Origin of the sequence: Polynucleobacter necessarius (assembly GCF_900096755.1) — a bacterium.
Classification (GTDB): domain Bacteria; phylum Pseudomonadota; class Gammaproteobacteria; order Burkholderiales; family Burkholderiaceae; genus Polynucleobacter; species Polynucleobacter necessarius_K.
In genome coordinates this window covers 736332-851000 of sequence record NZ_LT615227.1, presented here as the reverse complement: position 1 = coordinate 851000, position 114669 = coordinate 736332, and the positions used below count along the sequence as shown (strand labels likewise).

118 protein-coding genes, 1 tRNA gene and 8 pseudogenes (2 of these 127 running past the window's edge) are annotated in these 114669 nt (G+C 46.3%); 49 read left to right on the top strand and 78 right to left on the bottom strand.

What is annotated here, in order from left to right:
• A protein-coding gene (gene mpl / locus DXE27_RS04465) for a UDP-N-acetylmuramate:L-alanyl-gamma-D-glutamyl-meso-diaminopimelate ligase (RefSeq protein ID WP_128113064.1) crosses the window boundary here: on the bottom strand, positions 1 to 197 show its beginning. Its footprint begins 1201 nt before the window's first position; only the first 197 of its 1398 coding nucleotides appear in the window; its start codon is at positions 195 to 197; its stop codon lies beyond the left edge, outside the window.
• Positions 198 to 223: 26 nt separating this feature from the next.
• Between mpl and DXE27_RS04460 the strand changes: the two genes are divergently transcribed.
• From DXE27_RS04460 to DXE27_RS04435, 7 genes and pseudogenes are all read left to right on the top strand, one after another.
• Positions 224 to 751, top strand: a complete 528-nt coding sequence (locus tag DXE27_RS04460; RefSeq protein ID WP_128113063.1) for a TlpA family protein disulfide reductase — start codon at positions 224 to 226, stop codon at positions 749 to 751.
• A 274-nt stretch (positions 752 to 1025) separates the two neighbouring features.
• A complete protein-coding gene (gene aroQ / locus DXE27_RS04455) occupies positions 1026 to 1475 on the top strand; it encodes a type II 3-dehydroquinate dehydratase (protein WP_128113062.1) in 450 nt (149 codons plus the stop codon).
• A 36-nt stretch (positions 1476 to 1511) separates the two neighbouring features.
• Positions 1512 to 1952 (top strand): acetyl-CoA carboxylase biotin carboxyl carrier protein, encoded by a 441-nt coding sequence (gene accB / locus DXE27_RS04450; protein ID WP_128113061.1) that lies wholly within the window; start codon positions 1512 to 1514, stop codon positions 1950 to 1952.
• 47 nt (positions 1953 to 1999) lie between these two features.
• Positions 2000 to 3364, top strand: coding sequence for an acetyl-CoA carboxylase biotin carboxylase subunit (gene accC / locus DXE27_RS04445; RefSeq protein WP_128113060.1), 1365 nt, complete (start codon positions 2000 to 2002; stop codon positions 3362 to 3364).
• A 16-nt stretch (positions 3365 to 3380) separates the two neighbouring features.
• Positions 3381 to 4313, top strand: a pseudogene (gene prmA / locus DXE27_RS09625) (50S ribosomal protein L11 methyltransferase); the annotation flags it as partial.
• 69 nt (positions 4314 to 4382) lie between these two features.
• On the top strand, positions 4383 to 4901 hold the full coding sequence (locus DXE27_RS09620) for a DUF3426 domain-containing protein (RefSeq protein WP_231969790.1): 519 nt from the start codon (positions 4383 to 4385) through the stop codon (positions 4899 to 4901).
• A gap of 63 nt (positions 4902 to 4964) precedes the next feature.
• Positions 4965 to 5924, top strand: a complete 960-nt coding sequence (locus DXE27_RS04435) for a carbohydrate kinase family protein (protein WP_128113058.1) — start codon at positions 4965 to 4967, stop codon at positions 5922 to 5924.
• A 220-nt stretch (positions 5925 to 6144) separates the two neighbouring features.
• Here DXE27_RS04435 and DXE27_RS10415 read toward each other — a convergent pair whose 3' ends face one another.
• From DXE27_RS10415 to DXE27_RS04410, 5 genes are all read right to left on the bottom strand, one after another.
• Positions 6145 to 6351 carry a hypothetical protein gene (locus DXE27_RS10415; protein WP_415064442.1) on the bottom strand — a complete coding sequence of 69 codons (207 nt, stop codon included), beginning with the start codon at positions 6349 to 6351 and terminating at the stop codon, positions 6145 to 6147.
• Between the two features lie 332 nt (positions 6352 to 6683).
• Positions 6684 to 7868, bottom strand: coding sequence for a ribonucleotide-diphosphate reductase subunit beta (locus DXE27_RS04425; RefSeq protein ID WP_128113057.1), 1185 nt, complete (start codon positions 7866 to 7868; stop codon positions 6684 to 6686).
• 44 nt (positions 7869 to 7912) lie between these two features.
• Positions 7913 to 10897, bottom strand: a complete 2985-nt coding sequence (locus tag DXE27_RS04420) for a ribonucleoside-diphosphate reductase subunit alpha (protein ID WP_128113056.1) — start codon at positions 10895 to 10897, stop codon at positions 7913 to 7915.
• A gap of 274 nt (positions 10898 to 11171) precedes the next feature.
• Positions 11172 to 11990, bottom strand: a complete 819-nt coding sequence (gene ampD / locus DXE27_RS04415; RefSeq protein ID WP_269459800.1) for a 1,6-anhydro-N-acetylmuramyl-L-alanine amidase AmpD — start codon at positions 11988 to 11990, stop codon at positions 11172 to 11174.
• A 3-nt stretch (positions 11991 to 11993) separates the two neighbouring features.
• Complete coding sequence (locus tag DXE27_RS04410) at positions 11994 to 12842, bottom strand: cytochrome C assembly family protein (RefSeq protein ID WP_128113055.1); 849 nt, start codon at positions 12840 to 12842, stop codon at positions 11994 to 11996.
• A 20-nt stretch (positions 12843 to 12862) separates the two neighbouring features.
• Here DXE27_RS04410 and ffh point away from each other — a divergent pair, with 20 nt between their 5' ends.
• Positions 12863 to 14245, top strand: a complete 1383-nt coding sequence (gene ffh, locus DXE27_RS04405) for a signal recognition particle protein (RefSeq protein WP_128113054.1) — start codon at positions 12863 to 12865, stop codon at positions 14243 to 14245.
• Here the strand turns inward: ffh and DXE27_RS04400 are convergent, their stop codons facing one another.
• Complete coding sequence (locus DXE27_RS04400) at positions 14246 to 15988, bottom strand: proline--tRNA ligase (protein WP_128113053.1); 1743 nt, start codon at positions 15986 to 15988, stop codon at positions 14246 to 14248.
• Between the two features lie 48 nt (positions 15989 to 16036).
• On the opposite strand from DXE27_RS04400, the gene DXE27_RS04395 reads away from it, so the two are divergent.
• Positions 16037 to 16639 (top strand): RNA pyrophosphohydrolase, encoded by a 603-nt coding sequence (locus tag DXE27_RS04395; RefSeq protein WP_128113052.1) that lies wholly within the window; start codon positions 16037 to 16039, stop codon positions 16637 to 16639.
• Positions 16640 to 16782: 143 nt separating this feature from the next.
• Positions 16783 to 17196: a CNP1-like family protein gene (locus DXE27_RS04390; protein ID WP_197712398.1), complete on the top strand. Its 414-nt coding sequence runs from the start codon at positions 16783 to 16785 to the stop codon at positions 17194 to 17196.
• A 21-nt stretch (positions 17197 to 17217) separates the two neighbouring features.
• Here DXE27_RS04390 and proB read toward each other — a convergent pair.
• The 4 genes and pseudogenes from proB to rplU all read right to left on the bottom strand — a co-directional run.
• Positions 17218 to 17988 (bottom strand): annotated as a pseudogene (gene proB / locus DXE27_RS04385) (glutamate 5-kinase); the annotation flags it as partial.
• Between the two features lie 27 nt (positions 17989 to 18015).
• Positions 18016 to 19104: a GTPase ObgE gene (gene obgE, locus DXE27_RS04380; RefSeq protein ID WP_128113050.1), complete on the bottom strand. Its 1089-nt coding sequence runs from the start codon at positions 19102 to 19104 to the stop codon at positions 18016 to 18018.
• A gap of 87 nt (positions 19105 to 19191) precedes the next feature.
• Positions 19192 to 19452 carry a 50S ribosomal protein L27 gene (gene rpmA, locus DXE27_RS04375; RefSeq protein ID WP_128113049.1) on the bottom strand — a complete coding sequence of 87 codons (261 nt, stop codon included), beginning with the start codon at positions 19450 to 19452 and terminating at the stop codon, positions 19192 to 19194.
• A 20-nt stretch (positions 19453 to 19472) separates the two neighbouring features.
• Positions 19473 to 19784, bottom strand: coding sequence for a 50S ribosomal protein L21 (gene rplU / locus DXE27_RS04370; RefSeq protein ID WP_128113048.1), 312 nt, complete (start codon positions 19782 to 19784; stop codon positions 19473 to 19475).
• 76 nt (positions 19785 to 19860) lie between these two features.
• On the opposite strand from rplU, the gene DXE27_RS04365 reads away from it, so the two are divergent.
• Entirely contained in the window at positions 19861 to 20865 is a 1005-nt protein-coding gene (locus tag DXE27_RS04365; RefSeq protein ID WP_128113047.1) for a polyprenyl synthetase family protein, read from the top strand.
• Here the strand turns inward: DXE27_RS04365 and DXE27_RS09080 are convergent.
• Both DXE27_RS09080 and DXE27_RS04360 read right to left on the bottom strand, forming a co-directional pair.
• On the bottom strand, positions 20862 to 21188 hold the full coding sequence (locus DXE27_RS09080) for a hypothetical protein (RefSeq protein WP_197712299.1): 327 nt from the start codon (positions 21186 to 21188) through the stop codon (positions 20862 to 20864). The genes DXE27_RS04365 and DXE27_RS09080 overlap by 4 nt on opposite strands.
• Positions 21175 to 21798 carry a hypothetical protein gene (locus DXE27_RS04360; RefSeq protein WP_197712298.1) on the bottom strand — a complete coding sequence of 208 codons (624 nt, stop codon included), beginning with the start codon at positions 21796 to 21798 and terminating at the stop codon, positions 21175 to 21177. The genes DXE27_RS09080 and DXE27_RS04360 overlap by 14 nt, the downstream gene beginning before the upstream one ends.
• 56 nt (positions 21799 to 21854) lie before the next feature.
• Here DXE27_RS04360 and DXE27_RS04355 point away from each other — a divergent pair, with 56 nt between their 5' ends.
• Positions 21855 to 22622, top strand: a complete 768-nt coding sequence (locus tag DXE27_RS04355) for a fumarylacetoacetate hydrolase family protein (RefSeq protein WP_128113046.1) — start codon at positions 21855 to 21857, stop codon at positions 22620 to 22622.
• A 91-nt stretch (positions 22623 to 22713) separates the two neighbouring features.
• Here the strand turns inward: DXE27_RS04355 and DXE27_RS04350 are convergent, their stop codons facing one another.
• On the bottom strand, positions 22714 to 23733 hold the full coding sequence (locus DXE27_RS04350) for a 2-dehydropantoate 2-reductase (protein ID WP_128113045.1): 1020 nt from the start codon (positions 23731 to 23733) through the stop codon (positions 22714 to 22716).
• A 100-nt stretch (positions 23734 to 23833) separates the two neighbouring features.
• Positions 23834 to 25252, bottom strand: a pseudogene (locus tag DXE27_RS04345) (high affinity choline transporter 1).
• 118 nt (positions 25253 to 25370) lie between these two features.
• Between DXE27_RS04345 and DXE27_RS04340 the strand changes: the two are divergent.
• A complete protein-coding gene (locus tag DXE27_RS04340; protein WP_128113044.1) occupies positions 25371 to 26333 on the top strand; it encodes a squalene/phytoene synthase family protein in 963 nt (320 codons plus the stop codon).
• Between the two features lie 9 nt (positions 26334 to 26342).
• On the opposite strand, the gene DXE27_RS04335 is transcribed toward DXE27_RS04340, so the two are convergent.
• Positions 26343 to 26855: a methylated-DNA--[protein]-cysteine S-methyltransferase gene (locus tag DXE27_RS04335; RefSeq protein ID WP_128113043.1), complete on the bottom strand. Its 513-nt coding sequence runs from the start codon at positions 26853 to 26855 to the stop codon at positions 26343 to 26345.
• A 119-nt stretch (positions 26856 to 26974) separates the two neighbouring features.
• On the opposite strand from DXE27_RS04335, the gene DXE27_RS04330 reads away from it, so the two are divergent.
• The 7 genes from DXE27_RS04330 to zapD are packed head-to-tail and all read left to right on the top strand — an operon-like array spanning position 26975 to position 32280.
• Positions 26975 to 28261, top strand: coding sequence for an HlyC/CorC family transporter (locus DXE27_RS04330; RefSeq protein ID WP_128113042.1), 1287 nt, complete (start codon positions 26975 to 26977; stop codon positions 28259 to 28261).
• The gene (locus DXE27_RS10410) at positions 28258 to 28812 is read left to right on the top strand and encodes an ATPase, T2SS/T4P/T4SS family (RefSeq protein WP_197712297.1); all 555 of its coding nucleotides are present in this window, start codon (positions 28258 to 28260) and stop codon (positions 28810 to 28812) included. The genes DXE27_RS04330 and DXE27_RS10410 overlap by 4 nt, the downstream gene beginning before the upstream one ends.
• A complete protein-coding gene (locus DXE27_RS09070; RefSeq protein ID WP_415064460.1) occupies positions 28703 to 29338 on the top strand; it encodes a GspE/PulE family protein in 636 nt (211 codons plus the stop codon). Before DXE27_RS10410 ends, DXE27_RS09070 begins: the two co-directional genes overlap by 110 nt.
• On the top strand, positions 29335 to 30375 hold the full coding sequence (locus DXE27_RS04320; RefSeq protein WP_128113041.1) for a type II secretion system F family protein: 1041 nt from the start codon (positions 29335 to 29337) through the stop codon (positions 30373 to 30375). The genes DXE27_RS09070 and DXE27_RS04320 overlap by 4 nt, the downstream gene beginning before the upstream one ends.
• Positions 30375 to 30875: a prepilin peptidase gene (locus DXE27_RS04315; RefSeq protein ID WP_128113040.1), complete on the top strand. Its 501-nt coding sequence runs from the start codon at positions 30375 to 30377 to the stop codon at positions 30873 to 30875. Before DXE27_RS04320 ends, DXE27_RS04315 begins: the two co-directional genes overlap by 1 nt.
• Positions 30876 to 30892: 17 nt before the next feature.
• Complete coding sequence (coaE, locus tag DXE27_RS04310) at positions 30893 to 31510, top strand: dephospho-CoA kinase (RefSeq protein ID WP_128113705.1); 618 nt, start codon at positions 30893 to 30895, stop codon at positions 31508 to 31510.
• A 17-nt stretch (positions 31511 to 31527) separates the two neighbouring features.
• Positions 31528 to 32280, top strand: a complete 753-nt coding sequence (gene zapD, locus DXE27_RS04305; RefSeq protein WP_128113039.1) for a cell division protein ZapD — start codon at positions 31528 to 31530, stop codon at positions 32278 to 32280.
• Here zapD and DXE27_RS04300 read toward each other — a convergent pair.
• From DXE27_RS04300 to secA, 8 genes are all read right to left on the bottom strand, one after another.
• The gene (locus DXE27_RS04300) at positions 32277 to 32693 is read right to left on the bottom strand and encodes an NUDIX domain-containing protein (protein WP_128113038.1); all 417 of its coding nucleotides are present in this window, start codon (positions 32691 to 32693) and stop codon (positions 32277 to 32279) included. The genes zapD and DXE27_RS04300 overlap by 4 nt on opposite strands.
• A 48-nt stretch (positions 32694 to 32741) precedes the next feature.
• Complete coding sequence (locus DXE27_RS04295) at positions 32742 to 33551, bottom strand: ATP-binding protein (RefSeq protein ID WP_128113037.1); 810 nt, start codon at positions 33549 to 33551, stop codon at positions 32742 to 32744.
• A 14-nt stretch (positions 33552 to 33565) separates the two neighbouring features.
• The gene (argJ, locus tag DXE27_RS04290; RefSeq protein ID WP_128113036.1) at positions 33566 to 34801 is read right to left on the bottom strand and encodes a bifunctional glutamate N-acetyltransferase/amino-acid acetyltransferase ArgJ; all 1236 of its coding nucleotides are present in this window, start codon (positions 34799 to 34801) and stop codon (positions 33566 to 33568) included.
• 81 nt (positions 34802 to 34882) lie between these two features.
• The gene (locus DXE27_RS09610) at positions 34883 to 35470 is read right to left on the bottom strand and encodes a molybdopterin cofactor-binding domain-containing protein (RefSeq protein WP_231969651.1); all 588 of its coding nucleotides are present in this window, start codon (positions 35468 to 35470) and stop codon (positions 34883 to 34885) included.
• Entirely contained in the window at positions 35467 to 35649 is a 183-nt protein-coding gene (locus tag DXE27_RS09605) for a hypothetical protein (RefSeq protein WP_231969650.1), read from the bottom strand. Before DXE27_RS09605 ends, DXE27_RS09610 begins: the two co-directional genes overlap by 4 nt.
• A complete protein-coding gene (locus DXE27_RS09600) occupies positions 35646 to 37010 on the bottom strand; it encodes a molybdopterin cofactor-binding domain-containing protein (RefSeq protein ID WP_231969649.1) in 1365 nt (454 codons plus the stop codon). The genes DXE27_RS09605 and DXE27_RS09600 overlap by 4 nt, the downstream gene beginning before the upstream one ends.
• 14 nt (positions 37011 to 37024) lie before the next feature.
• Positions 37025 to 37483, bottom strand: a complete 459-nt coding sequence (locus tag DXE27_RS04280) for a (2Fe-2S)-binding protein (RefSeq protein ID WP_128113035.1) — start codon at positions 37481 to 37483, stop codon at positions 37025 to 37027.
• Positions 37484 to 37656: 173 nt separating this feature from the next.
• A complete protein-coding gene (secA, locus tag DXE27_RS04275) occupies positions 37657 to 40422 on the bottom strand; it encodes a preprotein translocase subunit SecA (protein ID WP_128113034.1) in 2766 nt (921 codons plus the stop codon).
• Positions 40423 to 40446: 24 nt separating this feature from the next.
• Here secA and DXE27_RS04270 point away from each other — a divergent pair, with 24 nt between their 5' ends.
• Positions 40447 to 40980 (top strand): hypothetical protein, encoded by a 534-nt coding sequence (locus DXE27_RS04270; protein WP_231969648.1) that lies wholly within the window; start codon positions 40447 to 40449, stop codon positions 40978 to 40980.
• A gap of 16 nt (positions 40981 to 40996) precedes the next feature.
• Here the strand turns inward: DXE27_RS04270 and lpxC are convergent, their stop codons facing one another.
• The 19 genes and pseudogenes from lpxC to bioB form a co-directional block, all read right to left on the bottom strand.
• Positions 40997 to 41911, bottom strand: a complete 915-nt coding sequence (gene lpxC, locus DXE27_RS04265; RefSeq protein WP_128113033.1) for a UDP-3-O-acyl-N-acetylglucosamine deacetylase — start codon at positions 41909 to 41911, stop codon at positions 40997 to 40999.
• 44 nt (positions 41912 to 41955) lie between these two features.
• Positions 41956 to 42456: a peroxiredoxin gene (locus DXE27_RS04260; RefSeq protein ID WP_128113032.1), complete on the bottom strand. Its 501-nt coding sequence runs from the start codon at positions 42454 to 42456 to the stop codon at positions 41956 to 41958.
• Positions 42457 to 42573: 117 nt separating this feature from the next.
• Positions 42574 to 43914 (bottom strand): cell division protein FtsZ, encoded by a 1341-nt coding sequence (ftsZ, locus tag DXE27_RS04255; protein WP_128113031.1) that lies wholly within the window; start codon positions 43912 to 43914, stop codon positions 42574 to 42576.
• A 50-nt stretch (positions 43915 to 43964) separates the two neighbouring features.
• Positions 43965 to 45194 (bottom strand): cell division protein FtsA, encoded by a 1230-nt coding sequence (gene ftsA / locus DXE27_RS04250; RefSeq protein WP_128113030.1) that lies wholly within the window; start codon positions 45192 to 45194, stop codon positions 43965 to 43967.
• A gap of 9 nt (positions 45195 to 45203) precedes the next feature.
• Positions 45204 to 46061 (bottom strand): cell division protein FtsQ/DivIB, encoded by an 858-nt coding sequence (locus DXE27_RS04245; protein ID WP_128113029.1) that lies wholly within the window; start codon positions 46059 to 46061, stop codon positions 45204 to 45206.
• 11 nt (positions 46062 to 46072) lie between these two features.
• The gene (locus DXE27_RS04240; protein ID WP_231969647.1) at positions 46073 to 47071 is read right to left on the bottom strand and encodes a D-alanine--D-alanine ligase; all 999 of its coding nucleotides are present in this window, start codon (positions 47069 to 47071) and stop codon (positions 46073 to 46075) included.
• Positions 47064 to 48500, bottom strand: coding sequence for a UDP-N-acetylmuramate--L-alanine ligase (gene murC / locus DXE27_RS04235; RefSeq protein WP_128113028.1), 1437 nt, complete (start codon positions 48498 to 48500; stop codon positions 47064 to 47066). The genes DXE27_RS04240 and murC overlap by 8 nt, the downstream gene beginning before the upstream one ends.
• Entirely contained in the window at positions 48497 to 49570 is a 1074-nt protein-coding gene (gene murG, locus DXE27_RS04230) for an undecaprenyldiphospho-muramoylpentapeptide beta-N-acetylglucosaminyltransferase (RefSeq protein WP_128113027.1), read from the bottom strand. The genes murC and murG overlap by 4 nt, the downstream gene beginning before the upstream one ends.
• Positions 49567 to 50838, bottom strand: coding sequence for a putative lipid II flippase FtsW (gene ftsW, locus DXE27_RS04225; protein WP_128113026.1), 1272 nt, complete (start codon positions 50836 to 50838; stop codon positions 49567 to 49569). Before ftsW ends, murG begins: the two co-directional genes overlap by 4 nt.
• On the bottom strand, positions 50835 to 52418 hold the full coding sequence (murD, locus tag DXE27_RS04220) for a UDP-N-acetylmuramoyl-L-alanine--D-glutamate ligase (RefSeq protein WP_231969788.1): 1584 nt from the start codon (positions 52416 to 52418) through the stop codon (positions 50835 to 50837). Before murD ends, ftsW begins: the two co-directional genes overlap by 4 nt.
• Before the next feature lie 52 nt (positions 52419 to 52470).
• Complete coding sequence (gene mraY / locus DXE27_RS04215) at positions 52471 to 53640, bottom strand: phospho-N-acetylmuramoyl-pentapeptide-transferase (RefSeq protein WP_128113024.1); 1170 nt, start codon at positions 53638 to 53640, stop codon at positions 52471 to 52473.
• Complete coding sequence (locus tag DXE27_RS04210) at positions 53631 to 55076, bottom strand: UDP-N-acetylmuramoyl-tripeptide--D-alanyl-D-alanine ligase (protein ID WP_128113023.1); 1446 nt, start codon at positions 55074 to 55076, stop codon at positions 53631 to 53633. The genes mraY and DXE27_RS04210 overlap by 10 nt, the downstream gene beginning before the upstream one ends.
• Positions 55076 to 56620, bottom strand: coding sequence for a UDP-N-acetylmuramoyl-L-alanyl-D-glutamate--2,6-diaminopimelate ligase (locus DXE27_RS04205; protein WP_415064441.1), 1545 nt, complete (start codon positions 56618 to 56620; stop codon positions 55076 to 55078). The genes DXE27_RS04210 and DXE27_RS04205 overlap by 1 nt, the downstream gene beginning before the upstream one ends.
• Positions 56621 to 56622: 2 nt before the next feature.
• Positions 56623 to 58401, bottom strand: a complete 1779-nt coding sequence (locus tag DXE27_RS04200) for a peptidoglycan D,D-transpeptidase FtsI family protein (RefSeq protein ID WP_128113021.1) — start codon at positions 58399 to 58401, stop codon at positions 56623 to 56625.
• Complete coding sequence (gene ftsL / locus DXE27_RS04195; protein ID WP_128113020.1) at positions 58398 to 58664, bottom strand: cell division protein FtsL; 267 nt, start codon at positions 58662 to 58664, stop codon at positions 58398 to 58400. Before ftsL ends, DXE27_RS04200 begins: the two co-directional genes overlap by 4 nt.
• Positions 58661 to 59611, bottom strand: a complete 951-nt coding sequence (rsmH, locus tag DXE27_RS04190) for a 16S rRNA (cytosine(1402)-N(4))-methyltransferase RsmH (protein ID WP_128113019.1) — start codon at positions 59609 to 59611, stop codon at positions 58661 to 58663. The genes ftsL and rsmH overlap by 4 nt, the downstream gene beginning before the upstream one ends.
• Positions 59612 to 59623: 12 nt before the next feature.
• A pseudogene (mraZ, locus tag DXE27_RS04185) lies at positions 59624 to 60052 on the bottom strand (division/cell wall cluster transcriptional repressor MraZ).
• Positions 60053 to 60323: 271 nt separating this feature from the next.
• The gene (gene coq7, locus DXE27_RS04180; RefSeq protein WP_128113018.1) at positions 60324 to 60953 is read right to left on the bottom strand and encodes a 2-polyprenyl-3-methyl-6-methoxy-1,4-benzoquinone monooxygenase; all 630 of its coding nucleotides are present in this window, start codon (positions 60951 to 60953) and stop codon (positions 60324 to 60326) included.
• 11 nt (positions 60954 to 60964) lie between these two features.
• Positions 60965 to 61862, bottom strand: a pseudogene (bioB, locus tag DXE27_RS04175) (biotin synthase BioB); the annotation flags it as partial.
• A gap of 184 nt (positions 61863 to 62046) precedes the next feature.
• On the opposite strand from bioB, the pseudogene bioA reads away from it, so the two are divergent.
• The 5 genes and pseudogenes from bioA (at position 62047) to DXE27_RS04150 (ending at position 66681) form a co-directional block, all read left to right on the top strand.
• Positions 62047 to 63393 (top strand): annotated as a pseudogene (bioA, locus tag DXE27_RS04170) (adenosylmethionine--8-amino-7-oxononanoate transaminase).
• A 23-nt stretch (positions 63394 to 63416) separates the two neighbouring features.
• Positions 63417 to 64526: an 8-amino-7-oxononanoate synthase gene (locus DXE27_RS04165; RefSeq protein WP_231969646.1), complete on the top strand. Its 1110-nt coding sequence runs from the start codon at positions 63417 to 63419 to the stop codon at positions 64524 to 64526.
• 92 nt (positions 64527 to 64618) lie between these two features.
• Positions 64619 to 65086, top strand: a complete 468-nt coding sequence (gene bioD / locus DXE27_RS10020) for an ATP-dependent dethiobiotin synthetase BioD (protein WP_128113017.1) — start codon at positions 64619 to 64621, stop codon at positions 65084 to 65086.
• A complete protein-coding gene (bioD, locus tag DXE27_RS10015) occupies positions 65028 to 65402 on the top strand; it encodes an ATP-dependent dethiobiotin synthetase BioD (protein WP_197712296.1) in 375 nt (124 codons plus the stop codon). The genes bioD (DXE27_RS10020) and bioD (DXE27_RS10015) overlap by 59 nt, the downstream gene beginning before the upstream one ends.
• Before the next feature lie 79 nt (positions 65403 to 65481).
• Positions 65482 to 66681 (top strand): M20 aminoacylase family protein, encoded by a 1200-nt coding sequence (locus DXE27_RS04150; RefSeq protein ID WP_128113015.1) that lies wholly within the window; start codon positions 65482 to 65484, stop codon positions 66679 to 66681.
• Positions 66682 to 66709: 28 nt separating this feature from the next.
• Here DXE27_RS04150 and DXE27_RS04145 read toward each other — a convergent pair whose 3' ends face one another.
• From DXE27_RS04145 to apaG, 3 genes are all read right to left on the bottom strand, one after another.
• The gene (locus DXE27_RS04145; RefSeq protein ID WP_128113014.1) at positions 66710 to 67486 is read right to left on the bottom strand and encodes an enoyl-CoA hydratase; all 777 of its coding nucleotides are present in this window, start codon (positions 67484 to 67486) and stop codon (positions 66710 to 66712) included.
• 32 nt (positions 67487 to 67518) lie between these two features.
• Positions 67519 to 68670: a murein transglycosylase A gene (mltA, locus tag DXE27_RS04140; protein WP_128113013.1), complete on the bottom strand. Its 1152-nt coding sequence runs from the start codon at positions 68668 to 68670 to the stop codon at positions 67519 to 67521.
• Between the two features lie 128 nt (positions 68671 to 68798).
• Positions 68799 to 69176: a Co2+/Mg2+ efflux protein ApaG gene (gene apaG, locus DXE27_RS04135; RefSeq protein ID WP_231969645.1), complete on the bottom strand. Its 378-nt coding sequence runs from the start codon at positions 69174 to 69176 to the stop codon at positions 68799 to 68801.
• Positions 69177 to 69225: 49 nt separating this feature from the next.
• Between apaG and rpe the strand changes: the two genes are divergently transcribed.
• From rpe to trpC, 5 genes are read left to right on the top strand one after another with little or no spacing between them, the layout of a single operon-like run.
• Positions 69226 to 69951, top strand: a complete 726-nt coding sequence (gene rpe, locus DXE27_RS04130; RefSeq protein WP_128113012.1) for a ribulose-phosphate 3-epimerase — start codon at positions 69226 to 69228, stop codon at positions 69949 to 69951.
• On the top strand, positions 69951 to 71456 hold the full coding sequence (gene trpE / locus DXE27_RS04125; RefSeq protein ID WP_128113011.1) for an anthranilate synthase component I: 1506 nt from the start codon (positions 69951 to 69953) through the stop codon (positions 71454 to 71456). The genes rpe and trpE overlap by 1 nt, the downstream gene beginning before the upstream one ends.
• On the top strand, positions 71440 to 72012 hold the full coding sequence (locus tag DXE27_RS04120) for an anthranilate synthase component II (protein ID WP_128113010.1): 573 nt from the start codon (positions 71440 to 71442) through the stop codon (positions 72010 to 72012). The genes trpE and DXE27_RS04120 overlap by 17 nt, the downstream gene beginning before the upstream one ends.
• 8 nt (positions 72013 to 72020) lie before the next feature.
• Positions 72021 to 73046, top strand: coding sequence for an anthranilate phosphoribosyltransferase (gene trpD / locus DXE27_RS04115; RefSeq protein ID WP_128113009.1), 1026 nt, complete (start codon positions 72021 to 72023; stop codon positions 73044 to 73046).
• A gap of 10 nt (positions 73047 to 73056) precedes the next feature.
• Positions 73057 to 73860 carry an indole-3-glycerol phosphate synthase TrpC gene (trpC, locus tag DXE27_RS04110; protein ID WP_128113702.1) on the top strand — a complete coding sequence of 268 codons (804 nt, stop codon included), beginning with the start codon at positions 73057 to 73059 and terminating at the stop codon, positions 73858 to 73860.
• Here the strand turns inward: trpC and DXE27_RS04105 are convergent.
• Complete coding sequence (locus tag DXE27_RS04105; protein WP_128113008.1) at positions 73841 to 74389, bottom strand: hypothetical protein; 549 nt, start codon at positions 74387 to 74389, stop codon at positions 73841 to 73843. The two genes, trpC and DXE27_RS04105, sit on opposite strands and share 20 nt — an antisense overlap.
• Before the next feature lie 137 nt (positions 74390 to 74526).
• Here DXE27_RS04105 and DXE27_RS04100 point away from each other — a divergent pair, with 137 nt between their 5' ends.
• Positions 74527 to 74934 (top strand): hypothetical protein, encoded by a 408-nt coding sequence (locus DXE27_RS04100; protein WP_231969644.1) that lies wholly within the window; start codon positions 74527 to 74529, stop codon positions 74932 to 74934.
• Here DXE27_RS04100 and ychF read toward each other — a convergent pair whose 3' ends face one another.
• Positions 74935 to 76026, bottom strand: a complete 1092-nt coding sequence (gene ychF / locus DXE27_RS04095; RefSeq protein WP_128113007.1) for a redox-regulated ATPase YchF — start codon at positions 76024 to 76026, stop codon at positions 74935 to 74937.
• Positions 76027 to 76066: 40 nt separating this feature from the next.
• Between ychF and DXE27_RS04090 the strand changes: the two genes are divergently transcribed.
• From DXE27_RS04090 to DXE27_RS04075, 4 genes are read left to right on the top strand one after another with little or no spacing between them, the layout of a single operon-like run.
• On the top strand, positions 76067 to 77341 hold the full coding sequence (locus DXE27_RS04090; protein ID WP_128113006.1) for an FAD-dependent monooxygenase: 1275 nt from the start codon (positions 76067 to 76069) through the stop codon (positions 77339 to 77341).
• Positions 77334 to 78050, top strand: coding sequence for a DsbC family protein (locus DXE27_RS04085; RefSeq protein WP_172457108.1), 717 nt, complete (start codon positions 77334 to 77336; stop codon positions 78048 to 78050). Before DXE27_RS04090 ends, DXE27_RS04085 begins: the two co-directional genes overlap by 8 nt.
• A 5-nt stretch (positions 78051 to 78055) precedes the next feature.
• A complete protein-coding gene (locus DXE27_RS04080; protein WP_128113005.1) occupies positions 78056 to 79831 on the top strand; it encodes a M61 family metallopeptidase in 1776 nt (591 codons plus the stop codon).
• A 10-nt stretch (positions 79832 to 79841) separates the two neighbouring features.
• On the top strand, positions 79842 to 80591 hold the full coding sequence (locus DXE27_RS04075; protein WP_128113004.1) for a uracil-DNA glycosylase: 750 nt from the start codon (positions 79842 to 79844) through the stop codon (positions 80589 to 80591).
• Here the strand turns inward: DXE27_RS04075 and DXE27_RS04070 are convergent.
• Positions 80580 to 80834 (bottom strand): hypothetical protein, encoded by a 255-nt coding sequence (locus DXE27_RS04070; RefSeq protein WP_128113003.1) that lies wholly within the window; start codon positions 80832 to 80834, stop codon positions 80580 to 80582. The genes DXE27_RS04075 and DXE27_RS04070 overlap by 12 nt on opposite strands.
• A gap of 47 nt (positions 80835 to 80881) precedes the next feature.
• Here DXE27_RS04070 and hemA point away from each other — a divergent pair, with 47 nt between their 5' ends.
• The 5 genes and pseudogenes from hemA to DXE27_RS04045 all read left to right on the top strand — a co-directional run bounded on the left by hemA (position 80882) and on the right by DXE27_RS04045 (position 85827).
• Positions 80882 to 82198 carry a glutamyl-tRNA reductase gene (gene hemA / locus DXE27_RS04065; RefSeq protein WP_128113002.1) on the top strand — a complete coding sequence of 439 codons (1317 nt, stop codon included), beginning with the start codon at positions 80882 to 80884 and terminating at the stop codon, positions 82196 to 82198.
• Positions 82199 to 83278 (top strand): peptide chain release factor 1, encoded by a 1080-nt coding sequence (gene prfA, locus DXE27_RS04060; RefSeq protein WP_128113001.1) that lies wholly within the window; start codon positions 82199 to 82201, stop codon positions 83276 to 83278.
• Between the two features lie 8 nt (positions 83279 to 83286).
• Positions 83287 to 84138 (top strand): peptide chain release factor N(5)-glutamine methyltransferase, encoded by an 852-nt coding sequence (prmC, locus tag DXE27_RS04055; protein WP_128113000.1) that lies wholly within the window; start codon positions 83287 to 83289, stop codon positions 84136 to 84138.
• Positions 84139 to 84227: 89 nt separating this feature from the next.
• Positions 84228 to 84541, top strand: a pseudogene (gene grxD, locus DXE27_RS04050) (Grx4 family monothiol glutaredoxin).
• An 11-nt stretch (positions 84542 to 84552) separates the two neighbouring features.
• Entirely contained in the window at positions 84553 to 85827 is a 1275-nt protein-coding gene (locus tag DXE27_RS04045; protein WP_128112999.1) for a DNA recombination protein RmuC, read from the top strand.
• 103 nt (positions 85828 to 85930) lie between these two features.
• Here the strand turns inward: DXE27_RS04045 and DXE27_RS04040 are convergent, their stop codons facing one another.
• Positions 85931 to 86515 (bottom strand): phasin family protein, encoded by a 585-nt coding sequence (locus tag DXE27_RS04040; protein ID WP_128112998.1) that lies wholly within the window; start codon positions 86513 to 86515, stop codon positions 85931 to 85933.
• Between the two features lie 449 nt (positions 86516 to 86964).
• Here DXE27_RS04040 and DXE27_RS04035 point away from each other — a divergent pair, with 449 nt between their 5' ends.
• Positions 86965 to 87990 (top strand): MFS transporter, encoded by a 1026-nt coding sequence (locus DXE27_RS04035; RefSeq protein WP_231969643.1) that lies wholly within the window; start codon positions 86965 to 86967, stop codon positions 87988 to 87990.
• Positions 87991 to 88054: 64 nt separating this feature from the next.
• On the opposite strand, the gene DXE27_RS04030 is transcribed toward DXE27_RS04035, so the two are convergent.
• From DXE27_RS04030 to petA, 8 genes are all read right to left on the bottom strand, one after another.
• Positions 88055 to 88954, bottom strand: a complete 900-nt coding sequence (locus DXE27_RS04030; protein WP_128112997.1) for a glycosyltransferase family 47 protein — start codon at positions 88952 to 88954, stop codon at positions 88055 to 88057.
• Between the two features lie 10 nt (positions 88955 to 88964).
• Positions 88965 to 89642, bottom strand: a complete 678-nt coding sequence (locus DXE27_RS04025; protein WP_128112996.1) for a glycosyltransferase family protein — start codon at positions 89640 to 89642, stop codon at positions 88965 to 88967.
• A 98-nt stretch (positions 89643 to 89740) separates the two neighbouring features.
• Positions 89741 to 89816 (bottom strand) — tRNA-Thr (locus DXE27_RS04020).
• 17 nt (positions 89817 to 89833) lie between these two features.
• Complete coding sequence (locus tag DXE27_RS04015) at positions 89834 to 90241, bottom strand: ClpXP protease specificity-enhancing factor (RefSeq protein ID WP_128112995.1); 408 nt, start codon at positions 90239 to 90241, stop codon at positions 89834 to 89836.
• Between the two features lie 30 nt (positions 90242 to 90271).
• On the bottom strand, positions 90272 to 90883 hold the full coding sequence (locus tag DXE27_RS04010) for a glutathione S-transferase N-terminal domain-containing protein (RefSeq protein ID WP_128112994.1): 612 nt from the start codon (positions 90881 to 90883) through the stop codon (positions 90272 to 90274).
• A gap of 99 nt (positions 90884 to 90982) precedes the next feature.
• A complete protein-coding gene (locus tag DXE27_RS04005; RefSeq protein WP_128112993.1) occupies positions 90983 to 91759 on the bottom strand; it encodes a cytochrome c1 in 777 nt (258 codons plus the stop codon).
• A 31-nt stretch (positions 91760 to 91790) separates the two neighbouring features.
• The gene (locus DXE27_RS04000) at positions 91791 to 93191 is read right to left on the bottom strand and encodes a cytochrome b (protein WP_128112992.1); all 1401 of its coding nucleotides are present in this window, start codon (positions 93189 to 93191) and stop codon (positions 91791 to 91793) included.
• 11 nt (positions 93192 to 93202) lie between these two features.
• Positions 93203 to 93805 (bottom strand): ubiquinol-cytochrome c reductase iron-sulfur subunit, encoded by a 603-nt coding sequence (gene petA, locus DXE27_RS03995; RefSeq protein ID WP_128112991.1) that lies wholly within the window; start codon positions 93803 to 93805, stop codon positions 93203 to 93205.
• 126 nt (positions 93806 to 93931) lie between these two features.
• On the opposite strand from petA, the gene mscL reads away from it, so the two are divergent.
• From mscL to DXE27_RS03970, 5 genes are all read left to right on the top strand, one after another.
• Positions 93932 to 94354 (top strand): large conductance mechanosensitive channel protein MscL, encoded by a 423-nt coding sequence (gene mscL, locus DXE27_RS03990; RefSeq protein WP_128112990.1) that lies wholly within the window; start codon positions 93932 to 93934, stop codon positions 94352 to 94354.
• A gap of 23 nt (positions 94355 to 94377) precedes the next feature.
• Positions 94378 to 95556: a Do family serine endopeptidase gene (locus tag DXE27_RS03985; RefSeq protein ID WP_128112989.1), complete on the top strand. Its 1179-nt coding sequence runs from the start codon at positions 94378 to 94380 to the stop codon at positions 95554 to 95556.
• 199 nt (positions 95557 to 95755) lie between these two features.
• Complete coding sequence (locus DXE27_RS03980) at positions 95756 to 96781, top strand: tetratricopeptide repeat protein (RefSeq protein ID WP_269459828.1); 1026 nt, start codon at positions 95756 to 95758, stop codon at positions 96779 to 96781.
• A complete protein-coding gene (locus DXE27_RS03975; RefSeq protein ID WP_128112987.1) occupies positions 96735 to 97412 on the top strand; it encodes a tetratricopeptide repeat protein in 678 nt (225 codons plus the stop codon). The genes DXE27_RS03980 and DXE27_RS03975 overlap by 47 nt, the downstream gene beginning before the upstream one ends.
• Before the next feature lie 215 nt (positions 97413 to 97627).
• Positions 97628 to 97858: a hypothetical protein gene (locus DXE27_RS03970; RefSeq protein ID WP_172457107.1), complete on the top strand. Its 231-nt coding sequence runs from the start codon at positions 97628 to 97630 to the stop codon at positions 97856 to 97858.
• Positions 97859 to 97902: 44 nt separating this feature from the next.
• On the opposite strand, the gene DXE27_RS03965 is transcribed toward DXE27_RS03970, so the two are convergent.
• Positions 97903 to 99129, bottom strand: coding sequence for a porin (locus DXE27_RS03965; protein ID WP_128112985.1), 1227 nt, complete (start codon positions 99127 to 99129; stop codon positions 97903 to 97905).
• A gap of 211 nt (positions 99130 to 99340) precedes the next feature.
• On the opposite strand from DXE27_RS03965, the gene DXE27_RS03960 reads away from it, so the two are divergent.
• Positions 99341 to 100804: a tetratricopeptide repeat protein gene (locus tag DXE27_RS03960; RefSeq protein WP_128112984.1), complete on the top strand. Its 1464-nt coding sequence runs from the start codon at positions 99341 to 99343 to the stop codon at positions 100802 to 100804.
• Here DXE27_RS03960 and tatC read toward each other — a convergent pair whose 3' ends face one another.
• The 10 genes from tatC to hisB are packed head-to-tail and all read right to left on the bottom strand — an operon-like array spanning position 100805 to position 106487.
• Complete coding sequence (tatC, locus tag DXE27_RS03955; RefSeq protein ID WP_128112983.1) at positions 100805 to 101584, bottom strand: twin-arginine translocase subunit TatC; 780 nt, start codon at positions 101582 to 101584, stop codon at positions 100805 to 100807.
• 14 nt (positions 101585 to 101598) lie between these two features.
• A complete protein-coding gene (gene tatB / locus DXE27_RS03950) occupies positions 101599 to 102075 on the bottom strand; it encodes a Sec-independent protein translocase protein TatB (RefSeq protein WP_128112982.1) in 477 nt (158 codons plus the stop codon).
• A gap of 51 nt (positions 102076 to 102126) precedes the next feature.
• A complete protein-coding gene (gene tatA, locus DXE27_RS03945) occupies positions 102127 to 102354 on the bottom strand; it encodes a Sec-independent protein translocase subunit TatA (protein ID WP_128112981.1) in 228 nt (75 codons plus the stop codon).
• A 16-nt stretch (positions 102355 to 102370) separates the two neighbouring features.
• Positions 102371 to 102727: a histidine triad nucleotide-binding protein gene (locus DXE27_RS03940; RefSeq protein WP_128113700.1), complete on the bottom strand. Its 357-nt coding sequence runs from the start codon at positions 102725 to 102727 to the stop codon at positions 102371 to 102373.
• 2 nt (positions 102728 to 102729) lie between these two features.
• Positions 102730 to 103131: a phosphoribosyl-ATP diphosphatase gene (locus tag DXE27_RS03935; RefSeq protein ID WP_128112980.1), complete on the bottom strand. Its 402-nt coding sequence runs from the start codon at positions 103129 to 103131 to the stop codon at positions 102730 to 102732.
• A gap of 31 nt (positions 103132 to 103162) precedes the next feature.
• Complete coding sequence (hisI, locus tag DXE27_RS03930; protein ID WP_128112979.1) at positions 103163 to 103570, bottom strand: phosphoribosyl-AMP cyclohydrolase; 408 nt, start codon at positions 103568 to 103570, stop codon at positions 103163 to 103165.
• A 59-nt stretch (positions 103571 to 103629) separates the two neighbouring features.
• Positions 103630 to 104388: an imidazole glycerol phosphate synthase subunit HisF gene (hisF, locus tag DXE27_RS03925; protein WP_128112978.1), complete on the bottom strand. Its 759-nt coding sequence runs from the start codon at positions 104386 to 104388 to the stop codon at positions 103630 to 103632.
• Positions 104388 to 105167, bottom strand: coding sequence for a 1-(5-phosphoribosyl)-5-[(5-phosphoribosylamino)methylideneamino]imidazole-4-carboxamide isomerase (gene hisA / locus DXE27_RS03920; protein ID WP_128112977.1), 780 nt, complete (start codon positions 105165 to 105167; stop codon positions 104388 to 104390). The genes hisF and hisA overlap by 1 nt, the downstream gene beginning before the upstream one ends.
• An 18-nt stretch (positions 105168 to 105185) precedes the next feature.
• Positions 105186 to 105848 carry an imidazole glycerol phosphate synthase subunit HisH gene (gene hisH / locus DXE27_RS03915; RefSeq protein WP_128112976.1) on the bottom strand — a complete coding sequence of 221 codons (663 nt, stop codon included), beginning with the start codon at positions 105846 to 105848 and terminating at the stop codon, positions 105186 to 105188.
• Between the two features lie 51 nt (positions 105849 to 105899).
• The gene (gene hisB / locus DXE27_RS03910; RefSeq protein WP_128112975.1) at positions 105900 to 106487 is read right to left on the bottom strand and encodes an imidazoleglycerol-phosphate dehydratase HisB; all 588 of its coding nucleotides are present in this window, start codon (positions 106485 to 106487) and stop codon (positions 105900 to 105902) included.
• Between the two features lie 121 nt (positions 106488 to 106608).
• On the opposite strand from hisB, the gene hisC reads away from it, so the two are divergent.
• A complete protein-coding gene (gene hisC, locus DXE27_RS03905) occupies positions 106609 to 107676 on the top strand; it encodes a histidinol-phosphate transaminase (RefSeq protein WP_128112974.1) in 1068 nt (355 codons plus the stop codon).
• A gap of 23 nt (positions 107677 to 107699) precedes the next feature.
• Here the strand turns inward: hisC and hisD are convergent, their stop codons facing one another.
• The 9 genes and pseudogenes from hisD to mlaE all read right to left on the bottom strand — a co-directional run.
• On the bottom strand, positions 107700 to 109022 hold the full coding sequence (hisD, locus tag DXE27_RS03900) for a histidinol dehydrogenase (RefSeq protein ID WP_128112973.1): 1323 nt from the start codon (positions 109020 to 109022) through the stop codon (positions 107700 to 107702).
• A gap of 28 nt (positions 109023 to 109050) precedes the next feature.
• Entirely contained in the window at positions 109051 to 109677 is a 627-nt protein-coding gene (gene hisG / locus DXE27_RS03895) for an ATP phosphoribosyltransferase (RefSeq protein WP_128112972.1), read from the bottom strand.
• Between the two features lie 20 nt (positions 109678 to 109697).
• Positions 109698 to 110972, bottom strand: a complete 1275-nt coding sequence (gene murA, locus DXE27_RS03890) for a UDP-N-acetylglucosamine 1-carboxyvinyltransferase (protein ID WP_128112971.1) — start codon at positions 110970 to 110972, stop codon at positions 109698 to 109700.
• Positions 110973 to 111014: 42 nt separating this feature from the next.
• Complete coding sequence (locus tag DXE27_RS03885) at positions 111015 to 111263, bottom strand: BolA family protein (protein WP_128112970.1); 249 nt, start codon at positions 111261 to 111263, stop codon at positions 111015 to 111017.
• A gap of 18 nt (positions 111264 to 111281) precedes the next feature.
• Positions 111282 to 112083: pseudogene (locus DXE27_RS03880) on the bottom strand (ABC transporter permease).
• Positions 112084 to 112101: 18 nt separating this feature from the next.
• Positions 112102 to 112743 carry an MlaC/ttg2D family ABC transporter substrate-binding protein gene (locus DXE27_RS03875; protein ID WP_128112969.1) on the bottom strand — a complete coding sequence of 214 codons (642 nt, stop codon included), beginning with the start codon at positions 112741 to 112743 and terminating at the stop codon, positions 112102 to 112104.
• A gap of 81 nt (positions 112744 to 112824) precedes the next feature.
• Positions 112825 to 113574 carry an MlaA family lipoprotein gene (locus tag DXE27_RS03870; RefSeq protein ID WP_128113699.1) on the bottom strand — a complete coding sequence of 250 codons (750 nt, stop codon included), beginning with the start codon at positions 113572 to 113574 and terminating at the stop codon, positions 112825 to 112827.
• Positions 113574 to 114056 (bottom strand): outer membrane lipid asymmetry maintenance protein MlaD, encoded by a 483-nt coding sequence (gene mlaD, locus DXE27_RS03865; RefSeq protein WP_128112968.1) that lies wholly within the window; start codon positions 114054 to 114056, stop codon positions 113574 to 113576. Before mlaD ends, DXE27_RS03870 begins: the two co-directional genes overlap by 1 nt.
• Before the next feature lie 21 nt (positions 114057 to 114077).
• Positions 114078 to 114669: the 3' portion of a lipid asymmetry maintenance ABC transporter permease subunit MlaE gene (mlaE, locus tag DXE27_RS03860; RefSeq protein WP_172457106.1), read on the bottom strand. The gene runs 206 nt beyond the window's last position; the window shows 592 of its 798 coding nt (coding positions 207-798); its start codon lies off the right edge, out of view; the stop codon is at positions 114078 to 114080.

Here is a 114669-nt window from a genome sequence, read left to right as displayed (position 1 = left end):
TCCGGCATTGAGGCAAACTGCAATAATTGATCCGGCGAAAATCCTTCAATCAACTCGATACCTTGAGCTTCAAGTTGCGTGCTCATTGGCGGATAGACGTTAGCATCACAACCAGTTACCCGATGTCCGGCTTGCCGAGCGATTGCGGCAATGCCGCCCATGAAAGTACCGCAAATGCCCAAGATATGTATATGCATTAGCGAATTTTAGCGAAGGAGTGGGAATGAACCGAAGACAATGGATCATCATCTGTGGAGTAGGCCTCTTGGCGCTCCTTGGTGGCGCCCTCACATCTCAATGGATTTCCAAAGCAGGTCTAGCTAGCGACTCCTCTGTAAAAGCTTTTTTTGCCAACCCATGGCAATCACCTGACGGAAAACCAGTTAATACCAGTGAATGGCAGGGAAAAGTGTTGGTGGTGAACTTTTGGGCCTCTTGGTGCCCTCCCTGCGTAGAGGAAATGCCTGCATTAGACCTACTTGCGCAAGAGAATTTGCAGCAAAATGTCTTATTTGTAGGCATCGGTATTGATTCACCCTCTAATATTCGTGAATTCCTGAAAAGCACCCCCGTCTCCTATCCCATTGTTATTGGCGGACTAGGGGGCAGCAATTTATCCAAGCAGATGGGCAATTCCCAAGGGGCGCTTCCTTATACCGTCATCATTAACCCTAAAGGCAAGGCCATTTATACGAAGTTAGGGAAGATAGACGAAGATGAGCTCAGAAAGGCCATAAAATCTGCTTTATAAGAATATTTAAAGAGTTTTACAAACCAACATTCTCTTAAATGCTGCCTAATAATTCAGCAGTAAATTGAATAATTTTCATTATTTGCCTTTAAAAGCTGCAAATTTTCGAGTTTTTGGGCAAAAATTTCATCGCGTATCCTCTTCATAAAGGTATACTTCTTGCATCGAAAGCAAAGAAAGCGCTTCGGAAGCACCAAAGATGCACTAAGCCGTACCGGTGGCTAAAAGCCTAATTAAGCAATTAACACCTAACTGCCTCTAAAAATATGGATCTATGTCGAAAAAAGCTTCAATTCTCGTAATTCAGGGTCCAAACCTTAATCTACTGGGGACTCGTGAACCCGAGGTCTACGGAAAAACCACTCTCGAAGATATCCATAGAAAGCTTGCAGACCTAGCAAAAGCCCAATCTGTAGATTTGAACACCTATCAAAGTAATCATGAAGGCGAGTTAATTGACCGCATTCAAAAGGCCAAACAGGATGGCGTGGATTTCATCATCATTAATCCTGGAGCATTCACCCACACCAGCGTTGCCTTGCGTGACGTTTTGGCCGGGGTTGCTATCCCTTTTACTGAAGTGCATCTATCCAATATTCATCAACGCGAAGAGTTCCGTAAACACTCTTATTTATCAGATATCGCCACTGGCGTGATTTGCGGCTTAGGCGCGATTGGCTATGAGTTAGCACTTCAAGCAGCGATTACTCGTTTACAAAAATAAAATTACTTAAAGAATCACAAGAGAGGAAGCACTCACATGGATCTGAGAAAACTTAAAACCTTGATCGACCTAGTTTCTGAATCAGGCATCTCTGAATTAGAGGTTAATGAAGGTGAAGACCGCGTACGCATTGTTAACGCAGGATCTTCAGCACCAATCGGCCAAGTGGTTTACGCCAACCCAGCGCCTAGTCAAACAATGCAAGCCGCTCCTGTAGCGGCAGCAGCGCCTGCTGCAGAAAGTGGTTTTGTTGCACGCTCCCCAATGGTGGGCACTTTCTACCGCGCACCAAATCCAGAGTCTCCTAATTTCGTAAACATTGGCGACACTGTAAAAGTAGGCCAAACACTTTGCATCATTGAGGCAATGAAATTGCTCAACGAGATTGAATCTGAGCACGCTGGCGTAGTTAAAGAAATTCTCTGTGAAAACGGTCAGGGCGTTGAATTTGACCAACCACTTTTCATCATTGCTTAATTCTTTAAAGCTTCCTAATAATCCTTTTTACCTAACTCAGAGCCGACATGTTCGATAAGATTCTGATTGCCAATCGGGGAGAAATTGCTCTCCGCATCCAACGCGCATGCCGCGAGTTGGGAATTAAAACTGTGGTGGTCTATTCCACCGCAGACAAAGAAGCTAAGTACGTGAAGCTTGCTGATGAGGCCGTTTGTATCGGCCCAGCACCTTCTCTGCTGAGCTATCTCAATATGCCCGCCATTATTTCCGCAGCCGAAGTAACGGATGCGGAAGCGATTCACCCTGGTTATGGCTTTCTCTCAGAGAATGCTGACTTTGCTGAACGCGTTGAGAAATCTGGCTTTGCGTTTATTGGCCCTACAGCGGCTTCTATCCGTTTAATGGGCGACAAAGTTTCTGCAAAACGCGCCATGATTAAAGCAGGCGTACCTTGCGTACCTGGATCTGAAGGCGCTTTGCCAGACAACCCAAAAGAAATTATTGCAACCGCTAAAAAAGTGGGCTACCCAGTCATTATTAAAGCTGCTGCTGGTGGTGGTGGTCGCGGTATGCGTGTTGTTCATGCCGAAGCGCACCTCATCAATGCGGTCAACATGACTCGCGAAGAAGCAGGACGCGCTTTTGGCAATCCAGAAGTCTATATGGAGAAGTTTCTAGAGAAACCTCGTCACGTAGAGATTCAAATTTTGGCTGACGCTCATGGCAATGCCATTTGGCTGGGTGAGCGCGATTGCTCAATGCAACGTCGCCACCAAAAAGTGATTGAAGAAGCTCCGGCTCCAGGCATTGATCGTCGCTTGATCGCCAAAATTGGCGAGCGTTGTGCTGAAGCCTGTCGCAAGATTGGTTATCGCGGTGCAGGAACCTTTGAATTTCTCTATGCAAATGGTGAATTCTTCTTTATTGAGATGAATACCCGCGTTCAGGTTGAGCACCCAGTAACTGAAATGATCACTGGCGTTGATATTGTTCAAGAACAGATTCGCATTGCCGCTGGCCTAAAGCTCGGCTATCGCCAAAAAGATATTGTTTTCCGCGGCCACGCCATTGAATGCCGTCTCAATGCTGAAGATCCTTTCAAGTTCACTCCTAGTCCTGGCCGCATTGGTTCATTCCATATGCCAGGCGGCCCTGGAATTCGTGTTGATTCGCACGCTTACAGTGGCTACATGGTTCCATCGAACTATGATTCCATGATTGGCAAACTGATTTCCTACGGAAATACTCGCGAACAAGCGATTCGTCGTATGCAGATCGCCCTCTCTGAAATGGTGATTGATGGCATCACAACAAACGTACCATTGCATCGCGAATTAATGCTCGATCCGAACTTCATGGAAGGCGGCACTAGCATTCACTACTTGGAGCATCGCTTAGAAGAGCAAGCTGCAAGTCGCGGAAAGTCTTAATTCATGTGTGTAATCCATGTCCTACCGTGAACTCGTTTTCACGGTAGCTGCCGAAATTGCAGAGCCCCTGGGTGATGCACTTTTGGAGCTGGGCGCCCTCTCAGTCACTGTAGAGGATGATGCGGCCGGCGGATACGATGAGAATCCGCTGTATGGAGAGCCAGGCCTATCGCCAAAAGTTCAAGCATGGGACAGATCTGCAGTTACGGCACTTTTTAATCCCGATATCGATGCCTCTGGCAGCGCAGACTTTATTCCTGAGCTACTTTCTGCACTTAAAGATGCGGGCTTTAATTTAAGCACCCCACAAGAAAAAACTGTTGAAGAGCAAGATTGGGTGCGACTAACGCAAAGTCAATTTGCGCCAATTCAAATCGGTAAACGCATTTGGGTGGTGCCTTCTTGGCATGATGCCCCCACAGACCCGAATGCCATTTGTTTAGCTGTTGATCCAGGACTTGCATTTGGTACGGGAAGTCACCCTACCACGCACTTGTGCCTCCTATGGCTAGAAGAGCATGCCAACTTAAAAAATCAGAGCCTTTTAGATTACGGCTGCGGCTCAGGCATCTTAGCTATTGCTGCCGCTAAATTGGGCTGCAATTCGGTTGTTGGTACAGATATCGACCCACAAGCGATGGTTGTCGCCCGCAGTAATGCAGAAATCAACAACACCACAATTACATTCGTATTGCCAAACGAAGGCGCGCCCGAACTCGCTGCAGAAACCAAATACGACATCGTGATGGCTAATATTTTGGCCAATCCACTACAGGTTTTAGCTCCAGCATTGGTAAATAAGATGCGTCTAGGTGGTCAAATTGTTTTATCTGGCGTCCTTGCTCGTCAAGCAGAAGAGGTGATTGCTACCTACAGTCAATGGCTCAAGCTATCCGTCTGGAAGGAAAGTGAAGGCTGGGTTTGTCTGCACGGCACCTCAGATTCGAGCAAAAAAACCACCTCTGCTGCACCTGCTCAAAAAAAAAGTCTTAAGTTAGCCCTTCTTACTGGACTATTTTTGCTCTTACTAGTTTTTGGAGAGCATCTATCCAGAAATTCTTTGCTTCCAACTTTAGCTCCACGCATTGATGGCAGTTCAAATTCTATTTCTGTCGATGCATTTTCTCTTTTACAGCGCGTTGACGAAAAACTTTGTCGCGCACTAGGATGTCTAAATCGCCCTGTAAGCGATTTTGCTGCTTGGAAAATAGCTTCCGTCACACTATCGCCTGAAAACGCGCGAGAGGGCCTTAAAAACCTCGCAAATCAATCTATCTTGCAAGTTGAAATACAAAATCGTCTTGCAATTGCAGTTTTATTGCCAAATTTAGAAGTTTCTTTAACGGATGCAGAAGAATCTGAAATCAAAACCGTGCAATTTCCCCCAAAAGAATGGTTGCCGACTGCTTGGCAAGAGGCACATCCGGATTATTCGCGAATAGGCGCCCCATCTGGCGATCTTATTCAAACCGATTTACTGATTTCTTTGCCGCAAAATGCTGCAGGCTATCGAGTGCGCGCGTTTTACCCTCAATAACCTCATCCAATTTATCGTTTTAATCCATTAATGATTCAATTTTTACCTTACAGAAAGTAATTTATGGCCAGCTTGATCTGCGGCTCTATCGCCTACGACACCATCATGAACTTTGAAGGCAAATTTGCCGATCAAATCCTGCCAGAGCAGATTCACATCCTGAATGTGGCCTTTTTGGTACCCACCATGCGCCGTGAATTTGGTGGTTGTGCGGGCAATATTGCCTACAACCTCAAACTTTTGGGAGGCGACCCCATCATCATGGCTACCGTTGGCGGTGATGCAGCCCCATATATGGATCGTCTAAAGCAACTTCAAATCGATGCGAGTCATATTCGCCAAATCGATAAAGCATTTACAGCTCAAGCCATGATCACCACGGATCAAGCGAATAATCAAATTACCGCCTTTCATCCTGGGGCAATGGGTGAATCCCACCTGAACCAGGTTTCGGCAGTAGTGGCTGAGCGCAGCAAAAACTCCAAGGGAACCGCTAAATTTGGCATTGTTGCCCCCGATGGTCGCCAAGGGATGTGGGAGCACTGCCATCAATTGGCAGATGCCAATATTCCATTTATCTTCGACCCAGGCCAAGGCTTGCCAATGTTTAATGGCCCAGAACTTTTAGAGTTGATTGATATCGCAAGCTACTTGGCAGTAAATGACTATGAAGGCGAGATGCTTTCACAGCGAACTGGCTTAAGCCTTGCAAAAGTGGCTGAGCGAGTAAAGGCGCTGATTGTTACCAAGGGCGCCGAAGGCGCAGACATCTACGTAGACGGCAAATGCATAGCAATCCCACCGGTCCCAGCTGCAAAAGTAGTAGATCCAACCGGTTGTGGCGATGCATTCCGCGGTGGATTGCTGTTTGGGCTTGAAAATGGCATGGACTGGGAGGCTACCGGTCGTCTCGCCAGCCTTATGGGATCTATCAAGATTACCCATCAAGGACCACAAAATCACCAATTAAGCAAAGATCAGATCGCCAAGCAATTCAAAGACGCATTTGGCTTTAGCTTCTAGTTCGCACCCGGGCTAGCTTGCGCCAGGCCTAAATTCAATTCAGAAATAAAAAAAAGGGGTCTCGTGAGAGACCCCTTCTAGTAACATCCGTCTGATTAAGGACGTGTGCCAGTTGGGAAGGGCCAAGCAGCGGCAGGATTCAACGCACTAGTCGCTGGTGCAGCTTTCTTAGCCGCGGGCTTTTTTACAGCAGAGCCCGCTTTCTTCGCAGCAGGCTTACTTACTTTTTTTTTGCTACGCGTTTTTTAGCAGCAGGCTTCTTAGCAGCTACTTTTTTAGCAGCAGGCTTCTTAGCAGCTACTTTTTTAGCAGCAGGCTTCTTAGCAGCTACTTTTTTAGCAGCAGGCTTCTTAGCAGCTACTTTTTTAGCAGCAGGCTTCTTAGCAGCTACTTTTTTAGCAGCAGGTTTTTTCTTGGCAGTTGCCATAGTAATGCTCCTTCACGTGAGGATTAGTACAAACTACATTAAGAAGACCCGACCACTCATTTCCGCCTGGTTTTGCAACCAATTGGATCTGACGAGCGAGCCATTCATCGGCGCGCGGCTTGATACTAAGTGCTGCACGCTAATGAATCTTGGAAAAAAAGTCGTGGCCCCGAAGGACAACGACTTCTTAAATGTGCTGGAAAAAATAGAGGGAATAGCCCAGGCACCCTTGAGCAAGGGTTTTCGGATTTGAGTCTTGTTTTGCTGACTTCTTAAACTATCCAACCGTCTAATCTCCTATTTAGCCAGTTGCACGCTGTATTACTGCTTTACTACTCCCAACTCAGCGCACCACCGGTTTGATACTCAATAACGCGTGTCTCAAAAAAGTTTCGTTCTTTTTTCAGATCAATCATTTCTGACATCCATGGAAATGGATTCTCTTCATTTGGGAACATCGCGTCAAGTCCTATTTGCAAACATCTACGATTACAGATGTATCTTAGGTACCCTTTGAACATCGGAGCGTTCAATCCGAGCACTCCACGAGGCATCGTATCTTCGGCATAACGGTACTCTAATTCGACCGCTTTTTCGAAGATGGATTTGATCTCGTCTTTGAACGCGGAAGTCCATAACTGCGGGTTCTCCAGCTTGATTTGGTTAATTAAATCGATGCCGAAATTGCAGTGCATAGACTCGTCGCGAAGGATGTATTGATACTGCTCGGCAGCACCCGTCATTTTGTTTTGACGACCCATTGCAAGTATTTGCGTAAAACCAACATAAAAGAACAAACCTTCCATTACGCAAGCAAAAACAATCAGCGAACGGAGCAATGTTTGGTCAGCTTCTAAGGTGCCAGTCTTGAAATTTGGGTTGGTTAGTACATCAATGTATGGAATCAAGAACTCATCTTTAGCGCGAATTGACTCAATCTCGTTGTACGCATTGAAGATTTCGGACTGATCTAAGCCCAAAGATTCCACAATATATTGGTACGCGTGAGTATGAATAGCCTCCTCAAAAGCCTGACGTAATAGGTATTGGCGGCATTCTGGAGCGGTAATGTGGCGATAAGTACCCAAAACAATGTTGTTTGCAGCCAAAGAATCGGCTGTTGTGAAGAAACCGAGATTGCGCTTAATAATGCGACGCTCGTCTTCTGTTAGGCCATTTGGATCTTTCCAAAGCGCGATATCGCGGTTCATATTGATCTCTTGTGGCATCCAGTGATTTGCACAACCAGCCAAATACTTCTCCCAAGCCCACTTGTATTTGAATGGCACTAGCTGATTTACGTCAGTCTTGGCATTAATCACGCGCTTATCAGCAGCATTTACACGCAAAGATGCGCCGCCGGATAAATTGGCAGCCGCTACTGGTGTAGGTGCTGCGGTTTGTGGCGCGATTGCCACTTGATCTGGCTGTGGACGTTGTGGCTCCACTGCAACCGGCTGCGGTGCAAGACCAGCTTTCGCTAGTGCTGGAGCAACTTCCTCTTCCCAATTCAACATAACTCTCTCCTAATTATTCTATTTATGGCCAATAAGCGAATGGCTTATTGGCATGCTTCACATTCTTCGAAACCAGCGTCGCCTGGACGCATTGTGCAAACTGGACCATCGGCTTCAACTCCACCGGCTGCACCTGCAGCAGCTGCGTCGGTACCATTAACGCCACCACCACTAGACACTGAGTTCAACTGACCGCTAGCAACAGTTGATTTCTCAACGTGGGTTGCAGCCATTGTGCGGAGGTAATACGTTGTCTTCAGACCACGCAACCAAGCCAACTTGTAGGTGTCGTCCAATTTCTTGCCGGAAGCGCCACCCATATAGATGTTCAATGACTGAGCTTGGTCAATCCACTTCTGACGACGGGAAGCAGCCTCAACCAACCAGCTTGGCTCCACTTCAAACGCAGTCGCGTACAAATCACGCAAGTCTTGAGGAATGCGATCAATCTTGGACAACGTGCCGTCAAAGTATTTCAAATCGGCAATCATTACTTCATCCCAAAGGCCACGATCTTTCAAATCACGCACCAAGTACTCGTTTACCACCGTGAATTCGCCAGAAAGGTTAGATTTCACGAACAAGTTCTGGAATGTTGGCTCGATACAAGCAGATACGCCAATAATGTTAGAAATCGTTGCTGTTGGCGCAATAGCCACGCAATTGGAGTTACGCATGCCGTGTTGCTTAATGCGAGCACGCAATCCAGTCCAATCCATTGTGTATGAGCCGTCTACTTCCAAATAGCCGCCACGCTCAGCCGCTAAGAGAGCCACCACTGAATCCTGTGGGAGGATGCCGCGATCCCATAAAGAACCCTTATAGGTGCTGTAAACGCCACGCTCTTCAGCCAATTCGTTCGACGCTTGATATGCGTAGTAGCAAACTGCTTCCATTGAGGAGTCAGCAAACTTCACAGCCTCATCACTCGCGTAAGGAATACGCTGCATATGCAAGCAATCCTGGAAGCCCATGATGCCCATACCGACTGGGCGGTGCTTCAAGTTTGAATTACGCGCTTTAGCAACAGCGTAGTAGTTGATGTCGATAACGTTATCCAACATGCGCATTGCTGTACGAACAGTTCTTTGGAGCTTCTCGTGATCCAAAATCATCTTGCCATTGGCATCTGTAGTCATGTGAGCCGTTAAGTTCACGGAACCCAAGTTACAAACCGCAATTTCGTCCTCATTGGTGTTGAGGGTGATCTCAGTACATAAGTTAGACGAGTGAACTACGCCAATATGCTGCTGTGGGCTACGAATATTGCAAGGATCTTTGAAAGTAATCCATGGGTGACCAGTCTCAAACAACATGTCGAGCATCTTGCGCCACAACTGCTGCGCTGGAATTCTGCGGAATGGCTTCAATTCACCACGATCAGCCTTTTGTTCATAAGCAACATATGCCTCTTCAAAAGCTTTGCCAAACTTGTCATGCAAATCAGGGGTATTGGATGGTGAGAACAATGTCCATTCACCGTTTTCCATTACGCGCTTCATGAACAAGTCAGGAATCCAGTTGGAAGTGTTCATGTCATGAGTACGGCGACGATCATCGCCAGTGTTCTTACGCAATTCCAAGAACTCCTCAATATCTAAGTGCCATGTTTCCAAGTAGGCACAAACCGCACCCTTACGCTTACCGCCTTGGTTAACAGCAACTGCTGTGTCGTTCACTACTTTCAAGAAAGGAACAACACCTTGAGATTTACCGTTAGTGCCTTTGATATGACTTCCCAAAGCGCGAACGTTAGTCCAGTCGTTACCCAAGCCACCTGCAAACTTAGATAACAAAGCGTTTTCTTTCAATGCCTCATAGATGCCATCAAGGTCATCTTCAACTGTCGTCAAGTAGCAGCTTGAGAGCTGTGGACGTGTAGTTGCAGAGTTAAACAATGTTGGGGTGCTGGACATGAAATCAAATGTAGAGAGGATTTCATAGAACTCGATTGCGCGACGCTCACGATCCAACTCATTCAAAGACAAGCCCATAGCTACACGCATGAAGAAAGCCTGTGGCATTTCAATGCGACGGTCTTCAATGTGCAAGAAATAGCGGTCATACAAAGTTTGCAAGCCCAGGTAATTGAACTGCAGGTCACGGCTAGCGTTCAAAGCAGCGGCCAAGCGTGGCAAGTCGAATTCACGCATACGTGGATCCAATAACTCTGCAGAAATACCTTCATTGATGTACTTCGCAAAGTAAGTGCTGTACTCAGATTGCATGTCGCCTTGCAATACTTCTTTACCCAAGATTTCTTTACGAATCACGTGCATCAAGATACGCGCTGTCACCTGACTATAAGCAGGATCTTTTTCAATCAAAGTGCGGGAAGCCAAAATAGCAGAGTCATACACCTGCGCCATTGGCACGCCATCATACAAATTCTTGATGGTCTCTGTGATGATCGGAGTTGCATCAATGTGAGTACCCAAACCTTCGCATGCCGCTTCAATCACAGTGCGCAAAGCGGCCGTATCAAGCCACTTCTCAACACCGTTATCCGTTACCTTAATGCCGGACTCACCAGCCTGGCTTGCAGCTTGAGCATCTTGAGAAACTTCTTGCTGTGCTGCACGCTCTTGGTTGCGCTTTTCACGATAAAGAACATAAGCACGAGCAACGTTGTGCTCACCACTACGCATCAAGGCCAACTCAACCTGGTCTTGAATATCTTCAATATGGAAAGTTCCGCCATTTGGACGGCTGCGCAATAAAGCGTGCACAACAGAATGAGTCAATTGCTCAACTTGCTCACGAACGCGAGCAGAAGCGGCACCTTGACCACCATTAACAGCTAAAAATGCTTTTGTTACAGCAATCGCAATTTTAGATGGCTCAAAAGCCACAACGGAACCATTGCGGCGAATAATTTTGTAGTCAGACAATTGGGTTGCCTGGGTGCCACCAACACCACCAGCTACAAAGCCGGCGGAAGGGGCTTGATTTATTGCCCCCGTAGGACTCACTCCTGGGTTAATCGCACCAGAAGGTTGGCCTGCTGTCTGTGGGTTTGCGTATGTCATGTTGCTCCTGCGTCTATATATAGTTATTTGGACAAAATATCGTTAAAAAACAATGGGATATTGCGGAAATCAAACACTACATCTAGTGTTCTGAAGCGCGTTAAGCACTAAGTATAGGGAAATATTGCTTATTTGGTAAGGTGTTTCTGACAAATATTTATAAGTATTTTTACTAAGTTTTCCACCAATTTAGGGGTTATTTTGGTGCGGAATTTTTAGCCCTTTTTAGGCAAAGGCTGTAAAAGTAAGCGTACGATCACAGACAAAAAATAGATTATCTAGAAATGAGTCCGAAGGGTAATTTTTCAGGAGCGACTGCTGTCTCTTTTTGGAACTTTTTCCAGTCAAAATAAATTCCAGGATCCGTTTTCCGACCGGGGGCAATATCACTATGTCCAGAAAACTGCACATTTGGATAGGCCTCGACCAATTTTTCAACCAACTTGGTAAGAGTTTGATACTGAGCTTCCTCAAATGGAGTATCGCCATCACCCTCTAACTCAACACCAATTGAGAAGTCATTGCACTTCTCTCTCCCCAAAAATGAAGAAATGCCAGCATGCCAAGCCTTATTTTGAGTGGCTACAAATTGCACCAACTCGCCCGAGCGTGTAATTAAAAAATGACTTGATACTTTTTGATCGGCAATTTCTGCAAAATAAGGATGCCCATTGGGGTCGAGCTTATTTTGGAAAAAATCAACGATATATTGACTGGAACTTTGATTTCTAAATTCGCTAGGCGGAAGACTAATGTGATGAATCACCACTAAGTCTGGCTGAAGATTTTCTGGTCTGACATCTTGATTCGGTGAAACTCGCCATTTGGCAAATCCAATCCAACCTTCCCCATCTAACGCATTGATATGTTCTCGAGAACAATAAAACCGATCGTCATGAGTAATGGCATCGGTTTTAGGCAAATGCACTTTGCAGCATTGGCATTGGACCATCACCTCAGGTTCAATGGCCTTACGAGTCTTATCGGAATTCGCTTTAGAGGTATTTTGCTGATCGAAGTTTGCCTGTTTTTTTCCTTTAATCCAAAGGTAAAAAAGGCCTGCGCCTGCAATTAAAAGAAGCCACTTAATCAAGAATTATGTCCGCTGAAGAATTACTTCCACCACAAAGCGGCTACCAACATACGCTAGCAAAAGCGCTGTGTATGCGCTTAATACCCAACGTATTGCCGTTCTGCCACGCAGACCAACTCTCCAGCGCGCTATCAGTAGGCCGACGAATAAAAACCAAGAGACCAAAGCAAAAATAGTCTTGTGGTCAAACACTAGCGGTTTACCAAAGAGCGTTTGCGAAAACAACAGGCCAGAAAAAACTGTCAGGCTGAGCAGCGCAAATCCAACGTACAGCAAGTTAAATAACAAGCTTTCCATTGTCATTAGTGGAGGCAAATCCTCCAACCAATGTGTGGCTCGACTATTGGGCACGATGGCCAAGCGACGATGCAGGGCTCGATCTTGAATACTCATCAACATGGCGTGCATTGCCGCCAAACTGAGTAGCCCCACTGAAACTGTTGCAACAACAAAGTGCCCCTTAAACCAGGGATCCGAAACTGCCTTAGGTGAAAGCAATGTTCCAGGGAAAAGACATGGCAATAAGGAGCAGATTAAAGCGAATACCAAGGCCATCCAGCGCAGGCTTGAGATGGGTAAAAACCACGACTGAAACCAATAAAAAGCTAAACCAACCCAAGCAATCAAGGACAAATCCTGAGCAAAGCCAAAAACAAAGCCCTCAGGCGTAAAAACAGAGTCATGCAATTGAATTCCGTGGACGACCAAAATCCCAAAAATAGCCCCTTGAATCAAGGTAGTAGAGAGCGAAGACTCCAAGCCCTCTTTGGGTCTCAGGCTCAAAATGAGCAAAAGAGCTAAATAAAGTGCCGATGGAAGCCATCCATAACTTGAGTAACCTAAAATATCCATCTGGAAAGTCTAATCGATAAATGCTAGAAAACCTCACCGACCGTCTATCTCGCGTTGTTAAAACAATGCGGGGCCAAGCCCGCCTCACTGAAGCCAATACCGCAGAAATGTTGCGGGAGATCCGTTTGGCCCTACTAGAAGCTGACGTAGCGCTTCCGGTTGTGAAGTCTTTACTCGAACAAATTAAATTTAAGGCACTTGGAGAAGAGGTTGTTGGCAGCCTCAGCCCTGGTCAGGCACTAGTTGGCGTGGTGCAACGAGAACTTGCCCAAGTAATGACGGGCGATACCAATCAAAGCGGCGAGCTCAATTTAGCCACCCAACCACCTGCGGTTATCTTGATGGCTGGCTTGCAAGGCGCCGGTAAAACTACCTCTGTAGGCAAGCTTGCCAAGTGGCTGCAAGAAAAAAAGAAAAAGAAAGTACTGACTGTTTCTTGTGACGTATATCGTCCTGCCGCTATCGAGCAATTAGAAACCGTCACGAAACAAGTTGGCGCTGAATTTTTCCCAAGCAACATTAATCAAAAGCCGAATGACATTGCGCCTGCGGCACTCGACTGGGCGCGTCGCCACTACTTTGATGTTGTTCTAGTCGATACGGCAGGTCGTTTAGGCATTGATGAAGCGCTCATGCAAGAAATTAAAACTTTGCATGCAAGCCTAAACCCAATTGAAACCTTATTCGTGGTCGACGCCATGCTTGGCCAAGATGCAGTTAATACCGCTAAGGCCTTCCACGAAGCGCTGCCATTAACCGGCGTGATTCTCACCAAGTTAGATGGCGACTCGCGTGGTGGCGCTGCATTATCAGTTCGCCAAGTTACCGGTGTACCACTCAAATTTATCGGCGTGGCCGAAAAGATGGATGGCCTGGAAGCATTTGATGCTGAGCGTATGGCCAATCGCATCCTGGGTATGGGCGATATTCTTGCTCTGGTTGAACAAGCCCAGCAACATGTGGATGTTGCCAAAGCAGAAAAATTAGCTAACAAGATTTCTAAAGGTGGATTTGATCTTGAAGATTTTCGCGATCAACTTATGCAGATGCAGAAGATGGGTGGAATGGCCAGCTTGATGGATAAGCTGCCAAGTCAAGTAGCTCAAGCAGCATCGAAAACCAATCTCAGCAATGCAGATAAGCAAACGACACGTATGCGCGGAATTATTGACAGCATGACGCCTCGCGAGCGCACCAAACCTGAATTGCTGAAGGCTAGTCGCAAACGTCGAATTGCTGCTGGCGCTGGCGTGGAAGTACAGGAAGTCAATCACCTACTTGCTCAATTTGAGCAAATGCAAACCATGATGAAGCAATTCAAGGGTGGGAAAATGGCGCGCACGATGGCCACCATGGCTGCCAAAGGAGCCGCCAAGGGTATTGGCGGACTCTTTAAAAAATAATTAACCGCCTAATTGCTTGGCTGCTTGAACTGCGGCAATCACTTTTGCTTTGATATCACTAAGCAGAATGTTCTGAGACTCGGCATCAGTGCGGCCCTTAAACTCCACCTGCGAATCTGCTAACCCGCGATCACCAATCACTACGCGGAATGGCGCACCAATGAGTTCCCAGTCAGCAAACATAGCTCCCGGACGCTCATTGCGATCATCCAAAATCACATCGATGCCAGCAGCTTTGAGCTCGTCATGCAACTGATCGCATGCAGCCTTAACTGCTTCTGACTTTTCATACCCCATAGGACAAATCACCACCTCAAACGGCGCCATGGAGATAGGCCAAATAATGCCTTTCTCATCATGGCCCTGCTCGATTGCAGCGCCCAGCAAACGCGTAACACCGATACCGTAGCAACCCATCACCATCGGTTGTGCTTTGCCTTGCTGATCCAGATAAGTACAGCCCATCGCCTCTGAATAGCGTGTGCCCAATTGAAATACGTGACCAACTTCAATACCGCGGCAAATATCAACCACCCCTTTACCATCCGGTGAAGGGTCGCCAATTACCGCATTGCGAATATCCAAAACCAATGGCTCAGGTAAATCACGGCCCCAGTTCACACCAGTTAAGTGATGACCAGCATCGTTTGCACCACAAACAAGATCTGCCATATTGGCAACAGTACGATCAGCAACCACAGTTACATCGGCGCCAATACCAACAGGACCTAGGTAACCCGCAGGTGCATTACAGGCTTGCTTGATTTCTGTTTCAGTAGCAAAACGAGATTCGGCCATGCCCGGGATTTTGCTAGCCTTAACTTCGTTCAATTCGTGATCGCCACGTACCAACAACATAAAAAGTTTGGCTGGTCCATCTTCTTGATCAGCCGCAAACAATAAAGACTTAACAGTGGATTCAAGCGGGATATTTAAAAACTTAGCAACATCCGCGCAGTTGGTTTTTTCTGGGGTTGGCACCTTGGTCATTGCAGCGGATGCTGCAGCACGAGTATCGATCAAGGCCAATGATTCTGCGGCTTCTAGGTTAGCCGCGTAATCTGAGCTTGGGCAATACACAATGGCATCTTCGCCGGTATCCGCAATTACATGAAACTCCTGACTACCGGAACCGCCAATAGCGCCGTTGTCCGCAGTCACAGCGCGGAACTGAAGTCCCATACGCTTAAAGATGCGTGTGTAAGCGTCAAACATAATTTGATAGGACTTCTTCAGACCCTCAGCATCACGATCAAATGAATAAGCATCTTTCATGCTGAACTCACGACCACGCATGATGCCAAAACGAGGACGACGCTCATCACGGAACTTCGTTTGAATTTGATAAAAGTTGACTGGCAACTGTTTGTAACTCTTAATCTCATTGCGAGCTAAATCTGTTACGACTTCTTCAGAAGTAGGCTGAATCAAAAAATCGCGATCATGGCGATCTTTGATACGCAGCAGCTCAGGACCCATCTTTTCCCAACGGCCAGTTTCTTGCCACAATTCAGCAGGCTGAATCATCGGCATTAGCAATTCAATAGCACCAGCACAATTCATTTCTTCGCGGATGATGTTTTCCACCTTGCGAATGACTTTCAAACCCAGGGGCAAATAGTTATAAACGCCAGCGCTGAGCTTGCGAATTAAACCAGCGCGCACCATGAGTTTGTGCGAAACCACCTCAGCGTCGGAGGGGGCTTCTTTTAGCGTGGCGAGAAATGATTGTGATGCTTTCATGTATGGATATAATCAAATCATTGATTTTAAAGGATTTGAGGCACGATCATGCTTGACCGTGAAGGGTATCGCCCCAATGTCGGCATTGTCCTCCTCAACAGCCGTAACGAGGTTTTCTGGGGAAAACGCGTCGGGCAGCATTCGTGGCAGTTCCCACAGGGTGGGATTCAGCATGGTGAAAGCCCTGAACAGGCTATGTACCGCGAATTGCAAGAGGAGGTTGGCTTACTGCCGGAGCATGTCCAGATTATTGGACGCACCAGGGATTGGCTTCGCTACGACGTCCCTGAGGAATACCTGCGCCGTCAAAACTCCACCCGCGTCCATCGTGCAGCTTATCGAGGACAAAAACAAATTTGGTTTTTATTACGCCTAGTGGGTCTGGATAGTGATATTCAACTGCGCGCCTCTGAGCACCCTGAGTTTGATGCTTGGCGCTGGGTTCCATTCTGGATTCAGTTGGATGCCGTAATCGGATTTAAACGTGAGGTCTATCAATTGGCTCTATCTGAGCTAGCACGCTACCTCACTCGCGGCATACGCATGCAACAACTGGCATGGGGCTCGCCACTTGATCTATTCCAGTCTTTTTATGCTGGCAATGAAGATACCCATAAATCTTCTGAAAAATCGGATAAAGAAAATGAATAATGCTTTGCGAAAAGTTAGCCTCTATGCAAGCTGCCTCAGTCTTATTGGCGCCCTGTATGGCTGTGCCGGAGACCCATTACAAAGTGGCCTTGACCCATTCGCACCCATGGTGTTTAAAGAGGGTGTAACCACAATGCCCTTAAATCCACCCACAGGCATCGCTTGTTCCCTTCTATGTTTCTCAGCGCACTATTTTTAAGTTTGCCGTAGATACGAATTCAATTCAGATTGGAGCAGATAGTGTTACACGCTATATCGTGGTCATTACCAACCCCAGCGGAGGCCAACAAACTCAATACGAAGGTATTTGTTGTGACTCTTTCCAATGGCGCCTTTATGGAACCCTTGAAAATAATTCCTGGAAAGAAAACCCACTATCTAGCTGGCGAGCAATCCAAAGCGATATAGCGAATCGCTATCAAGCAGCTTTAGCGCAAGGGGCTTTTTGTAACTTCAACAACCAAGAAAAGAGCATCAGAGCGATACTCCAGTCACTCAATCCAAAAGAGTTTAATGGCGGCACAAAACCAACCAACTCTTTTGGTGAAATGAATTAAGAATTAATTTTGAGCTGGCGCCAAATAGGTGCCAAGTTTCTCGCCAGCCATCAGGCGAGTCAGAACATTGGGTTCGCGCCCTGAAGCAATTACTGTCGCTGTACCTGTTTTCACTGCAACCTTAGCAGCCAAGACTTTAGTCAGCATTCCGCCCTTACTCATTTCGCTAGCAGCTCCGCCAGCCATTTTTTCTAAAGCAGGGTCACCTGCAATTGCTTCAGTTAAGAGTGTTGCATCAGGATTTTGACGTGGGTCAGCCGTAAACAAACCGCCCTGATCGGTCAGAATAATTAACAAGTCCGCCTGAATTAAATTACTCACTAGAGCTGCGAGACTATCGTTATCACCAAATTTGATTTCGTCGGTAACAACCGTATCGTTCTCATTAATAATTGGGACAACGCCCAGCTTTAATAAGGTATCCAGAGTAGCCTTCGCATTGGCATTACGCTCAGCGTTTGCCAAGTCAGCATTGGTCAATAAGATCTGTGCGCTACGCAAATTAAAGCGCGCAAAACAGCTTTCATAAACCTGCACTAAACCCATTTGCCCTACTGCAGCTGCAGCCTGTAGCTGATGGATCTCTTGTGGACGCTTAGCCCAACCTAAACGTTGCATGCCTTCAGCAATCGCTCCAGAACTTACCATCAAAACTTCATGGCCAGCTTTTAATAACTCTGCCATTTGCGCTGCCCACATTGCAATCGCAGCATGATCCAAGCCTTCACCATTATTGGTTACAAGGCTAGAGCCCACTTTGACAACAATCCGTTTAGTTTTTTTGGCGTTCATAACAGCAGAAAATATTAAACAAGTAATTTAATCGGGAGTTTTATCTTGAGCCTGGTCTTGATAGCGCGGATCCTGAGCGCGTTCCTCAGCATCATCGCGATCACGACGCACAGAATCCAAATAATCCTGCAATGAATAACAAAGCTTGTCGCAACCCAGGCCCGTCAAAGCGGAGATCTCAAAAACTGGACCCTTCCACTTAAATTTTTTCACAAAGTCAGCAACAGCTTTTTGACGATCCTCTTCAGGAATCATATCGACCTTGTTCAAAACTAACCACCGTGGTTTTTCTACTAAAGCTTCATCGTATTTACGCAGCTCATTCACAATCGCATTAGCATCAGCCACTGGGTCCACATTCTCATCAAATGGTGCAATATCTACCAGATGCAAAAGCACGCCAGTGCGCTGTAAATGGCGCAAGAAGCGATGGCCTAAGCCAGCACCTTCCGCAGCACCTTCAATCAAGCCAGGGATATCGGCAATTACAAAGCTGCGCTCATTGCCTACGCGCACCACACCCAAATTAGGATGAAGCGTTGTAAATGGATAGTCAGCAATCTTTGGACGAGCATTTGAAACCGCAGTGATCAAAGTGGACTTGCCAGCATTAGGCATGCCCAACAAGCCAACATCAGCCAACACTTTTAATTCCAGCTTTAGTTTGCGACGCTCACCAGGTTTGCCGTTTGTCTTTTGACGTGGCGCTCTATTGGTGCTGCTCTTAAAGTGAATATTTCCCCAGCCACCAACACCGCCCTGCGCCAAACAAAGACGCTCGCCATGCGTCGTTAAGTCAGCAATTGGCTCACCAGTTTCGTAATCAGAAATAATGGTGCCCACTGGCATGCGCAATTCAATATCATCACCAGCGCGACCATAGCAGTCAGCACCACGCCCTGGCTCACCATTTTTAGCGGTGTGTGTTTTGGCGTAGCGATAGTCGATCAAGGTATTGATGTTGCGATCAGCTGTCGCCCATACGCTTCCGCCCTTGCCGCCATCGCCGCCATCAGGGCCGCCAAATTCAATAAACTTTTCGCGGCGCATAGAGGCGCTTCCGGCGCCACCTTGGCCGGCAATCACTTCAATACGTGCTTCGTCTATAAATTTCATAAATAAAAAAGGCCTCGCTTAGCGAGGCCTGTTCCTAAGAGTTAAATTCGGAATTAATCTGAATCAAACGTGTCTCAGTCAGGCGCCTTATGAACGAGGCAAGATTGAAACTTGGGCCTTCTTCAAAGCACCCTTAACGCCGAATTCCACTTGTCCGTCAATTAAGGCAAACAAAGTGTGATCTTTACCAATACCAACGTTAGCACCTGGATGAACACGTGTGCCACGTTGACGAATGATGATGCTGCCAGCATTAATGCGCTCGCCGCCAAATACCTTAACGCCTAAGCGTTTCGATTCTGAGTCGCGGCCATTTCGTGTTGAGCCGCCGCCTTTTTTCTGTGCCATATCTTTCTCCTACTCTGGAATTAGGCTTTAATCGTATTGATCAAAATTTCAGTGAAATTTTGACGATGGCCTTGTTGCTTTTGATAATGCTTGCGACGGCGCATCTTAAAGATTGTCACTTTATCGTGACGTCCTTGGGAGACGACAGTGGCCATCACGGCTGCACCATTAACCAATGGATCACCTAACTTCAGTGATGCGCCTTCGCCAACGGCGAGGACCTGGTCAAGAGTGATTTCGCTGCCGATTTCCGCTGGTATCTGTTCTATTTTCAATTTTTCGCCTGCAGCAACTTTATACTGTTTGCCACCGGTTTTTATGACCGCGTACATGGTTTGAAACCTCAAATTAATATCTACATTTAAGCTAATTCACCCTGGACCAGCTAAGCCCACTATTATATCTTGCATGACGAGCACTGTCAAAACCAATGACTTAAGCCAGATCCTGACCCCAATTGCCTTAGATTTCAAGGCCTTAGATGAGGTTATTCGCCAGCGTTTAGCCTCAAAAGTCGCCTTAATTGACCAAATTTCCACATATATCATCCAGGCGGGTGGGAAACGGGTTAGACCAGCCCTACTCATGCTGGTAGCCAAGGCCCTAGCCAATGGTAAAGACACCCCTCATACCCTGGAAATGGCTGCGGTTGTCGAATTTATCCATACCGCCACCCTGCTTCACGACGATGTTGTGGATGAATCCACCCTCAGAAGGGGTCGAGAAACAGCCAATGCAGCTTTTGGCAATGCGGCCAGCGTCCTGGTTGGAGACTTCCTGTACTCCAGGGCGTTTCAGATGATGGTGGGTCCTGATGACCTTCGCGTCATGCAAATTCTGTCGGATGCCACCAACACCATCGCCGAAGGTGAAGTTTTGCAGCTTCTCAATATGAATGACCCAGAAGTAGATGAAGCAAGTTACCTCCAAGTCATTCGCTACAAAACCGCCAAATTATTCGAAGCTTCAACGGAGCTTGGCGCAATCTTGGCCAACGCCTCAGATACTCAGCGCGAACAAGCTGCAGCATTCGGCCGTCATATTGGCACTGCATTTCAGCTCATGGACGACCTCTTGGACTACACAGCCAATGCCGCCCAGATAGGAAAAAATGCTGGGGATGATTTGCGCGAAGGCAAGCCTACGCTACCGCTAATTTACTTATTAGAAATTGGCAGTAACGAAGAGCGATTATTAGTTCGTGCCGCCATCGAACAAAATCAAGATCTACCCGATGATGTGTTTGCACAAATTCTGAGTGCCGTACAAAGTTCAGGCGCACTCGATTACACGCAAGCAGCAGCCAAACGCGAAGCGGATCTCGCGCTGGAATGCCTGACAAGCTTCCCCGCCAACGAGGCTAGCGCTGCACTACATGCTCTTTGCGAATATTCACTCGCAAGACAAACTTAACCCCCTACGCTTTTTAGCCTAAGCTCGCGCGCAGTAATCCTGGCATTCTCGGCCTCTTCTCGCAAGTGAGCAATCTCTTGCGAAGACAATCTTTCCAAATTGGAATAATCTAATTTCCACGCTGGATCAGCGGACCACACCATGGGCGACTGAACTGTTGTGCGTGCTGCAGGAGCAGATTCCATCAGGCTAAGAGCTAAGTCCATAGTCACATCCTGGGACCTCGCATCATAGGGTTTTGCAGCGGCATTTCCCAAGGGAAAATCGCTAAACAAAAATCTTGGGACACCGCAATACTCCACAATATCTTTAGCAGCACCCATGACTACTGTGGGTATACCTGCTGCCTCTAGGTAACGCGCTAATAAGCTCTGGCTTTTGATGACAAATTGGGCAATTGGGAATCAACACAGCAACATCCACTTTGTCCACTTTCAGCATTTCCAAAATAATTGGCGCATCTATTTCTAGAGTGTGTCGCTGACTGCGATTGGTGGGCAGACCGTAAAAATGTGGGGATAGCGCCTGGATTCTTCCTGAACTGAGCGCTCGTTTTGCTGCCGCTAACGGAAACCAGCAGTTGCTGTCTTCCATGTTGGCATTTTTTCGATCAACGCCCACATGGGCAATGCGCAGATCGACCTCATCAATCACGCGCTTCAGATACGGCTGATAAAACTTCGCTGCTGCGTTGTAAGGCGCGCCAGGGCCTTGGGGACCCTTATCGGCATCATAGGGAACTGCGGTAGTAATAAGTGCCAGGACAGATTGATTTAAAGGTTTTGCAAGCGGAGTAAACGGTACATCAATGAAGTGTGCCCAGACATATGGATTGTCGTACCCCAAGCCTAGGTAGTAATTGCGCGTGCGCTCAATGTAGCGAATTGGCTGGTCCAATTCTGGTGCAAAGATAAGTTCAGAAGTCTGAGACATCAACACATCCCTGTAAGATATTGCATATCAAATATTAAACTTCACAGGAGCTCATTATGGCTCAATGGCTTAGATTTCAACACCAAGGAAAAAGTGGTTTAGGACAAGTACAAGGTGACCAAATCGCAGTGTATGAAGGTGATTTATTCAATGGACCTAAAACAACTGGTCAAACCCTGAATTTGGCAGACGTCGTCATTGATATTCCCTGTACACCATCCAAAATGGTTGCTATGGTGGATAACTTCCATGCGCTGGTTACCAAGCTTGAGCATGCGGTACCTGCAGAGCCTTTGTACTTTCTCAAAGGCAACAACTCTTTTCTTGCGGCCAATCAAGTCATTCGTACGCCAAAGTCTTATTCAGGCAAAGTGGTTTATGAAGGCGAATTGGGAATTGTGATCGGTAAACGCTGTCATGAAGTGGATGAAGCGGAAGCTGCTAAAGCCATTTTTGGCTACACCTGCATTAACGACGTCACTGCGATCGAGATTCTCAATCGTGACCCTGGTTATGCGCAGTGGACCCGCTCCAAGAGCTTTAATACCTTTGGTGTATTTGGTCCGTACATCACCACTGATGTTGATCCGAGTAAGCTCACCATCAAAACCATCCTCAATGATCAAGAGCGTCAAAACTATCCTGTTGCCGATATGATCTTTTCGCCGGCCAAACTAGTGAGTATGATTTCTCAAGACGTGCCTTTAGAGGCTGGTGACATTATCGCCTGCGGCACTTCAGTGGGCGTTGGCTCAATGAAGCCTAGCAGCAATGTGAGCATCATCATTGATGGGGTTGGTCGCTTAGATAATCGCTTCGAATAAGTCGCCCCCCATTAAAGCAAAAACCCTTGCTATGTTGAGTAGCAAGGGTTTTTTATTGCGCGTAAATCTGTAAAGCTAAATACCGTATTACTTAGTAGCCACTGACTGATGGCAATGCTAAGCTACCTTTAGAGGCCTGAACGTTTTCATCCAGGTATTTTGTCAAAGCAAATACAGTGTTTAAGCAAGGTGTTGGAGTTTGAGTGATTTTGCCAAGCTCAATAACCGAACCCAACAATGCATCGATCTCTAAGCTACGGCCAGCTTCCAAGTCTTGCAACATCGATGTTTTATGCTTGCCCACTTTTTCAGCGCCAGCGATACGACGCTCAATATCCACGCGGAAAGTAACACCCAACTTCTCGGCAATCGTCTGAGCTTCAGCCATCATGTTGCGCGCTAATTCTTTCGTCAATGGATATTGGCAAATACCTTCTAAGGTGCCATGCGTCAATGAGCTGATTGGGTTGAAAGTCATATTGCCCCAAAGCTTGAGCCAGATTTCTGAGCGGATGTCATCCAGAATTGGTGACTTAAATCCAGCCGCACCCATCATTTCAGACATCTTCTGAATGCGCTCAGTTGTCTTGCCATCGAGCTCGCCCAACGGGAAGCGATTGCCCTCAACGTGACGAATCACGCCAGGTGCTTGGGTAAAGGTTGCTGGATACACCACGCAACCAATAATGTTGTTTGGGTTGATTGTATTCTTAGCAACGCCACCCGCATCTACTGTTTCCACGGAGTGATCTTGGTACTCGCCGCCCAGCTTTTGGAAATACCACCAAGGAATACCGTTTTGCATTGGGATCAAAATCGTTTCTGGGCCCATGATCGCAGCCAGGTCCTCAATGATCGACTCAACTTGATGCGCCTTTACCGCCAGAATCACTACATCCGGAGTTTCAGCATCACGAATTTTTTCTACTGCTTTTACTTGCGCCACCAATGGCTCAGGTTGATCGTCCATGATCAACGCCAAGCCACGCTCTTTGATCGCCGCCAAAGTAGCGCCACGCGCTACAACAGTGACATCATTGCCTGCCCTTGCCAACATAACAGCCAGATAGCCGCCAATTGCACCACCTCCGCCAATGACACAGATTTTCATAGGAGCTCCATAAGAACTAAAAATTTTGAATTACTTGTATTTTAATTGGATTTTTGCGCTGCAGCAATTATGGTTGCTTAAATTTTAAGCAGCTTTTTCTTTAAACAGCTTTCAAAGCATCCTTAGGTACTAGGCTGCCCAAAATCATCCCTGCAATGCAGGCAAATAAGCCTGCTAGCTGGGGCGGCAATATGGCGTTAGGGGCAAGGATCTCGCAACTAATCCAGATGGTCAGACCCCCACTACCGCAAGGAGGCCGCCCAATGAATTTGCTTTAGACCAATACACCCCAAAAGCCAGGGGAACGAAAGCGGCAACCAAAGTTACCTTGTATGCGCTCTCAACCATTTTAAAAATTGAGAGCTCAGAATTCACTGCAAAAAATGTCGTTACAACCGCAAAACACAAAACAGTAATGCGCATAATTTTCAGCAGATCGTGATCTGAAAGATGTTTAAAAAAACCTCTCACAATGTTTTCTGCGAACGTGACCGATGGGGCTAGCAAAGTTGCGCTCGCACAACTCTTAATTGCTGACAGCAAGGCGCCAAAAAACATCACTTGAGCAATGATGGGAGCGTGGTTGAGAACCAACTTTGGCAAAATCATTTGCGGATCTGCATCAAGATATTGCTTTGCTAAATCAGGGCTAATCAAAGTGGCGGAGTAAGCTAAATACATCGGCACAAAAGCAAAAATGAAATACAACACACCGCCCAAAATGGCAGCTTGAACCGCAATGTTCACGTTCTTGGATGAAGTGATCCGCCGGAATACATCTTGCTGGGGTATGGACCCCAACATCATGGTGCAAAGCGCAGCGACAAATCCCAAGATGGAGGCAAGATTCATATCCGGCCAGAAGTTACTGAACTGGCCGGCTGCAGCCGCATGCTCAAGCACCACACCGATGCCACCAGTCTGCACAGTCATCTCACCACCGATCGATATACAACATACCGATCACAATAATGATCATCTGAATAAAGTCGGTAATCGCAACTGACCACATGCCGCCAAACAGGGTGTAGATCAATACGCTACCAGCGCCAATCAACATGCCACCAGTCTGAGAAATGCTACCTTCTGAAACTACGTTAAACACCAACCCTAAAGCCTTAATTTGCGCAGCAACCCAACCAAGATAAGAAACCACAATACAAAGAGTCACTAAAACCTCAACAGTGCGGCCATATTTTTCTCGGAAAAAGTCACCGATTGTGAGCATGCGGCGGTTATATAAATGACGCGCAAAAAATAAGCCCACCAATATTAGACACATCGAAGATCCAAATGGGTCTGACACAACACCCCCTAAACCCTCTTTCAGAAAAGTTGCCGGAATACCCAAAACAGTTTCTGAGCCAAACCAGGTGGCAAATACAGCTGCGGTAACGATCGGCAACGGCAGGCTATGTCCAGCGGCAGCAAAGTCAGCGGTATTTTTTACGCGCAGGGCAGCCCACAGGCCAATGCCTACAGATATAACCCAGTAAATAATGACGCTCCAAATGAGCACGCCTGATTTCTCCCAAAGTTCTCCCAAAGGAATTTGGTGAAATTATATGACCTTGGCACTTTTCTCAGTATGGTTAAAAGTGCCAATTTGGAGCGTCATGGTCTGACATAATCCAAGGGTGGAATCCTCATCAAATAACCCAAGCACTGATCTGGCCTATCAAAAGGCTATTTTGGGTTCGGTATCGCGCACCTTTGCATTGACCATTCCACTTTTACCGCCAGCTATTGAGAAAGTAGTAGGCAACGCTTACTTGCTTTGTCGAATTGTCGACACGATTGAAGACGCTGCAGACCTCAGCCCGCAAGTCAAACAAAACCTCTCAGCTTTGTTTTTACAAGCGGTACTTGAAAAAGCCCCGGTCAGCTCTTTTGTGGGGCCTTGCCTTGATGCCCTTAAAAATTATGGCAATCAAGATGAGTTGGACCTGATTGCCCACACCCCTACTGTATTGCGCATCCTGCATACGTGCAGCAGCGCTGATCAACAAGCAGTCAGTCGCTGTGTATCCATCATGTCTGAAGGTATGTCTCACTTTCATGGCAAACAAACCAAAGAGGGCCTTAAAGATCTTCCCGAATTTGAAGAGTATTGCTATGTGGTTGCGGGTGTTGTCGGGGAATTATTAACTACCATCTTTAGCAATCACTCGGCAGCCTTTGCCAAGCAAGTCCAAAATCGAGAAGCTCTAGCCATCGCCTTTGGTCAAGCGCTACAGATGACTAATATTCTGAAAGACTCACCGGAAGATAGGGCGCGCGGCGTCTCTTGGAAGCCGGCCCATATTAACCAAACACAACTACTCAATATTGCCTATCAAAAACTTCAAGATTCTCTTGAGTACATCCTATTAATTCCTAAAACAGAGTTAGGCATGAGGCGCTCTTGCTTCTTGGCATTTGGCTTAGCAGTGATGACGCTTTCAAAGATTGCTGAGCGAACCCAATTTAGCCATAAAGACGAGGTGAAACTTTCTCGCAGCACAGTCATGGTTTTTTATAGCTTCACCAAAGTCGCAGTAATGAGTGATGCGTTGATGAAAGGATTCTTTTACGTATTTTCGGGCGCCCTCAAAAAATAACTTGGGCCTCTAAATTGCGCCTTCATGCTTCAAGAGCCAAATCTTAATTTGACGATGCAACCCTGGTGAGTTTTGTTTCATAAAACCACCAATGCCTTGTGCAGCAACAACACGATGACAAGGCGCGATAAGTGGATAAGGGTTGGCGCCGCATGCCGTCCCCACCGCGCGCGGCCCGCTTTTAATCTTCTTAGCAAGCTCTCCATAGGTTGAAGTACTCCCAACTGGAATTTTCTGAATTTGACTCCAAACCTTTTGCTGATGAGTCGTGCCCGCTGGCTTTAGCGGCAAATCAAATTGATACTTGGGGTTCTTAAAATAGGCCTGACATTGTTTTGCCACATCCTTAGCTAATTGGTTTTGAGGGGCAATTAATGGGGTTGAGGTCGGCAAGTAATCAATTTTAGATAGCATCAAACTAGCATCCACCATCTCAGTCAATATTCCTAAGCGCCCAAATGGAGCCTCAATCACACAGTGCTGAGCGCCATCAACGGAAGAGGATTTTTGAGAAGCTGCCATAGATGGGTAATTCTCACACAAATAAACAACTGTGATGACGCCTATTTCTATCCCAGCTATAGCTACTGAAATGGCACTTTGCTATATTGACTCATCCTTACTTTTTGCAGGCAGCCTCCATGGACACCTTTTTTGATGATTGGCCCTTTATTGCACAGGTTGCCCTAGTCATCTTTTTGCTCGCACTTTCTGGCTTTTTTTCCATGGCCGAAACGAGCATGCTCTCTTCTAATCGCCATCGCCTACGTGCAATGGCCAAGGGCGGCAATTCAGGCGCAGCATTGGCTGAAAGATTATTAAAACGAATTGACTCGCTTTTGTCAGTTCTGCTGATATCAAATAACCTGATTAATGCCGTATTGCCCATTTTGGTAACAGGTATTGCACTACATATCTTTGGCGATAGCGGCCTAGTGCTGTCAATTGCTACATTGGTTGTAGCGCTTCTCATCATCTTTAGCGAAATCACACCGAAAGTCATTGGTGCAGCCTTCCCTGAAAAGATTGCCGCTCGAGTTGGCTGGCTGATTTTGCCTTTGACGTTTTTACTAAAGCCTTTGTTGTGGTTTATTAATAGCTTTGTTTCTGGCCTCATGAAAGTATCCGGACTACAGTCTTCAGCGGATAGCAGAGCAATGAGCAAAGAAGAATTACGCAGCCTTGTGCTTGAATCCAATCGCTTCGTCTCCAATCATCAGCGCAATATTTTGCTTAATCTATTTAACCTGGAAAACATTACCGTTGATGATGTGATGACTCCAAGATCAAAGATTGAAGTCCTGGATCTCTCCAGACCTATTGATGAAGTTGTCCAGCAACTAGAAACCTGTTATCACAATAAGCTACCTGTACGCGATGGAGATTCGGAGCGTATTGTGGGCATTTTGTCGGTTAAAAAGGCATTATCTCTGCTTGGTGATACCGACTTAAAACACGAAGACTTTAGGTCGTTAGTGAATGAACCGTACTTCATCCCTAGCGGCACGCCCGTTCTACAGCAGATGCAATTCTTTCAAGATAACCAGCAGCGCTTAAGTCTGGTTGTAAATGAGTATGGCGAAGTTCTTGGGCTGGTGACTTTTGAAGATATTATGGAAGAGCTGATTGGCGAGTTCACCACATCCTTCTCTAATCTTTCTACTGACCCACACTGGCTGACAGATGGGACTTATCTTGCGAGCGGTGGTGCATCTTTGCGAGATCTCAACCGCTTACTCAATCTGAACTTACCTCTAGATGGACCTCGCACTCTGAATGGCCTCATTCTCGAAAAGCTAGAGGCCATTCCGGATCATGATGTGAGCATTCGAATTGCTGGCATCGTCATGGAAATTGTGCAGTTTGACGAACAAGGGGTGAAGACCATCAAACTCTATCGACCCAAGCTCACCGCAGAGCAAGATTGAGTCAAACTCAAGATGACTCACTTATCGTTCGCACCTGGTTTGAAATCGCAGTTAATGCACTTAACTCTGGAGCGAGTGATATACATATTGAGGCAAGAACTCAAGAAACATTAGTCCGCATCCGAGTGGATGGCGAGCTTCAAATCCAAACGCATTACCCCATAGACCTACATGAGCGATTAATCACACGCATCAAAATTCTAGCGCGCCTAGATATTGCAGAGAAACGCCTTCCACAGGATGGCCGCCTTTATATTGGCCGCGAATTCACTAGACCGAATATCGACTGCAGGGTCTCGATTCTTCCAACTCTTCATGGCGAGAAAGCGGTTGTTCGAATCCTGCCAAGCCAAGCCGAAGATTTGGCACTCGATCAAATTGGGCTGCTGCCAGAACCAACTACAAATCTTCCAAGGCGCACTACAACAGACCAATGGCCTTATTCTGGTTACGGGCCCAACAGGAAGCGGAAAAACCCGTACCCTGTATTGCTGTTTAAGAGCGTTAAATCAAAACCATCGCAATCTTTGCTCCATAGAAGATCCCATTGAAATACGCTTACCTGGAGTCAATCAGGTGGCTTACCGCCCTCGAGCGGGATTGGACTTCCCAGTAATCATTCGCACCCTCTTAAGGCAAGATCCTGATGTCATCATGATTGGAGAAATTCGCGATGCCGCAACTGCACAGCTTGCCACCCAAGCAGCACAAACAGGACACCTTGTTTTAAGCACCCTGCATACACGCAATGCGCATGGCATTCTTGGTCGCCTTAAAAACTTGAGGGTTGATTACGAGACGATTGAATCGTGCCTGCTTTGCGCAAGCTCTCAGCGATTGGTTCGCAGAACATGCACAGGATGTCATGGCATGCCCGTCCCAGAAAATGCAGCCTGCATCATCTGCAAGGGGAGCGGAAAGGCCGGCCGGATTGGAGTGCATGAAGTATTTAGTAAGTCAGAAATACTGAACCCTGACTTCGCATATCTATTTATGCGCAATGCAGGCATGGAATATGTTAGCCAAGGTCTTATTATCCAAGAGAGTCTTGATGCTGAGATTGGCACGTGGCAATGAATAAGCAAGATCAACTGCATTTTGCTCAGCAACTCTTATCCATTTTATCGGCAGGAATGGCCCTCCTAAATGCCATTGAACTCATGCATTCTTGCGCTCCAAAACATTGGCGTCCCTGCCTCATAGATTTGCACTCACAACTTAAGAAAGGTAATAGCTTTTCACAAAGCCTGCAACTACGACGGGAACAGTTCTCAGCAGAATTTATTAACCTCATTCGCGTAAGTGAGCGCACAGGCGACATTCCTTTGGCCCTAACGACTATTTGTCAACAGCTCGAAGCGCAAATTGAATTACGCCGAAAGTTACAGCAGGCATTGAGCTACCCCATCATTACTCTAGCAAGCTCTTTCCTCCTCATTGTTGTCATGATGGTCTGGGTAGTCCCCGTGTTTAAAGAGGTCTTTGCGCACTTTCATGCAGAACTACCAGCACCAACAAAAACATTGATTCAGACTTCCTCGTGGATTGAAAACTTCTTTATAGAAATTGGAGTGCTCTTTGTTGGACTTGCCACGATATTTAGCATGGCATGGTTGAAAAGTCCTCACTTACAAAAGAGGTGTGATCAATTGAGTTTTTGCGTGCCGATAGTGGGGCAGCTATTACGGCTAGCCACATTGGCCTACTGGTGCCGCACACTCGGACACTTGCTTCGCTCAGGACTGCCTCTGCCCGATGCATTGCGTGTGACCGCCCAATCATCCAACCACTGGCTTAGTCATGATTTGAGTGCTGAAGTCTTTAAACACCTCACTCAGGGCTGGCCATTGGGCGACGCCTTAAAGCGGGCTGACCCCAAGCACTTATTATTTGATATTGAAACTCTGCAGCTTCTGCACATTGCCTCAGAAAGCGGATCACTTTCTCAAATGCTAGGCCAGCGTGCTCAAACCCTGGGCTCACAACTAAGTAATCGCTTAAATACACTAAGCCAAAGCCTGGAGCCGTTCTTAATTATCTTTGTGGGAATTATTATTGGTAGTCTGGTAATCATCCTGTACCTTCCCATTTTTAATTTAGGCCAGATTGTCTAATGAGTGACTTAGCAATATCCGATCTGATTCGCGCTTTAGTCATCGCAGTCTTGATGTATCTAGCCTATGTTGATCTACGGTCTTTTAGATTGCCAGACGCTATTACTATCCCTTTGGCAATTTGCGGACTCTGCTTTAATGCGCTTGCTCGCCATCCATTTACAGACTTACAAAATGCGGTCCTTGGCGCCATACTTGGCTATACCTTTCTCTGGCTTATTAATTACCTATATCGGCTCGCCCAAAATAAAGACGGCATTGGAATGGGGGACGCCAAACTATTGTGCGCGCTGGGTGCCTGGCTTGGATGGATGGCGCTACCAGGTGTTTTATTTATGGCATCAATCGCTGGCTTGGTGGGTGGCTTTATTTGGCTTTATTGGAATAAAAAAGGCTATCAAAGGGCATTCCCTTTTGGACCATTCCTCGCATTTGCTGGCATCATGGAGTTGTTATGGCCACAGCCTCTCCAAAACCTATTGCTGAGCAATCCGATTTAAGCGCCCTGAAGGGGCGGATTCTCCTCGTTGGTTTGACGGGTGGAATTGGCTCCGGAAAAACTGCTGTTAGCGATCGACTGGGCAAATTCGGTGCAGGCATTATCGACACCGACTTAATAGCCCACCAAGTTACGGCTCCGGGCGGTGCTGCAATACCCGCAATTTTGGAGAAATTTGGCCCTGAATTCATTGACTCCTCTGGGGCTTTAAATAGAAGCAAAATGCGAACCCTGGTTTTTGCAAATCCCGAGTCCCGCCAAGCCCTTGAGCATATAACCCACCCTTTAATTCGGCTAGAAACGATTAGGCAAGCCAATAACCTAGCTCAAGCTGGTGCACCCTACTTGGTTTTTGTGGCGCCACTCTTAATTGAGTCCAACAGCTGGAAGGGAATCGTTGACTACCTAGTGGTAGTCGATTGCCCCGAAGAAACCCAAATTGAACGTGTAATGCGCCGCAGCAATTTACCCAGGGAAGAGGTGAAAAAGATCCTCCAGGCCCAAGCCAGCCGGGAAGAACGCCTTTCTCAAGCTGATGTTGTCATTGAAAATCAGGGTAGTCTTGCGACCCTAGAGGTCGAAGTCGAAGAACTGCACCAAAAAATCTTACAGATTCAGAAAAACAAACTCAGTTAGCCATAGAATATGGGCTTGTGATTGTTTACGAATACCCCTTCAACGAATTAGTTCGAAGCATGCTTCGACTGGAGTATTTGTTCGCCCGTTTCAACCACTTCACACGCTCGGATGATCCAGAACTTCATCACAATGCAATTGCCATTTTGTTTGATCTTGGTGACATTGGTGCACGCGGCGATATTAAATCCTTACTGCTTAAAGAATTTAAACGTCAGAAGTACGCTTTGAATGGTCTTAAGTCATCACAAAAAGTAGACCAAGAAGCGCTGTCCCAGATTCTTGCTGAAATTGATAGTGTTGCAAGTAGTATTAATCAATCCGCAGGAAGACCAAATTCTGCCATCACTGAAAGTGAATGGCTCAACGGAATTCGCACACGATTGAATATTCCTGGTGGCACAAGCCCAACTGATCTTCCAAGTTATCACGCATGGAAAAATAGTCCATCAAGTGAACGTCGCGATCTTTTAGAAAATTACATTAAGCCGATTTTGCCATGGCACGAAGCTTGTCAATTATTTTTAAGGCTCTTACGTCAATCCGGTGAGGCTAAAGATGTTGTGGCTCACAATGGATCTTTTCAGCAAGCGCCATCGGGCAAGGTGTATCAACTGATGCGTATTGCTGTTGAAGACAACACTTTTTTTTCCGAGATTAGCGCCAATAAATATCTACTCTCAGTACGCTTCTTAAAGTCCGATCGCGAAAAAAATGCGCAGCTTGTGAATGCCAATGTGCCTTTCAAGCTAGCGCTTTGCCAGCTTTAAGCTAAAGACCTTCTAAGGCACTCTAGCATTGGCCAGGCGGCCGGTAGCAAAGGCTCTACGCTAGGCGGATCTGATGCAATTAACTCCCAAGAAAGTGCCTGACCCTCACAACCCCTCGGGGTACCAGTCCACTCCCTGATAATGCTGACATAAAGACGCACATACGCATGTGGATAGTCATGCTCAAGAACAGTTAATTCTTCACTAGAGCGAATATCAATTCCAAGTTCTTCTTGAAGTTCTCGTTGGAGCGCTTGAAAAACGGTTTCTCCTTTTTCCACTTTGCCACCAGGAACCTCCCAATAGCCGGCGTATGGTTTACCTTCAGGCCTTTGACCCAAAAGATAGCGCCCTTCAGAATCAATCAATATTCCTGCGGCAACAACAGTAATGGGTCGATTGATTTCACCCATAAAGAAACATCATCAAGCTTGTGAGCCAGCCCAGTGTTTTGCAAATTGTCAAGCAACGCGACCTGAACGTGAGCCACGCTCTAATGCCCAAACCAAAGCTTCTGAACGAGCAGCTTCGATTTGCGCCGCAGTCAAACCAAAATGCGCAACGATGGCAAGATATTCATCTTGTTTGGGTGGATAAAAAGATAGCCACAATCCAAAACGCTCAGATAAAGAAATTTTTTCCTCAACCACTTCACCAGGATGAATTTCCCCATCATCACTATGAACGTAGCCCTCGTTGTCCCTCATGTATTCAGGCAATAAATGGCGCCTGTTGGAAGTGGCATAAATCAAAATATTGTCCACCTGAGCTGAAACAGATCCGTCCAAGGCGGATTTCATAGATTTATAGCCAGACCCCCCATCTTCAAAGGAGAGGTCATCACAAAATATGATGAAGCGCTCTGGCCGTTCGGCCAAAAGATCGGTGATACCGGCCAAATCGGCCAAATGTTCTTTTTCAACCTCGACTAAGCGCAATCCCTGGCTGGCGAACTCATGCAAACTTGCCTTAATTAAAGAGGATTTTCCGGTACCCCTGGCACCAGTCAACAAAATATTATTGGCGGGCTTCTTTTGAATAAAGTTTTTTGTGTTGTCGCGAATCGCATCTCGCTGACGGTCAATATTTTGCAAATCATCAAAGGTAATGTCAGATACATGCTTGACTGGCTGCAAGAATCCAATGCTGCCAAAAATACTATCGCGACGACGCCATCTAAATGCAGTAGAAGATTTCCACTGCTCATCGGTTAATGGCTTAGGTAAAAATGTCTCAAGGTGACTTAAAAGCTGCTCTAGTTTTTCATTCATGATCTGCGGGCCTTTTAAGAGCGGTAGTCAGCATTAATAGAAACGTAATCATGAGAAAGATCACAAGTCCACATTGTCTGACTTGCACTGCCACGACCTAAATCAATCTTGACAGTAATTTCTGGGGCCTGCATTACTCTCTGGCCGTCCGCTTCTTGATAGCTCGGGTTACGCCCACCATCCTTAGCAACCCAGACATCTCCGAGCCACATCTGAACACGATTGACATCTAGGTCTGTAATGCCTGCGTAACCAATAGCAGCAAGGATTCGACCTAGATTGGGGTCGCTTGCAAAGAAGGCTGTTTTGACTAATGGAGAGTGCGCAACCGCCTTGGCAACTAAACGACACTCATCAGAAGTCTTCCCACCCACCACTTCAATCGTCATGAACTTAGTTGCACCTTCACCATCACGCACAATCATTTGCGCGAGTTTTCTGGCCAAAGAAACTAAAGCATCGCGGACAATTTTGTAGCTTGCATCATCGGCAGATTTGATTTGTACAGCCGACTGGCCTGTAGCCATGATGATGAACGAATCGTTCGTTGATGTATCACCATCAATTGTGATGGCATTAAAAGAAAGGCCTGCAATCTCGCGTGTAAGTTCACCCAATAGCCCTGGTGCAAATCCTGCATCAGTGGCAATAAAGCCCAGCATAGTTGCCATATTAGGATGAATCATTCCAGCGCCTTTGCAAATACCAGTAATGGTCACCAAACCCTCTGGTGTTTGCGCGGTGGTTGAAGTGGCCTTAGGTTGCGTGTCGGTGGTCATGATGGCTTCTGCAGCATCAAACCAGTTGTCTTCACCCAGATTGCTTACAGCTTGTGGCAGCGCACTAATAATCTTTTCAATCGGCAAGGGCTCCAGAATGACGCCTGTAGAAAATGGCAAGATTTGCTCTGGATTAATCTTGAGGTCCTTTGCTAGCGCAGCACAGGTTTCCAAGGCATGTTTCATCCCCTGCTCGCCAGTTCCTGCATTGGCATTGCCGGTATTGACCACCAACGCCCGAATCTCGCCCTTACGACCCTCTTGCGCCAAATGCTCACGACAGACTTGCACCGGGGCAGCACAAAAACGATTCAAAGTAAAAACGCCGGCTACCTGTGAACCAGGGGCCAATGTCATTACCAATAGATCCTTGCGATTGACCTTCTTAATTCCGGCTTCGGCGATACCCATCTCGAAACCTTTAACTGGTTTGAGATCGGCTTTTAAGGGGAGGGGTAGGTTAACTGTCATAGTGTGACAATTGTAGATGAGACCCAAAAACAAAGCGCGCCAGAATCTGGCGCGCTTTGTTTGATTCTCAGAATGCTACATTCAGGCTTTTACGGGCAATTCCCTAATACGCTTACCCGTAGCAGCAGAAATTGCATTAACCAAAGCTGGTGCCACCAATGGCACACCAACCTCACCCAAACCTCCGGGCTTTTCTTGGCTTGGGATCAAATGCGCCTCAATCACCGGAACCTGGTTTTGACACAAACTTGGATAATTATTAAAGTTATTTTGTTGTACACGGCCATTTTCGATCGTAATAGCATTATTCATGGCGGCACTTAAACCATAAACAACTCCGCCCATCAGCTGAGCGCGCGCCTGATCTGGGTGTACTGCGATTCCGCAATCTGATACAAAAGTAATTTTTTTCACCTTAGTTTCTGATGCGGCGTTATCTAACTCCAAAATACATGCTGAGTAAGTGTCATAACACTCCATCTGAGCCACACCAAAGCGCTTGCTGCCAGCGGTATAACCAGACTTCTTCACGGCAGCCTCAAGCACTGCCTTTGCTCTAGGATGTCTAGCCAACGCTGCCATACGATAGGCAACCGGATCTTTGCCTGCGGCTTTTGCAGCTTCATCTATAAAACTCTCGACTGCAAAGGCATTTAACGCATTACTCACCGAACGCCAATATCCAACCCGAATACCTGCACCCTCAATGACACGTTTGTCATTTCCAAGTTGGGAATATCGTAAGTTAAGTTACCAGAGCTCTCCACCATGAAAGGATCAAAACCATCCTTCACAAAACCTGGAAAAGCGCGTGCCGTAACTGATTGCGAAACCATCTTCGCCTTCATTGCGGCAAGCTCTGGCCATTCGAACCAATCACACCCTCCATTCGATGAATACTCATTGGACGATAGAAATCATGTGTGATGTCATCCTCTTTAGTCCAAAGCATCTTCACCGGCATGCCAGCTGCCTTAGAAATTTCTGCGGCTTGACGAATAAAGTCGAGCTCAAGCTTGCGACCAAACCCGCCGCCCAAGAAAGCGGTCTCAATGGTGACGTCTTCAGGCTTCACGCCTGCGGCTGCGGCTGCCACAGCTTGACCGCCCTGCTGAAACTGAATGGGTCCAATAATTCTGCATTTACCATTTGAGGCATCGGCAGAACAATTGACCGGCTCCATAGTGGAGTGCGCTAAATATGGCAAGAAATAATCTGCGCTAATAGATTTACCGCCAGCAACGACTGCATTTACATCCCCAGTCGTTTTAACAATAACACCCTTTTTAGACAAGCCTGCCTCAAGCGCTTTACGAACTACTGCGTTATTTAAGCCAGCATTAGGGCCTTCATTCCAAGTAATTTTTAGAGCATCCCTACCCTTGCGTGCGGCATAAAAGTCTTTTGCTAACACCGCAATACCATCAGAAATCTGAACGACTTTGATGACGCCCGAAACCTTCATGGTTGCCGAAGCATCATAAGAGGTTGGGGTGCCACCAATTACAGGACACTGAGCCAAAGATGCAATCGCCATGCCCGGGATCTTTACATCAATCCCATAGACTGCCTTACCGGCAACTTTTACCGGGGTGTCCAGACGTCGCATTGTCTCCTTGCCAATCACCATAAAGTTGGCTGGAGATTTCAAGATTGGTTTTTCTGGCAATGGCAACTTAGACGCATCAGAAGCCAACTCACCATACGTTGCCGACTTGCCACTCGAGTGGATTACTTTGCCATTCATCGCCTTGCAGTCAGCAACTGCCACATTCCAACGTTGAGCAGCAGCCTGAACTAGCACTGCACGTGTTGCAGCGCCAGCCGTTCTTAATTTATCAAATGCTTCGCGTACCGATGTTGATCCACCGGTAATTTGTCCGCCCAACATAGCGTTGATATATACCGGTGCCACTCCCGCAATCTCTACCTGAATCATAGATAAGGGTAAATTTAATTCCTCGGCAAGTAACGCTGGCAAAGAGGTGTAAACGTCCTGCCCCATCTCTGAGCGAGCACATATCAAGGTAATTTTATTGTTCGGTGCAATTTGGATCCAAGCGTTAGCTAAAGCAGGTTTATTAGCGTCACCAACAGCTGCCTCACTAGTTAAAGGGAGATGCATGCCAATAACCAAGGCACCGGTTAAAGCAGTCCCCTGCTGAATAAATTGACGACGGCCTAAATTTTTTACAGAATGATTTTTCATATGCAACCTCTCTCTTAAGCCAATTTATCAGCAGCGCGTTTTACTGCTTTCTTTATGCGGGAATAAGTGCCGCAGCGACAAATATTGCCGCTCATAGCATTTTTAATATCATCGCTACTTGGCTGTTTTTTCTTTGCCAGCAAATCTGCTGCAGACATCATCTGCCCAGTCTGACAGTAACCACATTGAGGAACATCAAATTCAATCCAAGCATCTTGCAGGGCTTTGCCAACCTTGGCCGATAAACCTTCTAGACTAGTCACTTTCTTGCCAGCAGCAGCTGATACTGGGGTTGAGCATGAACGAATCGCAGCACCATCGAGATGTACGGTGCAGGCGCCACATAAACCAGCACCACAGCCATACTTTGGACTCGTAACATCCAGATGATCTCGCAATACCCAAAGAATTGGGGTTTCTGGATCCCCATCAAAATTCACTACTTTGCCATTGAGAGTAAAAGATACGGCCATGACGCCCCCTTAGTAAATTTAATAAAGAAAAGAAGTGCTGCTTACTAGTTCATTCACAAATAATGACAGATAAGGCAAATGCTCGCCGAAGTGAAAGGTTAGGGATTTCACCAAGAAAAATGGCTCGGATAGATCCGAGCCACTAAAAAGCAATTTGGTAAATTATTAGACCTTTAGGCCAATGTGCCGCAGCAGTTCTTGTACTTCTTACCGCTTCCACAAGTGCATGGATCGTTACGCCCAATCTTAGGACCGGTACGAGCTGGCGCTGGTTGAATATCAATTGCAGCACCGCGATCACCCGTTGAACCAGCAACCTCTTTATCAGGGTCAGCGTGTTGATACTGAACATCAGAAAGATTTGCTAGATCATCATTCATTGATTCAGATGCTTGATCTAATTCGCTAGCACTTCTAATTTGCACGGTCATGATGTCTTTCACAACATCGTTTTTAATAATGCCAAGCAATTCACCATAGAGCTCGAAAGCCTCACGACGATATTCTTGCTTAGGATCCTTCTGCGCATAACCACGCAAATGAATGCCCTGACGTAAATGATCCAATGCCGCCAAATGTTCGCGCCAATGACTGTCTAAGCTGTAGAGCAAAACAGAACGCTCAAAGCCTGCAAATGACTCACGACCACATAATTGCACCTTAGCGTCATAAGCATCTTTTGCTGCTTGCAGAACTCGATCCACAATCTCAGTGTCTTCAACAGTATCTGCCGCTTTAACCCAATTCTTCAGATCTACAGTAAGACCCCATTCGCTCGCCAACACATTTTCAAGGCCAGCCAAGTCCCACTGCTCTTCCATGGATTCAGTGGGCACATAAAAATCACAGACGGAACGCAAAACATCTTCTCGTAAATTTGCGATGAGATCGCCAATATCTTGGCTCTCAAGAACTTCATTTCTTAAACGATAAGTTTCTTTACGTTGATCATTTGCAACGTCGTCATATTCCAGCAATTGCTTGCGAATATCAAAATTGCGACCTTCAACCTTACGCTGAGCAGATTCAATAGAGCGCGTGACCATACCAGCCTCAATTGGCTCGCCATCCGGCATCTTTAGACGCTCCATTACAGCGCGCAAACGATCGCCCGCAAAAATGCGTAAAAGTGCATCGTCTAAAGAGAGATAAAAGCGGGAAGATCCTGGATCACCCTGACGGCCAGATCGACCTCTTAACTGATTGTCAATACGACGGCTCTCATGACGCTCAGTACCGATGATGTGCAAACCACCCGCAGCTAAAACTTCATCATGAATGCTCTGCCACTCGTCTTGGAGCTTCTTAATCTTGCTTGCTTTATCTGCATCAGAAAGAGAATCATCCACCTCAATCAATGAGGACTGCTTTCCAACGTTACCGCCGAGCACAATATCAGTTCCACGACCAGCCATGTTTGTGGCGATCGTTATCATTTTTGGGCGACCAGCTTGCGCAATGATCTCAGCTTCACGGGCATGCTGCTTTGCATTTAAAACCTGATGAGGCAATTTACGCTTGTCTAGCAAGCCCGCAATTAATTCTGAGTTTTCAATCGACGTTGTACCAACCAATACTGGCTGACCACGCTGATAACAATCTTCAATATCTTTAATAACTGCATCGTAACGCTCGGGGGAAGATTTAAAAATCTGATCCTGACGATCTTTACGCTGACTAATTCTGTTTGGAGGAATCACCACCGTTTCAAGGTTATAAATTTCCTTGAATTCATAAGCCTCGGTATCCGCAGTACCTGTCATGCCTGACAACTTTCCGTACATACGGAAGTAGTTTTGGAAAGTGATGGTGGCTAAGGTTTGATTCTCATTCTGAATCGGAACGCCTTCTTTAGCCTCTACCGCTTGGTGCAAACCGTCAGACCAACGACGACCTTGCATTAAGCGACCTGTGAACTCATCAACAATAATCACTTCATTATTTTGAACAACGTAATGCTGATCACGGTCATATAAAGTATGTGCGCGCAATGCTGCGTACACGTGATGCATCAGGGTAATATTTTGTGGTGCATACAAAGAAGCGCCGTCATTTAAAGCACCCAGCTGAACCAAAATAGCTTCAGCCTTGTCATGTCCTTGCTCAGTCAAATAGACTTGTTGCGACTTCTCATCAACCCAGTAATCGCCAGCTTTCTCAACGCCAGTGCCATCGGCTTTTTCTTCACCAATTTGACGCTCTAAATGCGCAGGCAATGCATTAATCTTGATATAAAGATCAGTATGATCTTCGGCCTGACCAGAAATGATCAAAGGCGTACGTGCCTCATCAATCAGAATAGAGTCAACTTCGTCTACGATTGCATAAGCCAATCCGCGTTGAACACGTTGGCCCAAATCTTGAACCATGTTGTCGCGCAAATAATCAAATCCAAATTCGTTATTTGTACCGTAAGTAATATCAGCGGCATAAGCTTCTTGCTTGGTTGTGTGATCCACCTGAGATAGATTGATACCAACTTTCATACCCAAGAAGTTATATAACTTAGACATCCACTCAGCATCTCGCTGCGCCAAGTAATCATTCACCGTTACAACATGCACACCTTTTCCGGTTAATGCATTGAGATAGACAGGAAGAGTAGCAGTTAAGGTTTTACCTTCTCCAGTACCCATTTCGGCAATCTTGCCTTGATGTAAAGCTAAGCCCCCCATTATCTGAGCATCAAAGTGACGCATTTTCATAACGCGAGTGCTGGCCTCACGAACTACTGCAAACGCTTCTGCAGTGATATCGTCCAGAGACTCTCCAGCAGCCAAGCGGGACTTAAATTCAGCCGTTTTGGCTGCGAGCGCAGCGTCATCCAAAGATTGCAGGCTAGCTTCAAAAGCGCCAACCTTGGCAACGACTTTGCGATACTGTTTTAAGAGGCGGTCGTTACGACTGCCGACCAGGGTTTTAAGAAGACCGATTACCATGGGATATTGAAGAAAATTAAGTCCTTGAGTTTATCACCCGCAACCCCATTTTTTATGAACTTTAGCCCTAAACCATCCCGCAAGCATGCAGCCCATGAATGGCTAGATTACCTACGGGAATCCGAGGGTCTGGGAGGTATTTTGGCCAAGACTGAAGATTTGGCCAAACTCAAGCCCATCCTTGGCTTAGCCCTAGGAAAGCTGGGCTTAGAACACCTGAACTCCAAAATTGAGGCCGGATGGCGCTCAGGAGCCCAAAATGAGCTGTGTTTACTAGTAGGTAGCGCTAGTATTGCCAGCCGACTCCAACAGATTTTACCCAGTCTAATCAATGAGTTATCAAAATTTGGCCTGGTTTGCAGTGCCATTAAAGTGCGCGTAAAGCCTGCCGCCCCAGCATGGGAAGCAAAGCCGCACCCCGACGCTCAAAAACGCGAAAAACCTAAAGGCCTCAATGAGGTAGCCAAGAAATCCTGGGAAGATTTGTTAAATAAATTGGCGCCAGATTCAAACCTACGCAAGGCAGTTGAACGACTTTTGCAGAACAAGCCTAAGTAGCTAAAAACTTAGTACTTTAAAAAAAGAGTGGTTGGCTCTCTTGAGAGTAGGCCGCAGGCGCCTTATTTTGCGCAAATGGGCTAATTTCGTAAGCGCTTGGATCTTCCAAAAGCTTACGTAACAGTGCGTTATTGAGGGCATGGCCTGATTTTTCAGCGACATAAGCCCCAACAATTGGGTGACCAATCAGGTACAAATCTCCAATAGCATCCAAGATTTTGTGGCGGACAAACTCATCTTCATAACGAAGTTCTTCGTTATTCAAAATTCGGTGCTCATCTAAAACAATTGCGTTATCTAAACTTCCGCCGCGTGCCAAACCCATCTCACGCAATGCTTCAACTTCATGTGCAAATCCAAAAGTTCGCGCACGGCCAATTTCACTGCGGTAAGCATGTTCTGCAAAATCGACAATAAATCGTTGACCTGTTTTATCAACGGCCGGATGTTTAAAGTCAATCGTAAAATCTAACTTAAATCCGAAGAAAGGTTCTAAGCGTGCTCGCTTATCGCCCTCACGTACCTCTATCGGCTTTTTGATCACTAAAAATTGGCGCGGGGCGTCTTGCTCGGTAATGCCAGCAGACTCAATCAAGAATAAGAATGATGCAGCACTCCCATCCATGATGGGCACTTCTTCACCATCCAGCTCAATCAATAAATTTTCAAGACCCAATCCAGCGCAAGCTGATAACAGATGCTCAACCGTGGAGACGCGCACTCCATCCTTTTGAATGACGGAGGCAAGTCTGGTGTCGCATACCGCCAAAGCAGTTGCAGGAACAACGGACTGCTCAGGTGTATCTACTCTAACAAATTGCACCCCTGAATTTATTGGCGCAGGCTTAATGGATATCGTAACCTTGCGGCCAGAGTGCAAACCAATTCCCACGGTTTTCACCGGAGCGGCAATGGTTCTTTGCTTCATCATCTTGATATCTCTAAATTCAGGGGGTATCTGTTAATAAATTTGAGTTACAGCTTCTTCAAAATAGAAGCTGCGTCACTCACTTCAAACTTTCCAGGGGCTTCGCGATCCAAAGACTTCACTACACCATCTTCAACAATCATGGCGTAACGATCTGAACGCACACCCAAGCCGCGAGCAGTGAGATCCAACTCCAAACCAAGCTTCTTGGTGAACTCAGCACTACCGTCACCCAACATACGGATCTTTTTGCCAATCTTTTGATCGCGTCCCCATGCGCCCATCACAAATGGGTCGTTCACGGAAATACACCAGATTTCATCAACGCCTTTTGCTTTGATCGCATCGGCGTGCTCTACATATCCAGGAACATGCTTTGCAGAACAAGTTGGCGTAAAGGCGCCCGGTAAAGCAAAAATCACAATCTTTTTTCCTGCTGCCAATTTCTCAACTTCAAATGCATTTGGCCCTAAAGAACAGCCTTCGCTCTCTTCGTCAAAAAACTCATAAAGCGTAGCGTTTGGTAATTTTTGTCCAACAGCAATCATGACATCTCCAATAAATAATTGTTAGTAAGCATGCCAACGCAAGCGCGGGATTCGTCGTCCGGAGGGGCGCCGCGCTGGCATTTCGCAATTACCTATTCTATTGTATTAAGCAGTCAATTAATCTGCTTGCTTACGTAAAAAGGCTGGGATTTCATAGTAATCAGCCCCTTTGTCCAACATGGATTTAGCCTGCGGGGAGCTATCTGCACCTAATGTAGGCGCAGGAGTCGCTTCACGAGAGCTACGAAAAACACGTGGCAAATCATATTGGCTGTAGTCAACGCCAGCACTAGCAGGTTGAGCTGCCATTGCAGGAGCACTACCAGTTCCCGTCATCGCCAATCCAGCACTAGTGGACAAAGCTGAATCTAAACTTACCTTGCTCATTGCTGCAGATGCGCTTGCAGGCGCAAAGCTATTTAGATCAGCCATGGTTGGCATTGCATCATGTGTACCAGTAGCCTGTCTCCACACTACTTCTGGTTGATGATTTTGGCGAGCTTGTGGATTGTTTAAACCAGTGGCAACAACAGTCACACGCAATGCATCACCTAAGCTCTCGTCGTACACAGTACCAAAGATCACAGTAGCGTCATCAGCAGCATAACCACGAATCGCAGCCATCACTTCGCGAGTTTCAGACAATTTCAATGAACGACTTGCAGTAATGTTTACCAATACGCCACGTGCACCTGACAAATCAACACCCTCGAGCAATGGAGAAGCAACAGCAGCTTCGGCAGCCAAGCGCGCACGATTCATACCAGAAACAGTTGCAGTACCCATCATGGCTTTGCCTTGCTCACCCATCACAGTTTTTACGTCTTCAAAGTCAACGTTAATCAAACCTTGAACATTGATAATTTCTGCAATACCAGAAACTGCGTTATGCAATATGTCATCCGCACATGCAAATGCCTTATCGAACTCAGCATCTTCACCCATTACTTCAAAGAGTTTTTCGTTGAGCACAACAATTAGTGAATCCACATATGACTCGAGTTCAGCGGCGCCATTTTCAGCAACCTTCAAACGCTTAACACCCTCGAAATCAAATGGCTTACTAATCACACCAACGGTCAAGATGCCCATTTCTTTAGCCACTTGAGCAACGATTGGAGCGGCACCAGTGCCAGTACCACCGCCCATACCGGCAGTGATGAACACCATATGCGCGCCTTGCAAAGTATCTGCAATACGAGCACGAGCCTCTTCAGCTGAAGCTGCACCAATTTCTGGTTTAGCGCCAGCACCTAATCCGCTAGAGCCCAGTTGCAAATTCACAGATGCCTCAGAACGCTGTAAAGCGCCAGCATCGGTGTTCATGCAAATGAACTCTACGCCGTTAACACCACGACGGATCATGTTCTGAACAGCATTACCACCAGCACCACCGACTCCAACCACTTTAATAATGGTCTTGCCAGCTACTTCTTGATCTAACATTTCAAATTCCATATACCCTCCTAGGTAATAAACGTACTACATTGACGACGACGAAAAAAAACTTAAAAATTTCCTGCAAACCATTCTTTCATGCGCGAAATCACTCCTTGCAACGCGCCTGATTGAGAAACACGACGGCCACGCAATAACTGCGCTTGACCCTCCATCAGCAAACCAATGCTGGTGGCATATCTAGGACTACGTAACACTTCATGCAAATGACCGCGATATTCCGGAGTGCCAATTCGAGCAGGCCTCAAGAACACCTGTTCAGCCAATTCGACCATTCCGAGCATCAATGAAGTGCCGCCAGTTAAAACAATTCCTGAAGAAACCATGTCTTCATAGCCAGAGTCACGAACTACACCTCTAACTAGCGTGAATAGCTCTTCAACGCGAGGCTCAATCACAGCAGAAAGTGCTTGCTTAGACATTGGGCGAGACTCGCGATCACCAACACCAGGCACGTCGATCTTTGCGGTTGGATCGGCCATATCTTGACGAGCAATGCCATGCGCAATCTTTAAATCTTCAGCATCAATAGTCGGCGTGCGCAATGCCATAGCAATGTCAGTGGTAATTTGATCGCCTGCGATTGGAATTACCGCGGTATGACGAATGGATCCTTGGCAATAAATAGCAATGTCAGTGGTACCACCACCAATATCAACCAAAACAACGCCCAGCTCCTTTTCATCTTCAGTAAGTACCGCCAAGCTTGAAGCCAGAGGTTGCAAAATTAAGTCATTAACTTCTAAGCCACAACGGCGAACACACTTCACAATATTTTGCGCAGCGCTGACAGCGCCGGTAACAATATGCACCTTCACCTCTAGGCGTAAACCACTCATGCCGATTGGCTCGCGCACATCTTCCTGCCCATCAATAATGAATTCTTGAACTAGGATGTGCAAAATTTGCTGGTCAGTCGGAATATTGATTGCCTTTGCAGTCTCAAGTACGCGCTCTACATCGCCCGATCCAACTTCTTTATCGCGAATTGCAACCATGCCGCTGGAGTTAAAACTCACAATGTGGTTACCAGCAATGCCGGTAAAAACTTGCACGATCTGACGATCGGCCATCGCCTCAGCCTCTTCGAGAGCCTTCTGAATAGACTGAACAGTTGCCTCAATATTGACAACTACACCCTTCTTTAAGCCTTTTGATGCTGTTTGACCAACGCCAACCACATTGAATTGACCATCTGGCGCCAATTCAGCGACCAAGGCAACAACTTTCGAGGTGCCAATATCTAAGCCAACTAATAGGTCACGATTATCTTTACTCATTACCATTCTTCATTGCTTCTGCTCACTTTTTTTGGCATCCACTTCATTCTTTTTCAAACTTGCGGACGCAAGATGAACTGCAAAACCATTTGCGTAACGTAAATCCACTGCATCAATTCGATTTGCCCACTTTTCTTGAACTTGTGGCCAATATTTAAATAAGCGCGCTACACGCTCCTCCGTCAAATTTTTATCCGAACTCTCTTCATCACGCCCAAACTCCACTTTCATTCCATTCGAAAGTTTGACGTGCCAGGCATAGCGTTCTGTAAGAGCAAGGCTGGTTACCTCAGCACCCCACGGCTTAAACCAGTTATTTGCTTTTTCATACAAACTCATTACTTCCTTGCCTGAATCTTCGGGACCATAAAAGTCCACCAAGCGCGTGTCATCGCCTACCTCTGAAACTCGACCAGTAAAGACTTCGCCGTGCGAGTTAATTAGGGTATGGCTATCAGCTCCACCCCACGTACCAAATGGCTTCTGCTCTTCAATACTGACAACCAAACCATTAGGCCAAACACGGCGGACATTGGCATGTCGCACCCACGGCATACTCTCAAATCCACGCTTCACATCTTCCAAGCGAACGCTAAAGAAGTTACCGTGGACTGTTTCCAGTACCTGCTGTTTCACAATCGGTCTATTAATGTGCTTCAGTGTTTGTCCTGCAACTGGCTCAATCTGAATTTGCTTCAATGCAAAGACAGGGCGTTGACTCAGCCAAACTAGCACACCAACTACTAGCATGACAGTAAAGCAGCGCATCAAGAAACGGCTAAGCTTTTGCATACGCTCTGGATAATTCCAGAGCTGCGACATCAGCATGGAGAATATTTCTCCGAACCGGTCCATGAAATTATTCATGCGCTAGCGCCCTATTTTTGTTGCAAGGTCTGACTCAAGAGCCACAAGACCAGATCTGCATACTCAATACCGGCAGCCTTCGCAGCCACTGGCACCAAAGAATGGGATGTCATGCCGGGTGAGGTATTCATTTCTAATAAATAAGGCTTGCCAGTTTTTTGATCCAACATGACATCAGCACGACCCCAAGTACGGCAACCCAAGGCTTTATATGCTGCTAGCGCCAAATCCTGGACGGCAGCGTTCACTTCGGGCGCCAGACCTGTCGGACAGAGATACTGAGTTTCATCAGAGAAATACTTGTTATGAAAATCGTAATTTGCTTGCGGTGGAATAATTTTGATCACAGGCAACGCTTCAGCTGCATCACCTTGACCAACTAATGGACAAGTCAACTCATCACCAATAATGCATGTCTCTGCAATGACTTTTTTATCTAGACCCGCAGCCAGTTTGTACGCTGCCGGGAGCTCCTCAACGGATTTCACTTTTGTTAAGCCTAGAGATGATCCCTCGTTTGCAGGCTTGACAATCAATGGCAAGCCGAGATTTTTTGCAACAGCATTCCAATCACTAGTGGCAGTGAGCTCTTCAAACTTCGGCGTTGATAAGCCATTACTAATCCAGACTTGCTTTGTAACGATCTTATCAATCGCCAAAGCAGAAGCCAATACACCGCTACCTGTATACGGTAGACCTAAAAGCTCCAACAAACCTTGAATCGTGCCATCCTCACCATAGCGCCCGTGAAGGGATATAAAAATACGATCAAATTTTTCTTTAGCTAATTCAGTAGGGCAACGCAAACCCGGATCAAATCCATGGGCATCAACGCCCTTTGAAATCAAGGCTTCTAACACTCCATTACCTGACATTAAAGAGATCTCTCTCTCGCCAGATTTTCCACCCAACAAAACACCTACGCGCCCAAAGGATTTCACATCCAAGCCAGATAGCTGACTCTTTACACGCTCACCCCAAGAGGTCAATTGGATACCAGTCTTAGACATTCTTAGTCTCCGACAGGGTATGTGGCAAAGTAGAAATTGAACCTGCACCCATCGTAATCAACACATCTCCATCTTTTAAAACTTGAGTTAATTTTTCTGGCATCTCAGCAACATTCACCGCATAGGCAACTGCATCCGAGTCCAACAGTGCCTTCGTATTTTTATCTTCCGCAAGCGCAGCTTTCATCAAGCTTTTTGCATCTGCACCTGGAATTTTTGCTTCGCCGGCTGGATACACCTCAGTTAAAACTAAGGCATCAAAATTTTTAATCGCCTGAACGAACTCACCAAAACAATCGCGTGTTCTTGTAAAGCGATGTGGCTGGAATGCCAGCACCAATCGACGATCCGGATAAGCCCCTCGTGCTGCTGCTAAGGTAGCGGCCATCTCAACAGGGTGGTGGCCATAATCATCAATGAGAGTAAAGCTGCCGCCAGAGGCCAAAGGAATATCACCGTAACGCTGGAAGCGGCGACCAACGCCATCAAACTCGGCAAGCGCCTTTGTAATTGCTTCATCACCAACACCCAGCTCTGTTGCGATTCCAATTGCAGCAAGGGCATTTCGAACATTGTGTAGGCCAGGTAAATTCAGGGTGATATTTAATGGGCCTGGCTTGTTACCGTGTCTACGTACCGTGCGACGATCAACCGTAAAGTGCATACATGTGCCATCAGCCCTGACATTGCTCGCGCGAATATCAGCGTCCTCAGATAAGCCATAACGCAGCACCGGCTGAGAAACAAATGGCATGATGTCGCGCACATTGGTGTCATCAATACAAAGCACTGCAACGCCATAAAACGGCATGCGTTGAATGAACTGCACAAATGCCTGTTTTAAGCAGGCCATATCGTGCTGATAAGTATCCATGTGATCAGCATCAATATTGGTTACCACCTCCATTGCTGGAAACAACTGCAAGAATGATGCATCTGACTCATCTGCCTCCACGACAATGAAGTCTCCGCGCCCTAAGCGTGCATTGGCGCCAGCTGAATTGAGCTTTCCACCAATAACAAAGGTAGGGTCTAAACCGCCCTCAGCCAATACCGATGCAACCAGACTTGTTGTGGTGGTCTTGCCGTGAGTGCCTGCAATGGCAATACCCTGCTTCAAGCGCATTAGCTCACCCAACATCACTGCACGCTGAATGACTGGAATTTTTGCCGCACGCGCAGCCAATACCTCTGGATTATTTCCAGCAACTGCTGTAGAAATCACTACCGCTTCAGCAGTACCAATATTTTTAGGGTCATGGCCAATATGAATAACAGCGCCTAATTCTTTCAGCCGCTTAGTAACCCCATCTTCAGCCAAATCAGACCCAGAAACCTGATACCCCAAGTTCAAGAGCACTTCTGCGATGCCGCTCATGCCTGCACCACCAATGCCGACGAAGTGAATTTGCTGAACGATATGTTTCATATACCCACTCCTGCACAATCAGCACACACTTCAGCGACACGCTGAGTTGCATGCGGCTTAGCCAAACCATGTGCTCGCAATGCCATCTCTTTTAAGTCTGCTCGATTGAGGTTTTGAATCATTTGCGCCAAGTCTTGAGGATTCAGAAAATCTTGTGGCAAGAGAACCGCTGCATCCGCATCAGATAAAAACCAAGCATTAGCAGTTTGATGGTCATCAATTGCATACGGGAAAGGAATTAAGCATGACGCCACCCCACAAGCCGCCAATTCAGAAACTGTCATTGCGCCAGAGCGGCAAATAACCAGATCTGTTTGCGCATAGGCCGTTGGCATATCGTCGATAAATGGACGGACATCTGCAAGCACGCCCAACTCTGCATAGCGCTTTTCCAGCTCCGCTATATGTCTATCTCCTGCCTGATGAATCACTTGCGGACGAGACTCTTGGGGAATCAAAGCTAGTGCCGCAGGAACATTTTCATTCAGCGCTGCCGCACCCAAGCTGCCACCAACAACCAAAATAGATAAAGGTCCTTGGCGTTGCTCATACCTTAAGGCAGGAGGCGCAATACGATCGAACTCCTCGCGTATAGGATTACCCACCCACTCCGCATCCTCCATCGTATTGGGAAAGCCAGTCAAAACCCGCATCGCAATTTTTGCGAGGGCTCGATTTGCGCTACCCGCCACTGAATTTGCTTCATGCAATACCAACGGACGCTTTAATAACTTCGTGACCAAACCGCCAGGGAAGGTAATGTAGCCGCCCATTCCCAAAACAACGCTAGGCTTTAAGCGGCGCATGATTTTCCAACTCTGGAAACTTGCGCGCATTAAACTCACTGGCAACATGATCTTTGCCTTTAAGCCTTTTCCACGGAGGCCACCGAAATCAACCGCCTCAAATGGGAAATCACATGATTTAACAAGGCGATACTCCATTCCAGATTGATTGCCCAGCCAAGAAACATTCCAGCCACAGATCCGCAAATATTCAGCGACAGCAAGCCCTGGGAAGATATGCCCACCAGTACCTCCAGCCATCACCAAAATCGAGGGTTTTGTCACAACTGCCCTCCGCGCATGAGAATGCGATTTTCAAAATCGATTCGCAACAACATTGCAACTGCAACAGCATTCATCAAAATTCCAGAGCCACCGTAACTAACCAGTGGCAAGGTCAACCCTTTAGTAGGCAAGAGACCTAGGTTCACGCCCATGTTGATAAATGCCTGCCATCCAATCCAAATAGCCACACCTTTAGCAGCAAGGCCTGCAAAACTTCGATCCAACTGCAAGGCGGTGCGTCCAATCAGGAATGCGCGTCGCACGATCCAGTAGAACAAGAAAATCATCACCACCACACCCACAAAACCCAACTCTTCACCAATCACGGCCATGATGAAGTCTGTATGAGCTTCTGGTAGGTAATGTAATTTTTCTACACTTCCACCCAGACCAGTACCAAACCACTCGCCACGTCCAAATGCCATCAGCGAATGTGTTAACTGATAGCCTTTATTCGCAGCGTTATCAACTTGCCATGGGTCCATAAAAGCCAGCATGCGCCCACGACGGAAAGGAGAGAGCGCAATCATCGTTGCACCGCTCATCAAGCCGACAAGAATCAAGCCACCAAATAATTTTGCATTGATTCCGCCCAAAAAGAGAATGCCAAAGGCAATTAAGGCAACCACTACAAATGCACCCATATCAGGCTCAGCCATCAGGAGACCACCAACTAGAGCAACTGCAATTCCCATTGGAAGCATGCCCTTAACAAAGGAGTGCAAATATTCTTGGCGCTGCACGGTATAACTTGCTGCAAAAATGACTGCCGCAAATTTCATCAATTCAGAAGGCTGAAAGTTCATTAAACCCAAAGGTATCCAACGCTTAGCGCCATTCACGCCTTTGCCAACCCCAGGAATTAGCACCGCAATTAATAAAAGAACAGTAAACCCGAAAATCACTGGAGAATAACGATCCCATACTTTCGTAGGAATCTTAAAAGCCCATATTCCTACGCTGATTGCAATCGCCGATGAAATCATGTGGCGAATCAAGAAGAAGTTGCTGCTGTAATTAGCGTATTTAGGGCCATCAGCCAAAGTAATAGAGGCTGAATACACCATCACCAGACCAATGAGCATCAAAGATAAAACTGCCCATACAAGCAATTGGTCGTACTCCATCATGCGAGAGCGTGTTTGCTCCACACCAGAAACCGCATCCCTTAAGCCGGTTCGGAAGTTATCAATACCGCCCCTGGAGAAATCCCAGAAACGATTTAGGCCTAAACGATTTTCAGGGAACAATTTATCTTTTAAGTTCATGCCTGCACTCCTTCAAAACGCATCCCTAATTCTTCAACTTCTGCAGCAAATACCCGTGCACGCTCTACGTAATCTTTAAATTGATCGAGACTTGCACAAGCCGGAGATAACAGCACCAAGTCGCCTGATGCTGCCTGTGCAGCAGCAGCCTGGACGGCCGCAACCAAATCACCACTAACCGTGCAAGGGATGCCATCTCCAAGAGCTTGGCCAATAGCCTCGCCATCTTTACCAATCAAGAAAGCGCCTTTAACAAAACGCAGTGATGGTTCGCGCAAAGGACTGAAATCCTGACCCTTACCATCACCGCCAGCAATCAACCAAATTCTCTTGCCGGATTCATTGCTGCCCAGACCATTTAAGGCGACGACAGTAGCGCCCACATTAGTGCCCTTACTGTCATCAACATACTCAACATCTTTTACGATCGCTATGCTTTGAACGCGATGTGGCTCTCCGTGATAGTCACGTAAGCCATGTAACAAAACATTCATTGGTAACTTAGCTGCACGCGCTAGTGCAAGCGCAGCCAATGCATTTAATGCATTATGGCGACCACGAATGCGCAAGGCATCCGCAGGAATCAAGCGCTTCAGACGCAATGGTTCGTCCTCTTCAATTGCAGCAGCTTTACGACGACGTTTCGGTTGGGGCTCAATATCCTCATCCACCTCAGCCCATACCAGCCAATCAATGCCGCCCGCTCGCAAATCATGCTCAATACCAAAAGCACCTTGTTCATCCGGACGATTTGAACCAAAGGTAACAATCGATCTTTCCGCCTTTTGTGCCTCAGAAATTAAATTCATCACCAATGCATCATCTCTATTTAAGATGCATACAGTGTCATCACCAAATATCTTAGCCTTAGCCTCTGCATAAGCTTGCATGTCACCATGCCAATCTAGATGATCTTGGGTAAGATTTAAAACCGTCGCAGCTGTAGCATTAAGAGTATGCGTATAAACCAACTGAAAACTCGACAGCTCTAATACCCAAACATCAGGCATATCCTCAATCTGATCAGCCCCATCTAAACAGCTCATCATTTTGTCTAGGGCAGCCGGGCTAATATTTCCAGCAACGGCGACCTTCTTGCCAGCGCGCTCGCACAACTGTCCAGTAAGCGCTGTAGTAGTAGTTTTTCCGTTGGTGCCAGTAACTGCCAACACCGCAGTCTCGTAGCTAGATTCTTGAGCTTGAGCCATCCGACTCAAGGCGGCGATTGCACGAGCAAAAAATTCAATTTCACTCCAAACATTGATCCTAGCTTTACGAGCCGCCACTAAAAATGATGCTGTTGGCTCCTGCAGTGGAGATAAGCCTGGGCTGATACCAATAACATCAATGCCACTAAGCAATTCTTCAGACAAAGGACCGAACTGAATATCTTTTAATCCAGCAAACTTTAATTCTTCTAACCAAGCATTCTGGCGATCAGAAAATTTAGCTTGATCTCGAGTATCCGCAAAACGAACGCTTGCGCCGTTGCGTAAGCACCACTTCGCCATAGCCACACCTGATTCACCCAATCCTAAAATAAGGAAGCGTGCAGGAGCCTGATAGCCTGCATCAGCCATGAGGCTTGCGTTAGCGAAAGTATTTTCTAAGATCAGCATATTTACTTTTGGCTCACCGTAATTTCAGACTAGATAAACCAATTAATACCAACAAAATAGTGATGATCCAGAAACGGACAACCACCTGAGTCTCTTTCCAGCCACCCAATTCAAAGTGATGGTGCAGCGGCGCCATACGGAAAATACGGCGGCCTTCACCAAAATGCTTTTTAGTTACCTTGAACCAAAAAACTTGCAACATCACTGAAACTATTTCGGCAACGAAAATTCCACCCATAACAAAGAGCACTATTTCTTGGCGAACAATAACGGCAATGGTTCCGAGTGCGCCGCCTAATGCAAGCGCACCGACATCACCCATAAATACTTGTGCTGGGTGAGTGTTGTACCAAAGGAATGCCAGGCCCGCACCACCCATCGCGCCGCAGAAGATCATCAATTCACCGGCGCCAGGAATATACGGGAACAAAAGATACTTTGCGTAAATAGCATTACCCATGACATAAGCAAATGCACCCAATGCAGCGCCCACCAAAATCACCGGCATGATGACCAAGCCATCTAGACCATCAGTCAAATTAACCGCATTACTGCTGCCAACAATCACCAGGTAACTCAAAATAATGAAGCCCATCACACCCAATGGGTAGCTAACCTCTTTCATAAAGGGAAAAAGTAGATTTGTTTTTGCCGGAAGATCCAATGCAAAACCACTCTTCAACCATTCATAGAAAAGTTGCAATACCTTGAGGTTATTCACCTCGGAGACAGAGAAGGCTAGATAAATTGCAGCAAACAGACCAATCAAGGTTTGCCAAAAGAATTTTTCTCTTGATGCCATGCCTTTAGGATCTTTGTAAACAACTTTACGGTAGTCATCTACCCAGCCCACCAAGCCAAATCCAAATGTGACAATCATCACAATCCAAATGAATCTATTACTGAGGTCGGCCCACAACATGCATGAAATGAAGATGCCGATCAAAATCAATACGCCACCCATAGTTGGGGTGCCAGATTTCACTAAGTGAGTTTGTGGTCCATCAGTACGCACTGCTTGACCCATCTTTAATGCAGCCAATTTGCGAATAACCCAAGGACCGGCAGCCAAACCAATTAATAGCGCAGTCACTGTTGCCATCACCGCTCTAAAAGTGATGTAGTTAAATACCCGGAAAAATCCGAAATCATCTTGCAACCATTGCGCCAACATCAAGAGCATGTTTTAGCCTCCTCTAATAAGGCCTGTACTACACGCTCCATGCGCATAAATCGTGAACCTTTAACCAAAATATTCAAATGCTGACTGCTGCCACTAGACTGCGAATGAAACGCATCTCTTACTTGCACGATCAGACTATCCATATCAGAGAAATGCTTTGCGCTTGAAGATGCAGAAGACTTCTTAGCCTCATCAAATCCACGAATCGCAAATTGGCATTGCTCACCAAGTGCAAATAATTTAGAGATGCCTTGCTCCGCAGCGTAAGCGCCCACTTCGCGATGAAACTCTGGGCCCTGATTACCAACTTCGCCCATATCCCCCAACACCAACCAGGATGGATTGCCAGACTGTTTTAGCGCATCAATTGTAGCCCTTACTGAGTCTGGATTAGCGTTGTAACTATCATCAATTAAGGTGTGGTTAGGATCAATCTTCTTAGCTTGCATACGGCCATTGACTGGAGAGAATGATTCAAGACCTTGCTTAATTTTCTCAAGACTGACACCTGCGGCTAATGCCACTGCACTCGCGGCTAATGCATTACGCACGTTATGGCTGCCTAATGTATTTAACTGAATCTCAACTGTCCCCTGCTCTGCTTGAACTTGCACATGACCATTGCTTAAAAGTTGTCCAGTAACAGCTGCCTTTGTATTGACTTGGCTAGATAACAAAATAAAGTCGAGAACCTTGCGACCAGCAGCAGCTGTACGCCATACATTTGCAAACTCTGACTCAGCCGGGAATACAGCAACACCATCTTTTGGTAAGGCGCGTATTGCATCGGAATGCTCTTCTGCAACAGCGGCTACTGTTGCCATAAACTCCTGGTGCTCTCTCTGGGCATTATTAATCAAGGCAATATTGGCTTGTGCGATTCTAGCTAACTGAGCTGTCTCGCCAGGATGGTTCATTCCTAACTCCACCACAGCAAGACGATCACCGGCGCTTAACTTTAGTATCGTGAGAGGCAGCCCTATATCGTTATTCAAATTGCCTTTAGTAACTAATGTCTTATCTTCACCAACGGCTGCTTTAAAAATAGAGGCAATCATTTCTTTAACGGTAGTTTTACCGTTACTGCCAGTCACTAGCGCTAAAGGAATAGGATGCTTCAAACGCCATGCTTTAGCTAGCTCACCCAATGCTATGCGTGTATTAGGAACGCTTACCCCCGGCAAACTACTTGGGCACTTTTCTACATTGCTAATGAGTGCCGCAGCCGCTCCTGCTTGAGCTACGTCCGATAAAAAATCGTGCGCATCAAAGCGATCGCCCGTTAATGCAATAAATAATTCACCGGAGTCAATTTGACGGCTATCCGTACCCACTCTACTGAGGACCAACTCTTTTGCGTCATCAGCGGAAATATTCACCAGACTGCTGCCAGGCAACATAGCATGCACTTGAGCGAGCGCGGTCATTACAGACATCAGACTCCTCCTCCTGCAGCCAAGCGAATGTGCTCTTGGTCAGAGAAATCAAATTTCTTACGGCTAATTTCTTGTGTTGTTTCGTGGCCCTTGCCCGCAACCAAAACAATATCGCAAGGATCAGCATTTCGGATTGCGGCCATAATTGCGGCGGCTCGATCGGCAATCATCTGCACATTCTGTGCATTTTTATCAATGCCATCACGAATCATTTGCATGATTGCTTGTGGATCTTCAGAGCGCGGATTGTCACTAGTAATTAATACATGGTCGGCATAACGGGCTGCTACACCACCCATTTGAGGGCGTTTTCCCGCATCACGATCACCACCACATCCAAATACACACCAAATTCTTCCATTACGTTGCTGTGCAATTGGACGCAATGCTTGCAATGTTTTCTCAAGGGCATCTGGCGTATGCGCATAGTCAACAATTGCCAATACACCCTCGGTCTTTTGATTTTTGCCGAGATGAATTAACTCCATGCGACCCAAAACCGGAGTAAGTTGACTTACTTTTTTGCTTGCCTCGTCGCACGTATAGCCTTGACTCAGCAATACGGCCCATACAGCAAGCGCATTACTTAAATTAAATTCGCCTACCAAAGGAATATGCAAAGAATTGGCAGCAACGCCTTCATGAGTGAAGACTGAATCGTAACCAGCGCCATGAATGACGCTATCTTTTGCATAAATACGCTGCAAACGATTACCAAACTTTTCAAAACCATTAAAAGCTTGTTGATTTAATGCATAAGCCCAAACCTTGGCCTCGCCCTTCGCCAAAAGGTTCATTGCTAATTCGCGGCCAAATGCATCATCCAAATTAATGACAGCATGTTGAAGTTCGGCCCAATGAAATAATTTAGCCTTTGCTTCCGCATAGTCAGCCATATTGCCGTGGTAATCCAAATGATCTTGTGTCAAATTGGTGAAAACGGCGCAATTAAATTCTGTTCCCGCAATACGGTCTTGATGCAAGGCATGAGATGAAACTTCCATCGCCACTTGCGCAGCACCTGCATCTAATAATTCCTTCAGCTGCGTTTGCAACTTTGGAGCATCAGGCGTGGTGTAGCCAGTCTGAATCAAAGATCCAGGAATCCCTGTTCCCAAAGTTCCCAACACTGCAGTGCGATGTAAAGTTGTATTGAGCGATTGGGCGAGCCACTGAGTAATACTAGTCTTGCCATTAGTACCCGTAACACCAATAACATTCAAGTGCTTGCTAGGGTAGTCATACCATTGAGCGCAAAGACTGCCCACCTTTTCCGCTAATCCTTCCACAGCAAAGCACAAAGGATGATTTACGAATTCGCCATCCAAACCTAATGGATCAAACACAACTGCAGCTGCACCCTGCTCTAAGGCTGCATTAATAAATTGACGGCTATCACACAACGCTCTTCCATGACCTACTGAATAGGCAAAAAAGATATCGCCAGATTCAATCTGGCGACTGTCCGCACTTAACTTGGCAGAGGAGTTTGCCATGCTTCGTAAGTGCTCAATCAGGTGATTGGTATCTATTTTCAATGCCATCCTCATCTCTTTAAGACCGCTTGCTGAGGCTGTACATTTGCCGTACGAATTTCTTCAGGGCTCTTATCCTGGAGCACCATTTGCTTTGCTTTGCTGTCGGGCAAAACATTTAATGTATTTAGAGTTTCACTCACAATGGTTGAGAACACCGGCGCAGCCACATCACCACCGTAGTGACTTCCACCAGTTGGCTCATCGATCATTACCGCAACCACAATACGAGGCGCACTAATTGGCGCTAAACCAGCAAAGTAAGCGCGGTACTTATTGCCATAACCCTTGCCAACTAATTTATGCGCAGTTCCTGTCTTACCACCTACGCGGAAGCCTTCTGCTTGCGCCTTGATTGCAGTTCCTCCGGGCTCAGTAACCGTCTCCAGCATCGCACGCATCTCAATAGCGGTTTTCGGTGATAGCACCTTAGTTCCCGGCTTGAAGTCAGGGCTGCGCTCAATCGTTAGCGGTACCAACTCGCCATCACGTGCAAACACTGTGTAAGCGCGTGCCACCTGGAACAAAGATGCGGAAATTCCATAACCAAAGGCAATACGTGCCTGGTCAGTAGGCATCCACTTCTTAAATGGATGAACGGTTCCAGCAACTGCGCCAGGGAAGCCAATTTTTGGCGCCTGACCTAAACCCACTGCAGTATAAAAATCCCACATCTCTTCTGCAGAGAGGCTATTCATTGCGATCTTTGCGGTACCGATATTGCTAGATTTTTGAATAACCTGAGCAACAGTCAGATTTCCATAAGGATGTGTATCGGTGATCGGCTTAGGTCCCACCAAATACTTTGCGCCAATCACCATATTGGTATCAGGCTTAACTGCGCCTTTTTCTAATGCGATTGCAATAGTCAGAGGCTTCATGGTTGAGCCAGGCTCAAAGGTATCTGTCAGCACACGATTGCGAAGCTGCTCACCCGTCAAAAATTTACGGTTATTTGGGTTGTAGCTTGGATAATTTGCAAGCGCCAAAATCTCACCGGTTTGCGTGTCTAAAACAACCGCACCTCCAGCTTTAGCTTTAGCATGATGCTTTTCTACTGCATCCTTCACGGCGTTGTAGGCCAAGAACTGAATTTTGCTGTCGATCGAAAGATTTAAATCCTTGCCATTCTGCGGCAACTGCAAAATCGCCATCTCTTCCACAACTCTGCCAAGACGATCCACTACAACGCGTCTTTGCCCTGGGCGACCAGCCAACTCTTTTTCTCTAGAGAGCTCCATACCCTCTTGCCCACGGTCTTCCACGTTGGTAAAGCCCACCACGTGAGCCATTGCCTCGCCCTCAGGATAAAAGCGGCGGTATTCATTATTCAAACCAATACCAGGAATTTCTAATTGCTTAATTTGTTGAGCCACTTCCGGCTCAACCTGACGCTTCAAGAAAATTTGCTTACGCTCTTCTCGTAATTTTTTGCGTAGCTCTGACTCGCTAATCTGCAACAAACTAGCAAGCTTCTGCACTTTGTCAGCAGCCAAATCATCCGGCACTGTGTCGTTATACGCAATAACAGATTTTGCTTCCAAGCTCGTAGCAATTACTTGGCCATTACGGTCCAAAATTTTTCCACGACTTGCAGGCAGCTCTAACTCACGCTGTGTACCGCGGATACCCTTAGCCGCATAAAATGCATTTCCTGGACCTTGAATCCAAAAGGCACGCAGTAGCAGCATCATGAATACAAAGAATAAAAGGAACAGCATTAAGCGTGACCGCCACATTGGCAGACGCAACACTAAGTTCGGCGTTGTAGAAAATCTCACCGTCCTCATTTAGCCTCCCTCAAATACAAAGTACGTTCGGGAGAAATCGGGGACATACGTAGTTGATTGCGTGCCACATCACGAATACGGGCAGATTTAGATAGGTTGCGCTGCTCATACTCAAGACGCAACCACTCTTGATTTAATCTACGCTCTTCAATTTGCGCGCGCTCTTGGAGAATGAATAATTTACGGGCACGTTGCTGTGCAGCTACCAGTGAAAGTGCGCAAATTAGCAAGAGAGCAAGCAAAGTTAAGGTTGCGCGATTCATGCTGGCACCTCAATACGCTTTTCAGCAACACGCATAATCGCTGAACGAGCACGGGGATTCTCAAGAATTTCGGCTCCGCTTGGTTTTATACGTGAAATGATTTCTAAAGCGCTTTTAGGCAAATCTTTTTCGCGCACAGGCAAGCCACGTGGCACTTCTACTTTTGCATGTGCCTGTAAGAACTGCTTAACGATACGATCCTCGAGAGAGTGAAAGCTAATGACTGCAAGTCTTGCGCCAGGCTTCAATAAATTCAATGCAGCTTTCAAACCCAACTCTAAATCTTCCAACTCGCGATTGATAAAGATGCGTAACGCTTGAAACGTTCTTGTGGCAGGATCTTGGCCAGCTTCGCGAGTGCGCACAACACTAGCCACCAGGCTCGCCAATTCAGATGTAGTTTTTGGCGACAAGCCCTCTTCTCGCTTTGCCACAATGGCTTTAGCGATTTGAAATGCAAAGTGTTCTTCTCCGTAAGTCTTAATCACGTGCGTGATTTCCTCCTGCGGTGCCTGCTCTAACCACTGTGCCGCTGTTAAACCTTGGTCGGTATTCATTCGCATATCGAGCGGACCGTCGCGTCGAAATGAAAGCCCGCGATGCGCCTCGTCGACCTGTGGAGAGCTGATCCCCAAGTCCAACAAAATTCCATAGACTGATTGCGCTTGTGCGTACTGATCCATATGCGCAAAACTGTCGTGCACTATCGTTAAACGTGGGTCGTTGATTTGCTTTGCTACCGCAATTGCATCCAAATCTTTGTCGAATGAAATCATGCGCGCATTGCTGTTCAACTCTTTGAGTAAGGCTTGGGTATGACCACCGCGCCCAAAAGTTCCATCGACTACTAAAACGTTGTTTGTTGTGTTTTGATTTTGAATGAGCGGGCTGCTGACTAGCGCCGTCACCGCCTCGGCCAGTAACACTGGGTGATGAGTTATGTTCATGGCACCCTGTCATCAAAAATTAAATTGCTTGAGTGCTTCAGGCATGCCTTGCGCAATCGCAGCCTGTTCTTTTGCAGCGTATGTTGCTGCATCCCACAACTCCAAGTGACTTCCCATGCCAAGCAGAATCACTTCTTTTTCAATGCCTGCGGCTGCACACAATTCTGGGCTCACCAAAACACGACCCGCGCTATCTAAATCTATTTCGGCTGCATTACCAAGAAAAATTCTGCGCCACTAGTGTGCATCCATTGGGAGCTGAGCAACTCTTGCCCTGAAGGTTTCCCACTCTGGGCGTGGAAAGAGAAGTAGGCAGCCATCCGGGTGTTTGGTAAGCGTGATTCGGCCCTCGCCCTGTACCAACAAGGCGTCACGATGCTTTGCCGGCATAGACATGCGGCCTTTTGCATCCAAATTGAGAGCTGACGCACCTTGAAACACTATTTACCCCACTTTTTCACACCTCCTCCCACTTTAGAGGATCGCACTAAGAGGGTCAAGTGTTTTTGGGAGTTTTTTTAGGAATTTCTCTAATGTTTACAAACACTTAGCGTCGTCTGTTCACAAAATGGTGGGAATAAAATAGCTACTTAAAACAATGGCTTGGAAAATACACTTAAGAATAGGTCTTAGCTATTAGGCCCATTAATACCTAAATATACTGTATTTAAAAACAGTAGTTAAATAAAAATATATTTAAATTAATCGACTTTTAAATTTTGTAAGCCGTCGTAGTCATTACCTTTGACATCGCCTGCATTATTTTCTGAATTGGCTCGGGTAAAACTACTCCGCCAGCATCTTTTGCTGCTTGTCCATGTTCAATTTCATCGATGCGCATTTGATCAACTATTGCACGAGAACGTTGATCTTCTTTTGGTAATTTTTCGAGATGACTTTCTAAGTGATTCTCAACTTGCTTTTCTGTTTCAACAACAAATCCTAAGCTCCACTTATCACCCGCTAAACCAGCTGCCAAGCCGATCGCAAGGGATCCGGCATACCAAAGTGGATTGAGATAACTTGTATGCGAACCCAATTCTTGAAGACGAGTTTCACACCAGGCTAAGTGATCCATTTCTTCTTGAGCGGAGTGATCGAGCATCTCCTGAATTTGTGAATTTCGTGCTACCAATTTCTGTGATTGATAAAGCGCCTGGGCGCAAACCTCACCCACATGATTGACGCGCATTAATCCGGCAGCATGCTGTCGCTGCGCAGCATCAAGATCATTATTTTCCCCAACCTCAGACCCGGGGGTTGGGCGACCTGCATTTGCCCCTCCAACAATCGAGCGCAAGGCCGTATCAAACTCAATAATGGCGCGGTCGATCGGACTCATAAAGGCAGAAATTAGACTAAAACTTCAGCCTTGCAGCTCTGTTTTGTCTTTAAACCAAGCTCTGCAAGGGGTTCACGGTCTTGTTCTGCCTCAGGATTACCGGTAGTGAGCAGTTGCTCACCATAGAAAATTGAATTGGCGCCAGCCAAAAAGCACATGGCTTGAACAGCCCTTCCAAGCTCTTGGCGACCTGCAGATAAGCGCACTCGTGCCTTAGGCATCATAATGCGAGCTACGGCGATGGTTCTGACGAATTCCAAGGGATCTAATGGCTTTTGCTCAGCCAACGGCGTGCCTGCAACTGGCACCAAATGATTGATAGGTACTGACTCAGGGTAAGGGCTCAAGTTGGCTAGACGCGCCAAGAATGCCGCACGTTGCTCGCGAGACTCACCCATGCCAACGATGCCGCCACAACATACAGACATTCCAGCTGCGCGCACATTTGAAATGGTATCGAGTCGATCCTGATAGCCATGGGTGGAGATCACTGAGCGATAAAAATCTTCACTGGTATCTAGGTTGTGGTTGTAGAAATCGAGCCCCGCCTCTTGTAAAGCCTGGGCCTGATCGGCCTCTAGCATCCCCAGGGTTGCGCATGTTTCAAGGCCTAAAGCTTTTACGCCCTTAATCATGGCGGTCACTTTTTCGATATCGCGGTCCTTGGGCTCGCGCCACGCGGCGCCCATGCAGCAATGGTTTGAGTCAGCCGCTTTAGCGGCTTTGGCTGCCTCTAGCACTTCCTCTAAGCCCATCAACTTCTCAGCCTTAACATCAGTGTCGTAGCGGGCTGCTTGAGGGCAATAACCACAATCTTCTGGGCACCCCCACCAGTCTTGATGGATTGGATAAATGCGTAGCTAATTCCACATCACCCTCAGGAAAATAAGCCTTATGGGTTTCTTGGGCTACTGACCACTCTGCAGATGCGTTCGCGCCCTGATGCAAATCAGCCTTAGTTTTAAATTGGGTAAGGGTTTTTCAGCGCTTTGGGTGTCCAGCATGGGTAAATTCCAGAAAATAGGTCAATTCAAGCCATAAACATAACAGATACAAGCCTAAGTTTGGAAAAACTAGTGGTCAAATATCAAACATGAAGGTTATTTCCGATCCAAATCCAGTTTCGTTAGTAGATCGCAGCCTGGCAGCCGTTTGGCACCCCTGCACGCAAATGAAGCAGCACGAGTCTTTTCCTTTGATTGCCATCGCCAAAGGAAAGGGGGCATGGCTTTATGACGAACAGGGAAATGCATTGCTAGATTGCATTAGCTCCTGGTAGACAAATCTATTTGGGCACTCAAATCCGCGCATCAATAAAGCGATCACAGAGCAGCTAGAAAAAATTGAGCATGTGATGCTTGCAGGATTTACTCACGCTCCTGTTGTTGAACTTTCAGAAAAACTCACCTTACTCACTAATGGTAATTTAGGCCATGTCTTCTATGCATCTGATGGCGCATCTGCAGTTGAAATCGCACTGAAGATGAGTCACCACTTTTGGCAACTCAATGGTAAAGCGCAAAAGAAAAAATTTGTTTGCTTAGAAAATGGCTGCCACGGGGAAACGCTTGGCGCATTAGTGGTAACTGATGCTGCCATTTTTAGAGAGGCCTATGGCTCTCTTTTGCAAGACGTATATACGATCGACTCTCCAGATGCGCGTAAAGCAAGACCTGGAGAAAGCGCCAAAGACGTTGCACAGCAGGCAGCAGAAAAATTGCAGCAGCTACTTGAAAAAGAACACCAGCACATTGCCGCCATCATCGTTGAGCCACTAGTTCAATGTGCTGGACAAATGGCAATGTATTCACCAGAATATTTACGCCAAGTTCGCACGCTGTGCGACCGTTACGAAGTTCATCTCATTGCTGATGAAATCGCGGTAGGGTGTGGGCGTAGCGGTAAATTCTTTGCTTGTGAGCACGCTGGAATTTGGCCTGATTTCCTCACCCTATCCAAAGGCATCAGCGGCGGCTATCTCCCGCTCTCCCTTTGCATGACGACAGAAAAAATTTATCGCGCTTTTTATAGCGATCAAACTCGTCATGGGTTTTTACATTCACATTCTTACACCGGCAATCCGCTGGCTTGCGCAGCTGCCTTAGCCTGTCTTGAAATTTTTGAATCCGAGAACGTCTTAGAGAAAAATAAGATGCTCTCCCAGGATTTGGCCAATGCTTTCTCATGGGCAAAATCAGATTCTCGCATTGCTCATTGGCGACAACAGGGAATGATTTTGGCGTTTGATGTTAAGAATGAGTGCATCAAGAATCCAGGCATCTTCGCACGAGAAATGTTTTCAAACGGACTTGAAAATGGCGTACTAATTAGACCAATAGGTAATACTGTTTATGTAATGCCGCCGTATATTTTGACCACCGAAGAAGCAATGCAAATGGGTAGCTCCATCAAGAACGCACTCGATAAGACCTTGATATGACGACTCGATTTAATGCCCTCGCCATGGCGCAAGAACAAATTGCAGATCTAGATCTGCAACTCCTGAAGCGCACATTACGCGTTACAGAGACGCCTTGCGATACCCAGGCTCAGGTTGCGGGAAGAAAGCTCAAGGCATTTTGTAGCAATGACTATCTCGGACTCGCTAATCATCCAGACTTAGCTAGCGCATTAGCCGAAGGGGCAAAGCTGTATGGTGTTGGCAGCGGAGCCTCTCATTTGATTAGCAGACATAGCATTGCTCATGAATTGCTAGAAAAGCGACTGGCTTCATTTCAAGCAACATACATCCCGCAAGCTCGCGCGCTATTTTTTAGCACTGGCTATATGGCAAACCTGGCCGCAATTACTGGCTTAGCAAAACTGGCAGGTCGGGGCGAGGTTAGTCTCTATTCAGCCAAACTCAATCACGCTTCACTCATTGATGGCGTACGCTTAGCTAGCGCCCAAACAAATACTGCAGTCACGCTTTTTGATCACGCATGCCCCAGTGAATTAGTTGAGCTACTGAAAGCTGATAAAAAACCACTCAAAATTATTGTCACTGATGGCGTCTTTAGTACGGATGGCGATTTAGCTCCAGTGAAAGAGTTGTTGAAAATTGCAGAGCAACACGATGCACTGCTATTGATTGATGATGCTCATGGATTTGGCGTGCTTGGTGAAAATGGTCATGGAATTTTGGAGCAAGAAATGCTCTTCTCTGATCGCATCATTTATATTGGCACCCTAGGCAAGGCTGCGGGCGTGAGTGGCGCCTTTATTTGCGCACAAGACTCTTTCATTGAATGGCTTGTTCAAAAGGGGCGGCCATACATTTACAGCACCGCAACTCCACCTTCTATAGCCCACACACTACTCAAAAGCCTAGATCTTATTGAGGGTGAAGCAGGCTCAAAACGTCGCAAGCACTTAAATCAACTCATCAGCATTTGGCAGGAAGAAATGCAGTTTGTAAGCCGGGTTAAAGTTTCTTCCTGCACACCTATTCAACCAGTCATCCTGGGGAGTAATGCCAGCGCACTGATGGCAGCAAAGCTTTTGGATGAGGCGGGTTATTGGATCCCGGCGATTCGACCTCCTACCGTACCTCTTGGTAGCTCGCGCTTATGAATTACTTTCTCAGCAAACCATAGCGCTGAAGACTTACGCGAATTGATAAGTACCCTCAAGGCAATCGAGCAGAAAGTGATTAGCAAATCATCATGAGTTTTCCCGCGGGATTTTTTATTACTGGAACTGATACCGAAGTTGGAAAAACCTTGGTGAGTGGCGCCTTTATTTTAAAAATACGTGCACAAGGTGGAAAAGCTGTCGGTTTCAAACCAGTAGTTGCCGGCACCTATAAAGATGCCAAGGGCGTAGTTGTAAACGAAGATCTAGAAACCTTACGAATTGCCTCCCATCTCAATCCAGGCCAAATGGAGTTATGTCCTTACGTTCTAAATATGCCTGCTGCACCCCATTTGGTAGCCGCAGCTATAGGCCAGGAAATGGAAATGGAAATGGAAATGGAAATGGAAATGGAAATGGAAATGGAAATGGAAATGGAAATGGAAATGGATCGCATTATGCAATGCACTAGCCAAAATACAGACTCAAAGCGATGTTGTAGTGGCAGAAGGGGCCCGGGGGTTTTTAATTCCGCTAAACAAGACTCAGGACTTGGCTGATGTTGCAAAAGAGATGAACTTTCCGATCATCTTAGTAGTAGTGGGAATGAAGTTGGGCTGCCTAAACCATGCCTTACTCACATACGAAGCAATGATCGCCAGAAAGCTCAATATTGCTGGTTGGGTTGCCAATACTCTTGCAAGTGAAATGCCGCTACTTCAAGAAAATATTGAGACTTTAAAAACAAGAATCAAAGCGCCTTTTCTAGGCTTAATTCCTGTGCTACCAAAACAACTTCAAAAATCTGTAGATAACCCCTACTCGATTGAAGCTCTTGAATTTGCTGCACAGCACATACAACTACCAAAAAATTAAATTGCCTTATTAATTGGATTGGTTTGCGCTAATTAACCCCAAAGGTGCACATCAAAAGACTTTCGGATAAGATGAAGGGATGCATTTACCTTCTGAAATTATTGCTTCTGCAGAAGCCATTCAAGAAATTCGACGCAATATTCATGCTCACCCTGAATTGCGTTTCGAAGAAAACCGTACGTCTGATTTAGTTGCTGAGGCACTTTCGAGCTGGGGTATTACTGTATTCCGTGGCATGGGTAAGACTGGAGTGGTAGGTCGCCTTGATGGTGATTTGGGTCCAGGGAAAATGATTGGCCTGCGCGCCGATATGGATGCGCTACCCCTGCAAGAACACAACAACTTTGCACATGCGTCCCGCAATGCGGGCAAGATGCATGCTTGCGGCCATGATGGCCACACCGCAATGCTCTTAGGAGCAGCCCAATATTTATCAAATCATCGCGATTTCAAGGGCACTGTTATCTTTATTTTCCAGCCAGCAGAAGAAGGTGGTGCAGGCGCACGCGAAATGATCAAAGATGGTCTTTTTGAAAAATTCCCGTGCGATGCCGTCTTTGGATTGCACAATTGGCCAGGCCTGTCTGAAGGTCACTTTGGGGTAACCTCCGGGCCGATGATGGCCTCCAGTAATAGTTTTGAGATTACGATTAAAGGCAAAGGTGGGCACGCTGCATTACTTCACAATAGCACTACTGATCCAGTCTTTACTGGTGCACAAGTCGTACTCGCACTCCAAGGCATCATCACACGCAACAAGCGCCCAGTAGATGCAGCCGTCATATCGGTTACACAATTTCATGCGGGTGAAACTAGCAATGTCATTCCTGATAGCGCATTTATTGGGGGCACTGTACGCACCTTTACGCTAGAAGTTTTAGATCTGATTGAACGACGTCTGCGAGAGATTTCACATAATGTTGCTAGCGCGTTTGATTGCCAGGCGGAGATTTCCTTTGCTAGAAACTATCCACCTCTAATTAATCATGACAACGAAGTTGAATTTGCTAGCGAAGTGATGAGTGAATTGGTTGGCAAGCAAAATGTGAATACAGCAATTGACCCAACTATGGGTGCGGAAGACTTTGCTTTTATGTTGCTAGAAAAGCCTGGTTGTTACGTATTCTTAGGTAATGGTGATGGCGATCATCGCTCAGTAGGCCATGGCATGGGCCCATGTCACCTACACAATCCATCTTATGACTTTAATGATGTATTGATTCCGGTAGGCGTGAGCTACTGGGTCACACTAGCTCAACGCTACCTAGCAAAAAACTAATTTGCTTTACTGCTTTACGAATTCAAGCTTAAGAATTCGTAAATTTTGCTGGCCGTTTTTCCATAAATGCAGCCATGCCTTCTTTTTGATCATTAGTTCCAAAGCAAGTGTGGAATAAGCGTCGCTCAAAATGCATACCCTCTGAAAGAGTGGTTTCATAGGCAGCATTAATACTTTCCTTCACCATCATCGCAGTGAGCAAAGGCATATCGGCAATCCCCTTGGCAATCGCCTTTACCTCTTTAAGCAAATCAGCCTGAGGAAATACGCGGGACACTAATCCAGATCGCTCTGCTTCGGCGGCATCCATCATCCGACCTGTAAGTGCCAAGTCCATCGCTTTCGCCTTGGATACAGCACGCGGTAAGCGCTGCGTTCCACCAGCGCCTGGAATAATTCCTAGCTTTACTTCAGGCTGAGCAAACTTCGCGTTATCTGCGGCCATGATCGTGTCGCACATCATGGCCAATTCACAACCGCCACCTAATGCATACCCAGATACAGCCGCAATGACTGGCTTACGAACTTTTTTCATTTCTTCCCAGTTGCGAGAAATGAAGTCTTCGCGATAAACATCCTTTAATCCATACTTTGCCATCGATGCAATATCAGCCCCCGCAGCAAATGCCTTTTCACTACCGGTCACGATGATGCAACCAATATTGTCATCCGCATCAAACCCTAGCAATGCAGCGCCAAGCTCATCCATCAACTGATCATTTAAAGCATTAAGCACTTCAGGGCGGTTCAGAGTAATAGTGGCAACCTTGCCGTCTACTTCAGTCAGAATTGTCTTGTAGCTCATGTTTTTCTTTCTAATATGCAATCAACAATCAATTAACGCGGCAGTAATAACCACATCTTGCCATTTTGTTTCATGCGGCCCGCCATTTCACCAGCAGCCTCCCCCGAACCCCAATAGTAATCAGCCCTCACCCCACCCACAATGGCTTTACCAGTATCTTGTGCCATCACCAATTTTTGTAAGGGCTGAGCACTCAAAGGTTTTGTAGTGGACAAAAATACGGGGGCGCCCAAAGGCATAGCCTGAAGATCAACCGCAATACTTCGCTCACCTGTTAAGGGCACACCCAGCGCACCATTGGGACCTAAATCTGCAGCAACATTACCAGGCAACTCTTTAAAGAAAACAAATCGGGGGTTTGCATTGAGCATTTCATTCACGCGATCAGGATTGCGTTTAGCCCATTGCGAAATACCTTGCATGGTTGCTTCACTACGCGAAATCTCTTTTCGGTCAAGCAGCCACTGAGCAAATGATTTAAAGGGTTGGTCATTTGTGCCTGCATAACCCAATCGCAGCACTCGACCATCTTGCAGTCGGATTTTTCCAGAGCCCTGTATTTGCATAAATGCCGCAGCAATAGGATCTTGCACCCAAGCGACTTCAGAACCTTGCAATACTCCAGAGCTCATTAATTCACCGCGTGTTGGACCTGGACTAGGCTTTGATTTTTTCCAAGCATTTGGATAAGCATAGAGCGGCACATTAAAGGTGCTTGTGCGAGTCAACGATCCATTCATTACCGGCTCGTAATACCCGGTAATCATCCCTGTATCGCTACCGGCACTATTGCGAATTTCATAAGCCTGAAAGTTACTTTCAAAATATCGACGAATTGATTGAGCATCTCCACTCGATACATTTGCTGCTTGCGCGCAGACTTGACGGCAATTGATTTCAGTATTGCGTTTGCGCAAACCATCGCAACTCTTTTGCCAAGCAGGCCAAGCTTGCGATAAATCATCGTCCTGCCAGCCTGGCAAAGCCTGCCAAGAGACCGCACTAAAACTAGCGATAGAGGAACTGTAGGAGGCAGGCCCTGCACCGGATCCGGAGCGAAATCCTGATCCACGCGTTGGAGGCGCCGAGCAACCAGAAACCAAACTCGCTAGGAAGATAGCGAATACACTAAACAAAGTTACTTTTTTTGCAACAGATTGCGCTAATTTAAATTTAGAACTCATGATCGCCAATTTACTCGATGAATACCCAATGATCCTCTTTGCCGTTGAAGGCGCTATTGCTCTCGGGCTTTTGTTGTTTATTGTCCTATGGACAGGCAATGGAAAGAAATAGTCTTAAGTCAAGCCCATTAATGCAGTGTTCGAGGCATGACTAGAGCGAACTCCGGAATAGGAGCCTGGAAGAATTGAGCGTCTTCCGTGACGCAGAAATATTCCCCACGCATAGTCCCGGCTGGTGTAGGCAAGGGTAGCCCAACTGGTGTACTCAAAATGCTCCCCAGGGCGCAAAAGGGGCTGTGTTGCCCAACCACCCCTAGCCCTTTAACCTCCTGAACGTCGTTATCCCCGTCAGTAATGAGCCAATGGCGGGCAATTAGCTGAATACTGGCGCTACCTGTATTGCGAATAGTGGCCGTATAGGCAAAGGCAAATTGGCGGTTATCGGGGTCAGATTGGTCAGGAAGGTACTGGGCTTTGACCGTAACGCTCATTTCGTGGGGATTCATGCTCGAATTCTGCTCCATCCAAGAGCCAACTGCAAGCTAGAATCTAGGGATGGAAAGCCAAAAATCACCATCTACCAGCCAATTTGTCATTGCCCCCTCTATTTTGTCGGCCGACTTTGCCTGCCTAGGCAAAGAGGTACAGGATGTTTTGAGCGCAGGTGCTGACTGGATTCACTTTGATGTGATGGACAACCACTATGTCCCTAACCTCACTATTGGCCCTCTAGTGTGTGAGGCTATTCGTCCATACGCAGTCAAAAACGGCAAGCCAGCCATGATTGACGTTCACCTCATGGTTGAACCTGTTGATCGCATCGTTCCTGACTTTGCAAAAGCTGGCGCCAACTTAATTAGCTTTCACCCTGAGGCAAGTCCTCACGTTAATCGCACTCTCAATTTAATTCGCGATCAAGGTTGTCAAGCAGGTTTAGTGCTTAATCCTGCAACACCACTGGATCATCTTGATCACACCCTGGAATTGCTAGACTTGGTTTTGCTCATGTCGGTCAACCCTGGGTTTGGCGGGCAATCATTTATTCCAAGTACTCTCAATAAAATTATGCAAGTGCGCGCTCGACTAGATCGCTACCAAGCTGAGACAGGTCGCTACATTCGCCTAGAGGTAGACGGTGGAATTAAAGCAGACAATATTGCGCAAGTCGCACAAACCGGTGCAGATACTTTTGTTGCAGGCTCTGCAATCTTTGGTAAAGATAATTACGCTCAAGTGATCGAGACGATGCGCAGCGAATTAGGCAAGTCAGAAAAAGCTTAATGCAGCGTGATGAATTTAATGCTCTAGCAAAACAGGGCTTCAGTCGCATTCCTCTCGTCAAAGAGGTATTGGCTGATTTAGAAACCCCGCTCTCGCTTTACGTCAAACTGAGCCAAGCTTTTGGAAGCAAAAATACCTACCTCTTGGAGTCTGTTCTTGGCGGTGAACGCTTTGGGCGCCTCTCCTTTATTGGGCTGCCTGCCAAGACCATTGTCAGAACCGTTGGCACGCCCTCCGCACCTATCAATGAGGTTGTGACCGAGGGAAAGGTAGTTGAGAGCAATACCGATAATCCACTCGACTTTGTTGATGCATATTTCAAACGTTTTAAGGTGGCTTTACAGCCAGGCCTTCCACGCTTTTGTGGTGGACTTGCCGGTTATTTTGGCTACGACACCGTACGCTACATTGAGTCACGACTTGCAAAACATCATCTTCCCGATGAATTAGGGGTGCCCGACATTCAACTGATGTTGACCGAAGAATTAGCGGTCATTGATAACGTCGCCGGAAAAATTTATTTCATCGTCTATGCAGACCCAAGCATTGATGGTAGTTTTGAAAATGCACAGAATCGCTTAAAAGAATTGATGACTTGCCTTGGGAAGCCGGCAAACATGCCCGCTTCATTACCTACCACCAAGACCGAACTCATTCGAAAATTTAAAGCGATGGACTTTGAGGCGGCCGTACTAAAAACTAAAGAATATATTTTGGCCGGTGACTGCATGCAAGTCGTTATTGGCCAGCGTATTAGCAAACCCTTTACTGAGTCGCCATTAGCTTTATATAGGGCCTTACGCTCGCTCAACCCCTCGCCCTATATGTATTTCTATGATTTTGGCGACATGCAAATCGTTGGATCATCACCAGAAATTTTGGTTCGCCAAGAAAAGCGGGCAGCTGAAAAGATTGTCACCATTCGCCCTCTGGCAGGAACTCGTCCTCGCGGCGCTAACCCCGAAGAAGACGAGCGATTAGCCAAAGAATTGCTCGCAGATCCCAAAGAAATTGCGGAGCATGTCATGCTGATCGATCTTGCGCGCAATGATGTGGGCCGAATTGCAAAAACGGGCTCTATAAAAGTCACTGACTCTATGTCAATAGAAAAGTACTCTCACGTACAACACATTGTGAGTGCTGTTGAAGGAGATCTGCTCGACAATATGAGCAATATGGATGTTTTACGTGCAACCTTCCCAGCAGGCACATTGTCTGGAGCCCCCAAAATTCGTGCAATGGAAATCATTGATGAAATGGAAATTGTGAAACGTGGTGTATACGGTGGCGCAGTTGGCTACCTCTCATTCTCGGGTGACATGGACGTTGCAATTGCCATCCGTACAGGCGTTATTCGTGATGGCATGCTGCACTCTCAAGCTGGTGCAGGCGTAGTTGCAGACTCTGATCCTACTGCCGAATGGAAAGAGACCGAAGCAAAAGCGCGCGCAGTATTGACAGCAGCCGAGCTGGTACAAGGAGGGCTTGATGCTCCTAATGATTGATAACTACGATTCATTTACCTACAACCTCGTTCAATATTTTGCTGAACTAGGCGAAGAGGTGAAGGTATTTCGGAATGATGAAATTGCAGTAGAAGAAATTGCAAAACTCAATCCAGACCGTATTTGCATTTCTCCTGGACCATGCAGTCCTGCTGAAGCCGGAATTTCCGTTGCCGCAATTAAACGCTATGCAGGAGAAATTCCAATCTTAGGTGTTTGCTTAGGTCATCAAGCTATAGGCGAAGCCTTTGGCGGAAAGGTGATCCGTGCCCAAAAGGTGATGCATGGAAAAACTGATAGCATTCATCACACTGGCGTTGGGGTATTTAAGAATTTGCCCGACCCATTTAAGGTCACGCGTTATCACTCTCTTGCAATTGAAAAGAGTTCATTGCCGGATGTTCTCGAGGTCACCGCCACATCTTCAGACGGCGAGATCATGGGTGTGCGCCATCGTGAATTAGCTATCGAAGGCGTTCAGTTTCACCCTGAATCTATCTTGTCCGAGCACGGTCACGCCCTCCTCAAGAATTTTTTGCTTTTAATAAATAATTAGATAGCGCTATGTCAATCACACCTCAAGAGGCGCTACAACGCTGCATCGAACACCGCGAACTTTTCCATGATGAAATGACCGCGATGATGCGTCTCATCATGAGTGGCGAAATGCCTCCTGAATTAGTGGCTGGATTACTCGTTGCATTGCGAACCAAGAAAGAAACCGTTGGTGAAATCGCAGCTGCCGCACAAGTGATGCGTGAGTTTACTACCCCAGTGAAGGTTGATGACCGCTCGCATCTAGTGGATGTGGTTGGTACCGGCGGTGATGGTGCGCATACTTTTAATATCTCGACTGCAGCTATGTTTGTTGCAGCAGCGGCTGGAGCAAAAATTGCCAAGCATGGCAATCGCAGCGTAAGCAGCAAGTCTGGCAGCGCTGATGTATTAGAAGCGCTTGGCGCAAACCTTGCACTCTCAGCTGAGCAAGTATCCAAATGCATCTCTACAGTAGGCGCAGGATTTATGTTTGCTCCCAATCACCATCCTGCCATGAAGAATGTGGTGCCAATTCGCAAGCAATTGGGTGTCCGTACAATTTTTAACATCCTGGGTCCACTAACCAACCCAGCCGATGCCAAACGCATTCTGATGGGTGTGTTCCATCCTGATCTAGTGGGTATTCAAGCCCGTGTACTTCAGGCTTTAGGTATGGAACATGCATTGGTCGTTTATGGTGGAGATGGTTTAGACGAGATCTCTCTTGAAGGCGCCACTTTAGTAGGCGAACTTAAAGATGGTGTGGTTCGTGAATATGAAATTCACCCTAAAGATTTTGGCCTTAATACCGCACTCACAAATAGCTTCAAAGTAGCCAATGCGGAAGAATCCAAAAAAATGGTTTTGGCTGTTATCAATAACCAGCCGGGTGCTGCCAGCGATATTGTCTGCCTAAATGCCGGCGCTACCCTATACGTAGCCGGAGTAGCTAAAGATATTGCCAGCGGTATTGCCCTTGCTAAGGCAGCCATCGCTTCTGGGGCTCCACGCCAAAAGCTTGACGCCTTTGTTGCCGCAACTCAATCTAATTAAGTTCTTATACATGGGCGATATCCTCGAAAAAATTGTTGCAACCAAAAAGATCGAGGTTGCCAATTGCCTACAAAAAATTTCCCTTGGTAATCAGCGAGAAAAGGCTGAGGCAAATAATCAAGACGCCCTAATGAAGCCGCGCGGCTTTATTCAGTCAATTGAGAAAAAGATTGCTGCGGGCAAAGCAGGGGTCATTACCGAAATCAAGAAAGCCAGTCCTAGCAAAGGAATCTTGCGCGAGAACTTCATGCCCGCCGAGATTGCTAAATCGTATGAGAAACATGGAGCAGCCTGTTTATCGGTCCTTACGGACGTAGATTACTTTCAGGGCGGCAACACCTATCTGCAACAAGCTCGGGCAGCGTGTAGCATTCCCGCTTTGCGTAAAGATTTCACGATAGATCCTTATCAAGTTTACGAAGCGCGTGCGATCGGCGCTGATGCCATTCTGCTAATTGTTGCCTGCCTAGAGCTCAATCAAATGAAAGAGCTCGAAGCCTGTGCGCATGAATTAGGTTTAGATGTGTTGGTTGAGGTACATAACGCACCAGAACTAGAACAAGCACTTGAGCTAAAAACCCCGCTGCTTGGAATCAATAATCGCAACCTCAAAACTTTTGAGGTCACACTACAAACAACGCTTTCACTCCTATCGATGGTTCCTAGTAATAAAACGTTAGTGACTGAATCAGGGATTCTAGGCCGCGCCGATGTGCAATTAATGCGTGATAACCAAATTATCGCCTTTTTGGTTGGCGAGGCTTTTATGCGCGCACCCGATCCAGGCACCGCCCTTAGTGAGCTGTTTTCCTAAATCGTCTTAAAAGATCGAGGCTGTATTTAATTAGGGAGATCAGCAGTACTAATCCCAATATATCGCCAATGAACATGGCGATGAAATGATTCATGGTGCCAGAGTCATCAATATTAACTGTGGCATACCAAAACTGATGCAGCCCAGCGCTTAATGCGGCAAATACCAAAATACAAATCAAAATCAGTAATTTAGATAAATTTAGGTTGCTGAGATCGGAATCTAACTCCAAATTGCTCAGCACAAATATTCTGGCGAGGTAGGGTGCGAAGCCTGATATCAAACCAGTGCCGATACAAATTGTTAAGTCATCTGACAGCGCGCCGCAATAGCTAATTAAAAATGAAGCGAGAGCAATGCCTATGGCTCCCGGTAAGCCAAAAATTAAAATAAGAAAAAGTCGCAAACCAGCAGGAAGATATACCCCGTTAACACCGGCACCAAATACAAAACTGCTCGTAAGCCATGAGTTGAAATAGAAGAGCGCTGCATAGGCGAGCGCACTAATCCCAAAACCATGTGCGCGCATCAGCGGCAAAAAACTTTAGGCATTACTCGGAGTATGGATGATTACATTTGACAAAGATAAACCGCACAAATCGTATTTAAGGAATAGAATACCATTAGCTCTACAGCTAATAAAACCTCAACTATATAATCTAAATAATGTCTACGCCCAAGCAACCGCCCTATTTACGCTTCCTGAATTTAATGGATGCCCTAGATCGCATTAACCCAGGGAAGAAACTCGATTGCATCGAGGAGGGCTTGCTCGATAAAGTGGTTTCGCATGCACATCTCAAAGAGACTGTATTGGTAGGGGATTTAATTTCGTTGTCTGAGCTGGGCTCTCAAACCACACTTCATGGGCGCCTCAAAAATCTGAGTGCAATGGGCTATATCAAAATGGGCAGCAACGAAGATGGTCGCAAAAAACAAGTGCTGCCTACCAAGCTAGCTTTAAAGCGTTACGAAGAAATTTCTAAGCGCCTCGAGAAAGCCGCCACAAAGCAGGCTAAGAATGCAATCCAGCCTTCTCTTGTCTTGTATAGGCAACAAACTACTGCAGGATGACTAAACGTTAAATAAGAAGTTCAATACATCGCCATCTTTCACGACGTACTCCTTACCTTCTGCGCGCATCTTGCCAGCTTCTTTAGCGCCAGACTCACCTTTGAATTGAATAAAATCTTCATAAGAAATTGTCTGGGCACGAATAAAGCCACGCTCGAAATCTGTATGAATCACTCCGGCAGCTTGTGGGGCTGTGTCGCCCACATGAATGGTCCAAGCGCGAACTTCTTTAACACCAGCAGTGAAATACGTTTGCAAACCTAGCAAAGCATATCCAGCACGGATAACCCTGTCTAAGCCTGGCTCTTCCATACCAAGGTCAGCTAAGAACTCAGTCTTGTCAGCATCATCTAAATCAGCGATCTCAGCTTCAATTGCCGCACAGACCGCAACCACTGGAGCACCTTCTTTTGCTGCATGCTGCTTCACTGCTTCAAGATGAGGATTATTCGTAAACCCATCCCCTTTCACATTGGCTACATACATGGCAGGTTTAGCAGTGATTAAGCAAAGAGGCTTAATTACCAATTTTTCTTCTTCAGTCAAATTGAGGCTGCGAACTGGCTGAGCAGAATCTAGATGGGCTTGTACTTTTGTAAGCACCGCCACTAAAGCAGCCTCTTTATCGTTACCCGATTTCGCAGCTTTCGTGGAGCGATTTAGTGTTTTTTCAACGGTTGCCAAATCTGAGAGCGCCAGTTCGGTATCAATCACTCCGATATCAGCGATTGGATCAATTTTTCCAGCAACGTGAATCACGTTTGGATCCTCAAAACAGCGCACCACATGCGTAATAGCGTCAGTTTCTCGAATATTTGCCAAAAATTGATTGCCCAGGCCCTCACCTTTGGAGGCGCCAGCTACCAAGCCCGCAATATCGACAAACTCGACAGCTGCAGGCAGGATGCGCTCAGGCTTCACGATCTCAGCCAAATGGGCCAGACGAGGGTCAGGAACCTCAACAACGCCTACATTGGGCTCGATCGTGCAGAAAGGATAGTTTTCTGCTGCGATTCCAGCTTTGGTAAGCGCATTAAAGAGGGTAGATTTGCCGACGTTAGGCAGGCCGACGATGCCACATTTCAAAGACATGACCTTATTGTAAAGGGGCTTGTTTCGATATCATCGAGTTATGTCAGAAGTTAACCCAATTTCCCCCTCCAAATCCCCTGGACATTCAGCCCCCACCCGCTCTGTAGACGTGCTTGTGGTGGGTGGTGGCATTGCTGGTAAGGCTTGCGCCCTGGGTTTGGCTCAACTGGGACTGCAAACCATCGAAGTTGCACCTGACCTAGAGCAGAGCGTTGCCAGCCCCCAAGGACCTCAGTGGGGACAACGAATCTATGCTTTTTCTCCTAGCACCCAAAAACTACTCGCCCATTTACAAATTTGGGATGCGCTTGATCGCAACCGCCTTCAGCCAGTTCGCGATATGCGCATCTATGGTGATCGCGGCGAAAAGGATGATCAACTCCACCTTTCGGCGTTTGAAGCTGGCGTACCCCAATTAGCTTGGATAGGTGAATCAAATTTAATTGAACATACTCTTGATCAAGCATCACGCTTTCAAAATAAATTGGAGCGCATTAGTGATGCAGTCAAAAAGGTAGAAGTGGATGCCGATGGCGTTACTGCACACCTCAACAATGGCAGCGCGATTCGCGCAAAACTTCTCGTTGCCGCTGATGGGGCTAATTCTCCGATACGCACTGAATTAGGAATCACTGCTACTGAAGAAAGTTATTCACAAAGCGCCGTTGTTGCAAATTGGCTTTGCACCTATCCACATCTTGAAACTGCTTTTCAGTGGTTCTTGCCTGGTGGAGATATTGTGGCAATGTTGCCGCTACCAGGCAAACAAGTATCGATGGTATGGTCAACTTCACCAGATAATGCCGCCAGCCTACTAAAGCTCAATCAACAACAATGGCTTGATCGTTTATCCACTATTGCCAATGGCGCGATCAGCAAACAACTTGGTGAGCTTACCCTCAACTCAGAACCAGCCGCATTTCCTCTGAGAAAAATTCGCGCGCAACGTTTTATTGGTCCAGATAGCCACCCAAAGGTTGCACTCATTGGAGATGCCGCCCATGTAATGCACCCATTGGCAGGGCAAGGCTTAAACCTAGGATTGCGAGATGTAGCGGTGCTGCTCAACATATTAGGTAAGCGTGAATCATTCCGCTCACCAAGTGACTTAGTGCTCTTGCGTCGATATGAGCGTCAAAGGCAAGGTGACACCAGCGCGCTCTTGTGGGTCACCGATAAACTGAAGAAATTATTTTCCGCAAGCAGTAACACGGAAAATCAAATTCGAAATTGGGGTCTTGGCCTCGTAAATAAAAGTCACTTTATAAAACAGCGCCTCATTGAACGCGCTTTAGGGGAAATCGATTTTGATTAAATTTTTATCCGCCGCCACCTTAATTGGCGCCACTATTTTTTTGGGTGGTTACGCCTACGCGCAAACAGAGCAACAGATAAAAACTGAATTGCAGAAAAAATTGGGTTCCAATGTCAAAGTTAAAAGCGTTGCCCCTGCACCTATCCCAGGCTTATATGAGGTCATTGTAGGCAATGAGATCATCTATACGGATGCTGGAAGCAAATACCTCATTCAAGGTGAAGTCATTGAATTGGCAAGTGGTAAAAATATTACCGAGCAAAGGCAGTCTGATCTAAATCGCATTAAATGGACTGACTTAAATCCAGCAAATGCCATTAAAAATGTTCGCGGCAACGGCAGTCGACAGCTTGCCGTGTTCTCTGATCCCAATTGCGGATATTGCAAACGCCTAGAAAAATCTCTGCAGCAATTGGATAACGTCACCATTTACACCTACCTCATCCCCATCCTCTCTCCAGACTCCGCACAAAAATCAAAGCAAATTTTGTGCTCGGCAGACCCCTACAAGTCATATATGGACTGGATGGTGAATGGCATCACCCCAAGTGGTAAGAGTGATTGCACCACCCCTCTTGATAAAAATATGGCTTTTGCGAAGACCTACGGCATTACTGGTACGCCAACACTCTTCTTTACCGATGGCAGCCGTTTTCCTGGCGCCGTTCAAATTACTCATATCGAAAAGAAATTTAGCTCACTGAAATAATTCATATGAAGAACTCTGACTTACCAGCAATTCAGTACACCATATGGCCAGCAGATCTTCAGGGTCACCACTTTAAAGTAAAGCTTCACATATCCAACCCCAATCCAGAGGGTCAGATACTGCAGATGCCAGCTTGGATTCCCGGGAGCTATTTGATTCGTGATTTCAGCAAGCGCATTGAATCAATTGAAGCGTTTGTTGCAGGCGATTCCAAGAAAAAAATTGCTCTTGAAAGATTAAGTAACGATCAATGGCGACTTCCCAAAATAAATACTGCAGTAGAGATACTCACAACGGTTTACGCCTTCGACTCGTCAGTACGTGCGGCTTATCTTGATACTGAACGTGCATTCTTCAACGCCACCAGCCTTTGCCTAGCCGCGCAAGGACAAGAAAGCCTCCCTTGCTCTCTTGCCATCATTCGACCTGAAAGCCCTTTTGCTGATCATTGGTCAGTACAAACAAGCTTGCGGTCAGCTAAAACTGACGCCCAGGGTTTTGGTTTTTATCTTGCGCAGAATTACGACGACTTATTGGATCATCCTGTTGCCATAGGTGAATTTCAAATTGCCCGCTGGATCTCCAATGGCACACCCCACTCTATGGCAATACAGGGGTGCATTCACCCCATAGATAAAGCACGTTTAGAAAATGACCTGCAGGCCATCTGCGCTTCCACAATCAATCTTTTTGAACCCAAAACTAAAAAAGCACCCTTCTCCAATTACCTGTTCTTGGTCAATGCAGTCCTCAATGGATATGGTGGACTAGAACATCGCAATAGCACTGCACTACTGTGTCGTCGTGATCAAATTCCACAGGCAGGCGCTCTATTTGAGGAGAATGCCTATCGTGAATTTTTAGGCTTATGCAGTCATGAATATTTTCATGCTTGGCTAGTAAAGCGCATTCAACCAAAAGCATTTCAACCATATGATCTAACGCAACGCAATCACACCCGTTTACTTTGGTTGTTTGAGGGCTTCACCAGCTATTACGACGATCTTCAACTCTTTCGCAGCAAGCGCATAGATCTTAAGACCTACCTAAAATTAGTTGCCGACAACTGGAATGGCGTTTTACGGGGCCCCGGACGACAAAAGCAGAGTTTGGCAGACAGCTCATTTGATGCCTGGACCAAGTATTACCAGGCCGATGAAAATACCCCTAATGCAGTGGTGAGCTATTACGGCAAAGGCGCATTACTTGCGCTTGGTCTTGATCTACAAATCCGCGCTTTCTCGAAAAATCAGAAATCTCTCGATGACTTGATGCGCTTAATTTGGAAGACGCATGGCCAAACAATGGATGGAATTCCCGAAGATGGATTGGATACATTAATACATCAATTATTGGGCAATGGATTCAACAAGATTTGGCAAGAGATAAAGACGCGCTATATCTTTGGCACCGAAGATATTCCGCTGCAGAAATGGCTTAACTCTAAAGTGGTCTCGGTAGCCACTAAGACTCATACAAAACTCGAAAAGATCAAGCTTCAACTTGGGTTGCGTCACGCCGAAGTGAGTGGTTGGCTTAAGGTGACTCACGTCTTAGATGGCGGGGCCGCTCAAGCAGCGGGCCTTACGGCAGGAGATTTGCTGGCAAGCTTCAATGGGCAACGCATTACAGCTGCACGCTGGGATAAGGTTCTTGGAAGCCTACCCGAGAATCAGAGCCTAGAGATCTCCTTTTATCGAGATGACATGGAACATGAGCGCATCTTGATATTACAAGCCTCACAGGTTCCGATGCAATACGATTTAACTCCGCGCTCCTGATAGCAAGCAGATGCATTCTTTTTCCAAGGAAGATATTCCTCGAGATTGGCAAGAAGTCTTATTAGGCGACTACTTCGAATCTTCGGACTGGAAAAGGCTAGAAGAAAATTTACATCTTGTCCTAAAGTCTCAAGAGGTTCGACCTGAACCAGAGAATTTTTTTAAAGCACTAAAGCTGACCCCCGTTGATTCAGTTAACGTCGTCGTTCTCGGGCAGGACCCATATCATTCGCCCGGTCTAGCTCAAGGATTGGCTTTTTCAATTCCAGAAAACATCCCAACAAACTCACGAGAATTTCCAAGCTCACTTCGAAACATCAGTAAAGCGCTTGCTCTTGAGGGTTTTGGTTATTTGCCCAATGGTGATTTACATCACTGGGCGAAACAAGGTGTACTACTTCTTAATACCGCCCTGAGCGTAAAACTAGGTGAGGCTGGAAGTCACACAAGCTTGGGATGGAGAAGTTTGATCGACAAACTAATAGCTGCTCTTGCACAAAAAAATTTACATTTGGTTTGGATGTTGTGGGGAGGACATGCCCAGTCAAAATTGCCTCTCATTCAATCTGAAGCTAATCAGCTGATCTTGCAATCATCCCACCCATCGGGGCTTGGAGTCTATAAGACGGATAAGCCTTTTTTAGAGCCCGGCGGAAAAATGAGTTGCGGACACTTCTCCAAAACAAATCAATGGTTAATAGCTCATGCCCGCACACCCATTCAGTGGGTCGGCCAGACGCAAACAGACTTATTTAGCTAAAGCGCTATAAACACAACTTGCCAGGCAGGAGGCAAATATGGCGCTCAGCCACTCCAACATTTGTCCAGACTCGAAAAAGCCCATGTACTGCCCAAAATAAGCGCCTGCAGCGGCAAAAATAAAGCCCGCCAGCATAGCTAGCAAGAACTTTCCAAGCCCAGAGCCACTGGAGCGGCCAGGATAAAACATCCAAGCCGATGCCCCGGATATAGCCCCAATCACCAGAAAAGCTAAAAACCCCATTCTTATCCCCAATAATGCATGCTGCCATCAAATCTATAATCACCATTATGAAGTTGTTGACACTCGGCATCAATCATCGCACAGCGCCGGTCGCCATTCGGGAAAAGGTCGCCTTTGACCCTGAATTTCTTCAAGAAGCGTTGCACGACCTACGCCAACATTTAGTTGGCGCGAATCAGGCCGGGCTGCCAGAAGCAACTATTTTGTCTACTTGCAACCGTACTGAAGTCTATTGCGCAGCCAATGACGATAGTGCCGCAGGACATTTGCACGAAGCCACTTTCGACTGGCTGGCTAAAACCCAACAACTTGCGCCCAGCAGCCTTCAGCCTCATATTTATTCGCTACCCCAATCGGACGCTGTACGACATGCGTTTAGAGTTGCTTGCGGATTAGATTCAATGGTGATTGGTGAAACCCAAATCCTGGGGCAGATGAAAGATGCTGTTCGTACTGCAAATAATGCTGGCGTACTGGGTACCTACTTAAATCATCTTTTTCAAAAAACATTTTCCGTAGCTAAGGAAGTTCGCGGCTCTACAGAGATCGGCGCACACTCTATTTCAATGGCAGCCGCATCGGTACGCCTATCAGAGCGCATCTTTGAAAAAATTTCTGAGCAACGCGTTTTATTTATCGGCGCTGGTGACATGATTACTTTATGCGCAACACATTTTGTGTCGCGCAAGCCTAAGAGCGTAGCAATTGCTAACCGCACTATCGAACGCGGCCAAGAATTGGCTGACTCCATTTCCGAACAAGATGTACAGGCAGAATCTTTCAAGCTCTCAGAGCTTCCAGAGCGTCTTCATGAATTCGACATCATCGTGTCAAGTACGGCTTCTTCCCTACCAATTATTGGTCTTGGTATGGTTGAGAGTGCGCTCAAGCAGCGTCGCCATAAACCAATGGTGATGATCGACTTAGCAGTGCCGCGTGACTTTGAACCTGAGATCTCAAGGCTCGAAGATATCTATCTTTATACCGTCGATGATTTAGGTGTCATGATTCAGCCTGGTGCCAACTTACGTCAAGCAGCAGCAAGTCAAGCTGAAGCGATCATTGAAGATCGGGTTGGAAATTTTATGCATTGGATGCAGGGCCGCAAAACAGTGCCTCTGATTCAAGATATTCAGCAGCAAGGCGAACGTTTACGTCAACTTGAATTAGAGCGTGCTATGAAACGCTTAATGCGTGGCGACGACCCTCAAGAAGTCCTTAATGCAATGGCGCAAGGTCTTACCAATAAATTCTTGCATGGCTCTTTGCATGCACTACAACACTCCAATGGCGCAGAGCGCGACGCTCTTATTAAGCTGCTACCAAATCTATTTGCCTCACACTCCAAGCCAGAAGACCATTAGATGAAGCCCAGCATGCGGGCTAAGCTAGACCACCTAGACACGCGCTTAGCCGAACTCAATTCCCTTTTAACTTCCGAAGAAGCAACCAAAGATATGGATGCCTATCGGAAGCTCACGCGCGAACATTCTGATATCGCGGCCGTAGTTGAACAGTTCGGCCTTTATAAGCAAGCGGAAGCGGATGCTCAAGCTGCAGAAGAGATGCGCAAAGACCCCGAAATGAAGGACTTTGCAGACGAAGAACAAAAACAAGCGCTTGCCACCATGGAAGAGCTTGAAGAGGTCCTGCAAAAGCTATTACTCCCAAAAGATGAGAACGACGAACGCAACGTCTTTCTAGAAATACGGGCAGGCACAGGCGGTGATGAAAGCGCCCTTTTCGCTGGCGATCTCCTACATATGTACACCCGCTTTGCTGAACGACAGGGCTGGAAGGTCGAAGTGGTCAGCGCCGCTGAATCAGATTTAGGTGGATATAAAGAGGTTGTCTTACGCCTAGTAGGCCAATCTGTTTACTCGCGACTCAAATTTGAATCTGGCGGCCATCGCGTCCAACGTGTTCCACAGACCGAAACACAAGGGCGTATTCACACATCAGCGTGCACAGTTGCCGTCATGCCAGAAGCGGATGAATTAGAAGCCGTCAAGATTAATCCTGCTGAATTGCGAATTGATACCTTCCGAGCCTCAGGTGCCGGTGGACAGCACATTAACAAAACTGACTCTGCAGTACGTATTACGCACTTGCCAACAGGCACGGTAGTTGAGTGCCAAGATGATCGCAGCCAACACCGCAACCGCGAACAAGCTATGAAGGTTTTGGTATCGCGCATCATGGATGCCCGCGAACGCGAGAAACACCAGCTTGAGGCACAAACTAGGAAATCTTTAATTGGCTCCGGCGATCGTAGTGATCGCATTCGCACGTATAACTTCCCTCAAGGGCGCATTACTGACCATCGTATTAATCTGACGCTCTATAAGATTGATGCCATGATGGATGGCGATATCGATGATCTTTGTAACGCACTTGCATCCGAACATCAAGCTGAATTGCTTGCCGCACTAGGCGATAACTAAAACACTTTATGAGTGCTGAATTTAGCCTGCGCTCGCTATTGAGCGCCTCCCTGCTTCCACCTAGCGATGCACGAATCCTGATGGCTCATGTCCTCGAGCAGCACTACCAGCTCCCTCGCTCAGCATTACTTTCTCGCAATGAGATGGCATTGAACCCCCAAGCCCTCACGCAATGGAAAAACTTAGAGTCCAGGCGAATGAATGGCGAACCAATCGCATACCTCGTGGGGAAAAGAGGGTTTCATAACATTGAGCTTTATGTGGCGCCTGGTGTTTTGATACCGCGCCCAGAAACAGAATTACTAGTTGAAATCGGATTGCGTGAAGTTGAGGGCTTGGGGGAGGCAGCTAAAGTTCTTGATCTTGGTACTGGTTCTGGTGCTATTGCTTTAGCAATTGCACATGAAGCTCCTCATCTAGCAGTCACCGCAACAGATCAATCGCCAGAGGCTTTAGAGGTTGCCAAAAAAAATGCCGAACTTCTAAACATTGCATCACGCGTCCAATTTGCTCAAGGCAACTGGTACTCAGCTTTGCAACCTGATGAGCGCTTTGACGTCATCTTGAGTAATCCGCCCTATATCGCCTCTCAGGATGAGCGCCTCACTCAGGGCGACTTACGCTTTGAACCAATATCAGCACTTACCGATCATGCCAGTGGTCTGACTTGCCTTGAAGTCATTATTGCCGGAGCAGCCACGCGTCTAAATTCCAATGGCTTAATTGCCGTCGAGCACGGCTTTGATCAATCCGAAGCTGTTGTTGCCATTATGAAAGCTGCCGGACTTGCGGATATTCAAACCCACCAGGATTTGGCTGGGCACACTCGAGTGGCTTCAGGCAGAAAAATAGGCTTATAAATAACCCTATTTCGCATAAAGTCTTAAAATCAAATAATCCCTGTTTTCAAACTGCCTTTGCGTAAAGGCTGCCTTACTAGAAAGAATTTATGGACACACAAGCTCAAATTAAAGAAATCGTTACCAGCCATCCAGTGATGTTGTTTATGAAGGAAGGGCACAGCACAGTTTCCACAATACGGCTTTCTCTGGCAATGCTGTAAATATTTTGCGCGCTAGTGGAGTCGAAAATCTACACACCGTGAATGTTTTGGAAGATGCCGGAATCCACCAAGGAATTAAAGAATATGCCAATTGGCCGACTATTCCACAGCTTTACATTAATGGTGAATTTATTGGTGGCTCAGACATCATGACTGAGATGTATCAATCTGGTGAGCTACAAAAATTGGTTCAGGCCTAAGCTCTTTCGCTGTGACCTTCGATCTTAGCTCTCTTCTACTGTTTGGCCTGCCCTTAGGTTTGTGTGCAGGCCTTTTGGTTTATGCGCTCAATTTACATTCAGCACTGACTCGCGTAGAACAACAAGTACAAGCGGTTGCCTCTCTGACGGCAAGCATGCGCGCCGAACGCGACAAGGCACTTCAAAATGCGATTCGCCTTGAAGCAGAGCTCGACTCAGAACGAAAACAAGGCCTCGGTCGAATTGAATCGCTCAATGAAGCAAAGGAAGCGCTCACAAACCAGTTTAAAAACTTGGCCAACGAGATTTTGGAAGACAAATCCAAACGCTTCACCGAACAGAATGCAGCTAGCTTGGATGCTTTATTAAAGCCACTACAAACCAAGCTCACTGAATTTAAAGAGCAGGTAAGCAACTCCTATGGCAATGAAGCACGTGAGCGCCATGCACTCAAAAGTGAAATTGAACGACTCGCCAATCTCAATCTGCGCATGTCAGACGAGACCCGTTCCTTAACTCAAGCCCTAAAAGGTGACTCTAAAGTTCAGGGTAATTGGGGGGAGCTAGTTCTGGAATCCATCTTGGAATCTTCGGGTCTACGCAAAGGCGAAGAATATCTTGTGCAAGATAGCCATACGCAAACAGATGGCTCACGCTTACAACCTGACGTTGTTATCAAGCTGCCTGAAGGTAGAAGTCTGGTTGTCGATAGCAAGGTATCTATTACGGCCTATGCAAGGCACGCTGAAGCCACAGATCCAGCTAAAGCAGAACAAGAGTTGGCAGCCCATATCCAGTCGCTGCGCCAACATATTCAAGGCTTATCTGGCAAGAACTATAGCGCCCTGTATGGCGTTGGCTCAGTAGACTTTGTTTTAATGTTTGTACCAATTGAGCCAGCATTCTTATTGGCACTAAAGACTGCGCCCAATCTTTACCAAGAAGCTTTAGCAAAAAATATTGTGCTGGTTTGCCCCAGCACCTTGATGGCTACTTTGCGCACTGTTGCCCATTTGTGGAGACAGGATCATCAAAATCGCAATGCCCTTGAGATTGCGAAACAATGCGGCAATCTTTACGACAAATTTGTTGGATTTGTAGATGATCTTGAGAAGCTTGGCCAACGACTAGACCAGGCGCAGACAAGTTATCACGACGCATTCAATAAATTAAAGACTGGCAAAGGCAATCTCATACGCTCCGCCGAAAAAGTTCGCGAACTAGGCGTTAAGCCCAGTAAGAATATAGCGGCGGCGCTACTCGAATCATCTTCAGACTTTGAGTAGCGCCCAAAATAAATAATATTTTCTTTAGTCAAGACAAACAAAAACCCGCCTAGCTCACACTAGGTGGGTTTTTTAAAACGTAATGCTTTAGTAAATTCTCTAATTAAGCAGCTTTGCGGCTACGTGATGCAGGTGTAGCAGCTTTCTTAACTTGAGCAATTTGACCTTGTACTGTTTCGAGTGCCTGATCAGCAGTTTTCTCAGCAGTTGCAAACGCTTCTTTGCTAGCAGCGCGGAACTGCTCAAAACCTTGCAACGCACTTCCGTATACAGTCTTGAAAGAAGAGATGAAAGTCTCGGAACCAGCAGGTGCATTTGAAGCAACAGTATTAATCCAGTCTTGGAAACCATCTTGCAACTGGTCGATGCTTGCATCAACTACGTTTGCAAATTCTTTATTGCTATCACGCAATACTTTGCTTACTTTCTTTTGGTAGGCAGCGGCTTGATTACCTGCAGCTTGCAATGTCTCAGCATTTAAAAGTTCAGTAACTTGCTTTGGGTCTTTTGCTGTCAAAACTTGTTGAAAACCGTCTTGCGCATTTACCAAAGCGTCTTTGGATGCTGCATAGTTCAATTCAGCCAATTTTTGAGCATTTACCAAAGCGGCTTCGCTTAGAGAAAATGAAGCCTCAAGGCCTTCGCTGTTAATTTGGGACAATTTAGTGGTGATTTGTTCTTGGTTCATGTATTTCTCCAGAAATATTAAGTGGTACAACTAGTCAATTAAGTGCTAATTAAGGAGGATGTAGATACCTTAAATATTGCACTGCACCATGAAACTGTAACTGAGCAAATATGACAAAGCAAGGAATTTTTGCTGCTATGCAACAAATAAATACTATTAAAGATATAAATTGAATAAAATCAGTTACTTAGAGAAAAATGGGGATTCGCACTCCTACCGGAAAGTGGCCCTTGCAGCCTGTTTTGGCACATTTTTAGAGTGGTATGACCTCCTAACCTTCGCCACCCTAGCGGTTGTATTTGGGCCCTTATTTTTTCCCTCCAGCGACCCTAATGCCGGGCTTTTAGCGAGCCTGGCGACCTTTGGCGTTGGAATGGTAGTGCCCGCCCCCCATCGGGTCCGCCCTTTTCGGCTCTATAGGCAATCGCATAGGCCGTAAACCGGTATTCATGATTACCATCGCCATAATGGGCTTTGCGACGGTGAGTGTAGGCTTTCTGCCAACCTATTCCCATATTGGCATCTGGGCTCCCATTCTTTTAGTTAGCTTACGACTTTTGCAGGGCCTATCTGCCGGAGGTGAAATTGGCGGTAGCGCAGTCTATCTAACGGAGCATGCAGGAAATAAGCATAGAGGCTTTAAAACAAGCTTCTTGCAACTCATGGGGCCCCTGGGAATACTCTTTTCCACCTTACAAATTGCACTGCTTAGAAATTACCCTTCCAATTACCCTTCCCCCGAGGAATTTCAGTCATGGGGTTGGCGCGTGCCATTTTGGCTTTCGATATTGCTGCTGGGTATTGGCTTTTGGATACGCAAGTCACTTGAAGAAACGCCTGTTTTTCTAGGGATGTTGAATAAGGGCGCAAAAACAAAATCGCAACTGACAAATAATTTTAAGGACCCAGAGATTCGCAAAAGAATGTTTTTGCTCTTCTTTTGCATTTCATCTAGCGGTGCTATTTTGTTTTTCTGTGTTCAAGTGTATGTAGCCATCTTCTTAAAGACTGCGATTAAGCTCCCTGCAGAACTGGTCGATCAACTCAGCATTGGCTCCACCCTAATACTCTTTCCATTGACCATCTTTTCAGGCTGGCTTTCGGACAAGATTGGACGTAAACCGGTAGTGATATGTGGCGTTACGCTTGGGGCCATTTTTATCATTCCAGCATTTAAGCTTTTAGAGAACCTAGGGGTGGCATATTTAGAGACAAGTAACTCCGCCTCTCTTTTAGGCTTATGCCTTGTGCTAACGACGCTAGCTTTAGCGCTAGCCTTGGTGGTTGGTCCTCAGACCAGACTGCATTGCTTGCAGAACTATTTCCCGCAAAAAATAGAAACAGTGCAGCTACATTGCCCCATAACCTGGCAGCAGGCTGGGTGGGGGGACTACTTCCTTTGGCGGTTACTTGGATTAATCAAGTGTCAGGAAATAATCTCACCGGCCTTTGGTACCCCGTTATTTTCCTATTGAGCGCTGCAATAATGGCTTATATCTTTTTGCCAGAGACGCGTAAATCCATTCTGACTGAATAGATTTATAGGCTAGCTATGCGGCTGGCAATCTTTTTTTGCATGGCTAATTTGAAATCAGCCCACCAATGAATGCATCGCTCTTGCAGATCCAATATCTCATTTGGATTGTTCAGGACTCTAGCTTTCATCTTCTCCAAGAAATCAGGTAGCTCTGACCATGAATTGAGAATCGGAAACGGTACTGGGCCAATCAAAGCCAAAGCTTCTTCCGCAAGCAAGAACTCATGAGAGAGTGAAATCGGAATGCGCCCGAGTTCCAGTGCGTCATACAGGCGGATAGTTTCAGGATTATTTCCCGATGGGCACGGAGCAAAAATACTGTCTTCCATGATGGCTGAGTACAAACCTACGTTATAGCCACCAGCAAATCCATTGGAAGGCATTACATATAAATTTTCCCCGCAGGCTGCGGCGGGACCTGCAAAACTAGCACGCTCATTGTTGTAAGAAGCAGCATTATTAATCCAGCCCAAAAATGCAGATAAGCTCTGACGCTGTGAAGCCTTCTTCAATGCGCTTTGATCGCGTGCGTGGGCAACACCAGTTCTAAAGCCATTTGGCGCCCAAATGACTTTTCCACCAAGATTGGAGGAATTGATGATGCCGGGGAAGTAATAATTACGAATGACTAAGTCACACTCTGGATAAGCAGAAATATCTTTATCCAATCGCTCACCACCCATGTGATAGAGCACCGCTTTATTGCCTAAAGATTTAATGTGGCGAATAAGATCGACATTGATTTGATTCAGCTCTAGATACACGACTGGCGAAGCACCCAATAATGCTGGATTAATACCGAGGCTATAGGGCGCGCCACCGAAAAGCGTATTTTGAATAAACCAAGTCTCTAGGGCACCATTTAAAGAATCTGACGTGCTGATGATCTGTAATTCATTCATAAATTAAGGCTTATCCCTGGTGGTACTGAATAATTGATTCTGGATTGGCGTAGTAAGTATTCAATTCACCAAAGAACGGAGGTGGATCAGCATAGTCATGCCAAATCTTAATTGGGCCAAAGAAACTCCTCTGCCACATTGGGCGGAAATTCCAATTCAACGGAAGAATAAAGGGGTTAAATCCAGTCTCTTCGATTGCCAATGCAAATGAACCTTGATCGTTGGCAGGCATCGTATAGATACCGTCTTCGGATATGCCGAGAATTGAAGAGTCAATTGTTTTCGCCAACTCTTTCCATTTATCAAAAACCACTTTTGCTTTTTTGGTAAAAAATATTACTCCAGTGTTGTACTCGATCTCGTCACCAGAAAATATTTTTGGATAGCGCTTGCCCCAAGGTGCCTCACAAATAGCGATAGCCATTCCAAATTGTTTGGCCTTTTCAAAACCAAAATCTAAATTGCCAAGAACTACTGTATCCAAATCTAGAAAAAGCGTTTCTTCAAATGGTGAGAGCTCAAGTATTGCTGCTTTTTGATTAAGGCTACTAGGGTCACCACTCGGAGCTTCAACCTTAATAATTTCATGCGGCAAATTAGGATGAAATTTTTTTACCGAAGCCTTTAAACGCTCTATGGGAGGCTTGGCTTCATCACCCCAGTAAATTGAAATTATTCCTCTAGACATGCTTTCCTCAGCTTAATCGACAATGAAATAAAAGGCTGCCAATCATCAACTGCCTCATAGCAAAATGCCCCACATAAGTGAGGCATTTATAAAGTATTTGGTGCCCCTTGTCCGACTCGAACAGACCACCTACTGATTACAAATCAGTTGCTCTACCAGATGAGCTAAAGGGGCAACGGTGATATTTTAGCCTATTTCACAATCGTCAAGGAAGGTCTGCTAGTTTTCGGCTTTTCTGGGGCTTGATCGGATGAATCGGCCACATGTAAATCGCGAGCCTGAGCAGGGTCAAATGGGAAAGACATTCCTTGGCCATTCTCCCGAGCATAGATTGCGAGAACATGACTGACTGGCACCATGATCTTCCTTGGGATCCCCCCAAATCTAGCCTGAAAGCTTATCCAATCATTTTCAAGCTGCAGCTGATGGCATGCCTCAAGGGAAAGGTTTAAGACTATCTCGTCGTTCTTTACAAACTCCATGGGCACTTCAACCCTTGAGTCCACAAAAACGGCTATGAAAGGCGTAAAACCAAAATCCGTGCACCACTGATGTAGGGCACGGATTAGGTAGGGTTTATTGCTTGGAACGTCAGACATACTGACCTGTAATGAACCGCAAGTTGAAGCTTAGCGGCGCATTACCTTTTCAGAAGGCGTTAATGCCTCGATATAAGCGGGTCTACTGAAAATACGCTCAGCGTACTTCAACAAAGCTGCAGCATTTCGAGAAAGATCGATGCCGTAGTGCTCAAGACGCCACAACAATGGCGCAATTGCTACGTCCAGCATAGAGAACTCATTGCCCAACATGTATTTGTTTTTAACAAATATAGGGGCCAACTGAGTGAGACGATCGCGAATAGCCAAACGCGCTTTCTCATGAACTTTCTCGGCAGCCTTACCTTTTTCATTTTCCAAAGCGGCAACGTGTACAAATAACTCTTTCTCAAAATTAAAGAGGAAGAGACGCGCACGTGCACGAGCTACTGGATCAGGCGGCATTAGTTGTGGGTGAGGGAAACGCTCATCGATATATTCATTGATGATGTTTGACTCATACAAAATTAAATCACGCTCAACCAAGATAGGAACCTGGCCATAAGGATTCATTACCGAAATATCTTCAGGCTTGTTAAACAAGTCCACGTCACGGATTTCAAAGTCCATGCCTTTTTCAAAAAGCACAAGACGGCAGCGTTGCGAGAATGGGCAGTTAGTACCCGAGTACAACACCATCATAAATTTATTTCCTTAAATTTCTACTTCAATACAACAAACGCACAACAGTGTTAAATCTCTTCACTTATGGGCCCTAGCTGCAGGGCCCACTAAATCGAATTAGTGAATATCTTTCCAATAGGCTTTATTCAGACGCCATGCCAAGATGGTGAAGATTGCCAGGAATAGGAGCACGATCACGCCAAGACGCTTGCGCTCCAACTGCACTGGCTCAGCCATCCATGACATAAATGCAACCAAGTCGGCGATGTTGTCGTCGTACTCTTGCGGCTTCATTGTGCCTGGAGTTAACTGCTCAAAGCCAACGAAAACCTTTTCCATTCTGCCTTCGTCATGCGGATCTTTATGCTCTTCAAACTTCGCAGCACGCTCACCCTGCAACTGCCAAAGGACATGCGGCATACCCACGCTTGGGTAAACCAAGTTATTCCAACCTGTTTGCGTAGTGTCGTCTTTATAGAAAGTGCGGAAGTAGGTGTAGAGCCAATCAGTGCCAAGAGCACGAGCCTCAACAGATAAATCTGGTGGGTTTTTACCAAAGAACGCCTTGCCTTCTTTTGGTGTCATGGAGGTGGTCATCAAATCGCCGACTTTAGCGTCGTTCAAAATGAGATTGTCTTTAATCTGCTGATCGGTCAAACCGATATCGCGCAAGCGGTTGTAACGCATGCTAGAAGCTGCATGGCAGTTCAAGCAATAGTTCACAAATATCTTGGCGCCGTTTTGCAATGAAGCATTGCTGCTTACACGGTCAGGCACTTTATCCAATGGAAAGCCGCCTTCATTTGCATTGGCAGCAACACCAAAGCCAAGGGCAGCAACCAAAACCGTAGCTTGGCAGACGCCCATCAAAGTTTGCAGAATTATTCGTTTCATGCTAGTTCCTAGTTTCTCTTTGGTGTCTGAATTAATGGGGCTTAAAAGTAACGCGTGTTGGAACCGGCTTGAATGTACCAAGCGTGCTCCAGAACGGCATTGCCAAGAAGAAGCCCAGATAATAAATAGTGCATACCTGAGAAATCTTTTCAAACACTGGTGATGGTGGCTCAATACCTAAATAACCCAAGATAATGAAGCTCACAACGAACACGCCATAAATGTATTTATGGAACTGTGGACGATAGCGAATTGATTTCACCGGTGACTTATCGAGCCAAGGCAAGAAGAACATGATCACAACTGAACCACCCATGATCACTACACCCCAGAACTTAGCATCAAACAAGTAGAAGCCAGCAGCCAATACAAGAGCAATTGCTGCGCATGCGCCTTTTACTTTTTTGTCGTCAGATCTGAGAGCAAACATCCCAAGAATGACTGCCAAGAATATCCACAAAGGCAACAAAAAGTTAGTAGTTGTTGCGCGCAACATTGAGTAGAACGGAGTGAAATACCAAACCGGTGCAATGTGCGGAGGGGTTTGCAATGGATTTGCAGGGATGAAGTTATTGGCTTCAAGGAAGTAGCCACCCATCTCTGGTGCAAAGAATACGATGCAAGCAAAAATCATCAAGAACACACCCAAACCAAACACGTCATGGACAGTGTAGTAAGGGTGGAATGGAATACCGTCCACAGGATGGCCATTCGCATCCAAATTCTCTTTAATTTCAACGCCATCAGGATTGTTTGAGCCAACCTGATGCAAAGCAATGATGTGAGCAGCAACTAAACCAATCAATACCAATGGAATTGCGATGACGTGGAATGCAAAAAAGCGATTGAGGGTGGCATCGCCAACAACATAGTCACCACGCAACCATAAAGAGAGGTCTGGACCAATGAATGGAATTGCAGAGAACAAGTTCACGATTACTTGAGCGCCCCAGTAGGACATTTGACCCCACGGAAGCAAGTAACCGAAGAAAGCCTCGCCCATTAAGCACAAGAAAATTGCGCAACCGAAGATCCAAATCAACTCACGTGGCTTGCGATAAGAACCGTAGATCAAACCACGGAACATGTGCAAATAGACCACCACGAAGAACATGGAGGCGCCTGTGGAATGGAGATAACGAATCATCCAGCCCCATGGAACTTCGCGCATGATGTACTCAACAGACTCGAAAGCCTTGGCAGCATCAGGCTTGTAGTTCATTACCAAGAAAATACCGGTAATGATTTGCAAAGCCAAAACCACAATTGCTAAGGAACCAAAAAAGTACCAAAAGTTGAGGTTTTTAGGAGCGTAATACTCGGTTAAATGGGCTTTAATCGAGGATGTGAGGGGGAAACGGGAGTCAACCCAAGCCAACACCTTCTGCGCAACAGGAGCGTTTGCTGGGACTTCTTTTTCATGAAATGCCATTTATTTCTTCCTTAGGCCTTCTTATCGTCGCCGATCAGAATCTTGGTGTCGCTCAAATACATATGTGGCGGCACTTCAAGGTTATCTGGGGCTGGTTTGTTCTTAAATACACGGCCTGCCATATCAAATGTGGAGCCATGGCATGGACAGAGGAAGCCGCCCGGCCAAGTGTTTGGCAGAGACGGTTGAGCGCCTGATTCAAATTTTGGGGTTGGAGAGCAGCCCAAATGGGTGCAAATACCAACCACTACAAGGTACTCAGGCTTAATTGAGCGCCACTGGTTCTGGGCGTAAGGAGGCGTAAATTGCGCTGGATCACGCAAAGAGTCTGGGTCAGCCAATTCGCCATCAATCTTAGACAGCTCGGCTACCTGCTCAGGGGTACGACGTACCACCCATACAGGCTTACCGCGCCATTCAACCATTCTCATCTCATCAGGCTGCATGCCCGCGATATCGATTTCAACAGCTGCTCCAGCGGCCTTAGCGCGCTCAGATGGCTCAAAGCTGTCTACAAAAGGGTAAAGGGCTGCGGCCGCACCAATGCCACCTACTGCCGAAGTGGCGATCAGCCAGTTGCGGCGATCCTTGTCCATACAGGGCTTGTCACTCATTTACAAAATTCCTAAAAAGGGTATTTATGGGTGGAAATTGCTTAAAGGTAGGATTTTAAGGTAAAAAGTGGGGTAAGCAAGAAAGTTATGGGGTTAATCAGGATCAAATCAAAAAAGGAAGCCTTTATGAGCGTTTTAAAGGAGTTTCGGGACTTTGCAGTCAAGGGCAATGTGATCGATTTGGCAGTCGGCGTCATTATTGGCGGCGCTTTTGGAAAAATCGTGGATTCCCTGGTCAATGACATCGTCATGCCCGTAATTTCGACCCTTTTAGAGGGTCATATCGACTTTACAAACCTATTTGTGGTCCTGGGCCATGTTCCAGAAGGAGTGCCTAGAACGTTTGACGCCCTCAAAAAAGCGGGCGTGCCCATTTTTGCTTATGGCAATTTCATCACCATTTCAATTAATTTCATTCTGCTGGCATTTGTTATTTTTCAAATGGTCAAGGTCGTTAATAAAGTCAGACTTCTCGATGCGCCGCCCGCTCCACCAACACCAGAAGATATTGTGTTGTTAAGAGAAATTCGCGATAGCCTCAAGAAATAATTTTTATCTTTAATCGCTACACAATGTTTAATAGACTATGGTTACTGTTTGCACAAGTGGTAACCATTTTCTTAGCTGCATTCTTTATTATTGCCACACTAAAGCCAAGTTGGCTAACCGACGCTCAAATGAGCTCAATGGTACAGGGCGTTACTCTGAAAGAGGGTTCTTACGACAGTGCCGTAACCAACCCAGGCTCTTATCATGATGCAGTCAAAAAATCGATGCCTGCAGTTGTCAATATTTTTACAAGTAAGGTATCAGCAAAACCTAAGACCCGAAAAGGTAATGGTGGAAATTCTGCGGACCCTTTATTTAAATTCTTTTTTGGCGACCAACCACCAGACTTCGAACCCAGCTCCAGCCTGGGCTCAGGGGTTTTAGTCAGCCCCGAGGGAATCATTCTTACCAACCATCATGTAATTAGTGATGCTGACGAAATTGATGTGGCACTTGCAGACGGTAGAAAATTTAAAGCAAAAATTATTGGCAGCGATCCTGAGACTGATATCGCAGTACTAAAGATTGATGCCAAGCAATTACCTCCGCCCATTACTCTTGGAAAAATTGACTCTGCTCATGTTGGCGATGTCGTTCTTGCTATCGGAAATCCCTTTGGAGTTGGCCAGACAGTTACTTCAGGAATTATTTCTGCGCTGGGACGCGACCATGTCGGTATCAACACATTTGAAAACTTTATTCAAACTGATGCCGCTATTAATCCCGGAAATTCGGGTGGCGCATTAGTTGACACCAGAGGCAATCTCATCGGCATCAATACGGCAATTTATTCCAACAATGGCGGCTCAATGGGTATTGGGTTTGCGATACCGATCAATCTCGCCAAACAAGTGATGGAATCCATTCTTAGTAATGGCAGCGTCACCAGGGGGTGGATTGGTGTGGAGCCACAGAATCTGAACAAGGAACTCTTGGAGTCGCTTGGACTGCCAACCAATACCGTTGGAGTACTTCTATCAGGCGTTCTTGAGGGTGGGCCAGCAGCTAGGGGTGGCGTAGTGCCCGGTGACGTGCTGATAGCGGTCAATGGAGATAGCTGCAAAGATGTAAGGCAGCTTCTCAATCAAATTGCGCAAATTGAACCTGGTAATGAAGCCAACTTAAAAGTCTTGCGCAAAGGAAAAGAGTTGAGTCTGAAAGTGCAAACTGGCAAACGACCAAAGCCAAAGACCATGAATTAACGGCTATCATACATTTCAGTCGCCATTAATACGTCATCCAAAGATGGCAATGTCCAACCTACTGAACAGCCTTACTAAAGCCTCATCTTGAGCAACTAATGTCAAATAAAAAAATTACTCAAATGGGATTGTCACCAGAAGCCCTATCCCAATCTAGTATTTTTTTCAGAACGGACTCCAGTCACACCAGGCAGGCAATCTGCCAACTGCTGAAATTCAATATCGCGAAGCACTGAGGTTAAATCCGCAGCTTTTTGAAGCATTGCAGTTTTTAGGGGTCTTAAAAGCGCAAACGGGCGAATGTCCTGAAGCTATCAAGCTATTTAATCAAGCAATTGCCATTAATCCGAAAAATGAGCATGTTTATTTAAATCGTGGCTTAGTCCAATATCAATTGGGTGAGTTTCAGTCGGCGCTTGCAGATTTCCAAACAAGCGCAAAAATTGCTCCGCAGTATGCAGAAGCCTACTTCAATACTGCAAATACATTCCAAGAGTTAAGAGACTTCTCCAAGGCCGTCGTAAATTACGATAAAGCGATTTCTCTTGCCCCTCAATATGCTGAGGCATTGAATAATCGCGGGAATGCCTTGCAAGAGCTTGGCCAATACCCTGAGGCTTTAAAAAGCTACCAACAAGCGCTGGCTATTCAAGCTAATTACGCAGATGCGTATTTCAATTACGGAACTCTATTTCAAAATATAAAAGATTTTCAGGGTGCCATTAAATACTTTGATAAAGCCATTGAACTTGAACCCAATTATCTAGAAGCCTACATCAATAATGGCGACAACTATGATGAACTCAATAGTGCAAGCCAATCACTGCGCTACTATGAAGCCGCGCTAAAAATTGATCCCAACTGTTTAGAGGCGCGCTATGCGATGACTCTTTCAAGAATTCCCAAGATCTACTCCAACAAACAGGAGTTGCAAGAATCTAGAAAAACCTTTGAGACGATGCTGGCCAGCCTTGAGAGTTTTGTAAAAGCTCACATTAAAGATAGCCATCATATTGTTGGCAGCCACCAGCCATTTTTTCTCGCCTACCAAAATACCAATAACAAGCGCCTTCTTTCTCGCTACGGCTCTATTTGCATTGAGTTAATGAAGGGTATGCAATCTACTATTTCTGCACCCGCGCCACGTATTGCAACTCAGAAAATCAAAAATAGGCATTGTGAGCGGGTATCTGCATCGACATTCAGTATGGGACGCAATTATTAAAGGCTGGGTAAGCCACCTAGACCGGAACATATTCGAGCTTCACCTCTTTCATCTTGGTGAAAAATCGGACGAGGAAACGCAAGCCGCCAAATTATTAGCCGCAAGCTTTACTCAAGGTAAATTCGGCATTACACAGTGGGCGAATGCGATTCAAGACAAGGGGCTGGACTGCCTTATTTACCCTGAAATTGGCATGGATCGGCTCACCTGCCAACTTGCAAGCCTACGCATCGCAAAGGTACAAATTGCGGCCTGGGGCCACCCTGAAACCTCTGGCTTGCCAAGCATTGACTACTACTTATCTGCCGAGCGATTTGAAGATCCGCTTTCGCAAAATTATTACAGCGAGCAATTAATCAGCCTACCCAATTTAGGGTGCCACTACCAACCTTATCCGGCCGAATCTGTCACTCCAGACTTGGCGTCTCTGGGCATTCATGCTGATCGTCCAATACTGTTGTGCCCTGGTACCCCCTACAAATACAACCCAGAAAATGACTGGGTCTTGGTTGAGATTGCACGCCAACTACCAAATGCCCAATTTGTATTTTTCAAGTTCCCAGACAGTCCAATGGAGGTCTTAAAAAACACGCTTATCCAAGCAGTTTTCAGATGCAAATCTCCATTTTGATCATCAGGTAGTTTTTATTCCGCTGCTCTCAGCAAGCCAATTTCATGGGCTCATGAAATTGGCTAATGTTTTTCTAGCTACCCTAGGGTTCTCTGGGTTTAACACTGCAATCCAAGCGGTAGAGTGTGGCCTACCCATCGTTACGGAAAAAGGTCAATTTATGCGCGGCCAACTTGCCTAGCGGCCTGCTCGAACAAATGGGGCTAGAGCAGTTGATGGCGAAAAATAAAGAAGATTACATAGGGCAAGCAATCAAAATTGCCACAGACTCAAGCTGCAAAAACGATATTGCAGAACTGTATAAATTAAATCGTCACAAGCTATACAACACCAATGGAAGTTTGCGATTCTCAACAAGCTGCACCCACTCCATAACTGAGACATCCCAATTGAATTATTTATTGGACACTCCGCGTAAAACCCACTGTGTTGCCACAGTGGGTTAATTTGCTACTAATCTAATTCGTTACTAGCTTACGCTAGCTTTAAATTAGAAAGTGTGACGCAAGCCTAAAGCGTAGTTGTTGTTGCTAGCAGCTGTGTTACCGCTACCTTGAACGTTTACGCTTGAAGTTTGTGCTGAACCGTAGATAGCATACAAGTTTGTACGCTTGCTGAGGTAGTAGTTAGAACCTAACTGATACGCTGTGAAGTTAGCTGTTGGTGAGTTTGTACCGAGTGTGTCGATACGACCGTTACCAACGCTTGCCCAAGCTTCGATAGCTGGAGTGATGTAGCTACGTACACCAATCTGCTGTGCGCTACGGCTAGCGTAGTAGCTAGAGTTGATTGTAGATGTTGCTTTACGGTTAACCCACTGAGCGCATGCCTTCAAGATGCCGAAGTCATATGTTGCAGCGATGTAAGCTTGGTTATCTTGAATGTTTGAACCGCCAACAGTGCTATACAAAGAAGGCGCTGGAGTTGTAGCAACTGAAGAGCCTGAAGCTGTAGTAGTCAATGTGTATGGGTTAACAGACTTGAATGACTGGTAGTTTGCAGTTACCAATAATTTTTGCCATGTGTAGTTAACGCCAAGACCCCAACCGCTGTTGTTGTTAACACCACCAGCTGCGCTACCTGTAGAGGTATTGTAGTTACCAGTTTGGTTGTTGTTTTGATTGTTCATTGTGTAGATTGCTGTACCTACGAAACCAGCGAAGTTGTCGCTTTGAACTTTCAATGTGTTTGCTGTACGAACTGTGTAAGCATCAGTACCACCGTTGGTAGATGTTGCAACAGTAGTTGCTTGTGTTGTGTTACCAATACCAGCAGTGTTAGTTGCGTAAATTACGTTACCAACCATGTTGTTTGCTTCGCCAGGATCAGTTGCTGAAACAGCAGCGTGAACTGGAGTGTACTGAGTACCGATAGCGAATTGGCCGATACCATTCTTTTTAACGCCAGCAAATGCTTGACGGTTATTCCATGGTGAAGCGTTAACTTGTGATGGTGTCAAACCTGTTTCAACAGTGAAGAATGCAGACATACCGCCGCCCAAATCTTCAGTACCTTTGAAACCTAAACGGCTTGTTGATTCAGCTGATTGGCTGAAAGAGCTACCAGTTTGTGCAGATTGCACGTTAGCGGCTGTTGCTTTTGAGTTGTTACCGATGTAACCAACGTCCAAGAGGCCGTATACAGTAACGCTTGACTGAGCTTGAGCAGCAGACGCAAATGCACCGATAGCTGCAACTGCTAATAGCGATTTTTTCATTCTTTAAATCTCCAAAAATTAATAAAAGTAATGCCCAAATAAAACTGGGACCTATGAATTTTGCTTCTTTTGCCCAGCTAGACTGGGGGTAAGGGTATTTAGGAGCTCTTTTTGCTTGTCAAAAGGTAGTTTTTTGGCTTCCTTCGTTGTATCTCGGCAACAAGAGCCCTGATTTCCACCTTTTTTGCCCTTGGAATGCCAAAATTGTCATATGGCAAGTCGCGAATTCTTAAAAATACTCAGTTCAGCCCGCTTGGGCGATGTATTAGCGCAACAAAAATTAGCACAGGCTTACCTCACTGGGGCGTTTAAAACCCCCATCCAACCCTCTAATGCCTTGATTTGGCTAGAAAAATCTTATTTTTCCATTGCAAATCAAAAGCCTGAAGGCCAAAGCTCAGAGGGTGAATCAGTTTTGAATGTTTTATCCCAAATAGCCAATATCCCCCTTGCTGATACTTTTGGCTCCCCTGCATTCAGTTTTGGCTGGGACACTTTTTGGAGGCTGGCAGAAGGAAATGGCGACGTCCAATCCCAACAAGCTGCCAAATGGCAGCTGGCAAATCTTTTGATCAACCCGCTAAATCAAGAGATTCAATCTAGCCTGGTCGATTGGATCAAAACGCGAAAAGAAACAACCTCTCTGGAAAAAATGAGCCATTTAGATTTAATTGGGCTACAAAAAATTGTGAAGCAGTATTTACAAGAATTGGCGGGGAGTGACTCCGCTTTTGCATCAAATGCAAAAGAGTTGCTTATTAAATTACAGCCAAAGAATGAAGCCCTCACCTCGCTATGGGGTGTTTGGCTTGAGGATGGAAATGAAGATGCTCTAACTCAAGCGGCTGAACTTGGATTAACTATTGCAAAACTCACATTGGGTTTGCGCCTTGCTCAGCTAGATAGCAACGAATCTGCTGCAGAAGGAAAACCAAACGCCTCACTTAAAAAAGCGGCGCACTGGCTGGAGCTTGCCGCAAAAGATGGCGATCGCGATGCTTGGTATGCATTAGGTAAAATCTATCGCCGCCCTCAATTCTCCGGATACAACGCAACAGAGAGTGATCGCTGCTTTGATCGCGCTGCTGACTTAGGGCACCCGCAGGCGCAACTCCGAAAAGGAGCTAACCTTTGGCGAAAGCGCGAAAAGAGCGATGAAAAAGTGCGCGGCCTACAAGCATCCTATTGGGTTTGGCAAGCGCACCAACAAGGCATCCCCGAAGCAAAAGAATTGCTCGGAAAAATTTTGGGGAGCTGTCCAGATCCCAAATCGAATGAATGGCTAGAACTCGCGCAATTTGCCGAACAAGCTATTAATCATCATGCAGAACATAAGCTAGATGAAGATTGGTTATTGTTATGCCATCGTATTGTTATTGCCAACCAATTTAACTTCACCAAAGCAGAGTTATTACTTTGCGAGGTAGGTCAGCTACAGCATGAACATTGCGTAGTGGTCGATATTCGCTGGGAATTGCCAAAAATTTTGCCGAGATTAATTCAGATAGAAACCATTCAGCAGCGTCGAGCTCTATTGGCAGCAGGCAAAGCTTTTGTGGGCTCAGAATTAGATATTAAAGGTAATTTACGTCAAAGGCGCTATCGCTTTGATCGGGTTACAAGTTGGCTGGCCAACACCTTCTCAAAAAACCTTTCAGAAGTACAGCCCGCTTAATTAAGCGTCACCACCGTCTTCGGCGCTGCCTTCAGAAGGCTTTGGCACATAAAAACGAGCAATTAATAAACCGAGCTCGTAGAGCAAAGTCATTGGAACCGCGAGAAGCAACTGAGAAAGCACATCAGGGGGCGTCACAATTGCTGAGATCACAAATGCACCAACAATCACATAAGGCCGAATCTCTTTTAGCTTAGCCAAAGGCACCATGCCCATGCGCACTAAAACCACGACCACTACCGGCACCTCAAACGTAATACCAAATGCCAGGAACGTAGTCATCGCAAAGCTTAGGTAGTTATCAATGTCGGTAGACATTTCTGCGCCTAATGGAGCGTTATAAGATGCCATGAAATTAAATACGGTTGGAAATACCAAGAAGTATGCGAATGCCATACCAATAATGAATAGGCTGTAGCTACTAATTACCAAAGGCAAAATTAATTTACGCTCATGCAAATAGAGTCCAGGCGCAATGAAGGCCCAAAGCTGATACATCACTACAGGCAACGCAATTAAGAAAGCCACTAGCATCGTGACTTTCATGGGCACAAAGAACGAGCCAGTTACATCAGTCACAATCATTTTGCCGCCAGCAGGCAAAGCCTGCAATAAAGGCTGTGCAAATATATGGAAAATATCTGGCGCCCAATACACCAAGCATACGAAGACAACAATAATTGCTAAGACTGCCTTGATGACGCGATCGCGCAATTCAAATAAGTGCGATAGAAAAGTTTCTTGTAAGCCAGAATCTTCGGTGGAATTATTTTGTGTCATACGAAGATTATTTTTTATTTACCGGCAGCGTGATGAAGGCGCTTCATTCTTGCGGCGCCAGACTGCACACGCGTTCGTAGTCCGGAGGAACGCTTAAACCACATAGGTCTAGCTGCACGCTTAACGCCCCAGCTACTACGTCCTTGCCGCATGGTCTTGCGCAGCACTTCTCTTTCGTCAAGCAGAGGTTTTTCAAAACTGGTTTCGAATATATCGGCCTGATCACTCAGGTTTGAGCTAGCCTCTTGTACGGTCGAATGAATGCTATTCTCAACTTCTTTAAGAGTGGTGGCGCTTTCTTCCCGGAATTTTTTAAATTCCTCGACCTCCATCTGGCGACTCACCTCGGCTTTGACATCTGCCATATAGCGTTGGGCACGGCCAAATAAATTACCAGCCATACGAGCCACTTTAGGCAAACGCTCTGGCCCAACTACGACCAAGGCAACTACAGCAATCAGCGCAAGCTTTGAAACTCCAAGATCAATCATCTTAATAAGCTAACTAAGAACCGCATGAATTTCGATCTGCGCTATCAATGATTACTTATTAACATTAACGTCTTTGGCTTGCACATCAACTGTTTTTTCGGTGGATGTAGCGCCTTGCTGAATCTGCTCTTTAGGCTCTTCAGCAGTTTTCATGCCGTCTTTAAAGCCCTTAACGGCTCCGCCTAAATCTTGGCCGATGTTGCGCAATTTCTTGGTACCAAATACCGACATCACGATGACCAAAACAATTAACCAATGCCAAATGCTAAATGAACCCATCTTTAATCTCCTTGGATTATTTTTTCCAGGGACGCGGACCGCCCATCACATGCAGGTGCAAGTGATAAACCTCCTGCCCACCATCAGCCCCATTATTTACCATCAATCGAAAGCCACCATCCTTCCCAGGTCGGCAGCCTTGCTCTTTGGCAAGATGGGGCGCTAATTCCATCATTCTACCCAGCAATGGGGCATCAATGCTTTCCGTGGACTCTAACATGGGGATATGTTTTTTAGGAATCATCAAGAAATGCACTGGCGCAGCAGGGTTGATGTCTTTGAACGCAAAAATTTCTTCATCCTCATAGACCTTCTGGGACGGAATCAATCCTTGAGAAATCTTACAAAACAAGCAATTGGGATCGTGCGACATCATTATTCCTTGTCAGCAGCCTTTCTGGCCGCCTTCTCTTCAATCCCTGAGGTACCCAATCGACGATCAAGCTCACTAATAACATCTTCAGGTCGTAGGTTAAATTGCGAGAGTGTGATTAAGCAATGGAACCACAAGTCTGCCATTTCGCCGACCAAGAACTTTTGCTGCTCTGGTGCCAAATTAGAATTGCGCGCATCTTTAGCCACCATCACCGCTTCAGTTGCTTCTTCGCCAATCTTTTTCAAGATACCGTCATCACCCTTAGAAAAGAGTAAAGCTGTGTACGAAGTTTTGGGATCTGCTTGACCCGCCTTGAAGGCATCTCGACGTTGATCTATCACGTCGGCTAAATGGGCCAATCCAGAATCTAAAGCAGAGGGTTTATTTGCAGCGCTAGTCATTGAAGTATTTTATGTTGTTTGTCCGGAAGATTCACTTCTTGGATGTCGACTCATCAACCCAGGCTGATTTAGCAGAATCCCATTGCAAAAAGAAGCAGCTGTGCTCACCTGTATGACAAGCAATGCCATCTTTTTGCTCAACCAAGAGCAAAATCGCATCCCCATCACAATCCAGGCGAATTTCTTTAACTTTTTGAGTGTGGCCAGACTCTTCGCCCTTATGCCAAAGTTTTTGTCTGGAGCGCGTCCAATAAACTGCTTCACCTAATCGCAAGGTAGCTAATAACGCATCGCGATTCATCCAGGCCATCATCAAGATGTCCTTAGTGCCAACTTCCTGGGCAATTACAGGAACCAAACCTTGCTCATTCCAAGCAACAGCATCTAGCCACTGGCCCGGTTGAATAGATTCAATTGGTTGAAATGTGCTTTGACTCATATCTGAGCTTTACAGGGAATCCTAAGAACTTTGGAAATCTTGCCAAAGTTTAGTGCAACTTAAATACGGACCGGGATTCCCTGGGCCGCCATATATTCTTTTGCCTGACCCACCGTGTATTCACCATAGTGAAAAATGCTGGCAGCGAGTACTGCATCCGCATGGCCCTTTGTAATGCCATCTACTAAGTGCTGAAGATTGCCAACTCCACCAGAGGCAATTACCGGGACTGACACCGCATCACTAACAGCAGCAGTCAACGCCAAATCGAAACCATCTTTACTGCCATCTCGATTCATACTAGTTAACAGGATTTCGCCGGCACCACGCTTTGCAACTTCTGTAGCCCACTGCACTACATCCATACCTGTGGCAGTTCTACCGCCATGTGTAAATACTTCCCAATTGCCAGCCTCTGTTTGCTTGGCATCAATCGCCACAACGATGCACTGTGATCCGTAATAAGCAGCAGCATCAGAAACCAGATCTGGATTAGCCACTGCGGAAGAATTCATGCTGACCTTATCTGCGCCAGCATTAAGCAGGCGCCGCACATCAGCCACTGCACGCACACCACCACCAACTGTCAACGGGATAAATACTTGCGATGCCACATCCTCAATGATGTACAAAATCAGATCACGTCCGTCAGAGGTCGCAGTGATATCTAAAAAAGTGAGTTCGTCTGCACCCTGAGTGTCATAACGTTTGGCGATTTCTACTGGTTCACCTGCATCACGCAACCCAACAAAATTTACACCCTTAACCACGCGCCCTGCGGTGACATCTAAACAGGGAATAATTCTTTTGGTTAACACTAGATAGTTTTCTTTGCGTACTTAAGCGTTAGCTCGTCAGCATATTTTTGCGCGGCCGCGAGATCGAGGTCACCTGAATAAATGGAGCGTCCGGCTATTACACCCATTACACCCATTACACCCATTACACCCTCTTCCTCAGCCTTGCATAAGGCTTCGATGTCTTGATTATTTGAAAGTCCGCCACTGGCAATTACTGGAATTCGAATGGCTTGCGCTAGCTTCATCGTAGCCTCAACGTTTACGCCCTTGAGCATGCCGTCCCGACCAATGTCGGTATAGATGATGGCCTCAACGCCCCAGTCCTCAAATTTCTTGGCAAGATCAACCACTTCATGCCCTGTAATCTTGCTCCAGCCATCAGTGGCGACTTTACCATCCCTTGCATCCAAACCAACCATTACATGGCCCGGAAAGGCAGCGCAAGCATCTTGCACAAAGCCAGGATTTTTTACAGCTGCTGTACCAATAATGACGGTACTGATTCCGTCATCCAATAAACGCTCAATGGTTTCAAGATCACGAATACCACCACCCAATTGAACTGGGATCTCATTTCCAACCGCTTTAAGAATGGATTTAATTGCTGACTCGTTTTTTAGCTTGCCGGCAAATGCGCCATTCAAGTCTACGAGATGTAGACGTCGCGCACTCTTACCAATCCAATGCGCAGCCATTGCACCCGGATCTTCAGAAAAAACTGAGGCCTTATCCATATCGCCCTGTTCGAGTCGAACACAGTGGCCGTCTTTAAGATCAATTGCAGGAATCAGCAGCATAACAATAGGTTAAAAATTTTAAGGTTGCCAGGAAACAAAATTTTGATAAAGCTTTAATCCGTATTCTGCACTTTTTTCTGGATGAAATTGTGTAGCAAAAATATTATCCCTTGCCACTGCAGATGTAAACCAATCCTCGTACTCTGTAGAGCCCGCAGTGTCTTCATTGCGCTGCGGCACAACATAGTAGCTATGCACAAAGTAAAACCTAGTTAAATCCGGAATACCTACCCAAAGAGGGTGCTTACGGTCTTGCCAAACTTGATTCCAACCCATATGCGGTACTTTATAAGCGGAACCATCGGCCTGTTTTTTGCCTGCCAATTCAAATCGACGCACTTCCCCGGGAATCAATCCTAAACAAGGCGTCCATTGATCAGATCCATTTGTGCGGACTTCAGCGCTTTGATCAAACAACATTTGCTCGCCAACGCATACGCCTAACAGGGGTTTGCTTTGGGATGCCTCTAGTAGGGCTTCTAATAAACCAGATTCCTCAAGATGCTTCATGCAATCTGGCATCGCCCCCTGACCAGGCAAAACAACGCGGTCTGCTGAACGAATTTCCTCTGGCTTATGGGCAATCAATACATTATCACCAGGTGCAACATGATGAAATGCTTGGTAGACGGAACGAAGGTTACCCATTCCGTAATCAACGATCGCAATGGTTTGCGCCAAAATTTACCTGATATCCACCGTTGTCTGCTGAGCAACTAAAAGAGGTTTAAATTACAGACTTCCTTTAGTTGAGGGAATAGATCCAGATGCCCGTGGATCAAGGGTCAAAGCCATGCGTAATGCACGGCCAAAGGCCTTAAATACAGTCTCAATCTGGTGATGCGCATTAATGCCACGCAAATTATCAATATGCAATGTAATACCCGCGTGGTTCACAAATCCACGGAAGAATTCAATGCTGAGATCAACATCAAAATCGCCTACGCGAGCACGAGTAAATGGAACATTGAACTCAAGCCCTGGGCGACCAGAAAAGTCGACCACAACGCGAGACAAAGTTTCATCCAGGGGCACATAAGAGTAGCCATAACGAGTAATGCCAGCTTTATCACCCACAGCCTTGGCAAATGCCTGGCCCAAAGTAATGCCAACATCCTCAACGGTGTGGTGATCATCAATATGGGTATCACCCTGTGCGACCACCTTGAGATCAATCATGCCGTGACGGGCAATCTGATCCAACATGTGATCCAGGAAAGGAACGCCGGAGGCTAGCTCAGCCTTACCGGTACCATCTAAATTGATGGAAATCTGAATTTTGGTTTCCGAAGTGTTTCGGGTAACGTTGGCCTGCCGCATGCTTCATTGCGCCGCGAGGCGAAGTGTTGATTGAAGCCTCATAATATCATTCATTCCTAGAAGCAATATAAATGTTGATGTTGCAGCACTTTCCATGTGATTTTTGACCCAAAGTACCCTCATGAGCCGTTTTTGGAGCCCCGTTGTTCAAACCCTAACCCCTTATGTTCCTGGGGAGCAGCCGCAAATGCAGCGGCTGGTAAAGCTCAACACAAATGAAAGCCCCTACGGACCATCGCCTAGGGCACTTGCCGCAATTGAGACGCAAAATAACGATGATTTGCGCCTTTACCCAGATCCAGAAGGTGCCGCCCTTAAACAGGCAATCGCAAAGTTGCATGGCCTGAACCCAAATCAGGTTTTTTTAGGCAACGGCTCAGATGATGTGTTGGCCCATGTTTTTGCCGGCCTCCTTAAGCAAAGCAAACCCGTTCATTTTCCAGACATCACTTATAGCTTTTATCCGGTTTACTGCAAGCTATTCGGTATTGAGTACAAAACCGTGCCGCTAGGCGAGCACTTTGAGATCAACACATCTCAGTACAAAGTGCCTAATGGTGGAATTATTTTCCCGAATCCAAATGCACCAACAGGAAGATCTATTCCTCGCTCAGACATTGAGACACTGCTTGCAAGCAACACAGAGTCAGTATTGGTTATCGATGAAGCATATGTCGACTATGGCACGCAATCTTGCATCCCGCTTTTGCGAGGAGATGCTTGCCCCGAAAATCTTCTAGTAGTGCACACCCTTTCAAAATCGAGAGCCCTAGCAGGTCTGCGCGTTGGCTTTGCCGTTGGTCATCCGGCTTTAATTGAAGGTCTAGAGCGCGTAAAAAATAGTTTTAATTCCTATCCACTCGGTCGATTAGCGCAAGCAGGTGCAATAGCTGCCATAGAGGATCAGACACATCTTGAGCAAACCTCCAAAAAGGTTATTCAAACCCGCACAACATTGGTGGATGAGTTGAATACTTTGGGTTTTGAGACGCTACCATCTACGGCAAACTTTATTTTTACTCGTCATCCAAAACATGCTGGAGCCAAGCTATATCAAGCGTTGCGCGATCGAGGCATCATCGTGCGTCACTTCAAGTCTTCACGCATAGATGAGTTCTTGCGCATTACGATAGGCACAGATGAACAAAGCGGCGAACTCGTCGCCGCTTTAAAAGAAATTCTCGCTTAAGTTAACTGCGAATTTATTTCGAATTATTTTTTAAGACGCATCTCGGCTGCACGCGCATGGGCCTGCAGACCTTCGCCGTGAGCCAGCGTACTCGCCACCGCCCCTAATGTTTGAGCTCCCGCCTCGCTAACTTCAATCATGCTTGAACGCTTGATGAAGTCATAAACACCTAATGGCGAAGAGAAGCGCGCAGTGCGCGCAGTGGGCAATACATGATTTGGTCCGGCGCAATAATCACCGAGTGACTCACTGGTGTAGTTACCCATAAAGATCGCGCCAGCATGACGAATTTGATCCGCCCACTTACGTGGATCAAGTGCGCAAATTTCTAAATGCTCCGCTGCAATCGCATTCGCAATCTCGCAGGCTTCTTGCATATCTTTTACTTGAATCAATAAAGCACGATTACTTAACGATGCCTCAATGACTTTGGCTCGCGGCATTTCTGGAAGCAATCTATTAATGCTTTCTTGAACTTGCTCAATAAAGGCCGCGTCCGGGCAAAGCAAAATCGATTGGGCTTGCTCGTCGTGCTCGGCTTGAGAAAACAAGTCCATGGCAATCCAATCTGGATTGCTAGAGCCATCACAAAGCACCAATATTTCTGAGGGGCCGGCGATCATATCAATGCCCACAGCTCCAAACACTCTGCGCTTAGCGGCTGCCACATAAGCATTGCCGGGTCCAACAATTTTGTCTACTGCAGGTATCGCATCGGTGCCATACGCTAGGGCACCCACTGCCTGGGCACCGCCAATCGTAAAGACGCGATCAACGCCTGCAATATAAGCGGCTGCCAGAACCAATGGATTGCGCGCACCATCTGGGGTAGGCACAACCATGATGACCTCGGCAACACCCGCCACCTTTGCGGGAATAGCATTCATTAATACAGACGATGGGTAAGCAGCCTTACCGCCAGGAACATAAATGCCCACACGGTCTAGTGGCGTTACTTTTTGACCTAAGCGGGTACCGTCCGCCTCTTCATATTCCCAAGAGTGACATCCCGCTTCGATTTTTTGCCTCTCGTGATAAGCGCGTACTCTTTGCGCGGCAACATCAAGTGCATTTTTTTGATCAGCAGATAAAGATTTATAGGCCTGCTCTAAATCTTTACGGGAAACTTCTAAGTCAGAAACCGTTGCAACATCTAAGCGATCAAATTGCTTTGTAAAGCCTAATACCGCCTCATCACCCTTTGCTTTCACCGCTGCCAAAATTTTGACTACTGCAGCATCTATAGCTTCGTCATCAGCCATGGGCAAAGAAAGACTGGATAGCAAAGTCTCTCTAAAGCCAGCATCCTTGCTGTTTAAACGATTAATGTTGGTCGGTGAAGACATGGATTGAAAACTTCTATATGGTTGCTAGTTACTTCAGCAACTCAAAAATAGGTTGCAGCTGATCACGCTTACGCTTGTAAGAGGCTTGATTAACAACTAAACGTGCACTGATGTCAGCAATCGGCTCTACCTCAACTAAGCCATTCGCTTTAAGCGTATTGCCAGTGGAAACTAAATCCACGATAGCATCGGCCAAGCCAACCAAAGGCGCAAGCTCCATGGAACCGTAGAGCTGAATAGTGTCGATGTGCACACCTTTATTGGCAAAGTGTTCACGCGCACAATTGACATACTTAGTGGCAACCTTAAGACGAGATCCTTGCTTAACTGCGCCAGCGTAATCAAAACCTTCGCGCACAGCGACTGACATGCGGCACTTTGCAATGTTTAAGTCGTAAGGTACATACAAACCATCCGTACCTTTTTCCATCAACACGTCTAAACCAGCAACACCGAAATCTGCACCGCCAAACTGAACGTATGTGGGTACATCTGAAGCGCGCACAATGATCAAACGAACATCAGGATTGGTAGTCTCAATAATAAGCTTGCGTGACTTCTCAGGATCCTCCAGCGGCACGATGCCAACCTTGGATAGGATCTCTGCGGTCTCTTCGAAGATGCGCCCTTTGGAGAGGGCTAAAGTCAATTTCATGACCTAATTATCTCTCAGGCTTACTTCACGCGCTCAATGTTGGCGCCCAAGAGTGTTAATTTCTGCTCCATGCGGTCATAACCCCGATCTAAATGGTAGATCCGGTCGACCTGGGTTTCGCCTTGGGCTGCCAGACCTGCAATCACCAGGCTAGCAGAAGCACGAAGATCGGTAGCCATCACAATCGCGCCAGAAAGCTTTTCTACCCCCTGGGCAATAGCGGTATTACCTTCAATTGTAATATCAGCACCTAGGCGATTTAATTCTTGAACGTGCATAAATCGGTTCTCAAAAATCGTCTCGGTAATCGTTGAGCTTCCACTCGCAACAGCATTGACCGTCATTAATTGGGCCTGCATATCGGTTGGAAAGGCGGGATATTCGGAAGTGCGAAAACTTACAGCCTTTGGGCGTCCTTGCATTGAAGCTTTGATCCAGTCTGGGCCAACCTCCATATTTAGACCAGCTTCTTTCAACTTCACAATGACTGCATCCAATGTATCGGGGCGACAGCGCTGTACTACGATCTCACCACCAATAGCAGCAACTGCACACAAGAAGGTGCCCGCTTCAACACGATCAGGAATTACCGAGTGCTCTGCACCATGCAACTTTTCAACGCCCTCAATAACAAGGCGATCGCTACCAATTCCAGTAATTCTGGCGCCCATCTTCACTAGCAACTCAGCCAAATCACCCACCTCGGGCTCGCGTGCAGCATTCTCCAAAATGGTTGTTCCGGATGCCAATGTAGCAGCCATTAATAAATTTTCTGTGCCGGTCACTGTAATCATGTCGGTCAAAATTGATGCGCCCTTAAGTCGATTATTTTCCGACTTAGTCTCCGCCTGAATATATCCGCTCTTTATTTTGATCACAGCACCCATCGCCTTTAGACCTTTAATATGCTGGTCGACTGGACGCGCGCCAATTGCGCAACCACCCGGCAAGGAAACCTTAGCAGAATGCATTCTGGCCAAGAGTGGTCCAAGAGCCAGGATAGAGGCGCGCATGGTCTTAACCATTTCATAAGTTGCTTCTGCGCTTTTAATTACTGCTGCACTTAAAACGACGTGGCTGCGATCACCAGCATCTGGAAAGCTGACTGATACGCCAATCTCTTGCAAAATCTTGAGCATGGTGCGCACATCTTGCAAATCTGGAACGTTGCGTAATACAACCGGTTGATCAGTTAAAAGGCAAGCGCAGAGAATAGGTAATACTGCATTTTTTGCGCCAGCGATAAGTACCTCACCCTTGAGTGGAGTTCCGCCAACCATTCGTAATTTATCCATGAAACACTTCCAGAAAAAACAGGTAATTAATAACTAATATGTTTATACGGCAGAATTTTGTGCAAATTCTTCGGGCGTAAATGCCTTAATAGATAGAGCATGCACTTCAGCTTTCATACGATCGCCCATTGCGCCATATACCAATTGATGGCATTGAACTAAACGCTTTCCCTCAAACTCAGGGCTCACGATGGTTGCAAAGAAATGCTGGCCGTCACCTTCCACCTGAATATGGGTACATTGAATACCTTGCTTGATGTAGCCTTCAATTTGTTCCGGGGTGGGTAACATGTTCTCTCCTGAAATCACTTAATGTCTAAGCTTATAGCCTTTTTGTAGCAGTCTTAACGCGATCGCCGATACCACCACAAAGAAACAAGCAACAATCGCCAAACTATTCCAAGGGGAGATATCTGAAACCCCAAAGAAGCCATAGCGAAATCCATCAATCATGTAGAAAAATGGATTGAAATGGGAAACAACTTGCTATGCAGGTGGCAAAGAGTGTATTGAATAAAACACACCCGACAACATCGTGGCAGGCATGATGATGAAGTTCTGAAAAGCGGCAAGCTGATCATATTTATCAGCCCAAATACCTGCGATCAAACCCAGGCTGCCTAGTATGGCAGCGCCTAAAAAAGCAAACGCCAGAATCCATAATGGGTATTCTAAAGAGGGCAAGACCGTACCATGCGGTAATTAAGAAGACGCCCAAACCAACCACAACCCCTCTGAAAACTGCCGCCAAAATATAAGCTGCATAAAACTCAAGGTGACTTAAGGGGGCAAGCAAGACAAATACGAGGTTACCGGTTACTTTTGACTGAATCAGCGATGAGGAAGTATTTGCAAAGGCATTTTGCAAAACGCTCATCATGACTAAACCCGGTATCAAGAAGGCCGTATAACTCAGGCGACCATAAACTTCTCTACCTTCGAGCACGTGGCCAAAGATCATGAGATACAACACTGCCGTTAAGACTGGTGCAGCAACCGTTTGGAACGCAACTTTATAAAAACGCTTTATCTCTTTATGTAAAAGCGTCGGAAAACCGCTGCCATACTCAAGAGGAGGTCTATTTAATCCCTGTTTCACAAGGCGCCGCATGATGTATGGGCTTTTCGATTAGTTGGATGGCTTAGCAGCAGCTAATTGTTTATTGCGGTCTTGTAAAAATTTCACCAAGCCCTCAATGCCATTTTGACTAATTTGATTGGAGAACTGATTGCGATAAGCCTCTACCAACCAAACGCCCATGATATTCATGTCATAGACCTTCCAGCCGCTTGCAGTCTTTTCCAAACGGTAATCGAGAGGAACCGGATCTCCACGACCCATCACAACCGTCTTGACAACAACCTCCTTGTCATCGGGAGCAGCGCGCAAAGGCTTAAATTGAACGGTTTGATCACGCAATTGACTCAAGGCACCTGAGTATGTACGAATCAATAAATTCTTAAACTCCATTGAGAGCTGGGCCTGCTGTTCTGGTGTCGCTTTTTTCCAATTGGGTCCCATCGCCATTTCAGTCGTACGACGCATATCGGTATAAGGAACAATTTTCTTCTCAACCAAATCCACAATCTTAGGAATGCTTCCTTTTTGAATATCTGGGTCAGATTTGACTGTGTCCATGACATCGGTGACGACCATCTTAATGAGGGCATCAGGAGGTGTTGATTGATCAGGGGTTTGCGCAAAAATAGAACCCGAGACCAGAAGCAAACTTGCAACCAAGTATTGAGAAATTCTTTTATGGCTTTTCATAATCCCTTGTCCTGCCCTCTTTATTTACTGCCATTATCTAAACTGGATTAGGGCTAATTTTAGCCCTATCGACTACATTACTTATTCGTACGGATTTTCGTATACAGGCATTTGTGGCTCTTCATCATCCCTGCCCTCATTGATTTGATAGGCACGTCTTTGAATATAGGCATCACGCATAAAACTGTATTTATCAATTGCAGCGCCATCCAACAAATCTCCGGCCTCGTAATACGTATTTCGAGCATTAACAACTCGCAAACCTGTCAAACTGTTTCGCAAGGCAACATCTGGGAGCAAGCGGAAGAGATAGTCAGACTCTAAATCTGCAACCGTTCCAAAAGTATCTCGTACGTTGCTTGGACCAAAGAAAGGCAACACTACGTATGGACCAGCAGGCACACCCCAAACACCCAAGGTTTGGCCCCAATCTTCTTTATGTTTCTCAAGACCGCCAGATGTTGCTATATCGAGAAGCCCGCCTAAACCCATCGTTGTATTAACAACTACCCTCATAAAATCATTAAAGGCATAGCCAGGCTTACCTTGCAATAAGTTATAGAGGGTGGTGTAAATATCGTTGTAATTGCTAAAGAAGTTATAAACCCCTTCGCGCATAAATTCTGGCAACACAAAACGATAGCCCGCAACTACTGGCTTAAGCACATAAGCATCTAAGTCCTCGTTAAATTCAAAGACCGAGCGATTAAATGGCTCCCAAGGGTCCTGAGGAGAGGGTTCTACACCCGCAGGAATTGAGGCACATCCAAGCAATAAAGCGGCAAAGCCAAACAAAAAAGCTTGCTTGGCTTTACGCAAAACTTCCTGCATCACTTTGTTACGCCCTTGTCTTGGCCGCTATCAGCTGCCTTGTTATAGAGAAATTGACTAATCAAATTTTCCAAAACAATTGCTGATTGAGTTTGTGCAATCTTTTCGCCGCCGGTCAACATATCGTCTGACCCACCAGCCTCAAGACCGATATATTGCTCGCCCAATAAACCCGAGGTCAAAATCTTGGCCGAAGAATCCTTTGGAAATTTGTATGCCTCTTCAATGGTCATCACTACAGTGGCTTGATAAGTCTTGTCATCAAAAGAAATGTTGGCAATTCTTCCTACTACTACGCCGGCACTTTTCACGGGAGCGCGCGGCTTTAGTCCGCCAATATTGTCAAAACGAGCAGAGATTTTGTATGTTGGCGCAAATGAGACTGCATTCATATTGCCAACCTTGAGCGCCAAAAATAATGCGGCCAATAGACCTATGGCAACAAAGATGCCCACCCAAATATCAATTGCACTTTTTCTCATAAGAGCCCCAGTTTATTCTTTCTAATTTGAGAACATCATTGCGGTCAGCAAGAAGTCCAATGCTAAAACCGATAATGAAGAGATCACCACGGTACGTGTGGTGGCCTGCGAAACGCCTTCTGGCGTTGGTTTGGCTTCATAGCCTTGATAAAGCGCAATAAAAGTCACGGCCACACCAAAGACCATGCTTTTAATTAAGCCATTTCCAATATCCGAAAAGAGGTCAACTCCACCCTGCATTTGAGACCAGAATGCCCCTGAATCCACGCCAATCAGAGGAACGCCCACAAAGTAGCCGCCTATAACGCCAACCGCAGTAAAAATCGTAGCCAAAATAGGCATTGAAATAATGCCAGCCCATAATCGCGGAGCAATCACGCGCCCCAAAGGATCCACAGCCATCATCTCCATTGCACTCAGCTGTTCGCCAGCCTTCATCAGGCCGATTTCTGCGGTCAGTGAGGTGCCAGCTCTACCAGCAAACAATAAGGCAGTGATTACTGGACCCAATTCACGAGTGAGAGATAAAGCCACCAATAATCCTAGAGCCTGTTCTGAGCCATATCGATTTAAGGTGTAGTAACCCTGCAGACCCAATACAAAGCCAACGAAT

Excerpts from the sequence above, each read along its gene's own strand:
- DXE27_RS04460 (WP_128113063.1), top strand. The coding sequence starts at position 224 with ATGAACCGAAGACAATGGATCATCATCTGTGGAGTAGGCCTCTTGGCG.
- aroQ (WP_128113062.1), top strand. The coding sequence starts at position 1,026 with ATGTCGAAAAAAGCTTCAATTCTCGTAATTCAGGGTCCAAACCTTAAT.
- accB (WP_128113061.1), top strand. The coding sequence starts at position 1,512 with ATGGATCTGAGAAAACTTAAAACCTTGATCGACCTAGTTTCTGAATCA.
- accC (WP_128113060.1), top strand. The coding sequence starts at position 2,000 with ATGTTCGATAAGATTCTGATTGCCAATCGGGGAGAAATTGCTCTCCGC.
- DXE27_RS04435 (WP_128113058.1), top strand. The coding sequence starts at position 4,965 with ATGGCCAGCTTGATCTGCGGCTCTATCGCCTACGACACCATCATGAAC.
- DXE27_RS10415 (WP_415064442.1), bottom strand. The coding sequence starts at position 6,351 with ATGGCAACTGCCAAGAAAAAACCTGCTGCTAAAAAAGTAGCTGCTAAG.
- DXE27_RS04425 (WP_128113057.1), bottom strand. The coding sequence starts at position 7,868 with ATGTTGAATTGGGAAGAGGAAGTTGCTCCAGCACTAGCGAAAGCTGGT.
- DXE27_RS04420 (WP_128113056.1), bottom strand. The coding sequence starts at position 10,897 with ATGACATACGCAAACCCACAGACAGCAGGCCAACCTTCTGGTGCGATT.
- DXE27_RS04410 (WP_128113055.1), bottom strand. The coding sequence starts at position 12,842 with ATGGATATTTTAGGTTACTCAAGTTATGGATGGCTTCCATCGGCACTT.
- ffh (WP_128113054.1), top strand. The coding sequence starts at position 12,863 with ATGCTAGAAAACCTCACCGACCGTCTATCTCGCGTTGTTAAAACAATG.
- DXE27_RS04400 (WP_128113053.1), bottom strand. The coding sequence starts at position 15,988 with ATGAAAGCATCACAATCATTTCTCGCCACGCTAAAAGAAGCCCCCTCC.
- DXE27_RS04395 (WP_128113052.1), top strand. The coding sequence starts at position 16,037 with ATGCTTGACCGTGAAGGGTATCGCCCCAATGTCGGCATTGTCCTCCTC.
- obgE (WP_128113050.1), bottom strand. The coding sequence starts at position 19,104 with ATGAAATTTATAGACGAAGCACGTATTGAAGTGATTGCCGGCCAAGGT.
- rpmA (WP_128113049.1), bottom strand. The coding sequence starts at position 19,452 with ATGGCACAGAAAAAAGGCGGCGGCTCAACACGAAATGGCCGCGACTCA.
- rplU (WP_128113048.1), bottom strand. The coding sequence starts at position 19,784 with ATGTACGCGGTCATAAAAACCGGTGGCAAACAGTATAAAGTTGCTGCA.
- DXE27_RS04365 (WP_128113047.1), top strand. The coding sequence starts at position 19,861 with ATGACGAGCACTGTCAAAACCAATGACTTAAGCCAGATCCTGACCCCA.
- DXE27_RS09080 (WP_197712299.1), bottom strand. The coding sequence starts at position 21,188 with ATGGGTGCTGCTAAAGATATTGTGGAGTATTGCGGTGTCCCAAGATTT.
- DXE27_RS04360 (WP_197712298.1), bottom strand. The coding sequence starts at position 21,798 with ATGTCTCAGACTTCTGAACTTATCTTTGCACCAGAATTGGACCAGCCA.
- DXE27_RS04355 (WP_128113046.1), top strand. The coding sequence starts at position 21,855 with ATGGCTCAATGGCTTAGATTTCAACACCAAGGAAAAAGTGGTTTAGGA.
- DXE27_RS04350 (WP_128113045.1), bottom strand. The coding sequence starts at position 23,733 with ATGAAAATCTGTGTCATTGGCGGAGGTGGTGCAATTGGCGGCTATCTG.
- DXE27_RS04335 (WP_128113043.1), bottom strand. The coding sequence starts at position 26,855 with ATGGCAGCTTCTCAAAAATCCTCTTCCGTTGATGGCGCTCAGCACTGT.
- DXE27_RS04330 (WP_128113042.1), top strand. The coding sequence starts at position 26,975 with ATGGACACCTTTTTTGATGATTGGCCCTTTATTGCACAGGTTGCCCTA.
- DXE27_RS04320 (WP_128113041.1), top strand. The coding sequence starts at position 29,335 with ATGAATAAGCAAGATCAACTGCATTTTGCTCAGCAACTCTTATCCATT.
- DXE27_RS04315 (WP_128113040.1), top strand. The coding sequence starts at position 30,375 with ATGAGTGACTTAGCAATATCCGATCTGATTCGCGCTTTAGTCATCGCA.
- DXE27_RS04300 (WP_128113038.1), bottom strand. The coding sequence starts at position 32,693 with ATGGGTGAAATCAATCGACCCATTACTGTTGTTGCCGCAGGAATATTG.
- DXE27_RS04295 (WP_128113037.1), bottom strand. The coding sequence starts at position 33,551 with ATGAATGAAAAACTAGAGCAGCTTTTAAGTCACCTTGAGACATTTTTA.
- argJ (WP_128113036.1), bottom strand. The coding sequence starts at position 34,801 with ATGACAGTTAACCTACCCCTCCCCTTAAAAGCCGATCTCAAACCAGTT.
- DXE27_RS09605 (WP_231969650.1), bottom strand. The coding sequence starts at position 35,649 with ATGAAGGCGAAGATGGTTTCGCAATCAGTTACGGCACGCGCTTTTCCA.
- DXE27_RS09600 (WP_231969649.1), bottom strand. The coding sequence starts at position 37,010 with ATGAAAAATCATTCTGTAAAAAATTTAGGCCGTCGTCAATTTATTCAG.
- DXE27_RS04280 (WP_128113035.1), bottom strand. The coding sequence starts at position 37,483 with ATGGCCGTATCTTTTACTCTCAATGGCAAAGTAGTGAATTTTGATGGG.
- secA (WP_128113034.1), bottom strand. The coding sequence starts at position 40,422 with ATGGTAATCGGTCTTCTTAAAACCCTGGTCGGCAGTCGTAACGACCGC.
- lpxC (WP_128113033.1), bottom strand. The coding sequence starts at position 41,911 with ATGATGAAGCAAAGAACCATTGCCGCTCCGGTGAAAACCGTGGGAATT.
- DXE27_RS04260 (WP_128113032.1), bottom strand. The coding sequence starts at position 42,456 with ATGATTGCTGTTGGACAAAAATTACCAAACGCTACGCTTTATGAGTTT.
- ftsZ (WP_128113031.1), bottom strand. The coding sequence starts at position 43,914 with ATGGAATTTGAAATGTTAGATCAAGAAGTAGCTGGCAAGACCATTATT.
- ftsA (WP_128113030.1), bottom strand. The coding sequence starts at position 45,194 with ATGAGTAAAGATAATCGTGACCTATTAGTTGGCTTAGATATTGGCACC.
- DXE27_RS04245 (WP_128113029.1), bottom strand. The coding sequence starts at position 46,061 with ATGAATAATTTCATGGACCGGTTCGGAGAAATATTCTCCATGCTGATG.
- DXE27_RS04240 (WP_231969647.1), bottom strand. The coding sequence starts at position 47,071 with ATGTCTAAGACTGGTATCCAATTGACCTCTTGGGGTGAGCGTGTAAAG.
- murC (WP_128113028.1), bottom strand. The coding sequence starts at position 48,500 with ATGAAACATATCGTTCAGCAAATTCACTTCGTCGGCATTGGTGGTGCA.
- ftsW (WP_128113026.1), bottom strand. The coding sequence starts at position 50,838 with ATGAACTTAAAAGATAAATTGTTCCCTGAAAATCGTTTAGGCCTAAAT.
- murD (WP_231969788.1), bottom strand. The coding sequence starts at position 52,418 with ATGGCTGATGCAGGCTATCAGGCTCCTGCACGCTTCCTTATTTTAGGA.
- mraY (WP_128113024.1), bottom strand. The coding sequence starts at position 53,640 with ATGCTCTTGATGTTGGCGCAATGGTTGCAAGATGATTTCGGATTTTTC.
- DXE27_RS04210 (WP_128113023.1), bottom strand. The coding sequence starts at position 55,076 with ATGTCTGTAATGACCGCGCTCGCTCAAGTGCATGCTATGTTGCCTGGC.
- DXE27_RS04205 (WP_415064441.1), bottom strand. The coding sequence starts at position 56,620 with ATGGCATTGAAAATAGATACCAATCACCTGATTGAGCACTTACGAAGC.
- DXE27_RS04200 (WP_128113021.1), bottom strand. The coding sequence starts at position 58,401 with ATGAGGACGGTGAGATTTTCTACAACGCCGAACTTAGTGTTGCGTCTG.
- ftsL (WP_128113020.1), bottom strand. The coding sequence starts at position 58,664 with ATGAATCGCGCAACCTTAACTTTGCTTGCTCTCTTGCTAATTTGCGCA.
- rsmH (WP_128113019.1), bottom strand. The coding sequence starts at position 59,611 with ATGAACATAACTCATCACCCAGTGTTACTGGCCGAGGCGGTGACGGCG.
- coq7 (WP_128113018.1), bottom strand. The coding sequence starts at position 60,953 with ATGAGTCCGATCGACCGCGCCATTATTGAGTTTGATACGGCCTTGCGC.
- DXE27_RS04165 (WP_231969646.1), top strand. The coding sequence starts at position 63,417 with ATGGCGCAAGAACAAATTGCAGATCTAGATCTGCAACTCCTGAAGCGC.
- bioD (WP_128113017.1), top strand. The coding sequence starts at position 64,619 with ATGAGTTTTCCCGCGGGATTTTTTATTACTGGAACTGATACCGAAGTT.
- DXE27_RS04150 (WP_128113015.1), top strand. The coding sequence starts at position 65,482 with ATGCATTTACCTTCTGAAATTATTGCTTCTGCAGAAGCCATTCAAGAA.
- DXE27_RS04145 (WP_128113014.1), bottom strand. The coding sequence starts at position 67,486 with ATGAGCTACAAGACAATTCTGACTGAAGTAGACGGCAAGGTTGCCACT.
- mltA (WP_128113013.1), bottom strand. The coding sequence starts at position 68,670 with ATGAGTTCTAAATTTAAATTAGCGCAATCTGTTGCAAAAAAAGTAACT.
- apaG (WP_231969645.1), bottom strand. The coding sequence starts at position 69,176 with ATGAATCCCCACGAAATGAGCGTTACGGTCAAAGCCCAGTACCTTCCT.
- rpe (WP_128113012.1), top strand. The coding sequence starts at position 69,226 with ATGGAAAGCCAAAAATCACCATCTACCAGCCAATTTGTCATTGCCCCC.
- trpE (WP_128113011.1), top strand. The coding sequence starts at position 69,951 with ATGCAGCGTGATGAATTTAATGCTCTAGCAAAACAGGGCTTCAGTCGC.
- DXE27_RS04120 (WP_128113010.1), top strand. The coding sequence starts at position 71,440 with ATGCTCCTAATGATTGATAACTACGATTCATTTACCTACAACCTCGTT.
- trpD (WP_128113009.1), top strand. The coding sequence starts at position 72,021 with ATGTCAATCACACCTCAAGAGGCGCTACAACGCTGCATCGAACACCGC.
- trpC (WP_128113702.1), top strand. The coding sequence starts at position 73,057 with ATGGGCGATATCCTCGAAAAAATTGTTGCAACCAAAAAGATCGAGGTT.
- DXE27_RS04105 (WP_128113008.1), bottom strand. The coding sequence starts at position 74,389 with ATGCGCGCACATGGTTTTGGGATTAGTGCGCTCGCCTATGCAGCGCTC.
- DXE27_RS04100 (WP_231969644.1), top strand. The coding sequence starts at position 74,527 with ATGTCTACGCCCAAGCAACCGCCCTATTTACGCTTCCTGAATTTAATG.
- ychF (WP_128113007.1), bottom strand. The coding sequence starts at position 76,026 with ATGTCTTTGAAATGTGGCATCGTCGGCCTGCCTAACGTCGGCAAATCT.
- DXE27_RS04090 (WP_128113006.1), top strand. The coding sequence starts at position 76,067 with ATGTCAGAAGTTAACCCAATTTCCCCCTCCAAATCCCCTGGACATTCA.
- DXE27_RS04080 (WP_128113005.1), top strand. The coding sequence starts at position 78,056 with ATGAAGAACTCTGACTTACCAGCAATTCAGTACACCATATGGCCAGCA.
- DXE27_RS04075 (WP_128113004.1), top strand. The coding sequence starts at position 79,842 with ATGCATTCTTTTTCCAAGGAAGATATTCCTCGAGATTGGCAAGAAGTC.
- DXE27_RS04070 (WP_128113003.1), bottom strand. The coding sequence starts at position 80,834 with ATGGGGTTTTTAGCTTTTCTGGTGATTGGGGCTATATCCGGGGCATCG.
- hemA (WP_128113002.1), top strand. The coding sequence starts at position 80,882 with ATGAAGTTGTTGACACTCGGCATCAATCATCGCACAGCGCCGGTCGCC.
- prfA (WP_128113001.1), top strand. The coding sequence starts at position 82,199 with ATGAAGCCCAGCATGCGGGCTAAGCTAGACCACCTAGACACGCGCTTA.
- prmC (WP_128113000.1), top strand. The coding sequence starts at position 83,287 with ATGAGTGCTGAATTTAGCCTGCGCTCGCTATTGAGCGCCTCCCTGCTT.
- DXE27_RS04040 (WP_128112998.1), bottom strand. The coding sequence starts at position 86,515 with ATGAACCAAGAACAAATCACCACTAAATTGTCCCAAATTAACAGCGAA.
- DXE27_RS04035 (WP_231969643.1), top strand. The coding sequence starts at position 86,965 with ATGATTACCATCGCCATAATGGGCTTTGCGACGGTGAGTGTAGGCTTT.
- DXE27_RS04030 (WP_128112997.1), bottom strand. The coding sequence starts at position 88,954 with ATGAATGAATTACAGATCATCAGCACGTCAGATTCTTTAAATGGTGCC.
- DXE27_RS04025 (WP_128112996.1), bottom strand. The coding sequence starts at position 89,642 with ATGTCTAGAGGAATAATTTCAATTTACTGGGGTGATGAAGCCAAGCCT.
- DXE27_RS04015 (WP_128112995.1), bottom strand. The coding sequence starts at position 90,241 with ATGTCTGACGTTCCAAGCAATAAACCCTACCTAATCCGTGCCCTACAT.
- DXE27_RS04010 (WP_128112994.1), bottom strand. The coding sequence starts at position 90,883 with ATGATGGTGTTGTACTCGGGTACTAACTGCCCATTCTCGCAACGCTGC.
- DXE27_RS04005 (WP_128112993.1), bottom strand. The coding sequence starts at position 91,759 with ATGAAACGAATAATTCTGCAAACTTTGATGGGCGTCTGCCAAGCTACG.
- DXE27_RS04000 (WP_128112992.1), bottom strand. The coding sequence starts at position 93,191 with ATGGCATTTCATGAAAAAGAAGTCCCAGCAAACGCTCCTGTTGCGCAG.
- petA (WP_128112991.1), bottom strand. The coding sequence starts at position 93,805 with ATGAGTGACAAGCCCTGTATGGACAAGGATCGCCGCAACTGGCTGATC.
- mscL (WP_128112990.1), top strand. The coding sequence starts at position 93,932 with ATGAGCGTTTTAAAGGAGTTTCGGGACTTTGCAGTCAAGGGCAATGTG.
- DXE27_RS03985 (WP_128112989.1), top strand. The coding sequence starts at position 94,378 with ATGTTTAATAGACTATGGTTACTGTTTGCACAAGTGGTAACCATTTTC.
- DXE27_RS03970 (WP_172457107.1), top strand. The coding sequence starts at position 97,628 with ATGGCGAAAAATAAAGAAGATTACATAGGGCAAGCAATCAAAATTGCC.
- DXE27_RS03965 (WP_128112985.1), bottom strand. The coding sequence starts at position 99,129 with ATGAAAAAATCGCTATTAGCAGTTGCAGCTATCGGTGCATTTGCGTCT.
- DXE27_RS03960 (WP_128112984.1), top strand. The coding sequence starts at position 99,341 with ATGGCAAGTCGCGAATTCTTAAAAATACTCAGTTCAGCCCGCTTGGGC.
- tatC (WP_128112983.1), bottom strand. The coding sequence starts at position 101,584 with ATGACACAAAATAATTCCACCGAAGATTCTGGCTTACAAGAAACTTTT.
- tatB (WP_128112982.1), bottom strand. The coding sequence starts at position 102,075 with ATGATTGATCTTGGAGTTTCAAAGCTTGCGCTGATTGCTGTAGTTGCC.
- tatA (WP_128112981.1), bottom strand. The coding sequence starts at position 102,354 with ATGGGTTCATTTAGCATTTGGCATTGGTTAATTGTTTTGGTCATCGTG.
- DXE27_RS03940 (WP_128113700.1), bottom strand. The coding sequence starts at position 102,727 with ATGTCGCACGATCCCAATTGCTTGTTTTGTAAGATTTCTCAAGGATTG.
- DXE27_RS03935 (WP_128112980.1), bottom strand. The coding sequence starts at position 103,131 with ATGACTAGCGCTGCAAATAAACCCTCTGCTTTAGATTCTGGATTGGCC.
- hisI (WP_128112979.1), bottom strand. The coding sequence starts at position 103,570 with ATGAGTCAAAGCACATTTCAACCAATTGAATCTATTCAACCGGGCCAG.
- hisA (WP_128112977.1), bottom strand. The coding sequence starts at position 105,167 with ATGCTGCTGATTCCTGCAATTGATCTTAAAGACGGCCACTGTGTTCGA.
- hisB (WP_128112975.1), bottom strand. The coding sequence starts at position 106,487 with ATGCGGCAGGCCAACGTTACCCGAAACACTTCGGAAACCAAAATTCAG.
- hisC (WP_128112974.1), top strand. The coding sequence starts at position 106,609 with ATGAGCCGTTTTTGGAGCCCCGTTGTTCAAACCCTAACCCCTTATGTT.
- hisD (WP_128112973.1), bottom strand. The coding sequence starts at position 109,022 with ATGTCTTCACCGACCAACATTAATCGTTTAAACAGCAAGGATGCTGGC.
- hisG (WP_128112972.1), bottom strand. The coding sequence starts at position 109,677 with ATGAAATTGACTTTAGCCCTCTCCAAAGGGCGCATCTTCGAAGAGACC.
- murA (WP_128112971.1), bottom strand. The coding sequence starts at position 110,972 with ATGGATAAATTACGAATGGTTGGCGGAACTCCACTCAAGGGTGAGGTA.
- DXE27_RS03885 (WP_128112970.1), bottom strand. The coding sequence starts at position 111,263 with ATGTTACCCACCCCGGAACAAATTGAAGGCTACATCAAGCAAGGTATT.
- DXE27_RS03875 (WP_128112969.1), bottom strand. The coding sequence starts at position 112,743 with ATGAAAAGCCATAAAAGAATTTCTCAATACTTGGTTGCAAGTTTGCTT.
- DXE27_RS03870 (WP_128113699.1), bottom strand. The coding sequence starts at position 113,574 with ATGCAGGAAGTTTTGCGTAAAGCCAAGCAAGCTTTTTTGTTTGGCTTT.
- mlaD (WP_128112968.1), bottom strand. The coding sequence starts at position 114,056 with ATGAGAAAAAGTGCAATTGATATTTGGGTGGGCATCTTTGTTGCCATA.